Consider the following 109,031-nt stretch of genomic DNA (forward strand, 5'->3'; position numbering starts at 1 on the left):
CACAGCCGTGCGTGGATGTCGCTGAAGCCATCTGCCAGCGTGCGCAGGATCGGGTCTGTTTCGCCCGCTACCGCGAGTTGATCGCGAAAATTCTGCCTCTGCTTTCCTTTTGTGATGCCCGTCACGCGAATGCCAAACGTTTTCAGCACACCACGCACATGACCTTCGAGATCCTTACGCAAGCGGATCAGCCTCTCGCGGGCACCGACAAGTGCACGAACGCGGTCTGCCTCAACGGACCTGATATACACCGGCGTGAACCACCCTGTCCGCGCCAGCTGAGCGAGGCCTTCTGCATCAGATGCATCTGACTTGTTGATCCGGGCGGAGAGACTTTTATGGGCGCGCCTGGCATCAATACAAACAACTGGCAGGCCTAGCTCTTGAAAGCCCCTTTGCAACCAAATCGACAGTTGTCCGCTTTCATGCACGATGATTTTGGGGCTGAGCTTTCGGTTCTTGAACCAGCCGTCAACTGCCATCGGGTCCGCCGGTATCGTGGCGCGGGTTATGATTGTTCCGTCTTCATCAATGACGCATACAGAAATCTCTCTCAAAGATACGTCCAAACCTGCCTAATATGTCATGGTTGTTCTCCTTGTGGCTATCCATGCCATTAACCTACAGAACACGACGGGCTGCTACAGAGCGGCCGCCGCACTCACACCATGTGTTTGGGCGATTTGAAGGTTGGCGGCGATCTGGTCTGTGGTTGTGGCTTCAATTCCGTTTTTGAACCTGAAGCCTGTGATGACTTTAGCGAGGTAATCAAAGCCGCGTAGTTTTCTCCAGTTTTGCTCGGCGCATTGGCCCAGTTTGAACATCATGTGTAGCATGCCATCGCGTGACTGGCAGCCCTTTGATCGCTTGGTGCGATGTCGGATCGTGGCGAAGGCAGATTCAATCGGATTGCTGGTGCGGATGCTTTGCCAATGCTGAGCTGGGAAGTCGAAGAATGCCATGAGTTCGGCCCGATCTTTTTGCAGGCACAACGTCGCCTTGGGATACTTGGCCTCATAGCTTTTGATGAACAAATCGAAGGCCTTCTCCGCATCCTCTTTGGTCTCGGCCTGCCAGATGTTGTGGATCGCAGCTTTGGCCTTTGGCTGGGATAGCTTGGGCAGGCAGTAGAGCACATTCATCGTCTTGTGCTGCCAGCACCGCTGCTGACGGGACGTCGGATAGACTTCTTCCAGTGCCGCCCAGAACCCCATGGCGCCATCCCCGATCGCCAGCTTTGGGGCATTCATTCCCCGATCTTTGAGGCTGAGAAGCACCTCGCGCCAACTCTGGGTGCTCTCGCGCACCCAAAGTTGGCGCGAGACTGTATTCGCCGACAGTCCAGTCGCATCAGGACCCAGAAGAACTTTGAGTGCCGCGCCCATTTCGCCGCTGGAAATCCCTTTGAGGTAGAGCCAGGGCAAGGCCGCCTCCAGCGTCTTGGTGCGGCGCACATAGGGCGGCACCAAGGCAGAGCGGAAGGTCACAGGCGTGCCGTCTTTTGAGCGAGCCTTGGGAATGCGAACACTCACAGGGCCAATGCTGGTTTGGAGTGGTCGCTCTGGATGATGTCCATTGCGCACGACGGCCGCGTGACCTGAATCCGTGCGCATGTCGGCGAACTGCGCAAGATAGCTGGCAAGCTCTGCCTCAACTGCTGTCGCGATCAATTCCTGCGCTCCCGTTCTGAGCAATTCCGTCAGCGCATCCGTCATCCCGTCTCGACGCGCAAAATCAATAATGTTAGTCGTTTCCATGGTGGTGTATTTCCTTTGGTTGGGCTGCTGTCTCGCAACAACAATTCAACCAGATACGCCGCCAACCTTCAAATCGCCCAAACACCAGATCCAGTCATAACTCACAGTGGGGTGCGCGATTTGAATGTCTGAACCCGCCTTTCAGACACAGACTTGTCTTTTGCGGCTATTCCCGTCATTAGGTGCGCGTTCTCAGGGCGGGGTGAAATTCCCCACCGGCGGTGATAGCCCGCGAGCGCCTTTCGGTATCTGCCGGAAGGGTCAAGCAGACACCGGTGAAATTCCGGGGCCGACGGTTAAAGTCCGGATGGAAGAGAACCAGCCGTCGAGCCCTTGGGCCCGTGCGGGTGGCATCGCCTTGGGACCATTTTTGAAACGCAAAGGATGGTTCCATGACTGACATCACTAACATTGCCTTCATCAAGGCCCGATGGCACGCTGAGATCGTCGATCAGGCGCTGATCGGATTCGAAAAGCGTCTTGCCGCGTGCGGCGCAACGGCAAAGATCGCGACCTTCGACGTCCCCGGTGCCTTCGAGATGCCACTGCTGGCGCAAAAGCTGGGCCGGAGCGGCAATTACGACGCTATCGTCTGTGCCGCGCTCGTCGTCGATGGCGGCATCTACCGCCATGATTTTGTCGCACAGGCTGTGGTCGACGGTCTGATGCGTGCGCAGTTGGAGACGAGCGTACCGACGTTCTCGGTCTCGCTCACGCCGCACCACTTTCAGCCAACGAAAGAGCATATCGCATTCTTCCACGACCATTTCGTCAAGAAGGGCGAAGAGGCCGCAGATGCAGTGTTGATGGTCGCGGCATTGGAGGCCTGAGATGAGCCTGCCCGCCTTTTCATTCGCCACTGCCACCGAAATCCGTTTCGGCCGAGGCGAGGGGCGGCGGGCAGTTCCAGATCTGGCCGGACTCGGTTAGCGCGTGGTGCTGGTTCATGGTGCCTCAGCGGCGCGCGCGGACTGGCTGCTCGATGCCTTTATCGCCGAAGGCTGCTCGATCCCCGCGTGCCTTGCGCGCCGTGCTGACCGAATGGCCCCTTGTATCTGCTCCGATGGCCGAGGCCTTGACAGGCGTCAGCCGCGCGGCTGTTCAGCGCAACCTTGCTTGGATGGAATCGCGGGGGCTGGTCCGCGAGATGACCGGGCATGGGCGCTATCGAATGTGGCGCATTTGAACTACCAAATGGCGTAACCGGTTGAGAAGTCGAAGCACTTAAGAAACCATGGCGGCGAGAGCGCGTGCCAAGCTTCATTCAATGTGAAGATGAGAAAACCTACAAAATCAATGATTATGCGTTGTCCTCTAATGTAAGATGTTGCACCCCAAAACCGATCTTCTTACCTACATATATGAGACAGAGTTCGAGTAGATCAGTGCCGAAAAACGAGAGAATGCCGCTAGATGGCTCCCTAATTTCGACTCTAATGGCAAAAATATGCACCTACGCAACGGACCTCGGAATTAAAGGCTACGCGACAGCGGATCTTGCTGCGGGTGCTTCAAAGAAATGTAAAAAAGACACGCTGGTGAAAGCATATGCCGAAAGTCCCAATCAATCCGATTCCTTCTAGTAGACTATCAATTGCAGAAATTAGCGACTCTGGGGGGTGGAGATTGTTCATGCGAATGGCGCATGAACCGTTGGAAGCGGGCCAAGCGATCAGCGACGAACTTGCGCAAATGTGGCCCGAGGCGGTCCTCGGAATTATCTTTTCTGAGGCCAAGAGCGGGGCGACGGTCAAGGCAAGAAATGATTTCCAACGATGGAAAAGTGCCTTTGAGACGATGGCCCAGTCTAACCCCGAACTCGCCGTAGACATCGATCTTGTTGACATGCACCTAGCAGTTTACGAGGATAGATCGTTTGCCCAGAGCGATCTGGAGCGCATGAGGATAGTACGGCAAAATGTTGCCGAAGGGGACCATATCGGTCGGGGCCTGGCCTGTAACCACCTTTGTAATATCGCGCTTCAAATGGGTGATTTTGACCTCGCTCAAAAATACGCGGAACAGGCGATAAGAGCATATCTTGATGGCAAAGCGGATTTTGGTGCAATGCACCTTCACACGCATCTGGCACAAATCCGATTGATGCGTGGTGATTTGGACGGTGCGAACGACGTGCTGCGAAGCATGGAAGCGCAGCTTGGACGTCTGCCTGGGCAGGCTCAATGGTTGATATCTGTTGCGCGAATATTGCGCGCAGAAGTGGCCTATGAAGCCAACGATCTTGAGCAAGCCAAGCTGCTTTTTCGCACGGCGTTCAATCATGTGGAATATAAGGACGCGTGGTTTGACATCTTGACAGCCGCTTACCGCGTCAGCACACGACTGGCCTTCGCAGAGTCCGGACTGCCAGGTGCACTTGAAGCCCTCTCCCATGCTGAACAGATGGCGCAAGATAGAGCCATGCCGCGTCTGTATCGCTTAATGCAGGTCGAGCGCGTGCGAGCCCTCACCTTGTCCGACGAACTTCGTGCTGCAACGAACTTGCTCAGTGAAATAGGAGTATCAACCGACAGATCACAGCTGGAAGAGAGCCAGGATCTGGCTTTTCGGCAGGGTACGACGTTTGTTGCTGTTGCGCGGCTCATGGTGCGAAATAGGAGATCTCAGGACGCACTTTCTTTTATAGCACCGGCAGAGGACTTGGCTATTCGGCGAGGTCAGTTGCTTTCACTTGCCAAGCTACGGGTGGTTGCTGCAATGGCACACTGGCAGTTGGGTAGTCGTATGGAGGCGACTACCAGCCTTCTGAGCGCTATCAGACTTCTTGGCGAGCAACCATTCTATCGTTTCATACTCGATGAAGGGCCGCAGATGCGGTTCATCGTTCAAGCAGCTTTGGATGGTGACTATGTTTCCGTCCGACCCACGCGTTCTCAACGCCGCAGGCTGAGTGAGATGATGCAATATTGGGTAACTCAAGGCCGAGTTAATCCAGGGCAGGAGAAAAGTGACGTTGCTGACTTACACCATCGCTATATCGAACTTTTGGCTCTTGGGCACGCCAACAAGGAAATAGCCCGCATTATGGGCGTTTCTGACAACACAGTTAAGTATCATTTAAAGCAAATATTTCGCGATCTTGATGCCGACAATCGAGGCCGAGCAGTTCAGCGGGCCAGAGATCTCGGATGGCTTGATACCTAACTACCCCATTGGGTAGTCGCCTGCTGAGCTAGACTGTTTCATCCTACTTCCAACCAAGGGGGTGATTGAAGCATGGCTACGAAAAACCGAGTACATATTATCACGCCCCTTATCTCTGAGGGCTTCCGCGATGATAGCTCCCTGAGCGAGTTGATAGAGCTCGACTGTCAACTTAGCTCCCGCTTACTGACCAGGGGACCCGCTTCTGTCGAGTCCGCCGTCGACGAAGTCCTCGCAGCGCCTGGTGTTGTAGATGCTGCCATTAAGGCTGAAAAAGGCGGCGCGCAGGCGATCGTGATCGACTGTATGCTTGATCCTGGGCTGGCTGCTGTGCGTGAGGCAGTTTCAGTTCCGGTGGTCGGTGCGGGTGCTGCAGGCTTGGAAGCTGCAGCTGCCCTTGGGCGCTTCAGCATTGTGACAGTTCTTGATCGGCAGGCACCTATGTTCCATGCCTTGGCATTGCGGCATGGCCTTGCTGACCGGTTGACGTCTGTTCGTGGCATCGGCGTCCCTGTGTTGGAGCTTGAAGATGATCGTGATGTTGCTATTGCCAAGACCATTGAGGCATGTCGAAAAGTGTTCTCAGAGGATTGCGCTGAAGCCATTGTCTTTGGCTGCACAGGTATGCTGGGATTTGCCGTGCCCGTCGCTGAGGCGCTCGGAATTGCAGCAAGTAAGATAATCGATCCGTTGCCGAATGCGGTTCGTGCCGCACTGGCCGCCATCCCCCAGGGTGGATCTGGCCTGCCCAAACCGGAACGCAAACGGGTCTGCGGATTTGAAGCGTGGAAAGATCTCAATGAACTGATGCAACCGGAGGCAAGGCTGTGACCCAGTTGACTGTGCCACAATCAACATTTCATCAAGCGCGACTGAAGTGGCTGCTTGTCGTCCCGCTGATGATTTTCTTTCTTGTCTTCTTTGTCATTCCCGTTGGTCTGATGTTTGCCAGTTCGTTCAATCCGCAAACGCTTGGCCAAGTTTCTGTGACGACTGAACTGACATTTGATAACTACATCCGCTTTTTCAGTCGCTCAAATTACTTGATGGCGGCTGGGCGCTCAATGATGCTGGGGGTGGTGGTTGCTGCGGTGACCTTGGTCATCGCCTATCCTATGGCCTTCGTCATCGCAAAGACAGAGAGCCCTGCACGAAATACATTTTTGCTGATCCTTGTCCTTGCTGCAATGCAACTAGACATGGTGATCCGGCTCTACGGAATGATGGTCATCCTTGGCGACAATGGATTGATTAACCAGATGTTGGTTGGGCTTGGTCTGAGAAGTGAGGGCAGTCCACTGCAGCTGATGTATAACTTCCTAGGTGTAGTTCTCGGCCTTGTGCAATTCGCGCTCCCCTTCATGATCCTGACCCTCATGGGCGTTATCCGGGGAATCAACCCCAGCCTTGAGGAAGCGGCCCGTAGCTTAGGTGCATCGCGTCGCCGCGCTTTTTTCCGCGTCACGTTGCCGATGTCGATGCCCGGTATCCTCGCGGGATCTCTGCTTGTCTTCTCTCTGTCGATTTCATCCTACATTGTTCCCGCATTGATGGGTGGCTTCCGCGTTGGTGTCCTACCTGTCCATATCTTCCAACAGGTAGCCGACGGAGCGCGATTCCAGTTTGGCGCTACGATTGCAGTAATCCTCTTCCTGCTCAGCGCCGGGGCGGTGGCGGTCTACCTGCGCCTTGGAAACCGTCAATCTGGAGGGCTCGCCTGATGGAACGCAAAATTCCCCTACCTATCATGATATTGGCGATCGCTGGATTTGCCTACATGCTCTTACCCATCTTTGTTGTGGTCTTGGCGGGCCTGACCGCCGGAGAGTTTCTGACGTTCCCACCCCAAGGTTTCAGTCTGCGCTGGATCGCAGCCTTCCTGCAGTCCGAAAAATACTTGTCGGCCTTTTTCTTTTCCTTTCAGTTGGCACTGATGACGATGATCGTGTCGACGGTTCTTGGAACCGCGGCCGCGCTTTTCCTGAGCCGCACCGATATCGTCGGCAGGGGCGCGATGCGGGCATTCTTCCTGTCGCCAGTCGTGCTACCCGGGGTGGTTGTGGGCTTTGCGCTCTTTGCCTTCTACATCTCAACAGGCATTGGACTGTCTCGTACGATCTGGGGTCTCTGGATAGGGCACATTCTCTATTCCACGCCGTATGTGATCGGCACGGTCGGTGCCGCTCTGGCCGCCTATGACGTGTCGCTCGAAGAGGCCGCGCGCAGTCTGGGATCCTCGCCGTGGCGGGCGTTTCGTAAGGTCACGCTGCCCAATATCAGCCAGGGGATTCAGGCCGGTTCCATCTTTGCCTTTATCGTCAGCTTTGGACAGTTCGAGGTTTCCCTTTTCCTGTCGTCGCCCAACTCAGAACCTCTGCCGATCGCGATGTATAATTCGCTGCGCTACAAATCCGACCCTTCGGCAGCTGCCGCCGGCATCTTTGCCATCACGCTTGTGATTGCTTCGGTCCTGCTGACCAACCGTCTCGTGAATATTCGAAAGTTGCTGGAACGCTAGCAAGACTGACTACCTCGTGTCCTCAATCAACAGGGAGAACCAAAAAATGACACGCAAGTTAATTGCACCAACTCGTCGGACAATCTTGAAAGGCGGTGCAGCACTCGGTGCAGCATCGGTCCTTCAAGCGCCATTCATTAACCACGCCTGGGCTCAGGACGTATCCTATGACGGCGGCGTCTTCGATGCCGGCGGCGCCACGCTAACAATCGGGGAGTGGGGCGGCGGCTGGGAGGAATTCGTGCGCGGTGCACTGACCGACCAGTTTGAAAAGGATTTCAACTGCACCATCAACTGGGACAGTTCTTTCCCGTGGTTTCCCAAGTTCGTGACCCGCGGTCCACAGGATCCGGCCTATGATATGGCAAACTGGAATCTTCCAGAGCTAACCCAAACAAAACAGGCAGGCGACTATTTCCTGTCTGTCGATGAAATTCGTGAAAACGTTCCCAATACCGCCAACTGCTGGGATTTTGCATTTGCCAGTGGTGCAGGCGTGACTTGGGCCTATATGCCTTACGTCTATGCATACCGCACAGATATGGGAGACCCCGTTACAGGCTTCCGTGATTTCTGGCAGTCCCGTTTCGCCGGGAAACGCGGAACCTATCACGCTGAAAACGGTCTGATGCATGCGTTCTTCATGGCCACAGCCAAAGAGTTCGGCGCGGATCAATACGACATGAACGCCGCTTTCCAGGCCCTGGAAGACGCCATGCCGATGAAGATCTCGGAGTTTACGTTCAACATGCTCTCGTTGATCGAACGCGGTGAAGTGGACGTTGCAGTCCACATCGAAGGAGAGGCGCTTTCGCTCAAGCGTAAAGGCGTTCCGGTGGATGTTTGGCAATGGGATAGCAAACCGATCATCACCCAAACTAAGACGATCAGCCGTTATGCGGATCCGATGCAAAAGAAACTGTCATTTGCGCTTCTCAACCGAACGCTCAGCCCAGAATTCATGAACGCGTTCGGGGATGAGTTCCTTTGGCGTCCCACCAACTCGGAAGCAACGATTACCGCTGCACTTGCCGAGGAAGGTGTGACCAACTCACCAGAAGCGGTCAATGAATTCTGGGTGCCTGACTGGGATTTCTTTGTTGAGAACAAGCTCGAGATCACTGACCGACTGAACCAGATTTTTGGTCTTTGAACCTACCTGGCAGGCCAGCGAACTGGCCTGCCACCCCAATTGGAGCCCGCAATGTCATTCGTAAATTTCCAAGGTGTTACAAAAAGTTTTGGCGCGACGGTTGCCGTCGAGGAGCTGAATCTCCAGATTGAGCAAGGCGAATTCTTTTCCCTTCTGGGTCCATCAGGTTGCGGTAAGTCGACAACGCTGAGAATGCTGGCGGGCTTCATCGCGCCTTCAACTGGCAGGATCGGCGTGCATGGTCGTGATATAACGACATTGCCACCGGAGGCGCGCGATATTGGCATCGTCTTCCAGAACTACGCCATCTTTCCGCACATGACTGTATTTGACAATATTGCATTCGGGTTGGTTGAGCGCCGCGAGGACCGTGCAACGATCAAGCGCAAGGTTGATGCCGCGCTGGAGCAGGTTGGTCTGTCGGGTTACGGTGAACGCTACGAACGTGAGCTTTCTGGCGGACAGAAACAACGTGTCGCACTCGCGCGTGTTCTGGTCATCGAACCAGAAATCCTGTTGCTGGATGAGCCGCTTTCAGCACTTGATAAAAAAATGCGCGAAGAAATGAAATTTTGGATCAAGAATATCCAGAAGTCCGTCGGTATCACAACAATTTACGTGACGCATGACCAGTCCGAAGCTTTGACCATGTCAGATCGGATCGCCATTATGAATGAGGGTCGCGTATTGCAGATCGGCTCTCCGGTTGAAATCTACGAACATCCCAACTCCCGGTTCATCGCGGAATTCATTGGAGAGTCGAACCTGCTGTCAGGACGCTTGGCTGACGGCGGTGTCATGGTTGGCGGTGTCAAGGTTCCCGTTCCAGAAGCTTCAGGGCAAACGGATCAAGAAGTTGCCTTATTGATCCGTCCGGAACAGATCCGGTTGGAGCCAATAACACCCGATGAGACGCCCAAGCTGGAAGGCCGTGTCATCGATGAAGTCTATCAGGGTTCCATTCGGCGCTATCTGGTTGAAACCATGGGCCAGCGGTTGAACGTCGAAGTCCCCAACCGACCCGACTTGGCGCAACTTCCCCCTGGCGCGGATGTTTCGCTTTATTGGCGTCCCGAAAGCGGTGTCGTGCTGCGATAGCCCCCAAAATTTTTCAAGGATAAGAAACATGAAGATCGGTGTAGACGTAGGCGGCACCAATACGGATGCTGTCGTGATGGGGTCGGCTGGGGTGGCGGGTTGGAAGAAATCTCCGACCACGAAAGACGTCCAGTCGGGGGTGGTAGCAGCGATAACCGCTGCTATGGAAAGCGCTGGTGCTCAGGCGAGCGATATCGATTGCGTAATGATCGGCACCACGCAGTTCACCAATGCAGTGATTGAGAGGAGATCTTTGCTGCCGGTTGGTGTGATCCGACTGGCGTTGCCGGCAACCTCCGCAATTCCACCGCTCACTGACTGGCCTGCTGACCTTGTCGAGGCGGTCGGGCGCAATACTGTCCTTGTCGGTGGGGGCTACGAATTTGACGGTCGGGAAATCGCTCCGCTGGACGAGAAAGCGGTAGCGCAAGCGGCCCGTGAATGGGCGAAAAGGGGACTGAAGACCGCAGCAGTTACGTCAGTTTTCTCGCCAATGAACGGCGAGATGGAGCGCCGCGCCGCTGAGATCATTCGCAATGAAGCTCCGGATATGGCGATATCTTTGAGCGCAGAACTGGGACAGTTCGGACTTTTACCGCGTGAAAACTCTACCATCATCAATGCGTCATTGGCCGACTTAGCCGTGCATGTTGTGACGGCCTTTCGAAAAGCTTTGGAGCAACTGGGTTTGGTAGTTCCACTGTTTATCAGCCAGAACGATGGGACGCTGATGCGGGTCGAAGACGTAGAGCGCTATCCCGTGCTGACCTTTGCGTCAGGACCTACAAATTCGATGCGGGGTGCTGCGCATCTGGCAGGCATCGGAGATGCAATGGTTGTGGATATCGGCGGTACGACGTCCGATATCGGAATGCTGCGAAAGGGCTTTCCGCGACAATCGACTCATTTCGTTGACGTGGGCGGGGTTAAAACCAATTTCCGTATGCCTGACGTACTCGCAGTCGGTCTTGGTGGTGGCACGATCGTTAGAGACGACGGAAAACGGCTCGGGCCTGACTCCGTTGGCTATGAGCTAACGCAACGCGCGCTTTGTTTCGGGGGTGACACGTTAACTTCGACGGATATTGCCGTGGCGGGTGGCTGGGCTGATGTTGGTGATGCTGCGCTGGTCAAATCAATAAGTGCCGCCACGATCAAAGCCGCACGGACTGAGATGATACGTCTGATCGAGGCCAACGTAGACAAGATGAAAACCGAAGCACGTGATCTGCCATTGTTGGTGGTTGGCGGGGGTTCAATCCTTGTGGACTGGCATGTGCAGGGCGTATCCGAGGTGCTGCGACCGGAGTTCTCATCCGTCGCAAATGCAGTGGGTGCCGCTATTGCGCAGGTTTCGGGTGAGGTAGAGAAAGTCACCTCGATTACTGAAGCCAACCGCGAACAGGTTATGGAGGACGCGCGAGAGGAGGCCAGAAACAATGCGATCAAGGCCGGTGCGATCCCCGAATCTGTCGAAGTGATCGAGGTTGAACAGGTGCCGATCAGCTATCTTCCCGGGAACCCGTCGCGCCTTCGTGTGAAGGCTGTCGGCAACTTGCCTGTTTAACTGGAGATCGAAAATGGAATTGAAATTGGAAGACGTTGATGACCTGTGCACAGGCGCTGCATTTCTTGGCGCAGGCGGAGGCGGCGATCCCTATATCGGGGGGCTGATGATCAAGGAGGAACTACGTGCAGGCCGCCGAATTGAAATAGTCGATCCGGACACACTGGATGATGATGCCCTCGTCATTCCTACGGCAATGATGGGTGCGCCAACAGTTCTGTTGGAGAAAATTCCGTCGGGTGAAGAAGCCATTAGGGCCCTGCAAACCGTTGAGAAAGCGCTTGGCCGCAAAGCAACCGCCACCATGCCGACAGAAGTTGGCGGGATTAATTCGACTATACCGCTATTTGTCGGTGCGCGGCTTGGCATTCCTGTCGTTGATGGCGACGGACAAGGCCGCGCATTTCCGGAAATCCAGATGGAAACTTTTGCGATCGAAGGTGTGGCGGGAACGCCGATGGCGATTGCGGACGAAAAAGGAGACTATGCGTTGATCCAGACGGAGGATCACCACCGGATGGAGTGGATCGCCCGCGGTATTACGATCCGTATGGGGGGGACCGCTTATTGGTCTGCCTATCCGATGGACGGAACGCAAGTCAGGCGTGCTTCCGTCAAGCATACCCTGACGCTTGCCCGCAAGATTGGTCACATTATCCGGACAGCGCGGAGCCGAAAACAGGATCCGTTCGAAGAGTTGGAGACGTTCATCGCGACCACCAGCTATGGGAAAGCCAAACGCATCTTTTCGGGAAAGATTGTGGATCTGGAGCGTCAGACCAAACAGGGGTTTACAATGGGCACAGTAAAGATCGCGCCGGATGATGGTCAAGGTGCGCCCTGCACGATCTCATTCCAGAACGAGAATCTGTGCGCCAAGTCCAATGAAACACTTCTGGCCATTGTTCCCGATATCATTTCCATTCTGGATGCGGAGACAGCCGTCCCAATTACCAACGAAACGCTACGTTTTGGCCAACGTGTCGTTGTCATGGCCGTGGGGGTGCCTCCTATCATGCAAAGCCCTGCCGCCTTGAAACAATTTGGCCCCGAGGCGTTTGGCATGCTCGAAACTTACGTGCCGTTGAACGGTTGATCTTTGGGGGCCGGTCACATGTTTGTTTCAGTCTTTGATATGTTTAAGATCGGCATCGGCCCGTCATCGTCGCACACGATCGGCCCGATGGTCGCTGCCGCACGGTTCCTGGACCATCTGCGCGCGCAGCCTTTCGCCGTTGCAGGGTTGCGTGCCTCTTTGCATGGTTCTCTGGCGTTTACTGGGGTCGGTCATGCCACTGACCGCGCGGTTATCCTAGGTTTGTCGGGTTTCCGTGCCGATGATTACGATGCCGCGCTGGCAGAAGCTGAATTGGCCCGCATCAAAGTCGAAGGTTATGTGATACCCGAGGGGCTTGGGCGGTTGACGTTCCAGCCTAGGGATGATCTTGAGTTTGATTACGGGCCACCTTTACTTGGCCACGCAAATGGCATGATCCTCAAAGGCTGCGATGCGCAGGGCGATGTGATTACGCAGGTGACCTACTATTCAGTCGGTGGTGGCTTCGTTCTGACCGAAGAGGAACTTGCGCAAGGACGCGAAGTTAATGTTGGCGCGCCCGTCCCCTTCCCCTTCAAATCCGCGAATGAGATGCTGGAAATGGCAGCCGAAAGCGGCCTGACTATAGCGCAAATGAAGCGCCAGAATGAATGCGCTCTCAAACCACATGCTGAATTGGATAAAGAACTGATTCGAATTTGGAAGGTCATGAGCCGATGCATCGACCGTGGACTTGAAGGTGAAGGAGAATTGCCTGGCGGGTTGCGGGTCCGACGCCGCGCCAAGGCGATTCACGAAACGCTAAGGGCTGAACATGGCATTAACCTAACTGCGCCGCACGTCATCAACGACTGGATTTCCACCTATGCTATGGCGGTGAACGAGGAAAACGCTGCTGGCGGGCAAGTCGTTACTGCCCCTACCAATGGCGCGGCAGGGGTTGTTCCCGCCACGATCCGTTACTGGCTGGACCATGTCCCGGGAACAACCAGCGCAGGGGTGCCAGATTTTCTGATGACCGCTTCTGCAATCGGGGGGCTGATCAAGTTCAATGCCTCGATATCTGGTGCCGAGGCAGGTTGCCAAGCTGAAGTTGGTAGTGCTTCCGCTATGGCCGCTGCAGGCTTATGCGCTGTTATGGGTGGTACACCAGAGCAGATAGAGAACGCAGCAGAGATTGCGCTGGAACATCATCTTGGGATGACGTGCGATCCCGTACGCGGGTTAGTCCAAGTGCCTTGCATTGAGCGCAATGGGTTGGGAGCAATAAAGGCGATCTCTGCGGCCTCGCTTGCGCTGCGCGGTGATGGTCAGCATTTGGTTCCGCTAGATTCATGTATAGAGACGATGCGCCAAACCGGTGCGGACATGAGCAATAAATATAAGGAAACAGCCTTGGGTGGGTTGGCAGTTAATATTCCCAACTGTTAATTTTCGTATTGGGCATTCGAACCGTAAGTCAAACCCTATTCAGAAAGTGTGCGCACCATCTTTGTTTTCTTTTTTATAACGCGATAAGGCAAGGAGGGAGTATCACTCCCGATAGAACCGAAAGTGTTCAATCTTGCTTTTATGTTCACAACAGCTCAGAAGTCGACCTCGATTGCGAGCCCATTTTCAACCGCCAGATCGACCACCGCAGCTGCGACTGCCAAGTCCTGCAAGCCCACTCCGGTGCCATCGAAGAGAGTGATCTGCGTGTCCGATGTCCGGCCCTGATCGCTGCCGTTGATCACTGAACCCAGCCGCACGATGTCACTTTCGGCCAGAAGTCCTTGCGCAACCGCATGCTGCGCCTCGCCGATGGTGATGGATTGCGTGACTTCATCCGTGAAAACGCGCGCGCGGGCCAAAAGCGCTGCTTCCACCTCTTGCTTGCCCTTCGTATCGGTGCCCATGCAAGCGATATGCGTGCCAGAGCTGACGTGGTCAGCCATAAGCGAGGGCGCAAAGGCGGAGGTGATCGAAATGATCACATCCGCCTCGCCCATACCCGGCAGGTCCACGGCTTCAAAGCGTAACCCGGCCTCGGCTGCGATTTTTTCAATGTTGGGTAACATCTCGGGGTGGTAATTCCAACCGATCACCTTTTTGAACGGGCGCTGTTCCAATGCGGCGCGAAGCTGGAACGTCGCCTGATGGCCCGCGCCGATCATGCCAATCACCGATGCATCGGGGCGGGCCAGATGCTTGATCGACACCGCGGATGCCGCAGCGGTCCGCAACGCAGTCAGAAGGTTGCCACCCACCATCGCAGTGGGTTTGCCCGTATCGGGATCAAAGAGGAACACAGTGGACTGGTGATTGATCAGCCCGCGCTTTTCAAGATTGTTCGGCCAGTAGCCCCCCGCCTTGAGGCCAAGCATCAAACCGGCGCGGTCAAACCCGCCTTTGAAACCGTAAAGCGCATCCTCATGCCCCAACGACTCGCGAACAACCGGAAAGTTGTAGGCGGCACCGGATGCCATGGCGGCAAAGACCTTTTCGACGGCGTCGAAAGCGGCCTTGCGGGTAATGAGGTCGGCAATGTCCCGTTCGGGTACGATCAGCATGGCGTGGTCTCCTTGATAAGTTGCGGGCCGACATGACCGGCCCGCTTGATGATCCGTGCAATCAGTATGCGCGGCCGCGCGCCGACACGGGCCAAACGCATTCGACCTTGCCGTTCCGGACACCTACGTACCAATCATGCACGTTGGCGGTCGGGTCGCAGTGGCCGGGCACCAGCTTCAGCTTGTCATTCACCTTCAGCACGCCATTGGGGTCGGAAATCACGCCATGCTCGTCCGAGCATTTGATGTATTCCACATCGTTGCGCCCATAGATGAACGGCAGGCCGCTATCGACCGACTGCGCCTTGAGGCCTGCATCGCAGATCGCCTTGTCGGCCTTGGCATGGCTCATCACGCTGGTCAGGATGAAGAACGCGTTTTCCCATTCGCCTGCATCGATCCGCTTGCCATCTTTGTCCAAAATCCGGCCATAGTCGGCATCCATGAAGGCATAGGAGCCGCACTGAAGTTCGTTGTAGAGGCCCGAATTGCTCTCGAAATAATATGACCCCGTGCCGCCGCCCGAGACCAGTTCAGTTGCAATCCCTTCGGCTTTCAACGTCTCGACAGCGTCCGAGACCTGTGCAATCGCCGCGTCCAGTTTGGCCTTGCGATCCTCAAAGCTGTCGATGTGCTGCATCGCGCCCTGATAGGCTTGGATGCCCTTGTATGTCAGGCTTTCAGCCGCTTTTACGGCGCGTGCAAGCTCGACAACTGCCGGGGTCGTGGTGACGCCGCAACGCCCCGCGCCGCAATCGATCTCGATGAAGACGCCCAGGTTCGTTCCATGTTTTGTTGCCGCCGCGGACAGGTCGGCGACGTTGGCCACATCGTCGATACAGACGATGACCTCGCCGCCGCTCATCTTTGGCAGTTGCGCAAGCCGTTCGATCTTGACGAGGTCACGCACCTGGTTTGAGACAAGGATTTCCTTGACGCCCGCGCGGGCGAAAACCTCTGCCTCGGACACCTTCTGGCAGCAGACGCCGACAGCACCCCCCAGTTCCATCTGAAGCTTCAGCACGTCAACCGACTTGTGCATCTTGCCATGGGCGCGGTGGCGCATGCCATGCGCCTTGGCGTAATCGCCCATCTTCTTGATGTTGCGCTCCAGCGCGTCTAGGTCCAGCACCAACGCGGGCGTCTGGATGTCCGCCGCGTCCATTCCGGGTTTGGCGGGAATGTCGAAACCGACTTCATAGGCGTCAAAATCAATTATGTCTTTCATCGAAAATCTCCTTTTCAGCCCAGCACCCAGGGCAGTTTGTCCAGATCGACGTTGCCGCCGGTGATGATGACGCCAACGCGTTTGCCGCGGAATGCGTCCGGGTTTTTCAGAATGGTCGCGAGCGGCACCGCGCTTGAGGGTTCCATGACAGCGCGCAGATGCTTCCAGATCAGCTTCATCGCGTCCACGATCTCTTGCTCAGATGCCGTGTAGATTTCCGAGACATGGCGCGACACGAAGTGCCAGGTCAGATCCTTGAGCGGCACAAGTAGCCCGTCCGCGATGGTTTGCGGCGCATCGTCCGCGATGATGTAGCCAGCCTTGAAGCTGCGATAGGCGTCGTCAGCCTGTTCAGGCTCGGCCGCAATCACCTTGGTTTCAGGCGCGAGGGTGGCAAGCGTAAGGCAGGTGCCGGAAATCATGCCGCCGCCACCGATAGGTGCCACAACCATATCCAGCCCGTCGGCCTGCTCCATGAATTCCTTGGAACAGGTTCCCTGCCCCGCGATCACGCGCGGATCATTATAGGGATGAACGAAATCGCCCCCGGTCGCGGCCTGCACCCCGGCAAAAGTCGCCTCGCGCGACGAGGTCGAAGGCTCGCATTCGGTGATCTTGCCGCCATAGCGGCGCACGGTGTCCTTCTTGGCCTGGGGGGCGGTGCGCGGCATGACAACATTGCACGGAATGCCGCGCAGCATGGCCGCATAGCTGAGGCACGAGGCATGATTGCCCGAGGAATGCGTCGCGACACCCTTCGCGGCTTGACGCTGGTTCAGCCCGAACACCGCATTTGCCGCTCCGCGAACCTTGAAAGCCCCCGGTTCCTGGAAGTTCTCGCATTTGAAGAAAAGCTGACAGCCTGCCACCTCATTCAGATAGTCAGACGTCCGAACCGGCGTGCGGCGGATATGCGGGGCAATGCGATCGTGCGCTTCAAGCATGTCGTTGTAGGTCGGGATATACATCAGGCAGCCCCCCGCATTTTCATGGGCACCGGGTTGACCGGGCTTGCGATTTTGGCTGCATTGACAATGCGTGAGGTCATGACCTTTTCAGCTACCATCTCGGCAGTCACGGCCGACAGCGTCCAGCCAAGATGGCCGTGCCCGGTGTTATAGAAGACGCGATCACGCGCGCCCTGCCCGACCTTCGGCATCATGTTCGGCATCATCGGGCGCAGGCCAGCCCACGGCACAGCGTGTTCGGTACTGACGCCCGGAAAGAACCGTTCGCACCATTTCACCAGCGGGCGGATCCGGTCATCGCGGATATCGAGGTTGTAGCCATTGAATTCGGCCGTGCCCGCGATCCGAAAGCGATCCTTGCCGAGGCGGCTAGTCACCACCTTGGCTTCGTCATCCAGCAGGCTGATCCATGGTGCAGCGCACTGGCTTTCCGCATCATCCAGACGGACAGTGATCGAGTAGCCCTTGACCGGATAAACATTCACGCGGTCGCCGAGTTGCTTTGCGATCGTCCGGCTTTCCACACCGGCACAGACGACAATGGCGTCGAAAGTTTCTGTCTGGCTCTCGTTGTTCCTGCTCCAAGTCAGGCGGACTTCGTTTTTGTCGACTTCGAGCGCGTCGACATCGGTGCCAAAGCGTAGAACCGCGCCGCCTGCCTCGATGGATTTGGCAAGGCCCGTGGTATAGCGATGGATATCGCCGGTAAAATCGCTCTCTGTGTAGTAGCCGCCATAAAAATCGCCGCTCAGCGCGGGTTCGAACTGACGGACTTCCTCTGGTGTCACGGCCCGGCGTTCCAGCCCACCCTCGGCCAACAGTTTGTTGACCTCGGTCGCGTGATCGAACTCGGCCTTTTTAGTGTAAATGTGCAGGATACCGCGGTTCTCGCAGTCGAAGTCAAATCCGTGGCGCTCGGCCTTTTCTGTCAGCAAACCGCGCGCAGCGATCGCCATGCGGGTCGTTTCGACCGTGTTGGCGCGGTATTGCGGGATCGCGCCGACAAATTCTGCCATCCAACTGTACTTGTGCCAACTGGGCTTGGGATTCACCAAAAGCGGCGCGCCCCGTGTCATCATCCACTTCATGCCTTTGAAAACGGTGGACCACCGGTTCCAGGTTTCGGCATTTGAGGCCGACAGCTGTCCGCCATTGGCAAAGGATGTCTGCATCGCTGCATAACGGTTGCGGTCAAACAAGGTAACGTCATAGCCCCGATCCATAAGGCTTGATGCAGTTGTGACACCGGTAATTCCAGCGCCGATCATGGCAATTCGGGTCATTGCGTCCTCCGGGACTCTGGGGTTTCGTCCTATTAGATGTATGGGCCGGTAGGTATTGCTGGTTTTCGACCAGCGGCAGCGAGTAATCAGCGCGAGAAGTCTTAAACTCAGGTGAGCCCGTCAGTCGGTCATGACTGACAGCGCTTCTTTCTTCATGGACTCCGCCAGTGGTATTCAGTGCGCTGGATCGAATAGGCTTGGTCAGAGGGCCATAATAAAGTTAACCGGTCCATTTCTCATGAAAGCCAAGCACAGTTGACTGCCCACTATGATCAGACCCCCAGCGGTGCGCTCACAGGTGTAGAAATATGAATTCGAGCGCGCGATATTTTGTAAACAACTGTGTTTGCTCATTAGCGGGGAACCTTTTTTGATTTCTTGATAGATGAAGCAAGTCGGGTCCGCAGGCGACTACCTGAATGGGTAGTAATAATTTCTGAAACAAATATCAGGTCACGTATAACAGACTGGGGAAGAAAGCAGCCTGGTGTTGAGAGTGTTTGATCCCACGGTTTGATGGTGCGATCCTTTCGTTGGAATGGAAGGGGAAACATTATGGGACAAGTTCGTGACGGGAGCACCACTACCACGCATGCTGTCAGAGCTACGATACATCGATCGCAAGCTTAGCTCGCACAGTTGAGCAAGGAGCTGGGCATCAACCCCAAAACTGTCGCAAAGTGGCGCAAGCGTGCGACGGTCGAGGACTTGAAGACTGGGCCAAACGAGCCGCGTTCGACCGTTCTCACCGTAGCGGAGGAAGCCATGATCGTCGCATTTCGGCGGCACACGCTATTGCCGCTGGATGATTGCCTATGATCTTCAGCCTTCTTGCCTGCACCTGACACGGCCGGTACTGCGTCGTTGCCTTCAGTGGCATGGCATCTCGCGCTTATCAGATGTCGAGTGATAAGCCAAAGCGCCAGCAGTTCAAGCGCTATCCTATCGGTTTCTTCCACATAGACATTGCCGAGGTTCAGACGGCGGAGGGCAACCTCTATCTCTTTGCGCAATGTGCCGGACGCGCCCGCATTGATGACCTCCTCCCCCTGCTGGACGAACAGGATCGCGCCGGGAATGTCCGGCAAGGTGGCCCAGCCAGCCACCAAACCGTCGAGCATGTCGGGCGGAGATTCGGCAAACACCGGTCTTGTCGCGCTCCAGAGCATCAGAGCATCAGAGCATCAGAGCATCAGAGCATCAGAGCATCAGAGCATCAGAGCCGCGTAAACGCCTGCCGCAAGGAGCGCAGCCGAAAAAAAAGCGCATTGATCATTAGCATGGGGCGCTTAAGGCTCATTGGTGCAGCCTAGTCATTCTTCATGGCAGAGGTGTCCAAGTCTGCATCCTGTTTGGCTGTCCTGAAATACTCCGGTCGCCACGACAGCCCGCCAAAAATGATCCGTAGCCTGTCTTTCAGGGTCCGGCATTTCTTGACGTCCTGCCAGATGTGGCCGAACTCGACAAAGGTGATCTTGATGGGGTTGTTGGTGTGGATGTTGCGGGTCAGCCCATAGACGACCTTCTCATCTTCACGCTCGAAGGTTCCGAACAGCTTGTCCCAGATCATCAGGATGCCGCCGTAATTCTTGTCCAGATACTGACGGTTGGAGCCGTGATGGACGCGATGCACGGACGGTGTGTTGAACACTTCGTCGAGCCAGCCGAGTTTCGTCACCCGCTCCGTATGCACCCAATGCTGATATTGGGCGACCAGCACCAGACCGACAATGGCCTGAAACGGGTTGAAGCCGATCAGGATCATCGGGATCAGGAAGGCCCATTCGAAGAACCCCTCGACCACGCTCAGGCGAAAGCCCACGGTGAGGTTGTAGTCTTCCGAGCTGTGATGGACGCTGTGACTGGCCCAGAGGATGCGATGCTCGTGCTCCAGCCGGTGCATCCAGTAGTAGGTGAAATCTGCGGCCAGAACGGCCAGAAGCCAGGTCCATGCGGTCATTGGGATGGTCAGCGGCGTGAGGTAGTAGAACGGTAGCAAAGCCACAAACCCGAGAGAGGCGAGCGCTGTCTTTTCGATCACCTGATGGGCGACGAAGATCGCACAATTGGCCGCTGTGTCTTTCCAGCGCCGCTCTTTGTGTGTCGTCAGGTCGAGCACAACCTCGATCCCCGTAATCGTCATATTGATGACGAATAACGTAGCAACGATCCACATGATCTGGTGAAGGTCAAACAGGGCAACAAGGCTATCAATGGACATGGGTGGCTCCAGGTTGTGGTGGCTTAGGTATTGTCAGGGTTACGGCGTTCTGGGATGAAGTTCGCGAACCAGAGAAACCAAAGCGCATTCGTCATTCCCCACCACGATCCATCGCCCTGAAAGGTGACCATCAAAGCAGGCAGGTGGTAAATCCCGATCAGCCCTAGAAATCCGAGATACCAATATTTTTGAAGTTTCATAATTTAGTCTTTCGTCACGACTCACCAAATGATAAAAGAACGAACGTTCGTTCACTGAGTAGCCGGGAAATACAGGACCGTCAAGCATGATCAAGAAAGCCAAACAGGAGCCGACCAACCGCGAGCAAGCGACCCGCGCGCGCCGTGAGCTTTTGATAGAAGCGGCGGTGTCGTGTTTTGTCGAGGATGGACTGGCGCGAACAGGTATGCGCGATATCGCGAAGAAAGCAGGGGTGAGTATTGGCAACCTTTACAACCATTTTCCGGGGCGTGATGACCTGATCGCCGAGATCGCAAAGATCGATGCCGAGGAGTTGGCGGCTGTGATGGCCGAGGTGACGGATTGCAATGATCCACACAAGGCCGTCGACATCTTCGTAACGCGCTATTTTGAACACTGCGCAAATCTCACGTCAGCGGTGCTGACGGTTGAAATTACTTCCGAAGCTTTACGAAACTCCACCGTCGCCCGTCTGTTTAGCGGCACACGGTCGATGCTGAGCGATGTGCTTGAAACTGCGATTCAAAATGGCGAACACGAAGCTTTTGGAATGGCAGCGGAGTCACGTACAGCTGTCGTGGGGCTGATTTTGGACATGATTGACGGCTATGCTCTTCGGGTTGGTCTGACGGGCAAAAAACCAAGCAAAAAGGACACACAGGCCTTGCTGTCAGTTGTACGCTGTGTCCTGTCAATGGGTGGTGGTGACAAAGGGGACCATCCGATGCTGTCCTAGCAACTCAACTCCGCGAGGTGCTAGCACATAATCGGCAGCGTGTGGTGCGCAGTCACCCGAGGCCGGTAAGGTGCTCCGCACGGACGATGTCTTCTTTGAGACCGCCGTCCAGATCCAGCCCAGCCTTATCCGCTGCTGCATTACGTTCAAACAGATCAATCCAATCGAATGGCAAGGTATCTTGGCGCAACTGTGTCATCTGATCAGCATCTATCATGAATTCAGCCGGAGCCTCGCGCTCTTTCCCAGATCCGGGTCCAGGCCACCCGCTCGGCCGGACGGACGAGGCCGTCCCTTTCGAGCCGCCGCAGGAGGTGGAGAATGCCGCTGTTGCTCATGCCGAGTGCATCCCGCAATTCGGCTTGAGTGCGGGGCCTTTCAAGCGCAGTCAGGACAAAACGGCGGCGCTCCTCGGGACTGATCCTTTGGCGACGGTGACGCCGCTCCTGCGCGCGATCCGGCATCACGCAGCGTCCTGGCGATCATCATTATCCGCGCTGGCCTGCGCGAGCGCGTCATCGACGGTGGGTGCATAGTGCACGAGCGGCCTTTTCAGACCGTGGTTTACGAAAACCCTCTGGATGTCGCGGCTGGCACCCGTCAGCCAGAGGGCGACGCTGCGTTTCTGCGCCTTGTGCGCCAGCCCTTCGATCATGTTGGCACCGGTGGAATCGAGGAAGGGCACAGCCGAGAAATCGACGATCAGCGCCTTGTGGCTGTCCTGAATGCGGTCGAGGACCGACCCGATGGAGGCTGTCGCGCCGAAGAAGAGCGCGCCCGTGATGCGGTAGACCACGACCGCGGGGCTGGCTGCCATATCCTCTTGATAGGTCGCGCGGGGGTGGTCGGTGTCCGCCTCATCGCGGCTGACGAAGGGGGTATGCGTGGCGATGGCGGTGGTCTTGCTCATCCGCTGGATGAACAAGACCGACCCGAGCGCGAAGCCGACCACGATGGCTTCGGTCAGGTCGCGGAAGATGGTCAGGAAGAAGGTCGCGCCCAGTACCGTCGCCTCGCCCCAGCCCGAGCGGACAAGAATGGCGATGGCCGGTTTCTCGATCATGTTCCAGGCGACAACGGCCAGCACGCCTGCCAATGCGGCCAGCGGGATAAACGCCGCCAGCGGCGCTGCTATCAGCATGAACAGCAAAAGAAAGACCGAATGCAACATCCCGGCCATCGGGCCATGGGCACCGGCGCGAACGTTGGTCGCGGTGCGGGCGATGGTACCTGTTACGCAGATGCCACCAAACAGCGAAGTGCCTACATTCGCAACGCCCTGAGCCACCAGTTCGCAGTTCGATCGGTGCCGCCGCCCGGTCATGCCATCGGCGACGACGGCCGACAGCAGCGACTCGATCGATCCCAAGAGCGTGAAGGACAGGGCGGCGGGGAGCACAGCCATGATCTTGTCCAGCGAAAGGTCCGGAAGGCTCGGCATGGGCAGGGACGACGGAATGCCGCCAAACTTGGTGCCGATTGTCTCAACCGGCAGGCCAATCAGGGCCGTCGCGGCCGCGGCCGCGCCCACTGCGATCAACATTCCCGGCCAGTGTGGGTGCCAGCGACGTAGGCCGAGGATGATTCCCACCGTTGTAACAGAAAGAACCACCGCCGCGGGCGTCACACTGTCCCGGACTGCCCAAAGTGCAGGGAATTTTTCCAGCAGGGCGCCGGGCTCATGGTCCAGCGCCAGGCCAAACAAGTCCTTGATCTGGCTGGCAAAGATGATCACCCCGATGCCTGCGGTAAAACCGACAGTGACCGGGAAGGGGATGAATTTGATGAAGGTGCCCAGGCGCAGGAACCCGGCCGCCGCCAGCATCAGGCCTGACAGGAAGGTGGCAAGGATCAGCCCGTCCATCCCATGCGCGGCCACTGTGGCGGCCACCAGAACGATGAACGCACCCGCCGGGCCGCCGATCTGGAACCGCGAGCCGCCGAGCAGCGAGACAAGGAACCCGCCGACGATAGCGGTATAGAGGCCCTGTGCCGGCGTCGCACCCGATGCGATGGCAATCGCCATAGAAAGCGGTACCGCCACGATGGCCACCGTCAGCCCCGCGATGGCGTCCGTCCGCAATTGAGTCAGGCCATAACCCTCGCGCAGCACGGTCACGAGTTTCGGGGTAAAGAGATCGGCGAAGCTTGGCGCGTCGCTCGGGGCCTCGGTCTGGTCTGTCATTTGGGCCGCACCTTGTCTTGATGTGCGGCGGGATCGTCGGCTTGTTGTCGGCGGTCGCCGTCGCGGAGTGAGTGTTCAGTTTTTTCGGGGTGGTGATGTCAGGCGAACGCCGCGCCCTCCTGATGAGCTTGGCGCACCTTCTCCAATCAGCTCAATACCCGCCAGTTCGAGAGCAGCGATGACTTTTGTCAAGCTGTCGACTACGCCGCGAACATTGCCTGAGCTTGCTTCCATGCGCTGGATAGTTGGCACGGACAGGCCGGAAAGCTCGGCCAGCGTTTTCTGGTCAATACCGAGAAGTGTACGTGCCGCACGCATTTGGGGGCCAGTGATCATGGGCATATCCTGTATGGGATATATGTATTTTAGAATATTGAAGTTGATGTTTCAAGTATCAACTTGGCTGTATGTCTTTGATTTCGGTTGCCACGATCGCTGTAGTGGTCAGGTGTCTTACGATGCTGCTGATCTTTGCAACACGACCTCTGCCCGAAAGGATCAAGCGTCCGGGCGGCAAGAGACCGGTTACAGATGCGCAATGCATGTCCAGGATTATCGAATGGCGGGATCGGCCTGCGGTATCTCGGTGGGATGGCCGATAAGTACCTCTTCCAACTGTTTGAGTTCTGTGCCGTGAAATGCCTCTTCGCTCTGTGCAGCCTGAGGGCCGCGGGACAGGGTGTAGGCGAGATCGAAGAACCCCTTTCCGGGCAGGCCGCCGACACGGCTGACCACACGCGCCGCAATGAAGGGGCGACCGGCGTCCGCGTCTTCCCGCATCGTCGACTCCAGCGCAGCTGTGATCCTTCGGATGGAGCCCGGCATCCAAAAACCAAGAGCGCGCGCCAACGCGCCGTAGGTAATTGGCACACAATCCGGCGCGAGGCTCGCGAGATGCTCGCGGACCTGGCGCGCCAGCGACTTCTCTTTGTCAGCCGACGCCTCGATCAGGCGGGGCGGCGGGATCTCCCGTGCGGCACCGTCTGGGCCCACTTCCGCCGCCCAGGAACGGCCGGCGCTGCGGATGACGATCCGGGTCTTGCCGGCATCGCTTCCTTCCCCCGTCTCGGTCACACCGACCACCGCGCCGCTGCGAAATCCCTCCCGCAGGGCATTAGGGGACAACCCCAGCCGTGGTGCAAGATAGGCAGGGTCAAGCGTGATCTGCCCGTCTTCCCAAGCAATGGCGTCCGCGGGTACCATGCGATTTAACATCGGAGAGGTCCCGTCGCCCCGCGCGTAGAACGGCGTATCGCCAGAGGCGTGATCGGTCACGTCCACGATCTGGGTGATCTGTGGCAGAGCGGCGCGCAGCATCTGCTCCACACCTTGGCGCAAGGTGGCCGAAGACGCTGCACAGCCCTGACAGCCGCCGGACATCCGCAGAAACACCGTGCTCCCGTCGACGCGCTCGACGTCGATGCGCCCGCCATGGGCGGCGACGGAGGGGTTGACCTGGCGCTCAAGCAGATCCTCGACGGCGCGTAGCAAGGCGGCATCGGGGTCTGCGGCCCCGCCATCGCCGGTCCCGCCAAGCGGCGCATCGGTTTCATCCAGAACCTGCCGGATGGCGGCGGCAATCGCGGGCTTGAGCACCGCCCAGTCCGCATCGGGCGTCTTTTGCACCCAGATCGTCGCATCACGCACCTCAGCACGGGTTACCCCGATCAGGGCAAAAAGGGCTTGCGCCAGCGGGGCGTCCTCCGGTCCCTCCCACCGGGCCGATTGTCCGGGCTGGATGTCGGCATCAAGTGTAAACCCCATCACCTCTGGATCGGCGCCCGAGGCCTGCGCCTGAATGCGGCGGCGGGGCAAGGGATCAGACATCTTCCAGCTCCGTTCCGCGCAGCGCCCGCAGGGCGGCGAAGGGATAGATGCCGCTGGCATGACCGTCGCTGAAAGCAAGGCCGAGGGCGTAGTTGCCCACGCTCCATACCCGCGTCAGCGCGAGGTCAAGCGCGACGGTTCCAGGATCGAGCAGTCGCTTGCCACTCACTTCGTCCCGGCATTGGGCGCACTGGCAGGCAAGGCGCAGGTCGCGGTCGGAAAGGTGCTGTTCTGTACCATCGCACCAGCGCAGAGCGAGACCTGTTGCATCGTGATCAAGTGCGGCGAGCCGGTCGGCTGCACCGCCAGGGCTTGCATTGGCCGGAGCGGGCTTGCCGCTGTCCTCGGCCAGCGTCCAGGCAAAGGGAGTGGCGATCCCCTGCGCGGGGCCGCCCGATCCGGCCAGTGTTGCGGCGATCTGGCGATAGGCCGTTGCGGCTGGACTGTCAGGGTGGGCGCGGACAAGGGGGCGGCCCTCGTCGCCACAATCAACCACATTCGGGTCGAGTGGCACCTTCCCCAGGAAAGGCACGCCCAATTCCTGCGCGATCGCCTCACCGCCGCCCTGGTGAAAGATATGCGTCACAGTTCCGCAGGATGGGCAGGTGAAGCCGCTCATGTTTTCGATCACGCCAAGGATGGGCACATTGACCTGCTCCAGCATCCGCAAGCCCCGACGAGCGATCTTGAGGCTCACGTCCTGCGGCGTGCTGACCACCACGGCACCCGATAGCGGAAAGGCCTGCGCCAAGGTCAACTGGATGTCGCCGGTGCCGGGCGGCAGATCGAGCAACAGAATATCGAGTTGGCCCCAGTCCACCTGACGTACGAACATCTGCAGGTATTTCGTCACCATCGGTCCGCGCAGGATCGCGGGGCTGTCGTCGTCGCTGAGCATGGCCATGGAGATGATCTTGATCCCCTGCGCCTCGGCCGGGATCACCTTCTGATCCGGCGACATGGCGGGCGGTGTGGTGGCCGCACCCAGCATGCGCGGAATGGAGGGGCCATAGATATCGGCATCCACCACGCCGACAGACAGGCCCATCTCGGCCAGGGCGACGGCGACATTGGCGGTGACCGTCGATTTGCCGACACCGCCCTTGCCGCTGCTGATTGCGATCAAGCGAGGCGCTCGTGGGGTCTCAATCCCGGTCATCTGGTTCTCCCTTAATCAGCATCTTGGGCACTATACTGGGCGTGGTACCTTGGTAGCTTGCACACAGTTGGTCGATGTCGTCGGTGGCCAGCTCGGATGCCATGCAAGCGCAATACCCACTGCCGTTGGCAGGTGTGAAATGGCTGCAATCCTGGCATGTACCAAAGGTTGGCACATCCCTCAAACCTGCGAGCGCATAGGCCATGCGCGACAGTGTTTTGAGGAAATGGTCCCGCTCATCTTCCTGAAGCTGCCCGATCACATTGATCAGATCGTTTAGTGGGTCCTCAAGCAGCATCGCGCGGCCCGTTTCAGTCAAATCAAGGCGAACGCTGCGCTGGTCGCGGTCCGAGCGCTGGCGGGTGATAAGGCCAAGGCCCTCGAGGGTCTTGATAATCTGTGAGGCTGTGCCCCGCGTCGTGGCCTGAAAACTTGCGAAGCCCGAGGGTGTGCGGGTGCTGCCATTGGCCCGCGCAAAGAACCGCAGGCAGGTCCACTGCGCCGCCGTCAGGCTGGATCCACGATCCTCACTGCACGCAGCGCGGCCGACATGGACGAGCAGTTCGGCGATGCGGTCTGGTGTTTGACGTTGGTTGATCATGGATAATTAGTAGCGAAGCGAAATCACTTTGACAAGCGTGATGGCAGGAGACTAGTTTCGAATCAAAATCAAATGAGTCTTCGTGATGAACAAGCATGCCCCGAATTGGGGAACCCGTACCCGCCGTGCCCGCAGCGCCGACATGCTATCGGCCGAGGAGGAAAGTCATCTGGTGCGCGCCTGGCAAGACCACGGCGACGAGAAAGCGCGCGACACGCTGATCCGCGCCTTCGCGCCCATGGCCGCGGCAAAAGCCAAGCAATCTGCGCCGGGAGGCGGAGAGGCCGACCACGATCTGGTGCAGCAAGCCAATATTGGACTTCTCAAGGCAGCCGATCGTTTTGATCCAGATCGTGGCTATCGATTTTCAACCTATGCTGTCTGGTGGATCCGTGCCGAAATTCAGGAGTACAAGCGCGCGAATGTGTCAGTTGTCCGGCGACCTAATTCCGCGCAGTCTCGAAAAGTGGCCAGCCTCCTCGCGCGTCTAGACACCACGATGGCGGCCAATCCCGATCGGTCTGAGGCAAATGAGAGCATCGCCAACGATCTCGGTATCCCTATCGATCGCTTGGCCGATCTAAGCGCTCAGATCACTGGCAGGGATTACTCCTTGAATGTCCCGGCCCTCAATGACCAGAGCCAAGATCGCTTGGCCCTGCTGGTTGATCCGGCCAGTCTCGACGAACCGGCGGCCCTTCACCGTCTAGACACGGCGAACCTGCGCCGTGCGCTTGTCCAGGCGCTCTCCGATTTACCGGACCGGGAGCGGAAAATCGTTGTGGCCACTCAGCTATACGACCCACCCGCGACGCTTGACGCTCTGGGCTCGGCTTATGGCATCTCGAGGGAACGCGTTCGCCAGTTGCGCGAACGTGGCTTTGAAAGGCTTCGCGATATTTTACGGGAGCGCGATCTGGCGCCTGAGAGTTTCCTGTAATGTCGACAGGCTGAAGCACGCGCGCAAAGCCTTTGCTCTGCTGCAGGCCGCCAACGCGGCGCATGTGGCGCGCCAGATTATTGCAGAAGCGTTCGCGGGCATCATCGCGCGGGGCGTTGTGCGGCTTTAAGACTCGACGCGGACGCAGAAACGATTGCAGGCGCGCTTGATGGTTTTGCTACCGTTCCATCAGCTCAGATCAGGCAATCGAAAGCCGTCTTGACACCCATCTGGAAAGGGCTTCGACAACGACCCAAAGACAAAGAGAAAGGCCGGCGAGCATAATCAGAGCGGCAAACATCAACGCAGTCTGACCTCGACCATTGGCCATCAACATCAGGTGCCCCAATCCTTGAGACGACCCAACCCATTCGCCGATCAGCACAGCCAGCGGGCCATAGACCACGGCCAACCGTAGCCCGGAAAGCAGACCCGGCACCGCATAAGGCAAGCGTAGCAAGAATGTCTCGCGCCAACGCCCTGCCCCCGACAGGCGCGACAGATCGGAAAGGCCCGGGGGCAATGCCATCAGCCGGTCAAACAGCGCCGAGGCAATCGGGAAATACGTCACAAGGGCAATCGTCACGATCTTGGACGGCATGCCGTATCCCAGCCAAAGGGTAATCACCGGAGCAAGCGCAAAGACCGGAACGGCCTGCGCCACCACCAGCATCGGGCGCAAGAGCCATCGCGCGCGGCGCGACAGCGCCAGCAGGATTGCCGTTTCGACGCCCAAAATAATTCCGATGCCAAGACCAATGCCAAGGTTGCCCGCCGACCACAGCGCGTTTTGCCACAGTAATCCGGCATTGTCCCAAAGGGCCTGAGCGACAAGGCCCGGACCCGGCAGAATGAACCGTGGCACGTCCGTAAGGCTCACCACTGCTTGCCATAGGGCCAGGGCCGACAGCAGCACGAGAACCCCGCGCCACAGGCCGAAAACGGCATTCCACATCAATTTGCCACCGTTGCGGGGATTAGGCGCATCCTTTGCAACAGCGCCGCCTGTACGGCGATCGTGGCAGGGGCCTCTGGCGCGCGGGGGGTATGTCAGGCGGCAGGGTGCAGGGCGCGATGCCTGCCCGCGTCAGGACCCATGCACAATCGGCGAGGCGGACCGCCTCTGCCGGATCATGGGTGATCAAAACCACCGTGCGCCCAGCCAGCAGTCTTGCCGCCAAATCCTGCATCGTATGGCGTGTCATCGCATCCAGCGCCGAAAAGGGCTCGTCCAGCAGCACAATGGCGCGATCTTCGTAGAGCGTCCTTGCGAGCGCTACCCGCTGGCGTTGCCCCGCAGAAAGATGTGAAGGCTTCCGCGCCGCCAAGTCGGCAAGACCGACCTGTGCCAAAAGCGTTTTGGCCCGATCGGGCCGAGGGCGTTCGCCCCGCAACCGCGCGCAGATCGTGACATTGTCCAGCGCGCTTGCCCAAGGCAAAAGCTGATCGTCCTGCGCCATCATGGCAACGCGCGAAGCTATAGGCGCGCCATCACAGGCCGTGATGTCGCCGTCAAGACGGGCAGCACTGGGCAGTGCCGCGATCAGTCGCAAGAGCGATGTCTTGCCAACTCCGGAAGGCCCCAGAAGCACGCTCCATTGCTCTGCGGGCAGTTTCAGGTCGAAGGCGTCGATCAGGGTTGTTTCACCGCTGTGCAGCCGTCCCGCTAAATGAAGGGCAGGTGCCGTCATTCTATGGCCGGGTTTTGCGCCATGTCCCAAAAGCCTATTTCGAGCTGGGTGGCAGTGGCAAAGCGCGCCTGAAGCTCTTCAGCCCGCGGTAGATCGGTCCAACCCGGCCCAAGACGCCGGAGCAGCGCACCATCGATCAGCGCGCCGACATCCCGGCACAGGGTCTGATATTCAATGCCGCCATAGGTGGCGCACCAATCCGCATAGGGTCCAGTATTTCCTGCAAGGCGCGCACCGATCTCACCATAGCCCAGCACGCAGGGGGCCAGCGCCGCCATCAGGTCCAGAAAGTCACCTGAATAGCCTGCCTCAAGCACATAGCGGGTATAGGCGAGGTTCCCCGTCGCCTCGGGTGTGGCTTCCAATGTGGCGCGATCGATCCCATGGGCGGCACAGGTTTGGACATGCAGCGGCATTTCCACATGCACCAAGGCGTGAACAGTAGCGCTGACAGCCGCCAATTCATCCAGGGTCCCAGCCTTTGCCGCCGCCAAGGCCCAGGCGCGGGCGAAATGAATCAGGAATACATAATCCTGCCGCAGATATTGCAGATAGCAGGCCTGCGGCAGTGACCCATCCCGCAGCCCCTCGACAAAAGCGTGATGGGTGTAGGCGTCCCAATCCGTCCCGGCGTCGGCTCTCCACAGCGCAAAGGCCTGACCATAGTCGGGTGCGCTCATTGCGCGGGCTCCGCCGTTACATCAGTCACCAGATCGGCGGCGGGAATAGCAGCTGCCACAGCCCCTCGATCGACCAGAAAGGCTTCGAACCGGTTGTAGCGCCCCTGATCCACAGCGGCAGGCCGGGTCGCAAAGCGTGGCCAGGTATCGCCCCAGGCGCGGGAATTCAATTCGTTGCGCAACTCGGCGCTGGTGGCAAAAAATATCTCTCCAGCACCTTCGGGGTCGTTCAGAATGTAGGCGGTGGCGCGTTCGGTGGCCAGCAGGAAGCGAGCAATCATGTCATGGTCCATGTCTTGGGCGCGCGCCACATAGATCAACTCGTCATAAGACGGCACGCCTTCGGCCTCGGGATAGAAGCAGCGCCCCTCCACGCCTTCGATATCCATCTGGTTCAGTTCGAAATTGCGAAACGCGCCAATCACCCCGTCGACCTGACCAGACATCAAGGCAGGCGAAATCGACCACCCGATATTGATCTGCTCTACCTCGGTCGGAGAGACTCCACTATGGGCAAGCATGGCAGCCAAGAGCATTTCCTGCACACCGGCCACGGCAAAACCAACCTTGCGCCCTGCCAGATCCGCAACCGATTGCACCGGCCCGTCAGCACGCACCACAAGACAGGTCAGCGGTGTTTCGATCAGCGTGCCAACCCGCACCAGGTCTAGCCCTTCACGGCGGTTCAGGTGCAATTCAGGCTGGTAGGAGACTGCCAGATCGACGCGACCGGCCGCCACCATACGCGGCGGATCGTTGGGATCGGCGGGGGTGATCAACTCCACCTCGAGCCCGGCTTCCGCGAAATATCCCAGCTCCTCGGCAAGGATGATCGGTCCGTGATCGGGGTTGATGAACCAGTCCAGCATCAAGGTCATGCGGTCCTGTGCCAAGGCGGGGGTGACCATCAATGTCATGGCGAGCGTTGCAGCAATATATTTCAAGGTTTTCTCCTGGGTCGGGTTTAAGGATAGGTGTCAGGCGTCGGGCAGAGCGAGCAGGGCAATATCGCCTGCCCATCTGTCACGCAGTGCAAGACCTGCGTGATGGGCGCGCAGGCCGGTGCGGCAGGCCAGCACGATGCGCGTGCTCTCGGGCGGCAATGCGAGATCCGGCAACGCATCGGGCGGCAGGTGCAGCGCGGTATCGAGAAATGGGGCAAGGACTTCACTGCGCAGATCGATGACGAGGTCGCCGGCCGAAATTTGGCTCGCTGCAAGGAAGGACACTGCGTTTTCGGGCTCCGGGGTGCCGTCGAACCGAAAGCCCGACATGCGCCAGCTTGCGGCGTCCAGTATCATCATCTGGCCCAAGGGCGAGGGTGTGGACCCCAGCAAAACCGACAGTGCCATCTGGGCCTGCAGCGCCCCCATCATCGCTACAACCGGGCCCAGAACGCCTGCGGTCGCACAGGTGGCAGCAGTCTGGGGCAAGTCGGGGAAGACAGCGCGCAACGAGGGTGCCGAGGCACAAAAGCCGCCCACATACCCCGAAAGGCCAAGCGCCGAGGCTGAAATCAGGGGTTTACCCGCAGCAGACGCGGCATCCGAAAGGGTAAAACTGGCCGCGAATGTATCGGCGCAATCCAGCACCACATCGGCCTGATCCACCAAAGTGGGCGCATTGGCCGGTGTAAGCCAGTCGACCAGCGGTTGGATCGTGACCTCGGGGTTGAGAGCAGCCAGTGCGGTTGCGGCGGCCTGTGCCTTGGGTTGGCCGATGTCTCGCATCCTGTAAAGCGGCTGACGGTGCAGATTGCTCTCACTCACTATGTCCCCGTCGATCAGGGTGATCGTACCAATCCCCGCACCCACAAGGTACTGCATGACTGGCGCGCCAAGGCCCCCAGCCCCTGCAACCAGAACATGGGCACCCTGCAAGCGCGCCTGTCCTTCGGCGCCCACATCAGGCAGGGCGGTCTGGCGGGCATAGCGGTTCATGCCGCGGCCTTCAGCCAGGCGCAGATGCGTGTATCGGGGTCGGCATTCAGGGTGATGTCGGTCACTGCCGCTACCATATCCGCACCCGCAGCATAGGCCCCGGCGGCGCGTTCCACCGACATGCCCCCGATGGCACAGAGGGGGATATCCCCCACGAGGCCTTTCCATTCGGTCAACCGGTCAAGACCCTGTTCGGTCCATTTCATCTTTTTCAGGATCGTCGGATAGACTGGACCCAAGGCGATATATTCCGGGGCCAGAGCCAATGCGCGGTCCAGTTCCGTGTGGTCATGGGTCGACACCCCCAGCTTGAGGCCCGCGCGGCGGATCGCGGCGATATCGGCGGTGTCCAGATCCTCTTGCCCCAGATGCAACCAATCAGCCCCCAGTTCGATCGCCAACTGCCAGTGATCGTTGATCACCAGCGCCGCACCATGTTGTCGACAACAGGCCAGTGCAGTCTGGATTTCGGCGCGCAGGTCGTCATCCTGCCGCTCTTTGATGCGCAGCTGTACCAGCCGAACTCCGAGCGGAACCGCCCGCACCACCCAATCGGCGCTGTCGAATACGGGATAGAAACGGGGCAATGTCATAGCCATGCCTTTCCGACCAAGGGCGTTGACGGCACGGCCATGTCGCGCATGCCCATGGGGCCAGAGGCTGCCGCCAAAGCGCCTGCCTGCGCTGCCATTGCAAAGGCACGCGCCATGGCCGCTGGATTGTCAGCCTCCGCTACGGCGGTGTTCAGCAGGATCGCGTCAAATCCAAGTTCCATGGCCTGCGCTGCATGGCTGGGCAGGCCAAGACCCGCGTCAATCACCATGGCGACGTCGGGAAAGGCCGCGCGCAAGGTGCGCAAGCCGTAGATACTGTTCAGACCCATCCCCGAACCGATAGGCGCGCCCCAAGGCATCAGAACCCGGCAGCCCGCATCGATCAGCCGTGCGGCCAGCACCTGATCTTCGGTGGTGTAGGGGAATACCTTGAAACCATCGGCGCAGAGCACCTCAGCAGCGTCCAGCAGACCGAAAGGATCCGGTTGCAACGTGTCAGCATTGCCGATCACCTCAAGCTTGATCCAGTCGGTCTGGAAATACTCGCGGGCCATCTGCGCGGTGGTGATCGCCTCGCGCGACGAATGGCAGCCGGCGGTATTAGGCAGCAGATGCACGCCAAGACCGCGCACCATGTCCCAGAACGCTTGGCCCGCCCCCTGTTCGCGCCGTAAGGACACGGTTGCCACCGATGCGCCGCTGCTGTGGAACGCGGCCTCCATAACGGCCGGCGAGGGATAGCGGGCCGTGCCCAGCATCATCGGCGTCTTTAACTCTATGCCATAGAAATCACGCATGCCTCAGCCCCCCTGCATCGCTGTCAAAACTTCGAGCCTGTCGCCTGTGGAAAGCGCGGTGGCATCGCGCGCCGTCGCAGGCAGGAACGTGCCGTTGAGCGCAGTGGCAACGCGCGCGCCGCCCCATCCCAGCTCCGCAAGCGCTTCGGTCACGGTCTTTGCCGCGACATCATGCTGGTCGCCGTTGACTTCAATCTGCATCAAACAAATCTCCGGTCTTGCCCGTAAAAAGATATTCCGCCGCTTGCTCTGCCAAGGCAGGTGCGAGCAGGAACCCATGTCGAAACAGGCCGTTGAGGTACAGAACCCTGCCTTTTCGCAGTATTTTCGGCACGTGATCAGCAAATGCGGGGCGCAGATCAGCACCCATTTCCACGATTTCGGCCTCAGCAAAGCGCGGGTCCAGCGCATAGGCCGCAGACAAAAGCTCCAGCGCTGAGCGCATCGTAATGGACCCGCGCGCGGCACTCTCAATCTGCGTAGCACCCAGCATGAACACGCCTTTAGCGCGGGGTACCACATAGAGCGGGTGGCGCGGATGCAGCAGCCGGATGGGCCGCGACAGCGTGATTTCATCCGAGCGCAAAACGATCATTTCGCCACGCACACCGCGCAGCCCCGGCACATCGGCCTGCGCTGACAAACCGCGGCAATCAACCACTTGACCCCTCAGGGCCGAAGGCTCGACCGTGCCGGTTTCAACCACAACGCCAGCATCTGACAGGGACTGCGTCAGATCCGCTAGGGCCAGACGCGGGTCGAGATGCGCCTCTGAGGCAAAGAACAGCCCACGCCGGTGCTGTTTCGCAAGATCGGGCTCTAGCGCCGCAATCGCGGCCGCATCGCAAAGGGTATGGCCATCCGTCCGTGAGGCAAAACGGTCCAGCTCACTTCTGTCGCGTTCTGGCGCGAGGACGAGCGTGCCATTTTTGGTCACGTGGGTCACATCCGCCCAAAGGGACGCCGCCAGTCGCCCGTGGGTCACCACCTGACGCTCAGCCGTTGTACCTTCACACTCGGGGGCCAACATACCGCCAGCCCACCACGAACAGCCATGCGGCCCGGGCGCCCCACCCCGGTCGATGAGGCGGGGATGCAGACCGCGCGCCAGACAGGACCGTGCCGCCCAAAGGCCTGCGACGCCTGCGCCAATGATCGTCACATCATTCATGGGGCCAGATCGCGTGGAAGTGGTGCACGGGGCCATGCCCATGGCCGATGTTCAAACGGTCAGCCGCCGCAATGGCCCCTTGCAGATAGGCATGCGCGGATTTTACGGCATCGGACAGGGACAGACCGCGTGCAAGGCCCGCCGCGATGGCCGCCGACAGGGTGCAGCCTGTACCATGAGTGTTTCGCGTGGGATTGCGCGAGGCCGTCAGTCGGAGCACGGCCTCGGGCGTGACCAGCAAATCTACGCAATGCGCCTCGCTGGCATGCCCGCCTTTCATCAACACCGCCCGCGGACCTAGCGTCAGGAGCGCACGACCCTGTTCCAGCATTGAGGCTTCATCGACAGCCTCGGTCGTGTCGAGCAAGCGTGCCGCTTCGGGCAGGTTCGGGGTCAGCAGATCTGCGCGCGGCAGCATTTGTGCGCGCAGCACCGCGACTGCATCATCGGCCAAGAGTGCGTCGCCGGATTTCGCCACCATCACTGGATCAAGAACGACCGGCGCAGTGTGCCCTGCCAGACCATCGACAACAGCGGCGATCGCATCCGGCCCGCCCAGCATACCCACCTTGATTGCTCCGATCGCCAGATCGTCAAAGACCGCGTCCATCTGCGCCCGGATCACCACAGGTGCCACCATCGTCACCGCTGTGACAGCTCGAGTGTTTTGCGCAGTGATCGCGGTCAGGACGCTGGTGCCATAGACACCCAAGGCACTGAATGCCTTGAGGTCGGCCTGAATACCGGCACCTCCGCCACTATCGGATCCAGCAATCGTCAACGCCTGAAAAGCCACATGAGCCCCCATTCAAAACAAGGGCCAAAAGCACAAGGATACGGTGTACGATAGGCTGCGATTGCCACAGCTTTGCTCCGTTCCCTCCGCCGGCATGACCCGGATCAGGTTCGATGGGTCAGCTTTCGCCTCTCAGCCTTTACGGCACCCCAACGGATAAGGAAAAGCTATGTCCCAGAGCACCACGTGTCAAGCCGATTGGCCTGAAGGGGCGCTGTCAAGGATTGGGAGATTGGGATGATCTGTGACCGATTCATCGATACGCTCAGAATGTGTTCCGGGTGGAAAAGACCTGCCGCGGTCTTTCATGGAAAGATGATGGAAGAAGTAGGACGGACTCCCTACCCTCAAAATCAATAGAAGTCGCAGTTCAAGTATCGCGCACAGTCGCGTAGCTGGTTGCATAAAAACAGAAAAGTTTCGTCGTTTGACTGGAAAATATCACTGTTAAGGGCAAGCAATATTGTCAGATTTAAGGGCGACGCGATAGCTCGGCGGGATGGAGACCGCCTGCCTGACCGCAATGCGGCACCTCGACGATATCGAGGCATGGTCAGCGCGGGCAGAAACCGAGATGACCCCACTCTCTGGCAGGACGCCCCCGGCCTTACGCACTGTGCTGACGGAATGGCCGCTCGTGTCCGCTCCGATGGCGGAGACCATGACTGGCACCAGCCGCGCCGCCGTTCAGCGCAACCTTACTTGGATGGAAACGCGCGGTCTGGTCCGCGAGCTCACCGGGCAGGGACGATATCGGATGTGGCGGGCGACGAACTGAAGGCCGCGGCAGACTACGCCGATCTTGTTGACGGCAGAGGTGCACTCAATAACCGGCGCGCCAGTAGGACGTGAATAAAAATGTTTGCATTTAATGCATTTGTTGCACTTATTTCATATATGGTGCCATTCTGCACTCAGCCGGAGCAGACCCCACAATTGCCAATCAACGCATCCATGCGACAACACAGCGGATTGTCGATGAACACTTCGCCGAAGAACGACCGCATTTGCTGGCTTTGCCTGCGCACCCATATGAGGCTGTTCTCACTGTCGAGCGCCGCATCAGTCATGAAGGCATGGTTTCTGTGGGGGGCAATTTCTACAGCGTGCCTGACACTGCACGCCGCCGAATTGTCGAAGTCCAGAACCATCCCGCCGCGGTGCGCATCTTCGAAGATGGTCAGTTGATCGCCAGCCATCCCATGCTGGAGGGCAAGCGGCAGCGCAGGATATCATAGCCAGATCGATTCTACCCAAATCCGATCCGTCCGATGTCAGGATTGAACACCTAACACCGTGCCTGCAAGCAACATAAACACTCGGTAGTGCCCTACCGTGACGCGCATCTAGCTCTTTTCGACCGGGCGTGACCGCATGCGTGAGACTGTCTCTCGCTCTGCGCGTTTGCAACGCATGGGCGGCAGACCCTTGTCCAGCAGCGCCATGTCTTCCAAAACCATATCACCCATCCTTTTAAATGCTATGTCGAGGGCGCCTGCCCTGTGCGCAGATCGCAGGAAACCTCGTAGTCCACGCACCGGATGATCAGGAGCGAGTGGTTCTTCAGGGAAAACATCACTGGCTGCGAGAATGTGACCTGAACGTACTGCCTCCATCAGGTCATCAAACTCTACCACATCAGCGCGACTGAGAAGGATAAAGCGCGTGCCGCGGGGCATCCGAGCAAAGGCCGCGGCATTCAGAAATCCCTTGTTCTCGCTTGTGACAGAGGCCACCACAAAGATTGTTTGGCTGGTCCGCAAGATCGTGTCGAGATCAGTGGGAATCACACCGGCTTCGCGCAGTAGGGACGGAGGCAGCCATGGGTCGAAGGCCGAAATTTCGGCTCTGAAGCCTTGCAGGAGCTTTGCAATTGCTCGCCCCAAATCGCCGAACCCGATGATTCCCACGCGCGAATTCGACAACAGCGTCGCATTTTGGTTGCCATCCCCGCCCCACAGCTCACGCCCTTCGCGGAAGGCTACATCCGCCTCGACCACATCGCGTGCAAGTGTGAGTGCCATCGCCAAACCCATCTCTGCGACGGGCTCAGAAAAGACGGCACCGGTTGTAACGACATGGATGCCGCGTTCAAACAGATGCGTATAAGGCATGTTGTTGATCAGGTTGCTTTCGACATTAAAGACGCAACGCAGTTTTGTCATAGTTTGCACGGTTTCAAGGGCAAGTGGCGGTTGCCCTAGGATATAACGTGCCTGGGCCAGGATCGATTTGTCCATGAGGTCGACATCTTCGGGGTCAACCTCGTGCAGTTCGTAATTGGCAAAGAGTTTTTCTTTGCTGTCATCACTGAAGATCAGATCAATTGATCGCGGGTGAGGCGCGGAGATAATGAGTGGTCTGTTCATGAAATTTCCCCCTTTTGTGTTGAATAAATCGGTTTACATTAAATGTAAATCGGTTTATCACAATATTACTGTCGATGCGGCGCAAGCAGCATTTGGCCTCGGGAGGAATTTTTTGTGGCGTCAAAAGCGGGAAATCGCGCATCTATTCATGATGTCGCCAGCCATGCCGGTGTATCGGCTGCGACTGTGTCGAAATTCCTGCACGGTGTCAGCACAATCAAGGCCGCAAACGTCGAAAAAATCAAAGCCGCGATCCTTGCGTTGGATTATCGCCCCGATCCTCTTGCGGCCGACTTGCGTCGGGCCAGGCGCAACATCATTGGACTGATTATACCTGATCTGCAAAGCGAGTTTTTTGGTGCGCTCGCTTCCCGCTTTGAGACATTGGCGGAGAAGGAGGGCTACAGCCTCTCGATTGCATCAAGCCATGAATCTGAGGATCGCGAGCTGGAATTGGTCGAACGAATGAGCAGTTGGCGGGTTGCTGGCACTATCCTTGCGCCAGTGCGTAGTGAGCGCGGAACGGGTGCGGGTCGGATGAAAGAGCTGGGCATGGATGGCGTCTTTGTCGATCGTGTTAACTCCGATACGGAATATGACACGATCGGTGTCGACAATGCCAAGGCCAGTGCCGAAGTATGCCGGATGCTAAGCAATATCGGCCATCGTCATGTTCTGCTACTTGGTCTGGGTCAGGTTTCAAAGAACGTACGCCTGCGCGTCAGCGCTTTTCAGCAAGAGGCGCTGCGATTTTGTCCCGAGATGCAAATCGATGTCATCCTGACCACGGGCGGTGTTGACGACTTGCGTGTCAAGCTGGGGGAACAGCTGGATCGGGAGCCGCCGACTGCGGTGTATTCCCTGTTTCAAAAGACAACATTGATCGCGTTATCCGAGTTCCGCCGTCGCGGCCTGTCCTGTCCAAAGGATATCTCGCTGATCGGTTTTGACGATGCGGATTGGATGCAGGTGACCTATCCGGCGGTCTCTGCGGTTGTTCAACCTGTTGAAAGGCTCGCCGACTCTGCGTTTGCACAGCTGATTGCGCGGCTGAACGGCAGCAAGGACCCCGCGTTGTCACATTTGGAGAATTGCGAACTTGTCATCCGCGAGTCGGTTGGGCCGATCTCGCGCAGACAGGGCGTAGAGAGATGGGCGGCAACGTAGCTAGCCCGTCGTAAGAAATCTGTTTCTAATTTATCAGGAGGAGTAAGAAACATGACGACGAGTAAACAAAAAGTAAATCGGTTTATTTTTGCCGCAAGCGCCGCGATGGTTGTGGGCTTCGGTTCAGCGGCTCAGGCAGACGGCGATTACGCGGTCTTGATGAAGACGCTTGCCAACCCGTTCTGGGGCGCGATGGGTCAAGGCGTTGAGGAGGGCGCGCAGGCTGCGGGTGTGGAATATTTCATTCAGGCTGTCGAAAGCGATCAGGCTGCTGAATCACAGCTCAACGTCTGCAACACAATGTTGCAGCGCGAACCCGCCGCCTTGATCACAGCTGCAATCAACTCGACCAACCTGCTGCCCTGCCTGAAAGCGGCGCAAGATGCAGGCATCGCGGTTGTCGATCTGGACGGCAATCTTGATGAAGCAATTCTTGACGCTGAAGGTATCGACATCGCCTTTCGCATCGGTTCCGACAACGAGGCCGCCGGTGGGCAAGCTGCGGACTTTATGGTTGAGACTGTCGGGGCTGATGCCACTGGCCCAGTTTTGATCATTGAGGGTTTGTCCGGGAACGTGACCGGTCAGAAGCGCGTCAGCGGTTTTGCCAATCGCCTTGGCGAATTGGCACCAGGACTTGAGATCGTTGCCTCGCTGCCCGGGGACTGGGATCGTGGCAAGGCCGCGACAATCATGAACGATATTCTGGTCCGGCATCCCGACCTTGTAGGCGTCTTTGCCGCCAATGACGGCATGGCATTGGGTGCCGTGGAAAGTGCCTTTGCTGCCGGTAAGGGTGAGGATATTGTCATCATCGGTGTTGATGGCAACTCTGACGCTGTCAATTCGATCAAGGATGGGCGTCTGACCGCAAGTGTCGCACAGCTGCCCTACCTGGTTGGCTTTCAAGCTGTCGAGAATGTGCAAAAGCTGTTGGCAGACGAAGAGGTGCCAACATCAATTGCCGTTCCGACAATGGTCTTGACACAAGACGTCCTTGCTGAGGGCACTGAACCAATGCTCGAGTTCGTCAAGTAAAAAATCATGCATGTCGGCGGGCGCACCCGCGCCCGCCGCAATCGAAACACAATCCAGGTCACGGCGCCTTTTTTGATGGTGGACTAAATGTCAATGAATAGAACTGCGAATGCCGCGCCCGGCTACTGGCGGCGGGTGCAAAGAGCTTCAGAAGAGCGGCTACACTTGAGGCTGGAATCTCTGGTGGTTTTGGTTGGCCTTTCGGTAACGATGGCCATGCTTTCACCTTATTTCCTATCGGTGAACAACTTCCTTAACATTCTGCTGGCGACGTCGACGATCGGCATTTTGGCAATTGCCGCAACCTTTGTGATCGGGTCCGGCGGACTTGATTTGTCGCTCGGCTCGGTGATGGGACTTTCTGGCGTCGTTGGCGCCTATGTCTCTGTAAATCTGGGCATGCCTGCTGCGTTAGGCGTGTTGGGGTGCATCGCTGCCGGGGCTTTGGCGGGCTTTATCAACGGCCAGCTTGTGACCCGTGCCTTTGTACCTGCCTTCATTGTGACCCTTGGGATGCTTGGCCTTGCAAGAGGGCTTGGGCTCGTGATTTCCGATGGTCGCGTGATCTACGGTCTGCCTTCCGAACTAGTCTACCTCGGTCAGGGGCGTCCATTGGGAATCCCGATGCCCGTTATCATCTTTATCGTTACTGCTCTGGTCACCCACTACATTCTCGCGTTTACGCGATTTGGCCGCTACACGTTGGCGATCGGTGACAATGAAAACGCCGCCCGTACAGCAGGCATCAAGGTCGAGCGTCACCGATTGATACTGTACACGCTGTCAGGTGGCCTTGCAGGGCTGGCCGGAATGCTTTTCATGGCGCGGATCAATTCAGGCGACCCGACGGCTGGCATTACTTATGAACTGACAGCGATTACCGCGGCAATCATCGGAGGCACCAACCTATTCGGTGGGCGCGGTTCAATCCTTGGGACAATGATCGGCGCTTTGATCATGGGAGTGCTGCAGAACGGTCTGAACCTTCTTGCTGTACAAAGCTATTATCAGCAAATGGCGATCGGGGCCGTACTCATATTCGCGGTGTTCATCGATCAATACCAGTTGCGAAAGGAATCTCGCGTATGACATTGCTATCTCTCAAAGGTATCCGCAAAAGCTTTGGATCAGTTGATGTGTTGCATGGGGTCGATCTGGAGGTCGCCAAAGGCGAGGTTATCGGGCTCGTCGGAGACAATGGCGCTGGCAAGTCTACACTGATGAAAACGATCACCGGCATTTACCAGGCCGATGCAGGCGAGATATTACTGGACGGCAAGTCTATCCTTGGTTTGGACCCGGGTGCTCGCCGGGCTCTCGGTATCGAGATGATCTATCAGGATCTCGCTCTTGCCAAACAGCAGGATGTGGCAAGCAATATTTTTCTGGGTCGCGAACCGCTAAAGCGGTTTCTGGGAATCTTTCCCGGCATGGTCGATAAGAAGACCATGGACCAACAAGCGCAGAAAATGATCGATGATCTTGGTGCGCATCTACCGGCGATCAATCGCTCCGTTGGATCGTTCTCGGGCGGGCAACAGCAAACGGTCGCCATTGCCCGCGCACTGACTTTCAATCCAAAGCTGGTCATTATGGACGAACCAACGGCCGCCCTTGCTGTGCGCGAAGTGCAAAGTGTGCTCGACCTGATCAATCGATTGAAAAACCAAGGTATCTCGGTGATCCTGATTTCACATCGCCTCAATGACGTTCTCAGCGTAACGGACCGCATTGTCGTTTTGCGGCACGGGCGCGCCGCTGCAAACCTGATCACCGCACAAAGCAATATGGCCGAGGTGGTCAGTGCAATTGTTGGGGGCGATGACATGGCACATGCCGCTGAACATGAGGCCGCAGGCTGATGGCAAAACTGGGACTTCATACCTTCGCTTTCGCCCCGGAGTGGTCCGATTCGGTGTTTCGGCTCCGGGCGGATCAACTTCATGCATTGGGTGTGGGGCTTCTGGAAATCCCCCTCCTTAATCCGGGGGCTATCGACACCGATAGCGTTCGCAGATTTGCTGAAAGTGAGGGCTTCTCGGTTGTTGCCTCACTTGGGCTGCCACCCGAAATCGACGTGATCGCCGATCCAGAGACCGGGCTCGCCTTTTTGGAAAAAGCCTTTGACGACTGTGTACGGATAGGCTCATCAGTCCTTTCCGGCGTCACTTATGGAACGATTGGCAGGACCTCCGGCCAGCCGCCTACGAAGGCTGAACTGGATGGGACTGTTCGTTTCGTCGCGAGGGCTGCAAAAGCCGCCGCACGCCACGGTCTTTCCTTGGGGATAGAGCCATGTAACCGCTATGAAACCCACATTATGAACACAGCAGCGCAGGCCGCGCAGATGATAGAAGCGTCCGGCGTGGACAACGTTTTTATCCATCTCGACACCTATCACATGCATATTGAGGAACGCAGCCATGCGGAAGGGTTTCGCATAGCTGCGCCCTATCTTGGCTACGTGCATCTTTCTGAGGCCAACCGAGGCGTACCAGGACACGGCAACGTAGACTGGCGTGGTGTTTTTGCAGGGCTGAAGGCCGTGGATTTCGACGGCATGATGACCTTGGAAAGCATGAACTACACTGCGCCTGAGATTGCATCAGGCCTGGCCATTTGGCGACCCGTGGCCCCACGCAGGGAAGATGTGGTCGAAATCGGTTTGCCTTTTCTGAAGGCTGAAGCCGAAAACGCCGGATTTGTTTTCGAAGGATTTTGCGATGACAGCTAGGAAAAACCGCATCCGGCTTGGCATGGTGGGCGGGGGACAGGATGCGTTTATCGGACAGGTGCACCGGATCGCGGCCCGTCTTGATGATCGATATGAACTGGTGGCTGGAGTGCTTTCTTCAACCTTTGAACGTAGCCGCGTCTCCGGCAGCGCTATTGGTTTGCACGAGGACCGCATCTATCGCGACTACGCCGAGATGGCGCGTATCGAAGCAACGCGGCCTGACGGGATCGAGGCGGTGGCAATTGTGACGCCGAACCACTTGCATTTTGATGCATGCAAGACTTTTCTAGAACAAGAAATCCATGTGATCTGTGACAAGCCGGTCACTACGACATTGGACGAGGCCAAAGAACTCGAGCGGCTGATCGCTGAGTCGGGGTGCCATTTCTTACTGACACACAACTACACGGGCTACCCTATGATCCGTGAGGCCCGCCGGTTGGTCGCGGAAGGTGCTTTGGGCGCCATCCGTCTTGTCAACGTAGAGTATATCCAGGAATGGCTTGCGGCTGGCAATGAAGGCAAGCAGGCCGAATGGCGGCTTGATCCAGTCCGTGCCGGTGCAGGCGGTTGTATAGGGGACATCGGCACACATGCGTTTCATTTGGGCTGCTATGTCTCTGGGCTAATACCGACCGGTCTAAGCGCTGACTTGCACAGTTTTGGTAAAGACCGCATTTTGGACGACAATGCACATATCAAACTGCGCTTTGCCGGTGGCGCGCGTGGAATGATCTGGGCCAGTCAGGTTGCAATCGGTTACGAGAACGGAGTCAAGCTGCGGATCATTGGCGAAAAGGGCGGATTGGAGTTCTTTCAGGAAGATCCGAACAAGCTTTGGTTCAACGAACTTGGTGGCGTGAAAACCCTCCTAACGCGTGGCGGCGCCAGGTTTGGCGGGCAAGCGCGTATTCCTGCCGGTCACCCCGAAGGTTTTTTGGAGGCTTTTGCCACACTCTACGCAGAATTCGCCGACATCATCCGCGGCGATGACTCCTCGGAAACGGCATTGCCGGGTATCAGTGATGGAATCTCGGGCCTGAATTTCATCCACAGTGCTGTGCGGTCCTCGCAAGATGACGGGGCATGGGTCGACCTAGTATTCCCCGCCTGACATAAGATTCCCAAGGCCGCCGCATCGTGGCATGATCGGCGGATGAGACGAACCGACATCTGCCTTTACCTTGGCCCCGCCGACCGCGCTGAGCTTCAAGCCCTGCTGACCAACCGCAACACGCCGCGCAAGCTTGTCTGGCGGGCAGATATCGTGCTGGCGACAGCGGACGGTCGGGGCACCGTTGCGATCATGCGGCGGACGGGCATGTCGAAGCCGACGGTCTGGCGCTGGCAGGAGCGGTATCTCGATGAGGGCGTGCCGGGGCTCAAGCGCGACAAGACGCGTCCCTCGCGCGTGCCGCCGCTTCCCAGGGAGGTCCGGTTGAAGGTGATCGCGAAGACCGTGCAGGAGACGCCGCCCAATGCCACGCACTGGAGCCGCACGACGATGGCCGAGGCGGTGGGCATATCGCCGTCGAGCGTCGGGCGGATATGGGCGGATGCCGGGCTGAAGCCGCATATCGTGAAGGGGTTCAAGATCTCGAACGACCCTATGTTCGAGGAGAAGGTCACCGACATCGTTGGGCTCTACCTCAACCCGCCGGATCGGGCTGTTGTGCTCTGCGTCGATGAGAAGTCCCAGATCCAGGCGCTCGATCGGACGCAGCCGGGCCTGCCCCTCAAGAAGGGACGCGCGTCGACGATGACCGTAAGCGGTCGCTGGCCCTCACCTTCCAACAGATTGTCTGACCTGCGATTCCATGTGCGATGGAGATCAGTGCAGGAGTTTCGCGATGGCGACTACGTTGGAGTTTCTCCGGGATTACGGGGTGGACATAAGGACCAACGGACAGCGACGCTGGCCGGAAGAGATAAAGGCGCGGATCGTTGCTGAGAGCTTGCAGCCAGGTGTGAGCGTGAATGAAGTTGCGGCGCGGTATGGGCTGCGGGCGAACCATTTATCGGAATGGCGTAGTCGGGCACGTGACGGCCGGTTGGTTTTGCCTGCGGTTGAAGATGACAGCTTCTGTTTTGCACCGATCGTCGTGTCGGATGGTGGCGGCGGTGCGGATGTGCCGGCTGTCGCCGGGCAGCTCACAAAGCCTGACGGGTTGTCCTGTAAACCCATCGAGATTGCGATAGGTCGTGTGACAATCCGGGTCGATGGCACCACCAGTTCTGACCGGATTGCCGAGATCGTGCGGGCAATCGGGGCGCGGCCATGATGTTCCCGTCAAACCGCGTGCGGGTTCTGGTCTCGACGCAACCTGTGGACTTCAGGAAAGGTCATGATGGTCTGGCGGCAATCGTGTCGTCGGTGCTGCGTAAGGATCCGTTCACCGGCACGGTGTTTGTGTTCCGGTCGCGCCGGGCGGATCGGCTGAAGCTTTTGTATTGGGATGGCACCGGATTGGTGATGGCCTACAAGCGGTTGGAAGACATGACCTTCACCTGGCCTGCGATCAAAGACGGGGTGATGGCGCTGAACCACGCCCAGTTTGAGGCCCTGTTTGCCGGTCTGGACTGGCGTAAGGTCAAGGCGCTGGAGATGCGCCCACCTGCTGCGGCAGAATGAATCAACCATATGTTTTTGCGTGATTTTACTGGGGTTTAATCGTAGTCTCGGGCTATGATTGATACGCCTGTCATTGACCTTTCCACCATCCCTGCCGCGCAGCGCGCGGTGGTTGCGACCTTGATGGAAACGATCGCCGCACTTCAGGATATTACCCAACGCCAACAGCATCTGATTGCCGAGTTGAACCATGCCCTGCATGGGAAGCGGTCGGAAAAGCTGACCGAGGATGAACGGCAGCTGGCGTTTGAGGATCTGTCCATCGCGTTGGCCGAGGTCGAGGTGCAGAAGGAACATCTTGCCGCCAAGGCAGATAGCAAGACGGCAACCAGGCCCGGGCCAAAGCGGACCATCGGCAATCTACCGGCCACATTGCCGCGCATCGAAGAGATTATCGAACCCGCCAGCCTGATCTGCCCTTGTGGCTGTGGCGTCATGCACAAGATCGGTGAAGACCGCAGCGAGCGGCTGGATATCGTGCCAGCGCAGTTGCGTGTGATTGTCACCGTGCGCCCGAAATATGCCTGCCGGACCTGCACAAACGGCGTGACCCAGGCACCGGCGCCCTGCCACCTAATCATGGGCGGGTTGCCGACAGAAGCGACGCTCGCCCATGTGCTGGTCAGCAAATATGCCGACCATCTGCCGTTGTATCGCCAGAGCCAGATCCTGGCGCGGGCAGGCCTCGATCTGCACCGCGCTGTGCTGGCCGATTGGGTGGGTAAGGCGGCATTCCACCTCAAGCCCGTCGTCGACCGGCTGGGTGAACACCTGAAACGATCAGACAAGCTGTTCATGGACGAAACCACCGCCCCGGTGCTGGATCCGGGTCGCGGAAGGACCAAAACCGGCTATCTCTGGGCTCTTGCCCGCGATGACCGGCCATGGGGCGGTGAGGACCCGCCCGGTGTGGTCTACTTCTATGCACCCGGTCGGGCGGGCGAGAATGCCGAAACATTCCTGATAGGTTTTGACGGCATCCTGCAGATCGACGGATACCAGGGCTACAACCGGCTGACCAAGCCGACCCGCAAGGGCGGCGATCCCATTCAGGTGGCCCATTGCTGGGCGCACGCGCGCCGCAAGCTGAAGGAAGTCTTCGACCGCGATGGATCACAGATCGCCGCCGAGGGCCTGCGCCGCATCGCCGAGATCTATGCTGTCGAAGCCGATATCCGTGGCATCTCTCCCAGCCAGCGATTGTCGGCCCGCCAGACCCGCAGTGCTCCACTGGTCGCGGCCTTCGGCGATTGGCTGCAGGCCCAACGCCGCAAGATCTCCGCTAAATCCCGGTTGGGTGAAAAGCTGACTTACATCCATAATCACTGGGATGGGCTGCAGACCTTCTTGGCCGATGGCCGCGTCGAGATTGACAACAACCGCGTCGAAAACCTGATCCGCCCCATTGCTCTCAATCGCAAGAACGCGCTCTTCGCCGGTCATGACGAAGGTGGCATCGCTTGGGGTCGCATCGCCTCACTGATCGAGACCTGCAAGATCAACGACGTCGAGCCCTTCGCCTATCTCAAAGCAACCCTCACAGCGATCGCTAATGGCCACCCGCAAAGCCGCCTCGATGATCTGCTCCCGTGGAACTTCAAGCCGTCAAGCTGAACCGACAGTGCTCTCCTGAGAACGCTTACCGATGACCCATGATTACAAGCGCCATGGCACCACCACGCTCTTCGCCGCGCTGGACGTCAAGTCGGGCTTGGTCATCGGCGACTGCATGCCCCGCCACCGCGCCAAGGAGTTCCTGATCTTCCTCCGCCGGATCGACCGGGCCGTGAAGAAACCGCGCGACATCCATCTGGTTCTCGACAACTACGCCACCCACAAGACGCCCGAGGTGCAGGCCTGGCTGGAGAAGCATCCCCGGTTCAAGCTGCACTTCACACCCACCAGCGCGTCCTGGCTGAACCTCGTCGAGCGCTTCTTCGCCGAGATCACGGCAAAGCGCATTCGCCGCGGCAGCTACTCCAGCGTCGACGATCTCGAAGGCGCAATCTACGACTACCTGCTCCAGCACAACGCCAAGCCGAAGCCCTTCGTCTGGAGCAAAACCGCCAAGGACATCCTCACCCGAGAGCGCCGCGCACTCGACGCGCTCGACCAAATCAGGGGAAATCGGTAGCAAATGTCGGACTCAGAACACTAGCATGAACAGCGCGCCCAGCAGGCCAATGACGATTTTGGAGGTCGTTTCAGGAAACTTCAGCTACGTGCGTAATGATATATCTCGTTGTGCATTGAAGCTACGCAAACCAGCAGCGTCGAGCCCCACACGCAAGGCAATCATCTGGCCCGTTTAAGACTTGCATATGGGGTTCGTACCAACATAGGTTCCAAAGCCACCACAGAAATTTTGTTATCAAACTGATATCGTTGGCGTTATCGCGTTTTTGGCTCTCCCATTCTATACTGAAAGCCTTGTACGGATCCATAGTGATTGGGTCACGCAATTGGGCGTCGCGATCCCGTCAGCACATTTATCCATATTTCCTTTCCTGAACAGCTGGATAAGTAAGTGGCCACGCGACGTAGAAAGTGGTCCCGTCACCTAGCGCGGTTTCCAGCGCGATGGCCCCTCCTGTCTCGCGCACGATTTCCGCGATGACTGGAAGCCCCAGTCCTGTTCCCATGTGCCCCTTCGTGGTGAAATGTGGTTCCCACAGCCGGTCCCTGACCTCCGGCGTGATGCCGGTTCCGGTGTCACTGATCTTGAAGAGGGCATAGGGGCCCTCCGGGATTTCACCGACCTCGATGTCTGCGGTCTTCGGGATGGTATCCCTGCGTGACAAAGAAAGAGCGATCTCCTGTTCCCCGTCGCCCAGGGCGTCCCGACCGTTCAGCCCAAGATTCAGCAGAACCTGCATCAGCTGAAGTGGATCAACCTGCGCTATGATCGGCTCGTCAGAGAGATCGACCGTGATTTTGAGGGTGTGGGATGCACCGAGTTTCAAGATGTCCGCGGCCTCATCCAAGAGGTCCGCCAGGTCGGCTTCTTTGGTCTCACGCTGTCCGGTGCCAAGAGACCGGATCGGCTTCAGCAGGGAGACCGCTCGTCCCGCGGTCGCATGAATATTTTTCAAAGCTTGGGGAAGCCTGGCCCCAGCTTTTTCAAGGGAAGGGTCGGAGAAGTGCAAAATGATCATGAGCAGGTTGGTCAGATCATGCGTCAGCCCTGCCGCCAAAAGATTGATGATTTCCTGCCGCTGCGCCAGCTCGATTTGGTCCCGTATCTGAAGCCGCTCTCGCACGATCGCGTTGCGTGCGGTCACGTCCCTGTTGATGCAGATGATCTTTCCATCAAGCATCTCGGTCAGGCTGAGCTCCTGCTCAAACGTCCCGCCGTCTGCACGGAGAGCCACGGCCTGCCCGGTCCAGAGTCCTTGATCTCTAAGGGCGGGAAAGGCCTCTGCTGCCAACCCGGCCGCGACCTGCGGTGAATAGAGACTATGCCAAGGCTGACCAGTCAGTGATTTAGGGTCGTCATGTCCGAACATCACCGCATGCGCAGGGTTTGTGTAGAGGATGGTTCCTGCGTCATCGGTAATCGTGATCCCCTCCTCGGTCGCTGTAATAGCCGCGGACTGCATCGCAAGCTCTGCCTCCAGCTGCTTCTGACGAGAAATGTCCAAAAGAACACCCGAAATCCGAGCAGGGCGCCCGTTAGCATGATGATCCGAGACCCCGCCTCGGCCCAAAACCCAGATCCAGTGGCCAAGTCGATGACGTAATCGATACTCGACCTCGAACGCGGCGGCGGTCCCGTCCGCACATTGCAGAAATCCCGCCTCGGCCGCGTCAACGTCTTCCGGATGTACCAACGCACGCCATCCCTCGCAATCGAGGGAAATGACGGCCTGCCGATCCAGACCCAGCATCTCGATCCAGCGATCATTCAGATCGCTTTCACCGGTTGCAAGATTGACGGTCCATGTGGCGGCCTGCGCGCCGGAGATCACCTCTTGTAGAGCGACCTGTGTGGTTTTGAGGTCTGTGATATCGACGAGCATATGCACACGTGACCCGCTCACGGTTGACCGCACCGTAACACGAAACCAGCGTCCATCGGAAAAACGCATCTCCTCTTCGAACACCTGGCGTTCCCTCTGCACAAGACGGTTGCGCAGCCACTGCTCATGCTGCTCCTCGGGGATATCGATAAGACCGTTGCGCAGATCACGTCGGAGGATTTCTTCGAAACGCATGCCGGCGATGACCTCTCCCTTAGCGCTGCCATGCAGCCGAGCATAGTCCAACTGCTCATTCTCGACGACTGGGGGACCCGCGGGCTCACAGACCAGCAGCGTCTCGATCTACTCGAACTCTTCGAGGAACGTTACCAGAGGCGCTCTACAATCATTACCGCCCAACTGCCCGTCTCAGGCTGGCACGACATGATCGGCGAACCCACAATCGCAGATGCCATCATGGACCGAATTGTTCACAATGCCCACCGCATCGAACTCAAGGGAGACAGTATGCGTAGAAAAGATCAAACCGTGAACTTGACCCACCGCGAAAATACCGAAACACTCCAATCAGAAACATAACTGCAGGCAGACGATCAGCCGCGCCCGAACTGTCCGGTAATTACTGAAATGGCTGTCCGCGATTTAGCGAAATAGCTGTCCGGTAATTCTGAAATCCGCAATGAGCGCTCTGCTCTTACCAATTGAGCTACAGGCCCGACGCGCGGTTTGTGGAAGAATTTTAAAGCAAACGCAATCAGGCGTTTCATAGACGATCTCGCGGGATTGCACATTCATCAGGCGACAGCCAGTACATCGTACTTTCGGCACCACATCACCGAAGGCCGCAGGGGGCAATTTAATCTCGAGATTGCCTGCCGGTCATTAGGTTGGGAGTGCAGCCAAGCCCACTCAACTGAAGAAACGAAACATGTGGTTTTGTCATTTGAGAAGAGAGAGAGCGGCGGCACCACCAGGGAGGAAATGTACCGCCGCTTTAATCCATCACGATCCTGGGAGGAGGGATGACCGTGAGAATTCTCTTGTAGGCACGCTTAATCCAAATTGCTGCATGCGCACAATAAACGCGTTCGCAATGCCGGTATGCAGCGGAAGCATCGCAGCCCAAACTGTCAGGACATAGGTTCACAATGCCCACTCCACGAGAAACGGTCCACACAGATCGGGCGGATTGGGGCTGCGGTTGCTGTGGATCGGACACTGCGTAGCCGCTGTGACTGTGTCGAGGCCGAGACACCAAAGTCTGTCAAGGGAAGTGCCGCCATTCAGGCAGCCGGCGTCCCTGTGATGTTACACTATGTAATGCACGACCTGTTGTCTGAGATGTTCCGCGGCGCGGCCTCGACCTGACCTTCAATATTGGCGCCTTCATCTATCGTAATGACTTGCGTTTGAACCTGTGCTGAAACCCGTGCCTGTCTCTTGAGTGTCACATTAACCGCATAAATCGTGCCATCAAGCGAACCAGCTATCGTCACATTACGGGCCCGTACATTACCCCGAACCTGGCCATTTTCGGTCACAACGAGCGTGTCCGCGGTCACATCACCAATAATAGAGCCACCAAACTCGACGATCCCGTCACTCTCCCAGTTTCCATTAATGGTAATTCCATCATGCACAACCGAGCGACGGCGGTCCCCGTTGGGAAAAGTTGCCAAGTCTCCCGGCAGGCCAGATGACGATTGTGACAGCAATTTATTAAACATCAGCAGCACCATGTTTGTTTCGCGCGAACCCAATGGGTAGAAACATCGATGGGGTCAAGTCCGCATCCTGCAATTTGATATAAGCACGATGGAATATGGCGACAGCCCACGGCGCGCGCGCAAATGGCGCTGGCGTTCCTGACGACTGATTGCACGCCGCCTGCGAGCAGTCCTACGCGCGTGTCATCTGCAAGCAATAGGCTGGGGGCAGAGCGACAGCTGCAGGCCTCCCTCAATGCGGGATGGACAACATGGTGCAACCATCGAAACTATCACCAGGCAGGTGACGAACGTGGCTCATGCTTATAGATAATTATTTATATACTTTTGCAAGTGGACAGTTGGACAATTGGACAGCCACCTTGTGGTTGCAGGCTGCATTCGCTGGAACAAAGGCAATTATCAAGAATATTGCCCTTTATGTCCAAGCGTCCAACTGTCCAATGTTTTTTATTGTTATATTGATTTACTTGACTGCGTGCAGTATCATCCTTCAATCGACAATATGACGGGATTTGTAAAAAATGTATTTTGATGATTTTGAGCTGCCACCACTGCCGGACGAGTTTCCTGTCGCGACCATTCATAAATCGCAGCCTGAAGATGACGCTGGCTTTCAGAGAGAAACAATCGGGGGCCTGCCGCCTGGATATGAATTCGTTACTCGGTACGGCGTGATCAATCGTCTGGTTGGAAAAAAAAGGGAACGCCTCTGCGGACCATTGAAATGCTTGTCACATCTAAAAAATGCCTCCGGAACCGAAGCGGCTCTTCTGTTTGCATTTATTGACCGGGAACAAAACATCAAAAAATTGTCCGTGTCGGCAGACGAGCTAATGTGCCGACCGTCTGAGGTCGTCGCAAAATTCGCAAATCATGGTCTGGAAATTTTTGGGACTGCCGGCCAATTTGCTGCTTTTCTAAAAGCCTGGCGCCCTCAACACGGGCGCCTCATGACAAAAAATGTGGGCTGGTTCAAATCCGAAAAACAGAATGCTTTCATCCTGCGTAGCGGTGATGTCTTATCGCCTGAGACAGATGAAAACGTAGTAATCTATACCGGACAGCGTGAAGCTCTGGACGCATCAACGACGGCTGGCGGCCTAGAAAATTGGAAAAAACTCGTCGCTGCGCCGGCAGCAAATAATCCAGCCCTTGTGTTTGCGATCTCAGCGGCTCTTGCAGCTCCATTGCTAGACATTCTTAATCTGAACGGCGGTGGATTTAATCTGCATTCAAGAACATCTGCCGGGAAGACAACAACGCTCTTCGCTGCGACGAGCGTGTGGGGTGATCCGGCCTCAATACCGCAGTGGCATGGCACTCAAACGGGCTTTGAGATAGCAGCTCTCAGATCAAACGATAATCTGTTTGCGATCGACGAATTCAAGGAGGGCGATCTAAGGTCTTCCACGGCGATCATATATTTCATTCTGAATGGCTCTGGCGCTCTACGATCAGATCAAAACCTGTCTTTCAGGCAGCCGTCCAAGTGGTGCAATATCGTCCTGACCACCTCAGAGTCTGCGTTCACCACACACTTCAAGAACGCAAAAAAGGAAATGCCCGAGGGGCTCACAGTCCGTCTTGCGGATATCAATATTGGCAAGTTCAAACATGGCGCCTTCAACGATATTGGGGACTTCGAGAATGCGGGAAAGTTCAGCGATGTGCTGCGCCAGAACTGCAGCCTTCATTATGGACGCGCAGGACCCGCTTTTGCGGAGCGACTTGTGAACCTTTCGAATGCGCCGAATTGCGACGATGTCTTCAGGAAGATTAACAAGCTGCACACACGAATAACGCAGTATCTCGCAGAAAGCATTCCGCCAAAGATCGAACTGGATGGACCATATTACCGTGTGCTGGATGTCCTCGCATGTTGTGTGGTTGCAGGGCTTCTTGCAACCCGCTGTAATATTTTACCTTGGGACCGAAATGAAGCTATCCGATCTATCATCCCCATTGCGAAAATTTGGGCGGAAGAACGCAGCATAGCCGTCGTCGACATGCCAACGCGTCTCATCCGTCATCTGCAAGACTATATTCGCAAAAACACGACCCGCTTTGCTGACCTTGATGCCGGACAATCCGTTGAGATTCAGCGACAACTGGGTTGGTTTAGCGACAACAGGCTCGACATCAAAGCCTTAGAGCTTCGTTCAATCTGCGGAAACATTATCCCGTCTGAAACGGAGGCCATCAAGCTTTTACATGCATCTGGCATCCTCATCCCTGGAGGAGAGGCCAGGTCCCTGCAACACCGTGCGTCACAAAAGATAGATGAACGGCGTACACGCGTATATCGTCTGGATCTGAGTATTCTATTCCCAGATGAAAACCCGTTTTGAGCCGCTCGTGAGACGTTGCGTCACCTCGCGAACGCCTGCGTGCGCGCACCGCCTCAAGGTTAGCGAATGCTGTTTTCTTTGATAACGGCAATTCAATAGTGAGCCAGGGAAGTGATGAGATTGTCTTGCTGCGGGCATAGTAAAATTTTGCCACTTGAGCCCTCTCTGTTTGCAGGTTGCCCCACAAAAGATGGAACATCCCCGCCACCATCAGACACGACGATCGGCGCAAATCTAAAGTCGCCGTCATCGCTGGCAAGCAAGACCAACCTGCCATTGCGTCCCAGAAGACTGCGCCATGAAGACTGCGCCATTTCGATAAATGCTTTACCCAAAGCCCATACATCGCCGCAACTGCATTCACAGTCACACCCGGCCACGATCCGCGCGATGATCGCATCTGGCACATGATCTCATCTGGCAACCGCCGCTGACCGTTAGCCCTTATGCCCAATCCGCATCATGCGCAGATGCGCCTTGAGCTTAGAGAAGGCCATCTCGATCGGGTTCATGTCTGGGCTGTATGGTGGCAGGAACAGGAACCAGCATCCGGCTTCACACATAACACCGCGCGCCGCTGCAAGCATGAAGAACCCCTCAAAGTAGCCACCATGCGCACTGCGTTATCCGAAGGACAACGGTGATATCATTTTGCCGGAAAGCGCTTAGCATGGCGTCCTTGGTTCATGCCCAATTCATCTGCCCCGACTTTACAGCGTTTACTGCCAGATCCTTTATCGGACAGGGAAGTCTCCAAACGACTACATGTCCGATAATAGCCTGGTCACGCCTTTTATCGCCGGAGATTCCGTCATCAAAACGTTTTTCCTGTCCGATAATAGGGAGTATAGGGTTCCACGGACATTTATCGGACCCAAATTTCAGGTCTGCCGCTGTACACAAGGCGAGCAAGAAGTCTTGGTGATCGTCTATCACTTGGATGGTTTTCGCCATGCTAAAAGTAAAAAACAGACACCCCTTGGATGCCTTGTCATACCCCACTGGCAGATCATAAGCGGCATGCGTTTACCGGCGACGAACGCAAGCCAGGCCGAACATACACAGAGCCAGTCATCCTCCTGCAGCCTCAGCCAACGTGACTATTTCTGTTCAGCCTCAAGATACCCTTTTTCAGTGAGCCACTCTTCTAAAATCATTTCTGCCATTGATGCGACTGATCTGCGATCAGCTGCAGCTGCGCTCTCAAGCGCAGACTTCAGAGTTGGAGTTATCCTGAGACCCAAGGGGGCTGTGCGACGTTCGCGTTTTTCTGACATTGTTAGCATTTTCTAGTTGACCCAATCGATAAGCCAGTTTATACATACATCTGCTAACATTTACAACAGGGCCTGATGGTGTTCCAGCACCAATCAGACCCCTAACCGCCAAAACCTGTATGGAGGTCCTGATGGCTAATATTGCGTTTACCACGTCGCTTGTTGCGGCTGAAGCCCTGACGCTTGCGTCAATTACATCTTTGTTTGAAGAGTTTCTTTCATCGCTTCCGGCGTTGATCGAAGACGAGAAGGATCTGTCGGGATATCTTGGCTGCGATCCTGCGGTCGATGCGTGGATTATTGCGGCGGATGCGTCCCGCGCGGTGACGTTGGAGTATTGCACTCGGATGCTGAGCCTGTGCGCGTTTGGACCGCAAGAGCAGAGCCTGCAGCGGGTTGCCCGGCTGTTCAAAGCCGCAATGCTGACCGAGAGCCCCAATCTGGTGACCCGCCTGCGCAACCATGCCACGACACGCCAATGGGCCTATCTGGTATCGCCCGGGACGCCGGGGGCTTTGCAGTATAACGCGATGCTTGTGACGGCTCTTTGTGCATTTGAAGCCTATCTGTCGATTGAGGACGGGGTAGTTGATACCCTGGCAGATCCGCAGGGCTACGAAGGTCACATGCGCGACAGCGGGACGACCGACGGCCCGACTGTCTGACGCTGCCTCTCCCCACCTCTGGACGGGCGTTCAGAATGACCTGCGCCGCCGTCCGATATCCCACCTCCACCTGCAGGCGTCGCCTTCTTGCTGTCTTGGAGCCCAGTCCTCCGAGCCGTGCCAGTTCCTGCGCCGTCTCCCCTCATCCATGAGGATTTTACGCTATGTCACAGCACTCACTTCATACCTTCCAGCCGCCCGCTTTCACATCCGATGATGTCAAGCGCCTGACGTCGCTGCACGGCTTCCCCGACATTACCGCGATCGCGGTTCAGCATCATGCACAGCAAATCGGACACGCCGGCGAATGCCTGCACGATAGCCTCCTGATCCGGCGCGGCGAACGGCTTGTCCCCGCCCCAACCGGTGCTCCGTTTGATCGGGTTATCTTCCGCCCCTCCGCCATTGTTCGGATTCAAGTCAAAACCTGCGCCACAAGCAGCGCCGACGGTTCATTCAGGTTTCGGATGCAGAAAGGTTTTCGCCATAGCGGGATCGGTACAAAGCCCTATCTCGATGGGGATTTTGACCTCGCCGCATTCGTCTGCCTGAGCGAGAACACCGTGTTCTTTTCTGCCTCTACCTGCGCAAACATTCGGATACCCGCTGCACGTATCCCGCAGCTACGCGCCAATCCCTATGACAGCTTTGACACAGCCATGTCCGCGCTGGGAATTGCCCCGCTGCACGATCCCGACAGACCTGCACAAAGTGCGTCAGACCAACACCCCCTCTAGGCCAGTGCCCTACCGCCACCAATCTCATTTTTTCTGGAGCCCTACCATGATGACAACGCCCCTGCCGACCCCGAACGACCAGACCTCCATCCACTCAACTTCTACGAACACCCCTGATTGGCAGCTGTTTTTCGAGGACTGCATCGCCCTGTTTTCCACCGCGTACCCGCCAAGCTGGGCATTCAATCAAACCAGCGTGCCGATGCACGGCATCACAGAGGAGGACTTGCCACTACAGGAAGTCACCGAGACCAACGAACACTCCCAAATGCAGCATGAAGATTTGTCTGGAAGCTTTGACGATCTCTGCGCAACAATCGAACGCGAGATCGACGGAATCGACAGCGATTTTGATGACACACTGCACTGGACACCCTTGCCCGCCAAGGCATGGCAGCCCAAACCTGTCGCCCTGCTCGCGCTGCTGCGCCTAACGCGGACCTTCGGAACGCCCGACGCCCTTGGCGACGCACTGTTCACGCCAGGCAGCCTAACCCTTCTAAGCACCGGATCATCCGCCCTGGAGAAGGTCATCCTCAAACTGATCCAGTATATTATCGCGTCGGATCTGATCTCGCGCCCCAAGGTAGTTGATCCCCTCTTACTCCTCGGGGACGAGGGGGTGAACAGCCGCGCCCGAACACCCAACACGGTGCTAGCCGACCTCTCGGAAGATTTGCGCCATGCAATCGAGACACGCGCCCCGGTGACGCTGATCACGTCTATTGTTGGAGCAGCACCACCGGCAATCCGCGACCTGCAACCCGATGTGATCTCACTTGCCCCCCTTGATCGCACCATGCTTCATTTGCTGCTCGCACACGCCTATCCCGATATGGCGCTTCCCGGTGACCTTCTGGAGAACTTGCCGGAGGATAGTATCGTGAGTCGCCTCAGCCCAGATCAGCTCACGTTGTGTTTGCGCGCCCCGGAGCCCCGCGCAGCGGCCACAAACATCACGCAAGAGCTCACCCCCTCGGCAAAGTCAGGGTTCAGACTGGACGCGTTTCCTCTGCCACAGCAGCTACGAGCACCACTGAACCAGCTCATTTCCGACTTACGCGGATGGCAATCCGGCGCAATCGCCTGGCAAGATGTGTCGCGTGGCCTGCTCTTTGCAGGCCCTCCAGGGACAGGCAAAACAGAACTCGCCCGTCTGATTGCCAACGAGGCAGGCATCTCTGTTATTGCAGGCTCGGTTGCCTCTTGGCAATCTTCGGGCGGGAAGTCTGGCGACTTGGTGCGCGCGATGAAGCAGGATTTCGCACGCGCTGCAGAGATGGCACCATGCCTGATCTTCATCGACGAACTTGACGCCTGCGGTGACCGCGCACGGAATGATCACAACGCAAGCTGGGTGGAGTTTGTCGTGAGCGCACTGCTTGAATGTCTCGATGGCTTCGCCAGCACCGAAGGGGTGATCGCGATTGGCGCCACCAACTATATTGATCGGATCGATGCTGCAATTCGCAGACCGGGGCGGTTCGATCACATTATCCAGATCAGCCATCCGACACCGGACCTCTTGCCGCAGGCCATCCGCTGGCATCTGCAGCAGGATTTACCCGACATCGATCTAAACGGGATTGCCGCGCAGACGGTGGGGATGTCTGGGGCCGAGATCGGTTCAATGGTGCGCCGCGCCCGCGCGAACGCCCGCACGGCCGGGCGTGATCTGCAACTGCATGATCTCCGCACTGCACTGGCACAAACCAGACCAGCACTTCCAAAATCGTTGCGCTGGCAGATTGCGGTGCACGAATGCGGCCATGCGATCACCGGCACAGCCACCGGCCACACTCAACCCCAGATGCTTGCGCTCCAAAACGGAGGCGGGATCACTCAGCAGGCTTTCTGTCAGTCCGGCTTACATCGTCAGGATCTGGAGGCGCACCTTGTTGTGACCCTTGCCGGGCGCGCAGCAGAAGTGCTGCTTGTCGGGCAACCTTCGGCCGGCGCGGGCGGCGCGACGGAAAGCGACCTCTCGCTCGCGACACAAACCGCCATCGCTATGGAGCGCAGCTGGGGGCTCGGCGAGACACGCGCCTGGTGGGGCCCACCAGAAAGCGTGATCCGCTGCCTTCGGGATGATGGCAGGCTCCAGGCCAAGATCGAAGCCCATCTTCACCGCGCCGAGAAACGGGCCTGTCAGATCTTGCAACAAAACCGCGTGCTGCTGGAAGAGATGGCCACGCAGTTGATGGAAACAGGCCTGCTGACAGGCGCCGCACTTACCGGTTTCACCGACCGCGTGCAGGTGGAAGCCCCTACACAGTCTAACCCCACCCCTCAAAAGACACAGGCCTGATCGCCGCACCCGGGCGGGCGCCATGCCCGCGCGCAGGTGCAGCAGTATATCCTCCGCAGATGTCTGTCTTTATGAAGGCCTCTCGGAGGTTATCCACAGGTTTTCACGGGCGGATGTATTGGATCTCTTTGGGAACGGCCAAAGCCGGGGTATAATCATGCTTAACCGGCAGAACGCCGCGACGTCAGATGCTTTGTCTGCGAAGAACGCAGAGGGCATCCAAGAACGGTGCGCAGGATGCCCAAGAAAGAGAATGCCCTGGAACCACTGGGGGATAACCAGAGACACGTCAGATACTCTGAACAGCCACAGGTCGACGATTTCGCAAGTCAAAGCACGACCCTGAGCGCCCGCGCGGCTTGGCTTGAGACGATCCGGGCACTGGCTCGGGCAGCTGCGCGCGCGGATCATGAAGCGGCCATCCGTCACGACGGGCGATCGCGATGCACCATTCAGAAGTGAGCAAAACCATGACGGGACAAATCCGAGCGGCGATTTACGCCAGATTTTCCACCGATATGCAGCGGGATGCGTCAATCGATGACCAGATCAGGTCATGCCGTGAGTATGCGGCGCGCCAAGGGCTGACGGTGGTCGAGACCTATTCGGACCGGGCCGTATCAGGCGCGAGCCTCATGCGGTCTGGTATGCAGAAGCTTCTGCAGGACGGGCGCAGCGGTTTATTCGATGTTGTCATCAGTGAAGGGTTGGACCGCCTGAGCCGCAACCAGGCAGACATCGCGCAGATCTACCAAACTCTTCTATTCGCCGACGTGATGATCGAGACCGTAGCGGAAGGCGCGATTTCAGAGATGCACATCGGCTTAAAAGGAACAATGAACGCCATTTTCCTGAAGGATTTGGCCGTCAAGACGCACCGGGGCCTCAAGGGCCGTGCTCTGGCGGGTAAATCCGCAGGCGGGCTTACCTATGGATACAGCGCGGTTAACAAAGTTGCTGCCAACGGTGAGCCAATCCGGGGCGACCGGACCATCAATGCAGAAGAAGCGGCCGTGGTCCGGCGGATTTTCCAGGACTATGCGAAGGGGTTGTCGCCCAAGAAGATTGCCGAAGCCCTTAATATCGCGCACATCCCTGGTCCCCAAGGCGGCAACTGGGGAACATCCACCATCCATGGCAACAGGGATCGCGGGACAGGGGTCCTAAACAATGAGCTCTATATCGGCCGCCAGATCTGGAACCGGTTGCGCTACGTCAAGGACCCACAAACTGGCAAGCGGATTTCTCGCCTGAACCCGGAAAGTGACTGGGTCATCACGGACGTACCAGACCTGCGCATCATCGATGATGACCTCTGGAAGCAGGTCCGCCAGCGACAAGGAAGCCTGAAGTCCAAAGGCACTGGCGTTCCTGTATGGAATCGACGGCGCCCTCGGACACTCTTTTCGGGGCTCATGGAATGCGGCTGCTGTGGATCAGGGTTTTCAAAGATCCAAAAAGACAGCTTTGGCTGCTCCGCGGCCCGCAACAAGGGCGAGGCAGTCTGCACCAACAAACGGCTTATCAAACAAACGGAACTGGAAGCCCGTGTTCTGGATGCGTTAGCCAATAACCTGATGGACCCGGAGGCCGTCAAGGTGTTCTGCGAGGCCTACACGGCGGAACGCAACCGACTGGCGGCGACAGCAACGCATAACCGCGCCGGGATCGAGAAGGAACTGGCCAGCACCAAACGCGACCACGGCAAACTGGTGGATGCGATCATCGCGGGCGTTCCTGCGGATCAGGTGAAGGACAAGATGATTGCGCTGGATGACCGGCGCAAGGATCTTGAGGCCAAACTTGCTGTAGCCGACAATCCCCCTGCCCAGGTTCGACTTCACCCGAAGATGTCCCAGACCTATCGGGAACGCGTGGCAGCCCTGATCCGGGGCCTCGCTGAGAGTGAGGGGATGGAGGAAGCCCGCGAGGCGCTACGGGGCCTGATCGAGAAGGTTGTGCTCGTCCCCCGCGAGGAGGGGTCAGGCCTGACGATCCAGCTTCACGGCGCCTTGGCGAGCCTCTTGATGCTGGCGACGGGGGCATCGACCCATCAGGTCGCCCGAATGGCCTCAGGGGCTCAAAACGCCAAAAGCTCCGCCGTGGCGGAGTTTCAAGATTATGATATCATTGACAAATTAGTGTTGGTTGCGGGAGTAGGATTTGAACCTACGACCTTCAGGTTATGAGCCCATTATTTAACGATTCCAATAACTTATAAATTTCAAAGACATAGGCGACAAGCCTTTGAATTCACAAATTTTCAGCCCTGAAACTCGCTGACATCGGCCCACATCCACCGTGCCTTACACTAAAAAAATGACGTACGTTCGTTGACATGGCGTTGACATGGCTGATCGTTCGATGAAGCGGAAGATAATCGTTTTCGACCCACAGCCGACCTTCGCACCTGGTGCGGCGGATGATCAGAGCCAGCCCAAACCGGCCAGATCGTAGGTTTCTGGCCGGCTGCTAATTTTCGTCGCTCACAGTTTGCTAATCACGCCGTCGCAGCGCGTTAAACGGTTACGGCTTGTAGGCCGCATCCTGCTGCCAGCCGGTGAAGCCAGTCTGCATGACGACGACGTTCGACCGCCCCGCAACCCGCAGGGCGAAGGCCGCCTGAGCCGACAGGCTGCCAGTGTTGCAGAAGAGGATAGTCATCCGGTCCTCGGGGATCTCGTCGATCCGGTCGAGTACCTCGCGCCACTCGATGTTGACGGCGCCAGGGATCGTGCCTTCCTCGAACTGGCCCGCGTCGCGGGTATCGACGAAGAGTGCTGTCTCGAAGACGGTCTGGTCGAGTTGCTGAGGCAAGATGATACCGGACTCATATTCCGAGAACATCATATATTCTTGCATCGCTTCGACAGCAGCTTCCTGCGCCATTGCGGGCACAGCATTGATGCAGAACGCGACTGAGGTCGCCAAGAGTAGTTGCTTGAGTTTCATCCATTGTCTCCTCAATTTGGATGTTGCGTGTGAACTGTCTCTAAATCGGCGAGAAACGCCGCAATCCGTCGGGCGTTAGCCCCACGGTCAATTTGGCCGAGTCGCGAGCGCGAGCGCATGTCGATGCGGGCGCCGCTGTCGGTTTCGGCCACACGGATCGCCACCTCGTCCTCGAAGCCGAACAGGCGGCTTCGGGCAATGGCCTCGATCTGGCTCTCCGCGGGATCGGCCGACAGCACCTCCCAGCCGCGGTCCTCCACGAGGGCGAGCGCCGCCGCGAACGCGTCGTCAACGGGCAGCGACAGGTCCAGCGGGCGCACATCCGGATAGGCGGCGCGCTGCGACTCGGCGTTCTGCGCGGGGTAGTCACTGGGCGTGGCGGTGAACCAGAAGACGGGCGGATCTTCGTTGTCGGTCGAGATGTCGTTGATCGGCGGCGTGGTGCGGGCGGCGATCTCGAAGGCCGCGCCAAGGCCCGCGACGGGCAGCGACAGGATCAGCCCCAGCAGGACCGCGCCAGCGCCGCCCCTCCTGCGGCGGAGCCAGACCACCAGCCCGGCCAGCGCGGCGATGACGCCGGCACCCGCCGTCCAGGCGCCCCAGCCGGCAAGGTCATAGGCCTGCGGCCAAGGCCAACCGCCCACCCGGAAGCCCCAGACAGAGACTGCAAGAAGCGCGATTGAGGCGACGCCCAACAAGATCGAAAGGAAGCCCAGAGGGCGGGCAAGCGTGTCAGGCATCTGCGATCTCCCGAGGGCTGGCAGGATTCAGCCGCGGATGGGTTTCTTCGGAGAACCAGAACAGCAGGCCGCCGGAGACGAACATGGAGATCGCCACGAACCAGAAGGCGGCTTCGGCCGCGCCCGTCAGGCTGGCGGCAAGGCCGAGGCCGAGCGCGCCGATGGCGTAGCCGAAGTCGCGCCAGAAGCGGTAGATGCCGATGGCCGAGCCGCGCCATGCGGGCGGGGTGATGTCGGCCACCGCCGCCGAGAGGTTCGGGTAGAGCAGCGCCATTCCGAAGCCCGCCACCCCGGCCGAGACCGACCACCAAAGCGCGCCGGTGCCCATGACCACCATCGCCACGCCCGCGCCGCAGATCCACATGCCGAGCACGTTGGGCCAGAACCGGCCGACATGGTCTGACAGCCGCCCGGTGATGAGCTGCGAGCCGCCCCAGACGAAGCCGTAGGTGCCGACGATCCAGCCGACCTCTGTGAGGCTCGCGCCCTGTGTCACGAGGAAGGCGGGGAACAGCGCCCAGACCAGCGCGTCGACGAACTTCTCGACCAGCCCCGCCTGTGAGATCGCGAAGAGGCGGCGGTCGCGCCAGCTCATCAGCGCGAAGACCTCGCCCGTTGTGGGATGCTCGGACACGCCTTCGGGGTAGCGCGGCAGGGATTTCGGGGGGGCTGCCTTGTGCGCGGCCGTCTCCGCCTTGGCCCATGGCAGCGTGTCCTTGACCCAGACAACCGTCAGGACTAGCGCCAGCAGGACCACGGCCATGCCGAAGACGAGAAGCCCCGTCCGCGCGCCCAGCCATTCGGCGGCATAGGCGGTCAGGATGCCCGCGATCGCCACGCCGACATAGCCCGAGAACTCGTTCAGCCCCATGGTCAGGCCGCGTTCCTCGGCCTTTGTGATGTCGAGCTTCGACGTCTGCGTCATCGACCAGCAGAGGCCCTGATTGACGCCGAGCAATACGGTCGCCGCGACGATCCAGTTCCAGTCGGGCGCATACCAGATCATCACCGGGATAGGCAGCGCCACAACCCAACCCCAGAACAGCACCCGCTTGCGCCCGATGCGTTCGGACCAGCGCCCGGCGACAAAGTTCATCACCGCCTTCACCGCACCGAAGGCCACGACGAAGGACGCCAGCAGCAGGAACGAGCCGCGCTCGAGCCCGAACTCGCTCTCGGCCAGCGCCGGGACCACCGTCCGCGTCATCCCGATTGCGAAACCGACCAGCATCACCTGGATCAGCTGATGCGCGACTTGGATCTTGTTCTCGCGGATGCCGCGTTGAAGCGTGTGTTCCGTCATTCCGCCGGTTCCTTCGTAGTAATGCGTCGATCAAGCGCATGGCCTGATGCAGGGCCGCGGACGGGCTGAATCAACATTCGGTCAAGCCACAGGTCGCGGCGCGTGCGGAATTGCTCGATGCCGATCTCCATCCCCTCATGCCCCTTGGCCGGTTGGGCGATGTAGGTTCCCAGAAGCCGGTCCCACCACGGCAGGTTGAAGCCGTAGTTCGAGTTGGTCTCGCGCGGGTCGGTGGAATGGTGGACGCGGTGCATGTCCGGCGTCACGACGATGAGGCGCAGCACGCGGTCCACCGGGCGAGGCAGGTCGATGTTGGCGTGGTTGAAAAGCGCGGTGGCGTTTAGGATCACCTCGAACAACAGCACCGCGACGGCGGGCGGTCCGAGCGCCGCGACCACCGCCAGCTTGATCCCCATGGAGATGAGGATCTCCACGGGATGGAAGCGCAGGCCGGTCGTGGCGTCAAAATCAAGATCGGCGTGGTGCATCCGGTGCAGCCGCCAGAGCCCCGGCACCGCATGGAACATCACGTGCTGAAGGTAGATCGCCAGGTCGAGGACGAGCATGGAGACGACGACGGCAAGCCAGAAAGGTACGTCGATGTTGTTGAACAGGCCCCAGCCACGATCCTCGGCCATGACGGCCAGACCGACCGCGAGGATCGGAAAACTCAGCCGCAGGATGACCGTATCCACCACCACCAGAGCAAGGTTGTTCGTCCAACGGATGACGCGCGGGATTTCTCGCCTGCGCCGCGGGGCCGCCACTTCCCACAGCGCCATGCCCGCCAGAACACCCAGAAAGATGGCAAGGCGGATCGTCGCCTCAGTGGCAAGGATGGTCTCGGACATAGATCGCTGGCCTTGGGGCTTGTGGGGCGCGATGGAATCGCTATTATTCAAGTTATCGCTTGAATGATCTAACGTCTGGAGACATTCCTTGTCAATCAGCCCGAAGCTTGCCCTCTTGGAGGAATATGCCCTCGTCGCGCGCGCCCTGTCCGCCCCGGCGCGGCTAATGCTCCTCGAACAACTCGCTCAGGGTGAACGCGGCGTGGAGGCGCTTGCGGAGAAGACGGGCTTGACCATCGCTAACTGCTCGCAACATCTGCAACAGCTCCGCCGCGCCGCCCTGGTCACCAGCCGCCGCGACGGCAAGGCAGTGATCTACCGGCTGACCGACGCGAATACGCTAACGCTGATGGACATTCTGCGCATAGTTGCGGAGCGGAACCTCGCGCAGGTCGAGCGCATCCTGCGAGGGCTTTCAGGCGGCGAGGATGCCCCCGAACCGGTAAGCAGAGAAGACTTAGCAGCCCGGATCGCCGAAGGTTCTGTGACCGTGCTCGATGTACGCCCCGCAGACGAATACACCGCAGGTCACATTCCGGGCGCGCTCAACATGACGCTGACGGACATCGAACGGATCGTCCCGATGCTCGATCCGGCCGCCGAAATCGTTGCTTATTGCAGGGGTCCCTACTGCGTCTACGCTCATCAGGCCGTGACCGCCCTGCGCAAGCGTGGATTTACCGCCCGACGCTTAGATGGCGGCCTACCAGAATGGCGCGAAGACGGGCGACCAGTGCTCACTGAAGCATGATAAACTAGCTGAGCATTGAAAAATAAGAAGCAGAACGTTCTCGTAATTTTGAGTTACAACCCCGGAAACCGTCTGCCGAACAGGTGCGGGTGAACGGCCAATTCCCGCCATAGAGCCTTGTAGAACTATTCGCAGGCCCTACTGGCCCCTGCATCATGGCAACACGCGAACCGATGCGTCCCGGTATGCTAGTGCCATCTCCCGCAACGCCGCCGGCTCAACTACCTCAACCTCGCTCCCCCACTTCGCAAGATGCCAGGCCATCTCGACCAGCCCGCTGGCCTCAAAGCTGACCAGCAACCCGCCATCTTCCAAATCAGTCATTTCCTGCTTGGGATGAAACTCAAACTCCCGCGCCGTCGGCGCAGCGGCTGGGCTGAACCGCCACACGACCCGGCTGAACTCTTCGTCCGAGTGAAACGACCCGAACGATCGGGCGGCATAGGCCTCAAGATCGAACTCCCTGTCTCTTTCGAACCAGTCGTTGGTGATCTCGGCCTTTTCGATCCGATCCATGCGGAAGCGGCGCAGGCTGGCATCTTTGGCGGTATCACGGGCAATCAAGTAATGCCGCGTGCCGAGCAGGATCCCATAGGGCTCGATCACGCGCTTGCGCGGCTTTGCATCCTGCGCCCCCTGGTATCGGATGATGAGCCGGAAGGGCCCTCTGAGGGCAGCCGAAACGATGTTCAGCACAGCCGGGGAGGTTTTGACCTTTGGGCCTGGGCGGCAGGCATAGCCTTTGGCCTCGAGGATCGCCTCAGCATCCACCTCCATGCTGCGCGCCTGCGCTGACGGCAAGGTTGCCACCAAGCGATCTCGCAGCGACCGTAGCGCATCCACCTCCATATCCGCGCCCTCGCGCTCAGCCCGCGTGATGCCGGCCTCGAGCGCGACGAGTTCGCGGCGGTAGAGCCCCTGCATGCCAAGCATGCTGGTGTCGCGCAACTTCCACCGTCGCCGCCGCTCGCTGTCCGTCTGATGGGAGATACTTGGGAAGACATCTTTCAGGGCAGCGATCATGCGCTGGGCGGTCCGCTCATTAACGCTGAACTCTTCGGCGACTTCTTTTACGGTGATGCCGCCGTGCCGGCTGGCGGACATGCCCGCGAGCTTCAACAGGCCTTGTGCCTTTTGGAACGACATGACGCCCATCCCCGACAGTTATTGACGTAGTGCATGGGTTATAACGCGAAAGAGGACGATTCGTCCTAAGGATGCCGATCGATTGGAGAATTTGGCAGTCGCCGCATGAGCGTGAGTGCGGGGGTGTAGCTTCATGCGGCCGGCACCCCGGAGTTTCTGCCTCGCTGCCACTTGGGCGGCGTCAGCAACTTGCCAGGCCGCCCGCTGTCTTACCTCGACATCAGAACTGGAGCCCACATGGCACTACCTCAAAGAGCATTCTTCACCCTGCACGAAACCGCATCCCGATGGGGCTGCACCATCGCCGACATTGGCGGCTGGGCCACCGAGGGCAAGCTGGACATCGTCACGGGGGTTTCTCTCGCGATCTGCGGCGACGAGAAGGTCTCTGGCAAGATCACGATCTCGCCGATGGACATGCTGCCCCTCTTTCGCCGCAGCGGAACCGGCCCCACGGTCATCAAGCTACAGCGGATCAAGCCAGAGCATTCCGAGGAGTGGTGCTACGTCACCGAGCCCGCGGATGGGATCGAGGTGTCGATCGCCGACCTTTTGATCACCGGTCAGGACGTGCTTCGGTTCGAAGACGAATATGACCTGCTGCGCCGCATTGGCGGCGGCACTGGCGCGCTCTCGCCCTACGACTGGGAAGGCATGTATGTGGCCCTGCTGAAGCGCGTCCACGAACATGGCATTCCAGAGACCCAGGCCGAACTGATCGGTTATCTTCAGGACTGGTTCGCCGATGTGGCCGAGAACGGGGAGATCCCCGACGAAAGCACAATTCGGCGTCGCTTGCGCCCCTTCTGGCGCGCCATGCGCGGCGAGAAGTAAGCAGGCCCCAGCATTCAGGCCCGCTTTGCCTCTTTCTCGGCATCCGCGTCATGCACAATCTTCGGGCGTGGCCGGAACATGCCGGCCACGGCATCGACCCCGGCGCGCAGCGGCGAGTCCATCAAATGCGCATAGCGCAGGGTCGTCTGCATTTGACTGTGCCCCAGAAGCTTCCCGATCATTTCTAACGAGGCGCCGCCGCTGACCAAGAGCGAGGCGAATGTATGACGCAGGTCATGGATGCGCACATCCGGAAGGTCTGCCTCGCGTTGCACCTTCACCCAAAACCGACGGATTTCCTTGACAGGTTGTCCCGGCACATCGCCCGGGAAAAGCCAAGGATTGCCCTTTGGCACGACAAGCGCCCGCTGGCGCACGATCGCCGCAACATCGGCCGAGATCGGCACCCGGTGAATTTTGCGCTGCTTTGTGGTGGCTGCGGGCTTTGACCAGATCCCCAGCTCCAGATTGAATTGCTCGAACTGCGCCTGCCGCACCTCACCCACGCGGGAGCCTGTCAGCATGCAGATACGGATGATCCCCGCAGCGCGCTGATCCTCGGCCGCATCCAGCACCTCGGCAAGCCTGCCGATTTCTTCATGGGAGAGAAAGCGTTCGCGCGCGGTCTCGACGCGCTTCTTGAAACCGGCGGCCGGATTGTCCGTACGCCAGCCCCATTGGATGGCGAGGTTAAACATCTTGCGCAGCACCTCTCCCACGCGGTTGGCGCGCACAGGTGTGGGCTTGCGCCCCTGCATCTTGCGCGCACGATTGTTGGGCTTCGCCTTCGAGGGCCGCGCCCTGCCTTCTGCTATGAGGTTCAACAGCTTTGTGACGTCATGTGGTGTGATCTCGGTCACCAGCTTATTGCCCCAATGCGGTGCGACGAGCTTGGTCAGGAAGGATTTATGATCAGACGCGCTCAAGGGCGTCAGGGTCGAGGCATGCTCAGCAAGATAGCGCTCGATCATGTCGTTGAAGCGAGGGACTTCGCGCAACGTGTCGCGTTCTTCCAGAGGATCTGTGCCCTCGTCGATCAGGCGGCGTAGGTCTCGGGCCCGCTCCCGGGCGGCAGTGACGCTCCATTCAGGCCAGCGCCCAATCGCCATGCGGCGCTGGCGGCCGGCGAAGCGGTAATCCATCACGAAGGACCGCTCGCCAGAGGGCATTACGCGGATGGACAGCCCACGTATTTCAGTATCGAAGACTTGGTACGCTCGATCCTCTTCCGGGATCTGCTCGCGCACAGTTTTATCATTTAATCGCAATCGGTTGACCATGTTTATACCTCCTTCATGCACATGACACAGGCGTAGATGTGCAGGCTTATCAAGCGAAGCATGAGGCTTTGGCCGGCATACAGGCGGTGACCGGCGTTGATGCGCCAAAACCCTACCAGTCATTGAAAACATTGGAGAAAATTCCAGACGGCGTTCATCGCGCTGGGCGAATCTGCCCGCCAGCGGAGTATGTTTCGCGGCCTAAAGCGCGCGCCAGAGGGCTTCTCGCTCCCAGAACAAGGCCCGATTTTGTAAATTCCGTTTAAAATCAATGACCGGCAAGGGGCCGGACCCCTTGCCGGTTGGGCGAATACCCTTGAACGCCCGTGAAACCCACTGAAACACGCCGAAATCTTGTAAATTGGCCAGTTTTGGGCCGCCGAGACTCTCCGGCGGTCAATTCGCCAGCGCTCTGCGGCGCCTTCGGCTGCGCCCGCCACTCGGGCTAAAGCCGCAAAAGCCCAATGATATCAATGACCGGCAGCCATTTGGCGCATCACCGCCGGTCTCCGCCTTCCCGCCACCCTTTTCCGTCTGCGCTTCTGAAGCCCTGAACCCTGCCCGCGTCGGGCCAAACTCAGGAGAAACCAGATGCCAGACCTTGGAACTGCCCCCCGATCCAGTAGCCCCCAACGCCTGATGAGCGGTTGGATCAGCCGCCTCGACCTCGCCCTTGAGCTTGGGGTCACCGTCGAAACCCTGCACCGCTGGGAGAAGATCCGTTTCGGCCCGCCCTGCGTGCGCGCTGGCCGAAAAATCTATTACCGCAGAGATGCGGTGCAGGATTGGTTGATGTTGCAGGAAGCCCCTGCCCCACGTCGCGCGGGGTCTCGCCGATGAGTATTCCCCTTCCCTTCCGCAAGCCCAGTGCCCGGGACCGCGTCCGCCAGGAGTGGATCGAAGAGCGCCGGCGCGAAGCGCGCATGGTGGTCGCCGATATGGTTCACCATTCCGACTATCTCGTTCGACTCGCCTGCAATGTGCTGGTCCAGCATGGTGAATCCCCTGAGGAGCGCGAGGACGCGCGCATCCTGCTTGTCGTCCTCGATGCCAAAACGCCTGGGCGGCTGCCCGCGCCAGATCGGGAGGGCCGCTCATGAAGCGACGCGGAACTCCAGAAGCTGATCCGCAGCGCGCTGTCGTGACCGCGCTGCGCTTTGCTCTCCCAAAGGGCGCCATTATCCATCACTGTGCCAATGAGGTGACTGAGACCGGCCCACGTGGGGCCAAACGGCAAGCGATCCTCGTTGGCATGGGGGTACATCCCGGCTTTGCCGACCTGATCATTCTTTGTGACGGCAAAGTCCTTTTCCTCGAACTGAAATCCCTCAAGGGGCGGCTGAGCCCAGCGCAGGAGGCGTTCCGTGATGTTGTCATGGCGCAGGGCTTTGGCTGGGCGCTGGTGCGTTCGCTTGATGACGCGCTGGGCGCCTTGGCAGACCACGGGTTCACAACGCGTTTGGCCTCTCCAACTGGGAGGGCTGCGCCATGAGCCATGCTGCAACCAACTGGGCCATTCAGCAGCGTGGGCTCAAGCCCACCACCAAAATCGTCCTCTGGCATCTCTGCGACCGGTTCAACCCGGACTTCGGCTGTTTTCCATCCCAAGAGCAGCTCGCCCATGATTGCGAGATCAGCCGATCAACGCTGAATGACCACCTGACGCTCCTCGAGAGCGCAGGACTGATCCGCCGCGTGCAGCGACTAAATCCAGGCACCAAGCGACAGATGCCAACCCGCTACATCTTGGCCTTCGAGCCGGGCTTTACTCAAGATCGCGCGGTCCCGGGTCCGGAAACCGGACACGGCTTCGATGCGACCCACACAGGCGAAGCTGAGGATTCGGAAATCACAGCCATTTCTGAGGATAACGCTGTGGATAACCCGCATCCGTGTCCGAAATCCACACACGGAGCCGTGTCCGATTTTGACCCCGACCCGTGTCCGGAAAATGCCGATTCCCGTGTCCGAAATCCGGACAGTAACCTTGTAAGAGAACCAGTAAGTAAACCAGTAAAGGAGGAGGAGGACGCGCAAGCGCGCGAAATCGTCGATGAGGAGTTTTTTGGATCGGTGCTGGCGGCACTGGGCCTTGATCCCGGCGGCCCCCTCCCCGGCTGGTGGCAGGGCTGGCCACCCCGAGAGCATGTGCGGCGCTGGCGGACTGACCTCGGGCTGACCGAGACGGATATCCTCGCGGCTGCGGAAGCGTCCCGCCAAGAACACCCTGAGCCACCAGATGGGCCCAAGGGGCTGGATCGCATCATGCAGCGCGCGGCCCAGCGCAAGGCGAATGAAAAATCCCGGGGTCGGCGCAAAGCACGCAAGCCCGCGAAGTCGGAAACCAGGCCAGTTACCGACCTTCCCGTCTTTTACGCCGACATGGTCAACTCTGATCGCTACCTGCCCGTCAGCGCGATCTCCAACTCCATGCGCGATGCCATGCTGGCCCGCGGCCTCGTGACGGTCGAGCGTCTGCGTGAACGAGGTATCCGATGAAACACGATCGCAAATTGCACCCCTCATCACGGCAAGCTGGTCACGGGCGGCCGAAACGCGTCATGTCCGTGCAACAGGCGCTAGAATGGGCGTTTCGCGTTGAACATGCACAGCTTGAACTACCCGAACCGCTCGACCCCGAGCGTGGCCAGGGATTTGGCTTTGGTCTCGAATATGTCCTCATGCAGCGGGCGGCGCTGGGCTGCAAAATTGACGGCGGCCAGTACAAGATGGGCACCTACACGCACGAGGATGCCGAAGTGATCGCTGCCACCGTAGCTGGGATGCCAGATCACCTCGGCGGCAAGCGCATGGCTATTCGTGTGGCAGAACTCGCCCGAGCTGGGCTGACGCCCGACTGGATGCCAGGAGCGATGCCGCGCTGCGTGCCGGTCGAGATGAAGCGCAATCGGCACGGGGATCATGCAACGACCGTAGTGGTGGGCACCGAGCGGGTGTTATCGCGCGGGAAGTGGCGGACTGTAGAAGTGCGTGCATGCCCGGTGATGTTTCGGCCGGATGCCCGGCAGATCGAGGGAGCGAGGCGGGCTTACAGCGAATGGCGGCAGGCGCTGGTGTGGATCCAGGATGGGCTCATCTCTGGTGGTATGTTGAGAGACGTCGATGTGACAAGTGTGACGCCAAAGGCTCAGCCGTGGGCGTCGAATGAAGGCAGTCAGTATGGGCGGAAAGCGGCCTTACGACGACGCGACGCAGTATTGCGGGATCAACTGGAAGCGGAGACTCGCCTTACCAGTAGGTGCCTCTGACAAGATGCACACGCGGTAGATTGCGGCTACCGCGCTGAAAGCGCCTGACGCGCCAGCAGGGCAATCACGCCCCACACCGCGCTGCGCAGAGCCATGGCGTAAACGGTGCGCATCTCGAAGGCTCCACCTTGGGCGACATGCAGACCGAAGGCCACAAAGACCAGCAGCGTTGCGGCGAAGATCGCGAGAGACAGGGGCCAGGCCCATCGCCGCCCCTGCCACAGGCCCAGGCCCGCCACGACATAGGCAAGTCCCGCAAGTGTGTTGAACCACAAGACGAACAGGACGACCGCCCCCATCTCGAGCGCACCAAGCAGCGTGGTGCCGCCCGAAACAACCGTCAAAAGGCCGAAGGCAATCGCGACTCCCCCCGTAATGCGCAGCAGTCTATTCTGTTTTTTCATCGAGAACGTCCTCCTCAGCGTTTAGCATCGCCAACTGCACGTCGAACAATCGCAACCCCTCTTGCGGGAGCGAAAAGCCCCGCGCGCCGAGCGTCCAGCGGATGGCGACACCCTGCACCAGCGATGTCAGCAGGATGGCGACATCCTCCGGGCTGACGTCGCGCTTCATGTCGCCCGCTGCCTGCAGATCACGGATCACGGCAACAAGGCGGCTCTGAAACGCGCCCAGAAGCCCCCGGAACACGTCGCGCAGGGCTTGATTGTCCACCTGCAACTCGCGCGAGAACAGGATCGACGGCAGAGCGGGCGTCTCGGATATGGCTGAGAGCTGCGCACCGATGAGCGCCCTCAAGCGCGCGTGTGGCCCGGCGGCCCCGGCCTCGGCTGCGGCCCAGGAGCCTTGAAGCCGGTTCGCGATATCCTCGGCCACCGCCAACCAGAGCGCGCCCTTGGTGGGAAAATGTCGGAAGATCGCCGGCTGACTGAGACCGATGGCGCGCGCGACATCCGTGGTGCTGAGCCGGTCGGGTCCGATCTCGTCGGCCAGTCCCAGCACCTCGGCCACGATCTGTGTCTTTCGATCTTCCGCGCTCTGACGACCGGACATACAGCACCTCTTGTTAGTTATAACTCACTAACATATACTCGGGGCAATCGCAACCTCTGTTCCGAGTCGCGCCGTCTGACCGAAAGGACCCCGACCATGCCCGCCAAACCCGCCCCCACCCGATATTCCCGCCTGCAGATCGCGCTGCACTGGCTCGTCTTCGCGCTGATTGCGCAGCAATACCTTTTCAAGGAGGCGATGTCGGCCGCTTGGGACCGCGTCACTGACGGGCTGGAGGCGGGGTTCGACCCGCTCGTGCTGGCCCATGTGGCGGGCGGCGCGCTGGTGATGATCTTCGCGCTCTGGCGACTGATGTTGCGTACACGGCGCGGCGTGCCCCCGGCGATCGAGGCCAGTAAGGTTCAGGCCGTGCTCGCCAAACTCACCCATGTGGGCCTTTACGCGCTGATGATCCTGATGCCACTCAGCGGGTCCGTCGCGTGGTTCGGCGGGGTCGAAGCCGCTGCGCAGGGACACAATGTGTTGAAGATTGTCCTGCTGGCTTTGGTCGCCCTGCATGTGGTCGGCGCGCTCTACCACCAGTTCATCCTGCGCGACGGAACGCTGGCGCGGATGCGCCGGGCGCAGGGCTGAACCCATGCGCCTCGCCCCACTCCTGGTGCTGCCACCCATCGCGCTCGGCATTGCCGCGGCGGTCTGGATGATCGCGTCTGCCCCCGGCCCCGCGCAGGTCGGGGGCGACGCGCTCGCTCTGCCGGTCCGGGTGATGACGGTCGCGGCGGAAGACATCCGTCCGACCGCCACTGCCTGGGGAAACCTGCGCGCAGCCGAGACCTGGGTCGCCGTGGCCGAAGTGCAGGGCGAGGTGATCTGGCGCCATCCGGACCGTGAGCCCGGTCACCTGATCCCGGCGGGGACCGAAGTGCTGCGGATCGACCCCGCCGACTACGAGCTGGCGCTGGCGCAATCGCTGGCCGATCTGGCGGCGCTGGAGGCCGAGAGGGCGCAACTGAGCGCCGAGGCGGCCAACACGGGCCGCATCCTCGAACTGGAACGCGCCCGGCTGGCGTTGGCCGAGGCGGATCTGGAACGCACGCGCACACTCGTCGCGCAAGGCGCCGTTCCGCAATCGCGCGCCGACGAGGCCGAGCGCGCGACCCTTCTGGCCCGCCGCACAGTGGCGGAGCTGGAGAACACGCTCGCCCTGATCCCGTCCCGCGAGGCGCAGATCGCAGCACAGGTCGCGCGCAGCGAGGCCGCCATCGACCGGGCGCGCCGCTCGCTCGACCGAACGACCCTGACGACGCCGTTTGACCTGCGCGTGACCGAGGTGCATGCTGAGCTGTTTCAGACCGTCGCCCCTGGCCAGGTGGTGATCCGTGCTGACGGGATCGCGGCGGCCGAGGTCGTGGCGCATTTGCCGATAGACAGCTTTCGACGGCTATTGGGAGATACACCGGAGGGCATCACCCTTGGCGACATGATGCGCGACATGCCCGCCACGCAGATCGAGGTGACGCTCAGCCCTCTGGCGGACCCGAGGCAGATCTGGAGCGCCCGTGTTGTCGGGATCGAGGGCGCGCTGGATGCCCGTGCGCGCACCGTGCCGGTCGTGGTCAGGGTTGACGACCCCTATGAGGGCGCCGACCCGCCCCGCCGCCTGCCGCTGGTGCCCAACATGCAGGTGCAGCTGTCCTTTTCGGGCGCTTCTATATCGGGCCTCATCGCAATCCCCGAAGCGGCACTGCATGGGGGCATGGTGCATATAGCAAGCGCCGATGACAGGCTAGAGCTGCGGCCTGTCACCGCCGGTTTTGCACGAGACGGCTCGGTCGTCATCACCGAAGGGCTCGTCTCCGGCGACCGCGTGGTGATCGACGACATCGCTCCGGCCATCCCCGGTATGGCACTGACCCCTGTCGAGGCCCCGCAATGATCCGCTGGTTCACCGGCCACCCAACGGCGGGCAACCTGCTGCTGCTCCTGTTTCTCGCTGCCGGTGCCTTTGCCGCGCCGGGTCTCTTGCGCGAAACCTTCCCAGATTTCCGCGCCGTCGAGGCCGAGATCACCGTGCCCTACCGGGGTGCGGCCGCCGAAGATGTGGAGGCAGCAGTCTGTGCGCCGCTGTGGGACGGGGTGCAGAGTGTCGAAGGGCTGGAAACCTTCACTTGCACCGCGCAGACCGGACGCGCGCGGGCCGTGGCAACCATGGCGCCCGGCAACGACGCGCTGCGCTTCGTCAATTCCCTGCGCACCGAGGTTGCGGCCATCGACACCTTTCCCGATCGCGCCGATCCGGCGGTGGTACGCGAGTTGCACCGCTCCGATCCCGTCACATCGGTCGCCATCTCAGGCGATCTGCCGTTGGGCGAACTGGACCTTTACGCAGATGCCCTGTCCGACCGCCTGACTGCCCTGCCAGGTGTTGCCCGCGTGACGCGCGGAGGCCTCGGCACCCGGACGCTTTTCATCACCGCATCGCGTGCCATGCTCGACAGCCACGGGCTCACCCCCACCGCCCTGGCCGCCGCCATCGCCGCGCAGAACATCGACCTGCCCGCGGGTACGCTGGAGGGGCCAGGCGCGGACCTGGCCCTGCGCTTCACCGCCGAGCGCGACACGGCTACCGCGCTTGCCACGATCCCCGTGCTGGTGCTGCCGAACGGCGCGACCCTGACGCTGGGCGACGTGGCGGTGATCGAGGAACGGTTCGAGCCGCCACAGGACCGCGCCTTTGTCGACGGGGTGCCTGCCCTCGTGCTCGAAGTATCAAAGGCGCTGGATGCCGACGCGCTTCGGGTGCTGGACGGGGTCGCGGCACTCGTGGCCGAGGAAACCGCCCGCCTGCCGGACACGATTTCCGTCGAAGTGGTGCAAGACGTGACATCGATCATCCGCGACCGTCTGGTGATGCTGGTGCAAAACGGGGTGATCGGGCTGGTGCTGGTGGTCGTGGTGATGAGCCTGTTCTTCCGCCCCGGTTTCGCGATCTGGGCCGCGATGGGCCTGCCCGTTGCCTTCGCGGGCGCCTTTGTTTGGATGGCGCTGACCGGGCTCAGCCTGAACATGATGACGCTGGTGGCGCTGTTGATGGCGATCGGGATCGTGATGGACGATTCCATCGTGATCGCGGATTCCATCGCAGTGCATGCCGCCAAGGGCGCGACGGTCGAGACCGTGGCGGCAGGCGTAGCCGCCGTGGCACCCGGCGTGATCTCGTCCTTCCTGACGACGCTTGCCGTGTTCCTGCCTCTGGCCTTCCTCGCGGGCGAGTTGGGTGCCGTGCTCGAGGTTCTGCCGGTCGTGTTGCTGGCGGCGCTCGCCGCGTCGCTGATCGAGGCTTTTTTCATCCTGCCCCATCACCTGAAGGGTGGGATGAAGGACACTGTCCCCTCCCGCTTCCGCAAAGGCTTCGACGCGGGCTTTGACGCTTTTCGCGAAGGGGTCGGCGGTCTGGCCGATACCGCGATCAAGGCGCGCTGGCTGGTCGCAGGGCTGGCCATCGGTGCCTTGATCCTGACCGTAGGTGCGCTCGGTGGCGGCATGGTCAAGCGCGAAGCCATGCCCGAGATCGACGGCGACGTGCTCGAGGCGCGGCTGATGCTGCCTGCCGGCACCCCGCTGGCGCGCACGACCCAGGCAGTCGCACAGGTCGAGGCCGCGCTTGACCGCGTGAACGCCCGTCTGACACCCGAACAGCCCGAGGCGCAACCGCTGGTTATTCGCCGCATCACCCGTCTGGGCCGTAACCTGTCGGCGGGCGAGACCGGCGCCCATGTAGCCACCATCGCGGTGGACCTTCTGGGCGCCGAGACGCGTAACAGCACGCTGGACGAGATCGTTACACTCTGGCGCGAAGAAATCGGCGCCCTGCCCGGTGTGAACTCACTGATCCTGACCGAGCCGGGCATCGGCCCGCAAGGCATCGCGGTCGAGCTGCGCCTGACCCATCCCGACCTCGCCACGCTGGAGGCGGCAGGTCTTGCCATGCTAGCGGAACTTGAAACCTATGCCGGTGTGCGCAACGCCATTGTCGACCTGCGTCCGGGTGCACCGGAGCTGCGACTGATCCTCTCGCAGGGTGCCGAGGCGCTGGGGCTGACCGCCACGGATGTGGCAGGCCAGCTTCGCGCGGGCTTCCTCGGCACGCAGCTTGCGGAAATCCGGCGCGGCGACTTGGCCTGGGATATCGAGGTGCGGCTGGCCGATGAGGACCGCGCCAACCGCGCCGATCTGAGCCTTTTCGAGATCGCCCTGCCCGGTGGCGGCACCGTGCCGCTCTCCAGCATCGCCACCATTGACGAGGCGCGCGGCTGGGGCACGATCACACGCCGCAACGGTCTGCGTACCCTGACCGTTTCGGCCGATGTGGACGGCCGCATCGGCAATGCCGACGCGATTACCGCGCGGCTGGCCGAGGGCTTCCTGCCCGATCTGGCGGCCTCCACCCCCGGCCTTGGCTTCGACATCGGTGGGCAGGCCGCAAATTCGGCGGAAACCGTTTCCTCGATCCTGCGCGGCTTCCTGATCGGGCTGGTGGGCATCTACCTCGTGCTCAGCTTCCAGTTCCGCAGCTATGTGGAGCCGCTGATCGTGATGATCACCATCCCGCTGGCGTTTCTGGGCGTGATCTGGGGCCATGTCCTGATGGGCTACAACATCTCCATGCCGTCGCTGGTAGGGGCGGCGTCGCTCGCGGGCATCGTGGTGAACAACGCCATCCTGCTGGTCGGCGTCATCAACGACCGCCGTGCCGAGGGGCTCTCCGCAGCACTTGCTGCAGGCGAGGCGGTGCGCGCCCGCTTCCGCCCGATCTTCGTGTCGGTCTCGACCACGATCATGGGCATGGCGCCCTTGCTGCTGGAGACCTCGACCCAGGCCCAGACGCTCAAGCCGCTGGTGATCTCGGTTGTCTTTGGGCTCTTGGCCGCAACGGTCCTGATCCTGCTGGTGTTGCCCGCGTTCTATGCAGCGCTCGAGGACATCTGGCCGAGGAAGCAGACAAACACGGTTGGCCAAGAAGGACTCTGACCCCAAAAGTCTCGTTACGAAATAGAAACAATCCGAAATTTCGGGTGCCGATCAGTCAAGTTTTCTGTGCTGGGAACGACAGGCACCAATGGTGAATGCTACAGATCAGCGCAGTGCCCACTTGAACGGCAGCTCTGGGCTGGTTGCGTCTGCCCCCCCTCCCATGGTTCCTCCCGGGCCCTTTGCGTATACGGGCGTACTCAGCGCGCCATTTCGCTAGCGCGTGGCTTTTGCACCGGGGAATCCACTTTGAATCCAGTCTGGCTTGGCTCGAGATAAAAGTGACTCATTATCAAAGCGTTGGCGCACGCGACCGTTGGCCGATAGGTGGATTTTAGTATTTTAGTCAAGAATCCACCTTAGCCAAAATCCAGAAAGTTTGGCCAGAATGGAAAGTCAACAAAACTTCAGCATTTTCGTCCGAAGTGCACGCTGACATAAGACGGGCGGACCGGATGTCAGAACACTGAGATGGACCTTCCTGACCTAATTGCAGCCGTGCTAAAGCTAAGCAAGTGAAATGCTGTCATCGACAGTGACGATCGAGGTGCAAATAGAAGTTTGAGTGCGTCGCTCAGATGTCCAAAGGTACCGCGGCGCCGACCGCCACAGGATAAGCACGATCAAAGCAGGCATCATTGCCAGTCAGATCTAGCGCAAAGAAAGATGCCTTCTGCTCGACGACGCCAATCAAGACCGTTTTCGCTCCAAAACCCGCTTGAATGGCGCCAGGGGCCACGCCACAGTTTGCCCTTACTGTAACTGCCCGCAGGTTATTGCGCGCCGAGATCGTCGTCACCACAAGTGGGTTCCGGCCTTTGCTTGTTTGTAAACGTGAATTATGTGCGCGCATCGTTCACACTTTAAAATGATTCGTTATAGCTGCCCTTATCCAATTCCCTTCGGCTGGACGGGTTGTGAAGCCCCGTAGGACGAGTGGCGGCGACACCTAGGAGGATCAGGAGATGCAGGCAGAGCTGGTCCTGGCCCTTTGGACCTTGTTCGAGGAGAACGATCTGCAGGTCTGCCTTGACGGTGGCTGGGCCGTGGATGCCGCACTTGGCCAGCAGACCCGCCCGCATGGCGATCTGGATATCGCCCTGCCGGCATCGCGGGTGCCTGCGCTCAGGCAGCTGCTGTCGGGCCTAGGGTTCGACGAAATCCCACAACCAAATTCGTCGGAACACAACTTCGTCTTGCAGGACCGCGACGGCGCGCAGCTTGACGTGCATTCCTATGAACTTAACCCTGACGGTAGCAACCGGTCCGGTGTCGCATACATCGCTGATCACCTGTCCGGCGAGGGCTGGATCCTCGGTCACCGGGTGCGTTGCGTGCCGCCCGACTGGCTTGTCCGGTTTCATGCCGGATATGACCTGGATGATAACGATTGGCACGATGTCCGGCTGCTATGCGAGAGATTTGCCATCCAGGTTCCTGATGATTTCATACCGTTCCTCGACAGGCATTCTGAAGAGTGATCCGCGCCCAACATGGCGCCAAGCCCGCTGTGAGCGTGAGATCACCGACGCTCCAAAAAATCTTGGCGCTGAAACAAATAAATCTGTCATATTAGGGGCTGTTGACGTTCACCTGAGTTGAATGACTGTTGCTGCAAGCGAGATGAAAGCGGCGAAGCTCTGATCTGTTTTGCATGACCGCGTTGCGATGCCCCTGTTTTCCTTGAGCTTGCCGAAGTAATTCTCGATCAGGTGCCGCCATTTGTATGTGTCTTTGTCGAATGTCGCGGGGAAACGCCGGTTCGATTTCGGAGGGATGACAGGGGTTATCTGCTGCTCCTCAAGAGCGGTTCGCAGCCAGTCTGCATCAAACGCGCGGTCAGCGAGTAAGTGATCTGCGCGAAGACCTTCGATCAATTCCGGCACGGCGCGCAGGTCATGCGCCTGCCCGGGCATCAGCCGGAAGTCGACGAGGTTACCCAAGCTGTCGGTCAGCGCCAGTATTTTGGTTGTGATACCGCCGCGCGAGCGCCCTATGGCCTGGCTGAGAGTCCCCCTTTTGCGCCCTGGCCCGAGCGGTGGACCTTGACGATGGAGCCATCGATCATCGCATATTCGAGATCGGGGGCCGAAGATAACGCTCTGAACATGTTGTAAAATACATCAGCCTTGACCCACCGCCGGAAGCGCTTGAAGACCGAGTTCCAATGCCCGAACTCGGCAGGCAATTCGCGCCACTGCGCGCCAGTCCGCACAATCCACAAGACCGCTTCCACGAACAAACGCGGATCGCGTCCGGTCTGGCCAGGATCAGTGTGCTTGCCAAGGCAGAAGGGTTGGATGATCGCCCAATGGGCGTCGGTCAGGGCACGTCGGGTCAAGGTTGCTCTCCTCTGTTTGCAACCTTGAATCAGAACTCACACCAAATAGGAATCCTGAACGTCAACAGGCCCTAGCCTGCTAAGCCTGAACTTGCACAATCGTGTATCCAATTAAAGCAAGGTTCTTCCCAACCAGGAAGAATTTTAAAACCGTTCTTGCACACGCGTGCATAATACACATGAACACACGTAGAGGAGAAAAATGAAATGACGAATATGATGCGGACCTCCGCTTTGGTCGGTGTGCTGGTGGGGTCGGTTGTGCCGGCATTTGCCGAGGACATCAAAATTACCGTGTGGGCCGGCGGCTCGAATGACAGCGACAGCTACAGGATCGAAGCAATCGAAATTGCCGCCGACATCCTTGAGCGCGAATACGCGATCTTGGGCGAAGAGGTGAACATCACCATCGACGGCCGGCGCGATTTCACTGGCTGGGACGAATTCAAACAGGGCGTCACACTTGGCGCCGAAGCTGGATCCGCACCGAACATCGTGGTGACCTCGCATCTCGATATCGCGCCATGGAGCCAGGCCGGCTACATTGCAGCGGTCGAGAACTATGTCGACCTTGATGCCTGGCCGCTCTCCAATGTCTATCCCAACCTGATGGAGATCGCCTCATATGCGGGCACCCAGTGGGGCATTCCACAGGATTCCGAGTCTCGTCCTTTCTTTTTCTGGCGCGAAACTATGGCAGCACTAGGGTATAGCGAAGACGAGATCGACGGACTGCCCGACATGGTCGCAAGCGGCCAATACACGCTGACCAACGTTCTGGAAGATGCGACAAAGGCCCTTGAAATGGGCCTTGTCGAAGAGGGCTATGGCTTCTATCCACGCCCATCAAACGGACCAGATTACGCGCAGTTTTACCAATCTTTCGGCGGTGAGTTAGTCGATCCCGAAACTGGTAAGCTGGTCCTAGATACCAAAGCAATGACTGAATTCTACCAATTCTTCGTTGATGCAGTGAATGCCGGCATCACCCGTAAAAACCATATCGGGACTGACTGGAACCAGTGGTATACCGAAGTGGCCAACGGACGCGCGGCCTTCTGGCACGGCGGCACATGGCATTTCGGCCGTTACGCAGCGGAAGGAAACGACGATTTCTGGAACACGATACAGTTCTCGCTGATCCCAGCGGGCGACGAGAACGGCCGCGCCAACACAATCACTCATCCGCTAGTCTATCTGGTAATGAGCCAGGAAGACGACAGGATCGAGGAGATTTCGGCACAGCTGATAGCGATCGCTACCGAACCACGTCTGAACACCCTTCACGCAATCCAGTCCAACCACCTGGCAGTCGCTGAAGCACAGGCCGACCAAGATCTTTACCGGAGCAACCGCTGGGCCTCCACTGCTACAGAGGTCTTGCTGGCCGCGGCCAATGCGCAGCCCAACCACCTCGATTACGGTGCGTATTCCGAGGCAATGTTCCGCGGTCTTGAAGCGGCGTGGACAGGCGTTCAGACCCCCGAAGACGCTATCGCCGAAGTAGAGGCGCAGATGCGGGCCACTATCGGCGATCAGCTGATCGTCCGCTGATATAAACAACGGTGGCAGGGTGCGTCCTGGCGCGCCCTGCCATCCTGACTTAAAGAGGCTTGGGCCATGAAAACACGCATACTCGCATTCGGGTTCTTGTCACCTGCACTTATCGCCGTCTTCTTTTTCTTTGCTTTGCCAGTACTGCTGACGGTCGTATTCGCCTTTACTAACATGTCGACATCAACAGGCATCATGGGCGGCGCCTACCAGATCAACTCGACCCAGGTCGACAGCCTGCGCGATACCGACGTCAGCTCCGAATCAATCAAGAAACTTGAATCGTCAAAATATGTCATCTCCGAAGCAGGACTCGCGGTACTGGCCGAGAAATTTGATGAGGCTACGGCCAACGAGCTGCGCGAAGATTTCTTGGGTGAAACCTTCGACGCCCGGCGCGACCTTGAAACTGTGCTACGCAACCTTACTGAACCGATCCGCAACACCCGCGACCGCAAGGCCGCTGCCGACCTCTTTTCCTCAACTGTTCTTGGCACGCGATACGCAACGGTTGAAGCGTTACGCGCAGCTCTGGACGAGACCCAGATAGACCCGACCGACCACGACACACTGACCGAATTCGCCTATACTGGCTGGACCTGGACGACAGGTAACTTCTCGCTTTTGATGGAGTTGCCATCGACCCTGCGCTATGCGGCGAACACGGCCTTTTACGTGGTCTGCACGCTGGCTTTCAATATCCTGTTCGGCCTGTTCCTCGCGATCTCGACCTTTTACCTGCCGGGGAAATTGGCCAATACATTCCGTGCAATCTGGTTCCTGCCGCGCATCCTGCCGCCTGTCCTTTATGTGCTGATGTGGAACTGGTTCACTTGGGACCAGGGTTTCATCGCGACGGTGACTGGCTGGTTCGGTGTGCCGCAGCAGAATTGGTTGCTTCACACCTCGACCCATGCCTGGACCGCGGTGATCCTAATCAACGGATTTGTTGGCGCCTCGCTGGGGATGATCCTGTTCTCTTCGGCGATCAAGGCGATCCCGACCTCGATGCTCTATGCCTCCGAGGTGGATGGCGCCAACCGCTGGCAACAGGTGCGCTACATCATCCTGCCGCAGATGCGCTGGCCGATCCTGTTCATGACATCTTACCAGACGCTCAGCCTTCTGACGTCCTTCGAATACATCCTTCTGGCCACCGATGGTGGCCCTGGCCGGTCGACTGAGGTTTGGGCACTGGCCGCCTACCACACCGCGCTCAATAATTACGCTGGCAACCTACAATACGGGCTGGGGGCGGCCTATGCGCTGGCACTAGTATTCATCGGAATAGCGTTATCGATACTTTATCTAAGGTTCTTTAACTTCAAAGAATTACTGTCCAAGCCGAGGATTGAGCAATGACCGGAACGCAGCGCATATGGCCTATTGTCCTGATCCTCGCAATCTTTTCGAGCCCACTAGTAGTCATGTATCTCTACCAAGTCATCGATAGCGTGGCCTCTCCCGACCCAGGTTCACTTATCCCCGGCAGGATCGATGTGTCGAACTGGCGCTTTTTGTGGGAAAGGATAGATACTGGGCGGCCCACGATCTGGGAGGTTACATTTAACACCTTCATCTTTGCTAGCACCACAGCCTTTCTCGTAACCCTTTGTTCGACCACCGCGGGTTATGCGCTTTCACGACTGAACATGCCAGGGCGACCCTATTTCCTGGGTGGGCTCATCATCTTGCACGCCTTTCCGACGATAACACTGATCATCGCGATTTTCATTATCCTCCAGGCGGTGGGTCTTTTCGACACGCTTGTGGGCGTCATTCTCGTAAAAACCGCGCTCGAGCTGCCATTCGGTGTCTGGATCATGAAGGGCTTCTACGACACCGTCCCCTGGGAGATCGAGATAGCCGGCGTTCAGGATGGCGCCTCGCGATTCCGCGTCTGGTGGGAACTGGTTATTCCACAGGTCAAACCGGGTCTCGCAGCGCTTCTGATCATCTCGTTTCTGTCGGGCTGGTCGGAATTCATATTGCCCCTCGTGCTGGCACCAGGGTCAAGCACACAGGTGCTATCCACATTCATGAATGCTGTGATCCAGGATGACGCGACCGCAGATTTCGGCCTCTTCAAGGCGATCGGGTTGTATTACTCAATACCTGTCATCGTTATCTATCTAATTTTTCAGAAACAGCTGATGAACATCTACGGCGGAGGGACAAAAGGTTAATGGAACTGAGGCTCACGAAATTCACCAAGGCCTTTGGGCCGGTCACTGTCATTGAAAACATGGACCTGACCGTTGGTAGCGGCGAGATGCTAGCCCTGCTTGGGCCATCAGGCTGCGGCAAGTCCACAACGCTTTTTGCGATATGCGGCATTCACAAGATGACCGGTGGCAAGCTTTATTTCGGAGATCGCGACGTGACTGCAGTTCCGGCGCAGCAGCGGTCTGTCGGCGTGGTGTTCCAGAACTATGCGCTTTATCCACACATGACCGCCGAACAGAATATCGGCTTTCCACTCAAGGTCATGCGCCGCCCCAAAGATGAGATCGCGGCCGAAGTCCGGCGCCTTGCAGATCTCGTCCAAATCGGAGAACTTCTTGACCGGCGACCGGCCCAGCTTTCGGGCGGGCAGCAGCAACGCGTGGCTCTGGCCCGCGCAATGATCAGGAAACCGGATGTTCTCTTGCTTGACGAGCCGTTGGCCAATCTTGACGCCAAGCTCAGGCTCGAGATGCGGGCCGAGATCCGGCGGATCCAACGCGAGACTGGCATCACCGCGATCCTCGTCACCCATGATCAGGTCGAGGCGATGTCGATGTGCGACCGGATCGCCCTGATGAAGGATGGCGAGATTGTCCAGCTTGACACACCCAAGCAGATGTATGCCAATCCGCAATCGCAATTCGTTGCGGGATTCCTCGGCAATCCACCGATCTCGTTCCTGCCTGCCCAGGCGGAAGAGCAACTGGTAATCGGTCGGGGACAGGCGATTAAACGTCCCGACGGGCTTGAAGCGCGGGGCGAAGTAATTTTGGGTATCCGGCCCGAATATTTTGGGCCCCAGCACGGGACTGGCCTTTCAGGCGAAGTGATTTTCGTAGAGCCGCAAGGACGCGAAGAACTTGTCGACGTGCGTCTTGAATGTGGCGGCGTGCTGCGCGCTATCCTGCCCACCAGCTATCCAGTTCGTCTGGGAGACCGTGTGAACTGGGGTGTATCACTCCGCGACATACTTGCCTTTTCGCGAGAAGGAAATCGACTATGACGCCCGATCATCTGCCTGCGCGGCCCTGGTCAATCGCCCATCGCGGCGCCTCGGCCTACGCGCCGGCCAACACTCTGGCCGCCTTTCGCAAGGCGGCCGACCTAGGCGCTGACATGTGGGAAATTGACATCCGGATCACCGCAGACGGAGTGCCAGTCGTTCACCATGACGCCACTCTCGCCGATGGAACCCGGCTCGACGGCCTTACGCGGCAAGCCTTGCTCGAACGGATGCCGGATTGCCCCGATCTGTCCGAGGTGGTTACCCTTGCCAGCGAATTGGGCGCGGGGCTTTATGCCGACATCAAAGACGAAAATGCTGCTTTGCCGACGCTGCGCCTACTTCAGGATGCGGCAATCGAACCCATCATTCTCGGCGCTTTCAACACCGCCATTGTCGATGTGCTGCGCTCCGCGGGCAGCCGTTATGCGGTGGCCGCGCTGGTACCGCAGGGAGCTGATCCGCACGATCATGCGGCGCGGGCCGACGTGATCCACCTGTGCTGGGAGCATCTGCCTTTCCCACAGGACACCCTCACACCCGCCTTTTTTTCCCGTGCCTTTACGGATGGTAAACGCGTTGTCTTGTGGCATGAAGAAGATCCAGCTCGCATGGCCGCAATCCGCACAAAACCTGTGACGGGGATCTGCTCAGACATGCCTGAACTAGTCAACCCGTTTCGCCCACCTTCAAATTACCCCTTCGGTGTGGTCTGTCACAGGGGCGCCAATCGGATCGCACCGGAAAACACGCTGCCTGCACTGGAATGCGCGCTGGCGGCGGGATTCAGCCATGTAGAGGTCGATTTGCACAGCACCGCCGATGGTGAGATTGTAGTGATCCACGACCCCAATCTTGACCGAACCACGAACAGTTCTGGCCTGGTCACCATAAGAACGTTGGAGGAGTTGCGTACCCTTGACGCCGGATCATGGTTCGACCCATTTTTTGCTGGAACGCGCATCCCTACCTTGGAGGAAACTCTGGCTCTTGTGGCGCGTTACGACGCACGGGCTTATCTTGAACTCAAATCAGCTCCTCCCGGCCCAGTTCTGGAACAGGTCAAGCAGAAAGGAATGCTCGACCGTGTCTTCTTTTGGTCTTTCAACCGCGATGCACTACGCGAGTTGCGCAGCTTTAGTGCCAATGCGCAGATCATGGCGCGGCGCGAGGATTACGGCTCGCTATCCGAGACACTATTGGATTATCGCGCCAATGTCGTGGAGTTCCGTCCCGACGCCGATCCTCTCGAAATCGCTACCCTGCGCGGCAGTGCGATTATGTCAATGGTGGCCTATAGGGGCAGTGACACCGACGTGTTCGACCAGATCCTTATGATGCGGCCCGACCTGTTTAACCTAGACCATCCGTTCACCTTTGCGCGCCATTCGCTCAGAGCCAGCTGCAATGGTTAGGGATATGCCGCGAAAACCCACTTCCTTTGACGTGGCGCGCCTCGCAGGGGTGTCACGATCGGCTGTTTCGCGGGCCTTTACGCCGGGTGCCTGTATATTGCCTCAAACAAAGGAAAAGGTCACGAAGGCCGCAACCGAATTAGGATACCGGGTCAATTCGCTTGCCCGCAGCCTACAGCGAGATCATTCTGGCATTGTCGGACTGGTTGCCTCCCGACTTGATACCCCACTGCGATCGCATCAGGTGGCAAGGCTGAGCGAGATGTTAATCCGTGAAGGACTAAAGCCGATGCTGATTACGGCCGAGCGGCCGGATCAGGTGGGTACGCTGATCGAGTCCCTTTTAGGCTACAACGTCGCTGGCATGATCTTCACCTCTGACACGCCGCCGCCTGCCCTTATCGAGGATTGTGCCCGCTTCGGATTGCCAGTGGTGCTAATCAACCGTCCTGGTAATTCTGGTTGGGGTGACCGGGTTGTGGCCGACAACGAGACGGGAGGAATCATGGCCGCACGCTTACTGATCGAATTTGGCGCTACAAAACTGGGATGTCTGATGCCCAGAACTGAGACCTATTCTGTCTCGGGACGGGCCCACGCGTTCATGAGCTATGCCCGGTCGCAAGGTATTCCAATCGAAACTTTTCTTGCCGACGACCAGAGCTATGCACGTTCGCGGGCCAACATCGCCGAAACCGACGGAGTAGTTCTCCAGCAGATCGACGGTCTTTTTTGCGCCACCGACCTGATGGCACTTGGCGCACTTGATGCTTTGAGAATTGACCACGGCGTTAAAGTACCCGACCAAATTCAAGTACTGGGGTTTGACGATATCGAACAAGCAGGCTGGGGCGCCTACGACCTGTCGACGATCCGGCAGGACATCGACGCCCAGACCACGACTGTCGTGCGCCTCCTGATTGAGCGACTGGCGGGCGATTTCTCTGACAACAAGCTCGTAAAAGAGCCACTGACTGCAAAACTTCGAGGAACGACACGACATGCGGGATGATCGCCTGAACTCAATGCTGGACATGGCCCGCGAGGCTGGGCTGATCGCGCAAAACATGCGGACCCGTCCCGAAAGCCTCAAGATCCGAGAAAAAGGGCCAATGGATCTGCTAACAGCAGCCGACATCGCCGTAGAGGCCCTGTTGCGCGATCGCATCGAAGCACTGGAGCCCAATGTGACGATCCTTGGTGAGGAAGGCGGCCTAACCGGCACAGGGAGCGTCATTTGGATTATCGATCCCATCGATGGAACAGTGAACTTCTCCCGCGGGACGCCAAACTGGGCTATCTCAATCGGCAGGTTCGATGGGATAACGCTGACGCACGGGGTCATTCATGCACCCGATTTGGGGATGACGGCGTGGGCACGGCGTGGGCTGGGCTGCTACCTGAATGATAAGCGTATCACCTTCAATCCGGCGGTAGTCGAAAATCCGATCATGGCGCTAGGATATTCGCCACGCACATCATTGCAGGAATATTTTGCCTCGATCAGTGCACTTCTGGATGCAGGCGTTGAACATCGGCGCTACGGCGCGGCGACGATCTGTTTCCTGGGTATTCTCGCCGGTTGGTTTGATGCCTTTCACGAAGGGGAACTCAACATTTGGGACGCGGCAGCAGGTTTGCTTCTGATCGAGGAAGCGGGCGGCGTAACGACCCATAATCCGTTTAAGGCTTTCATTGCCGGGCCATCAAGGGTGACAGCGCTCAATGCAGGTTTTCCAAAGGGCATTTTTGGCATCAGCTGACTTAAGCCATGGCGTCTGAACCGTGTCCCATTTGTGGCAGTGCGTCGCAATAGACCCGTACGGGACAGGAGTTGGAGACAGGTAGCAAGTTAAGGTAGGAATGTGATAGATATGGAGACAGGGTCCTGAACTTCGTCCTCCGCATGACACCTGCGAACGGGCTGTTGTTATAGGCCATCAGGGCCATTGGCACGTGGGCTTCCCGCTGATGTGGCATCAGAGTGTTTCGGTGAAACCCAGCATCGTGAAGTTCCCTAGAGTGTGGACATGTGTTTCATCCCGTTTGGGACGATTGATCGTGGCATCACCACTATCGAGCGCACTTGGCGAGCGCCTGCACCACAATATGACGCAGGTTTTAGCGGTCGTGCTGCCGCGGTGCGGCTGGGAATTCAGCTGCGACTAGATCAGGCTAGGCGTGTGCGATCCGGCAGTGCGGCGGGAGAAAGCTATTAAGCGGGGGCGCAACGCCAAGCCCAGTAGGCTTGCGGTCTATTAGGCGTTTATTTAGCAGCAAGTTGCGGAGGACCCCAATATCATGCATCGTCTTACACGCAATGCGCTAGCCAGTGCCGAGAGGGTGCGGGTGAATTACTCTTTGATTGTGGAACTGCTCATGCTTCTTGACTTCAGCTTCAAAAATCATTCGTCACTGTGAACAGCGTAGCATCCGAAACAGGCTCGCGCGGCGGGACCAGCAGGAACGGCGCATGCCTGCCATGCAACGACAGCCACAGGGTCTGTATTAATTGACGATACGCGAGTCAAAACAAACCTGACTTTGGGAGCGCGCTTGACACGAACATCGGTGGCGCATGGATTCGCCGTCCGGGTAATGGGACACATAGACTTTCATTGCCTGGCTGACGTCCCAAAGGTTGCTGGCACAAGTCATCAAAGGGGCGATGGATGGTGATGCCTTCGCATCTTATATCCACATTGTACCGGTGCCAGAGCTGAAATTCGCTTCACTGGGAGACTGTCTGAAATTTAAGCTCTGACGTCATTTTTCTAGCCATTGGGGGACGATATTCGCGACCATTGCTCACGATCGTAAACCGTGCCCATTAAACATGTTGATTCAACACGCAAAAAGGGTTTGACATTTCTAGCCCCCTTGACGTACCCCTTGACCATCGAAGAATTGCACCCAGAGGAAAGACCTCGCAGGTGCGTTAATCTCCCCCACATCCCGGACCCCGATCCTGACGCTGGCCATCCCGCCCGCGCCCATGCGCATGTCCGCCTTATCCTAGATATGAGACCTGCATTATGGACCTCGTCTTTGCACCGAGCCAGATCGAAAGCTGGCCGATTGCCCGGCTGCGCCCCTATGTGCGCAATGCCAAGATGCACGGCGACGACCAGGTGGCCAAGATTGCCGCCAGCATGGCCAAGTTTGGCTGGACCGTGCCCTGCATGGTGGCTGATGATGGCGAGTTGATCGCCGGCCATGGTCGGGTACTAGCCGCAACGATGCTGGGACTGACCGAGGTGCCGGTGATCAGGCTGGGTCATCTGGACGAGGCTGAGCGCCGGGCCTACCGCATCGCGGACAATAAACTGACTGAGATGGGCGAATGGGATGAAGCCATGCTGCGCGACGAGATCGCGGGGCTGCTGGCTGAGGATTTTGACCTGACGCTGCTGGGCATGAGCGACGATGATCTGGAAGCGCTGCTGCGGGACCCCGATGCACTGGGCGCCGATGGCCCTGTCGAGGGCGAGGACGATGTGCCCGAGTTACCGGTCACGCCAATATCTGTCCCAGGCGACCTCTGGCAACTGGGATCGCACCGGCTCATCTGCGGCGACAGCACGGCAGCCAACGTGGTCGGGCGGTTGCTAGGTGACGTGAAGCCCATGCTGATGGTAACTGACCCGCCGTATGGCGTGGAATACGATCCCGGGTGGCGTAATAAAGCAGGCGCTGCAGCAACCAAACGCACCGGCAAAGTGCTGAACGATGATCGCGCTGACTGGCGCGAGGCGTGGTCACTGTTCCCTGGTGACGTCGCCTATATCTGGCACGGCGCGCTGCATGCTGTGACCGTGGCAGAAAGCCTCACGGTGACAGGCTTCAATATCCGCTCGCAAATTATCTGGGCAAAGGACCGGTTGGTGCTGAGCCGCGGTGACTACCACTGGCAGCACGAGCCCTGCTGGTACGCTGTGCGCGCCAAAGGCAAAGGCCATTGGGCGGGCGACCGGAAGCAGACCACGCTCTGGCAGATTGCAAACAAGGATCAGGATGCCGAGACCGTCCACGGCACGCAAAAGCCGGTTGAATGCATGCGGCGTCCGATCCTGAACAACTCAAGCCCTGGCCAAGCAGTCTATGAGCCCTTTATGGGATCCGGCACGACGCTGATCGCGGCGGAGACCACGGGGCGCGTGTGCTTCGGGGTAGAGTTGAACCCGGCCTATGTCGATGTGGCCATCGAGCGCTGGCAACAATTCACGCGGGTTGATGCTGTCTTGGTGGAAACCGGCGAACCGTTCAGCGCCCTGAAGGCAAAGCGGTTGGCGGCATGAGTGCGTCCTTACGTTTCAGCCGGTGTCATTGGTTGAATATTCTAAATTGAAGAATTGTCGCCAAAACTGTCGCAGCCATGGCTGCTGCGTAGACCACCGCAAACGCTGATGCGCCTTGACCAATTTGTCTTGGTCAATGAAGGTTCAAAAAAGCATAGAAAGTGGAAGTTGATGTCTGACCTACAAGTTGTTCCAGCCCGCTATGGCCGTGCAGTACATTTGTTAAAAGGGCAGGCAATCCAGATCATCAACACCCATGGCCAACAGGTTGTCGATACGTGGTGCTTTAATGCACATGACATGTCCGAGTTCATGTCGATGGAGCATCTGCATGCCACGTTGCAAGGTATCTTCCCCGCAAAAGGCGACGGGCTGACAACAAATCGTCGGCGGCCCATTTTGATCATGGAAGAAGATACATCACCAGGCCGGCATGACACGGTGATCGCGGCTTGTGATGTCCACCGCTATGCCGCACTGGGCTGCACGCAGTACCATAACAATTGCACCGACAATCTGCACGCTGCACTGGCACAGATTGATCGACGGGCGGCTGATTGCCCCGCACCTTTGAACTTATGGATGAACATTCCCGTCGGCCCTGATGGCAAAATCACATGGGGAGAGCCACTCAGTAAGCCAGGAGATCATGTGATCTTGCGTGCCATGATCGATTGCATCGTGGTGATGTCCGCGTGTCCACAAGATTTGATCCCGATTAACGGTGCGGCGTGTAAACCAACTGAAGTGCACTATCGCCTGCTGAACTAACCCACTGTCACGCAGGATCAGATTGATTGCTGATCGATCCGGTATACCCGTCCTCGGTCAGCCTGCTTTGCGGAAATAACAGCTAAGCCAAATTTCTTGCTCAAGACACCCGAGATCATGCCTCTGGCGCTGTGCGGCGCCCAGCCCGTTAACGCGACGATCTCGGCGATGCTCGCCCCCTCAGAGCGCTGCAAAAGCGTAATTACCTCTGCCTGTTTGGTGCCGCTTCGCGGCGTCGGTGTCAGTGTCGGAGCCTTGGAACTTGCCTTTTCAGCTACACGGTTGCGGACCGCTGCCATAGTTTTGACAACCACTGGCTCGATCCCGACCGCCAGCATCCCTGCGTCGGTCACCACCAGCGTGGTGCCATGACCATCGCCGGTTTCGCGCCAAAGAGGCTCGCCTTTGCGCATGTCGGCATCGACTTCTTCGAGCCAGCCCTGCGCGATCATGTTGGACACGGACGTCTTGGCGGCAGCACCGTGCAGCCCCTCAGGCAAGGGCATCGCCAGATTGTCAGGGCGGTTTGCGGCGCATGTCAAAATGAGGGTCTGGGTAGCGGTGAGTTTGGGCATCAGGGTCTCCTGTCAGGATTGGGGGAATTTGGTTTTGCCTTCAGTCAGCCCTCCATTCAATCCAGCGACCCTGCGCAAACACATAAGTGTGGCAAAAGTCGCAGCGCGGTTCGGGATGGATTACAGGCGCGCGAGCAGGAGCAAAGCAATCGAGCGCGTCGGTACTGACGTGGCGGATTTCGCGGGCGGTCAGAATGTCCTCGGGCGTCCAGCGCGCCAGCGCTGGCAGCATGTGAGACGGGTAGCCGTCGAAGTGGCAGTAAACGTGTGCCCATGTTTTGGGCCCCGTCTGGATGGCGATTTGTGCGCGGGTGCTCATTGGATCGCCCTCACTTGTGCTGGTCGAGCAGCGCAAGGAGGACCGCCGCCATACCGCCGAGGTATTCGCTGCGGCGGAAAACAATCTCGTCGATGTGCCCCGCATTATCGATCCCAGCGTCAACTGCGAGATCCTCTGCCATGTGTGGCATCAGGCGTTGGGCTTCAGTGTTGTAGCGTTCTGCAAGGGTCATGGTTTTGTCTCCGGTCAGGCGTGTTTGCGTGAGACCAGATTCGCTCTATCGCGAAGTGTAATCAACTCAATTATATCGCTATTTCTGTTTATTTACAATGCGTTGAGGATCATCAAAGCGCCATGGAAGGACTGTCTGAACGCGCCTATGCAGAGCACGCCGGCCTGTCGCGCGGCGCGGTGCAGAAGGCCCGCAAGAACGGGCGGTTGGTGCTGTTTGCAGACGGGTCGATTAATGCAGCGGCATCAGATGCACGGCGTGGCGCGATGACGGATCCGGATCAGCAGATGCGCTCGCGGGGCAGTTTGGGCGCTGGGGGTGATGGTGGAGCGATCGGGGGCGGCAGCGTCTCCGGTCCAGGAGACAGCACCTCGTATCTCAAGGCGCGCACAGCGCTGACCGTTTATCAGGCGCAAGAGCGGCAGCTATCGATCCAGCGCAAGAAAGGCGTGCTGGTTGATCGCGCGCGCGCCGAGACGCTGGTGTTTCGTCTTGCGCGCCAGGAGCGCGATACATGGGTGACCTGGCCAACCCGTGTGGCAGCCCTGATGGCCGCGCAATTATCCGCAGAGATGGAGAAGGCCTCGGGCAATCCCGTGACAATCGAGACTGCGATCCTGCAAAGGGTGCTGGAAACCCATGTCCGAGAGCAGCTCGACGCCCTGGCAGACCTCAGGGTCTCGCTTGAATGAAGGAGATCATGACACTGATCTAGCCGATGGGCTCGATCTCGGCTTTGACGGGGCCGAGGACATTCTGCGTGTTTGGCGTCGGGGTATGCGGCCCGATCCGGACCTGACGGTATCGCAATGGGCGGATGCGCATCGTAAGCTGTCATCGCGGGCTTCGGCAGAACCCGGCCAATATCGCACGGCCCGAACGCCGTATCTGCGTGGCATCATGGATGCGCTCTCACCCGGTCATCCGGCGCAGCGCATCACGTTCATGAAAGCGGCCCAGGTCGGCGCCACGGAAGCCGGTAACAACTGGATCGGCTTTGTGATCCATCACGCGCCGGGGCCCATGCTAGCTGTGCTGCCGACAGTGGAGATGGCCAAGCGCACATCGCGTGGCAGGATTGATCCGCTGATTGAAGACAGCCCCGCGCTGAAAGAAAGGGTCCAGCCGGCGCGGTCGCGTGACGCTGGCAATTCGATGCTGTCGAAGGAATTCCCCGGCGGCATCTTGGTGCTCACCGGTGCCAACAGCGCCACTGGCCTGCGGTCGATGCCCGCACGCTATGTGTTTCTGGACGAGGTGGACGCCTATCCAGCTTCAGCAGATGAAGAAGGCGATCCAGTCAGCCTGGCCGAGGCTCGCACAACGACCTTTGCGCACAGGCGCAAGGTGTTCATGGTCTCGACCCCGACGATCCGGGGGCTCTCGCGCATCGAGCGCGAGTTCGAAGCCAGCGACCAGCGGCGGTATTTTGTACCCTGCCCGCATTGCAGTGCGATGCAATGGCTACAGTTCGAGCGGCTGCGCTGGGCGAAAGGCAGGCCCGAAACCGCGGCCTATGCCTGCGAGGGCTGCGAGCGCCCGATCGCCGAGCACCACAAGACGGACATGCTGGCGCGTGGAGAATGGCGCGCGACGGCGACTAGCGCCGATCCAAACGCGATTGGTTTCCACCTCTCGGCGCTGTATTCGCCGATTGGCTGGAAAAGCTGGGAACAGATTGCGCGGGACTGGCTGGCAGCCCAAGGCTCGGACGAAATGTTGCGCGCGGCGCGCAACACGCTGCTGGGTGAGACCTGGGTGGAGAGTGGTGAGGCACCGGAATGGCAGCGCCTTGCGGATCGGCGCGTGGTTTTCTCGGCGCAAGTACCCATGGGTGGCTTGTTCCTGACTGCCGGCGCCGACGTGCAGAAGGACCGGATCGAGGTGGATGTCTGGGCCTGGGGCCGCGGGCTGGAAAGCTGGCTAGTGGATCACATCGTCATTCCGGGTGGGCCGGATGATCCTGCCTGCTGGGATAAGCTGTCAGCGCTCTTGGGTCAGACCTGGACGCATCAGAACGGCGCAATCATGACGCTGGCAAAGCTGGCCATCGACACCGGCTACGAGTCTGCCGCTGTTTATGCATGGGCGCGCAAGCAGGGCATCGCACAAGTCGCACCCGTAAAAGGCTTGGAAGGGTTCAACCGAGCCACGCCAGTATCGGGGCCGACCTTTGTTGATGCCACGGTGAACGGACGGAAACTGAAACGCGGCGCGCGGCTCTGGACGGTGGCCACAGCCACCTTCAAGGCTGAGACCTACCGGTATCTGCGTATCGAGAGGCCATCGGATGAAGAGCAGGCGCTGGGCGTAGCATCGCCCCCAGGAACCATCCACCTACCCGACTGGGTGGATAGCGAATGGCTCAAGCAGCTGGTGGCCGAGCAGCTGGTCACCCTGCGCAACAAGCGCGGCTACGCCCGCCAGGAATGGCAAAAGCTGCGCGAACGCAACGAGGCGCTCGATACCCGGGTTTATGCACGCGCCGCGGCCTGGATCCTTGGAGCAGATCGCTTTGATGAGCGGATGTGGCGGCAGCTGGAGAAGCAGGCTGGGGTCGAGACATTGGCGACCGTGGCACAGCCCGAAACTGACAAAGCAACAGAACCGCAAGCTGGACGTATCACCACCCCGCGGCGGCGCGGCTGGAAGATCAGCACGCCCAAATACATGGAGTAATCAGAAGCCAGAGAACACCATATCGAGGGCGCCTCGGATCTCGTAGTCGGATGAGCGAAGATCAGCGACAGACCCACCCTTGAGCAGCGCCGACGGGATCGCAGCCATCTCAGCCGTGTGAAGAACGTATGTTGCACCCTCGATCTTGAAGACTGGCTCGAGGCGCCCGATGGCCTTTGGCCCTGAACCTGCTGGTATGAGCGGCGCCACCACGCGTGTACCGGTCTCGATAAGATCAGTCTGCAGGTCGAGTACAAATCGACCACCGGCGATACGATATACCTGAAACTGTGCCATCAGTCGAGCTTCAGAACCTGAATATCCGACAGGGGCGTTCCATTCGCTTCGATCCAGGCACAGCGCTCTGCGATGGCTGATGCATTCTCTTGAGCCCAGGCCTTTGCTTTTGCCAAGCGGACAGCCTCGGCGACTGCAGCGTCACTGATGGCTGAAACATTAAGACCCAACTCCCGCGCGGCAGCCAGGTTTGCGGCCGTCAGGGTGATGTTGGTGCGTTGTTTTTCTGCTGTGGCGTGCTGCATTGGGCCCTCCTGACACATACTCAACATACACACTCAAAGTGTGCCATACAAGTGAGTTCCATGACCCTCGATGAGTTGAAACTCCGCCACAGTACGCTGTTGGCCGCGCGCTACAGCGGCACGCGGTCGGTCAGCTATGACGGCAAGACCGTGAACTACGGCACCGATGCCGAACTCGCGGCCGCGATCGGAGATATCGAACGGCGCATCGCCAAAATTGAGCGCAGCGCGGGGCGCATCCTGCGTCCCTACGCTGTGAAGGATCTGTGATGAACTGGCGGCAGCGTTTGGGGGCTTTCATCGGTGGCTTTGATGCCGGTCAGCATCATCGGCGCTTGCGCGGGTTCCAGGCGACACGGGCCCATGTCAACGCGCTGATCGCAGCCTCGGGCCCTGACATAACCGCCCGCGCCCGTTGGCTGGTGCGCAACAATGGCTATGCAGTGAACGCTGTGGAAAGCTGGGCCGCCAATACCGTGGGCGATGGCATCAAGCCGATATCAAAAATAGGGGACGCCGCGCGCAAGGAAGAGCTGCAGCGCCTCTGGCTTGCATGGACCGACGAGGCTGATGCCGAGGGGCTGACCGATTTCTACGGGTTGCAGCGCCGCGCCGCACGCGAGGTGTTTCTGGCAGGCGAGGTGTTCTTCCGCATCCTCATGCGCCGCCCAAGCGATGGGCTGACCGTCCCCTTGCAGCTGCAGATGTTGCCTGCAGAAATGTTGCCACTGGAGCAAACCGGCATCGCCGCGAACGGGAATGCCATCAGGCAGGGCATCGAGTTTGACCGGATTGGACGGCGCGTCGCCTATCACTTTTTCCGCCGTCACCCGGGCGACAGCACCGATCCGGGGTTGGCAGGAGAGATCGTCCGCGTGCCTGCATCGGAAGTGATCCACATTATCGACCCGGTCGAGGGTGGGCAGCTGCGCGGTGTGTCGAAACTGGCGCCCGCCATCTTGAAGTTGTTCCTGCTCGATCAGTATGACGACGCCGAGCTCGACCGAAAGAAGGTCGCCGCAATGTATGCAATGTTTGTCACCTCGCCTGCGCCGGAGAACCCCCTTGCGCCTGCCGAGGATGATGAGATGCCTGCCGGGGTGGAAATCAGCCCCGGCCAGATCGTGCGACTTGATCCAGGCGAAGATGTAACCGTCGGACAGCCTGCCGACAGCGGGGGCACCTATGAGCCATTCCAATATCGCACCTTGCTGCAAATCTCAGCTGCACTTGGCATACCCTACCCCTACATCGCCAACGATATGGTGAAGGGGAACTTCTCGAACTCGCGTCTCGCTCTGATCGAATTCCGCCGCCGGGTCTCGGCCTGGCAGCACTCCGTCATGGTCTATCAGCTCTGCCGCCCCGTTTATGCGCGCTGGATGGATGCCGCCGTGCTGTCCGGCGCGCTGACCCTACCCGGCTATGAGGCCAACCGCGTGCAGCTGCTCACTGCGGATTGGCTCCCCACCAAATGGGACTGGGTGGATCCGCTCAAAGACGCCAATGCCGAAATCGCCTCGATCGAAGCAGGGCTGAAATCGCGCACCCAAGCCATCGCCGAGCGTGGCTATGACGCCGAACAGGTTGATCGCGAGATTGCGGCCGAACGTGCGCGCGAGCGCGCGCTCGGCCTCGACTTCCGCCGGCCGGGGTCGCCCGCGCAGGGCGTGCAGGCAGTGCCGGTCAACGACGATGGCAGCGACGATGATGATGGCAGTGATGACACAGCAGATGACGTGACAGCGCGTTCTCGCACCGAAGAGGACCAATCCTGATGCTCCATGCCCGCATTGCCGCGCGCGCGTTTAACACACCGCTGCTGGTTGAGCCCTCCAAAGCCATGGCGTTTCTGTCCGGCCTTGGGCCGCGCATCCTTGGGCGACAAGTCGAACTGTCAGGCAACGATGTGACCGATGCGCCCGGTACCGCCGCCCTGCCCGCCCGCGCCAGCATTCTCGCAGGAAACCTCACCGAGCGCCTGCGCCAACATGGCGACGCGCCCTACCCGGTTGTAGATGGCATCGCTGTGATCGAGATCGCCGGCGTGCTGATCCATCGCGGCAGCTGGATCGGACAATCCTCCGGCCAGACCAGCTACGAAGGGATCGCGGCACAGATCAACGCTGCAGCCAGTGATCCGGCCGTGCGCGGCATTGCGCTGGACATCGACAGCTTCGGCGGTGAGGTCGCTGGCGTCTTTGATCTCGCAGATCGCATTCGGGCCATTCGGGGCAGCAAGCCGGTTTGGGCCTTTGTCGCAGAACATGCCTTCTCGGCGGGATACGCGCTGGCCAGCCAAGCTGATCGCATCCTGCTGCCGCGGACCGGTGCGGTCGGCAGCATTGGCGTGGTCGTTATGCATGCCGATCTGAGCAGCCAGTTGGATCAGGACGGCGTGCGCGTCACCCTGATCCATTCTGGCCAGCACAAGGTCGATGGCAATCCGTATGCGCCGCTGCCCGAAGCCGTGCAGGGCGATATCCAGCGCGAGATCGATGTGCTGCGGTTTCTCTTCGCCGAGACCGTGGCCGCCGGCCGCGCTGGCAGGCTTAGCCAAGAGGCAGCGCTGGCCACAGAGGCTGCAACCTATCGCGGGGCGGATGCGGTGGCTGCAGGCCTTGCCGATGAAGTCATCGATCTCACATGCGGCTTCGTCCGTTTCCGCGAAAGCCTATCGAGCCCATCCCCCACCGCGCGCCTGCCCCGCGCCACTTACACCCGACCAAAGGAGGCCGCCATGAGCGCCAATACAAATACCGCACAGGACAGCGAAGACCTCACCGAGGCCACAGACTTCGCACAGGAAAGCCCAGATGAGACATCAGACACATTGCCTGATCCCGGCGAGGAGCCCCAGCAACAATTGGAACCCGCACCAACAGCTGCGGCGCCCACGCAGACGCCAACGGCAAAGCAACCGAGCAATCTGGCAGAGCTATCGGCGCAACTGCGCGAAGCGGCAGCAGAAATCACGGACATCGCGGCACAGGCCGGTCGCCTCGGCATTGCAATCGATGCAGCGAAAGCACTCCGCGAAGGCACCGCCCCAGAAGCCTTGCGACGGCTGGTTCTGGAGCGCGCCAGCGCCGCAGCCGATGCCCGCGATATCGTTGCGGCACCACCTTCGCCGATTATCCCAAAAAACGCAGAGAGCCCTATCGTGGCTGCCGCAAAGAAAGCTGCCTCGGCAGGCAGTCGGCACTGAAGCGCTTACCACCCTGATACATGACCGCCCACCTGATCCCCCGCCGCTCCTCCCCGGCGGGGGATTTCTTTTGTCCCTCAATCCTTTGGAGATACCCCATGTCCGTGCTGACCCAACCGCCCTCCATGGGCGATGTCCTCAAATACGAGCTCAACCCAAACTTCACCCGCGAAACGATCACCCTGCTGGCAGGCGCCGCCTATCCCGTTGGCGCCGTGCTCGGTCGGATTACCGCCAGCGGCAAATACAAGCTTGCGACCTCAGGTGGCACAGATGGTGGGCAAACCGCAGCGGCTGTTCTGCTCTACGCCGCTGATGCCACGTCCGCTGATGCGACAGGATTGGTTGTCATGCGCGGCCCCGCCATCGTCTCAAAGTCGGCACTGGTCTTTGACGCCACCGTCGATGACGCAGCGAAGATTGCCACCAAGCACGGCCAGCTCACCGCTATCGGGATCATACCACGCGATCAGGCTTGATCCTTGCTCAACGCCGCGCGCGGTTGACGCAGCGACCAGTACCTGAGCGCGCGCGAAGCGCCGTCCAGTGCTTCACGCCAATCCACCACAACCCATTCCCTGCCCCTCAATCCCCCGGAGTTTACAATGACTATCACGCGCAACCCGTTTGACGCGGGCGGCTATTCGCTCGCCGAGATGACACAGGCCATCAACATCCTGCCCAATCTTTATACCCGTCTGGGCCAGCTTGGCCTGTTCCGCTTTCAAGGTGTCACACAGCGCTCTGTTGTAATCGAGCAGCGTGAGGGCGTACTCAGCCTGCTACCATCGGTTCCACTAGGTGCACCGGCAACGCTAGGCACACGCGAAATGCGGTCCATGCGCAGCTTTAGCCTGCCCTGGATCCCGCATGACGACATCATCCTTCCTGGGGATATCCAGGGTGTACCCGCACTTGGCATGTCAGACATGGCCGACCCATTAACCGAGGTGATGACGGAAAAGCTCACAGTGATGCGGCGCAAACACGCACAGACACGCGAGTACATGGAGATGAATGCGCTGCGCGGGATCGTCAAGGACGGCGCGGGCAGCACGCTTTATGATTATTTTGCTGAGTTTGGCCTTGAACAAATCTCTGTCGATTTTGCCTTTGGCACAGCCGGCAGCAACATCCAGGCAAAGATCCGCACCGTGCTGCGCGCAATCGAAGACAACCTCATGGGCGAGACCATGAGCACCGCCCATGCACTGGTCAGTTCGGAGTTCTTTGACAAGCTGATCAGCCACCCCAAAACCGAAGACGCCTACAAGTTCTTTTCAGCCTCGGGTGGGCAACCGTTGAGAGACGACATGCGGCGAGCCTTTCCTTTTGGCGGCCTTCTGTTCGAGGAATATAACGGCCGTGCTCCGCTGTCGAACGGCACGACAGAGCGCTTCATTGGTGTGGGCGAAGGGATCGCTTTTCCGCTGGGCACTTTCGATACATTTACGACCTACGGCGGCCCCGCCAATCTGCTGGAGGCCGCGAATACAGTCGGCTTGCCGCTCTATGCCCGCCAGCAAGTTGATGCCAAGGGGCGTTGGATTGATTTGATGACAGAGGCATCCATCCTACCGGTCAACAAGCGGCCGCGGTTGGCGATCAGGCTCATGAGTTCAAACTGAAAGGACTAAGACATGACCGCCTTTGCTGGGGCACTCGATCTGCTGTTCGCTGATCCGAACCTCGCCCATGAGGCTTGGCATCGTGACAGCGAAGGGCAGTTCACCCAGATCCGCATCATCCCGCGTCGCAATGATGATGTGACCACGATCGGAGCGGCGCGTCTGGTCTCGGAAACATTCCGTTTCGACGTGCGCGTGTCTGAATTGCCCGCGCCCCGCCCGAACGAGCAGATCCTGCTTGGTGAAGAAACCTTCCTGATCCAAGGTGAGCCGATCCGCGATCGCGAGCGCTTGATCTGGACGGTGGAGTTATTGCCCTGGTGGCCTGACCCTTATGCTGATGTCACGGGCTAAAGAAGGGGCGCGCGCATGATCAGCACCTGACCCGTCAAACATCTTTGACCTCTATCGTCGCGTTTTTGTCGCTTCATTTGAGGCTTGATCAGGGCAGTAGATCATTTGCGGGGCTCTTTTGCGTGTTCGCAATACTTTTGAACTGCGCGAGGCGAACGGGATAGATTGACGCAGGCCATTTGCACCTCGTCTCATTGCACCCTGTCTTGGAGGTGAAACCTGATGCGCCAAAAACTACGAGAAATCCGCTGTGTTTGCGCAAAGGGCCAAGAGGTGCTTGTCGTCGAATGGGGCTTTGGCGCCTCTGCGGCGGATCAGAAATCCAGCCGGGAGTTTCGCTTGGAAGACGGATCACCTGTGAATTACATCGGCAGTGCCTATGAACACTTTTACACAGGGCAAGTCTTTACGCCGGTCTGAACATCATCACCAAGCCCACCGATGTGATTGGACACGACCATGAAACTGAATATCGCTGCTGTGCCTAATTTGGCGGGCATGATGGCTGCTGAAATCACCGCTGGTGAAAAGGCCGTCACAAAGGCCGTGGGTGACGCGGGCACCAGCCTCAAAACTGCTTGGCGCGCGCAGATCACGGGAGCCGGTCTTGGCCAACGGCTTGCACGCACCATCCGCTCGGAGGTCTATCCCAAGGGCCAACCCAGCCTGAATGCGGCTGCACTGGTTTGGTCGCAAGCGCCGGTGGTTGTCGGCGCGCATGATACGGGGCCGCTCATTCGCTCTCAGAATGGCTTTTGGCTCGCAATCCCGACAGCGGCCGCGGGTAAATCCGCGCGCGATGGGCGCATCACGCCCGGCGAATGGGAACGTCGGCGCGGGTTACGGCTGCGGTTTGTTTATCGCCGCAACGTGCCGAGCTTGCTGGTGGCCGAAGGGCGGCTGAATACCCGCGGGGTCGGCGTGGCCTCGCGGTCCAAGACCGGGCGCGGGCTGACCACTGTGCCGATCTTCCTGCTGGTGCCACAGGTCAAGCTGCGCAAACGGCTCGATCTTGCGCGCGATGCCAAGGTGGCGCAGGAGCGCATCGTAGGTGCGATTGTGGCAAATTGGGTGGCGCGATTTACCTCGTAACTTGTGATTTTGTGTCGATTAATAACTCTAGATCGCCAAGCGTTTTGGTGCTCTCGATGTCGTCATCAAAATCTCGATACCGAACTCTTTTTCGATGGCCATGGAGATTTCGACGATATCCAGACTGTCAGCGCCGAGGTCGGCGACGAACGATGCCTCAGACACAAGGTCGGCTTCATCCATGTTAAACTTTGCGGCAATGACTTTTCTGACGCGCTTTGCTGTGTCGCTCATTACTTTGTATCCTTTTTGATCACACAAAGGCGCGGCTATACCGTCCTGTTTCCTGTTACACGCAAAGCTTTGCCGGTGGATGACGAAATACGCCTAACTTCTTCGCCATGAATACCATGCTGTTTCCGAAAAATAACGATAAAATATCACATGGCCTGATCGCCAACGTCCGTTGTGTTCAGCGCCCTGCGCCTGAAGTTGACCACATCGATTGATTCACAGGTAAAATAAGGCAATCGTTTGACAAGCGGTAATTTGCCACGACGATTGATGCAGAACAGCAAGCAAGCCAGCGGGGTCTTTGTTTTGCCGAAATTCACTCTGGAGTTATCAACAGAGGCGATCAGGCTGCTGTTCGACTTACATGGGCAACCTTGTGTGATTGGTGATGTGACACCGTCAAGCCGACACTTGGACCATCAAATGGCCGCCTTGCTCGGTCTGGCAGCCAGACTATCGAAGCCACCGATTGTGACGACAATTGTGGTTCCACGTGAGCATGTTCTTTACAAGACACTGTACGTCGATCTCACGGTGGACCTCTCAGAACACCAGATTGTCGATTACATCTGTGGCGTGACGGAACTGACCAAAGATGCGATTTGCGTCGATTGGGTTGTTGTTGGATCGGCGGTACATATTGCTGCAGTCGAGAAGCTAACGCTCTTGGAAGCCGGTGAATTTGCCAAGCGGCATGGTTTTGTGACGGATGTTTTTACAAGCCATGCTCTGACAGGTCAGTTTCCACGACAGCCTGTGTTCAACGATCCGCGTACTCTGAAGCGTCCTAGCTTCATGCCGCGTCAACAACATCCTCGGCAATATCAAGACGGCCAATGACGCCAACATATGCAGCCTTCGTTTTGCGAAATTGGTCCTGCATTGCCCCAACTTAGAACACTGGAATAATAATGCCCTCGCCCCGCGAAACCATCCTGACCGCCCTGGCGGACCTGTTGCGCACGGTCCCACATGTGCCGGTGCTGCGCGGCGAGGTGCTGCCCGAGCGCATCCCGCCCTCGGGCCTGATGATCCTGCGCGACGGCAACCCGGGCGCGCCCGGCGTGACGCTGTCGCCGCTGATGTATCATTACCAGCACCGCGCCGAGCTGGAGGTGATCGTGCAAGCGGGCGAGGAGCGTGATGCGCGGTTTGACCGGCTGATTGGGCGCATTGGCGCAGCCGTCTCTGCTGACCGCAGTTTGCGCGGGTTGTGCGACTGGGTCGAGGCAGAGGCGCCCGAGCCTGTCGATCTGGCTGTCGAGGGAAGTGCCACCATCAAAGCGGCGATCATCCCGATCATTCTGCATTACGCGGCGGGTGATCCGCTCTCTTGATCTGGTTTTTAGGCGGATCGAGAGGTGACATGGCCCTCAATCATTGCTCCGGCCTCAATAACAAGCTTTTGTGTGACAATATCGGCCGTCACCTGTGCGGAGGTCTTGAGTGTCACTGAGATGGCCGAGATTGTGCCTTCGAGATGGCCTTCAATTGTCACACTGCGGGCGCGGACATTGCCCTTGATTTTGCCAGTCCTGGCAAGAACCAATGTATCGACGGTCAGATCGCCTTCAAAAAAGCCCGCTAAGTCAAGAATGCCTTCACTGGTTAATGTCCCATTTACGGTGATGTCCTCATGTAGCACGGATCGTCGGCCATTACCGGCTGCTGCCTCGGCGCCGGCTAGCGAAGCGGGTGTTTTATCAGCAGAGTTTTGTAGATTGGCAAACATAGATCTGACAGCCTTCTAAAAGTCTTGGCCTAAGTGTTTGCATTTCTACGCAGCGGTCAAGCGGGCAAAACGATTATGGCGTATTCGCAAAATCTTTGAGGCCCAGTTGCGCGACCACGCCGCGTTCTGATTGCCGGTGCAATCGCGTGCCAGACGACACGGACAATGCAGTGAGAAAAGGAGTTCACAATGGCACGAGCCCAAGGGGCGCGGGCGCAGATGGCGCTGGCGTTCGAGACAACCTATGGCACGCCGCCTGCGAGCGGTTTCACCAAGATGCCGTTCGCCAGCACCACGCTGGGGGCCGAGCAGCCGCTGCAGACCTCGGAACTCTTGGGCTACGGCCGCGACCCGCAGGCACCGATCAAGGATGCTGTGACGGCGGATGGCAATGTGGTGGTGCCGATCGACGCAGAGGCGTTCGGCTTCTGGCTGAAGGCAGCATTTGGGGCACCCACGACCACAGGCGCCGACGCCCCCTATACCCACGAGTTCCGTTCCGGCAGTTGGGCGCTTCCATCATTCTCGGTCGAGACGGCCATGCCCGAGGTGCCGCGTTTTGCGATGTATGCCGGCTGCATGGTCGACAGCCTCAACTGGCAGATGGCGCGATCAGGCTTGCTGACAGCCACGGCCAGCATCGTGGCCCAGGGCGAGGCGATCGCCACGACTAGTGCGGCAGGATCGCCCACCAATATCGCGCTGAAGCGCTTCGGGCATTTCAACGGGGCGATCACGCGAAACGGTTTGAGCATCGGGAACGTGGTCTCGGCAGACCTGACCTATGCCAACAATCTCGATCGGATCGAGACCATCCGGGCAGACGGCAAGATCGACGGTGCAGACCCGTCCATCGCCGCCCTGACGGGTAATGTTGTCGTGCGCTTTGCCGATCAGACGCTGGTGACCCAGGCGATCAATGGCGATGCCTGCGAACTTGAATTCTCCTACACGTTGCCCACCGGCGAGAGCCTGACCCTCACCGCGCATGCCGTTTACCTCCCCCGACCCCGGATCGAAATCTCCGGCCCACAAGGCGTGCAAGCGACCTTCGACTGGCAGGCTGCGAGCGACCCTGTGGTGGGCCGGATGTGCACCGTCACGCTGACTAATGACCGCGAGGATTACTGATCATGCTGCGCTTGAACTTGTCCACGGAACCGCGCTGGCTCGAGTTGGGTCACGGCGTCCGTCTGTTGGTGGAGCCGCTGACCACCGCGATCATGCTGGCAGCACGGAGCGATCCGGCGATCATCGCCGCAGCAGCGGATGCTGAAGGTAGTGCCTCCAACGACGATCTCGCGCGTATCGTGGCCAAAGCCGTGGCGCGCATCGTCGTGAAGGACTGGGAGGGTGTGGGCGACGAGGACGGCGTGCCAATGGTTATCTCGCATGACGGCATCGATGCCCTTCTGGAACTCTGGCCGATCTTTGAGGCCTTCCAGACCACATACATCGCAGGTGCGCTGATACTGGATGCGGAAAAAAACGCCTGACCGCTCTCGCCGACTGGGAGTTCGGCGGGGGCGGTGAGTATTGTGCGGCGTGTCCCTCTATTTGCGTGGAGTGCCCGCGCAGCCTGCATGCGCCACGCACACTTGAGGGCTGGCAGATCTGGGATCTGGTTCAGCGCCTCGGCGGACAGATCCGCGTCGCCGGCGGTATGAGCGGCGGCGCTGTGCTCGGGTGGGATATGGCTGCTGCCCTGCAACTTGGGGCCGCCCTCGGGCTCTCGCCCCTGATCATTGCGGAACTCCTGCCGCCGATTGAGGCGGTGATGGTGCGCAAAACCAACCAAGAGATTGAACACAACCATGGCTGAAAAACGTGTCTCCGTCCGCCTCTCTGCGACCGGCGGGCGCCAGGTGCGTGCCGAGTTGGAAGGTGTCGGCGAGGCAGGCACCCGCGGCATGGGGCGTCTCTCGCGCGAGCTGGACCAGGCCAATGCCCGCATGGCGGCCTTTGCGCGCCGGGCCAAGATTGCGGCGACTGCTGCTGCCACAGCGCTGGCGGGTGCTGTCGTTGCGATGACCCGCTCGACGGTGGCTGCCGCCAATGAGATTGGCCAGCTCTCCCAGGTGGCCAATGCCAACCCGGAGCTGTTCCAACGCTGGGCGGCGGCCTCGGCCACTGTGGGCATCGCGCAGGAAAAGCTCGCCGATATCCTGAAGGATGTGAATGACCGCGTGGGGGATTTCCTGCAAACGGGCGGCGGGCCGATGGCGGACTTCTTCGAGAACATCGCTCCGCGCGTGGGCGTGACAGCGGACCAGTTTGCCCGCCTTTCCGGTCCTGAGGCGCTGCAGCTTTACGTCTCAAGCCTTGAGAAAGCAGGCGTGAGCCAACAGGAGATGACTTTCTATCTCGAGGCGATGGCATCAGACACCACGCGTCTTATTCCGCTGCTGCAAAACGGCGGGGCAGAAATGACCCGGCTAGGTGCGCAAGCGCAGGCATTGGGTGCTGTGCTTGATGCGGATGCGATTGCCGCCATGCGCCGCTCAGAACTGGCCCTCGTGAGCATCGGACAGGTATTTACAGGCGTGCGCAACCGGATCGCTGTTGCTCTGGCGCCCACGCTTGAGGCTGCGGCCAATGCCTTCGTGGCGCTGGCCTCTGCCACGAGCCCGATCAGCCGGGCCTTTGATGCGGTCCTGGCGAACCTTGACCGGCTTGCGATCTATGCGGGGACCTTCGCCACATTCCTCGCTGGTCGCTGGGTGGCCGCGATGGCTGTCGCGGCGCTCTCAGTCCGCGGGTTGGCCACGACGCTGGTGGTTCTGCGCGGCGCGATAATCCGCACGGGCATTGGGGCCCTAATCGTTGGCGCGGGCGAGCTCGTCTATTGGTTCACGCGCCTCGCGTCCGGCGCCGGCGGTTTTGGTGAGGCGATGCGCCTGTTGAAGGACGTCGCTGTTGAGGTTTGGGACAGGATCAAGATGGGCGCTTCGGCCGCCGGGGCACGCGCCACGGCGATGTTCTTTGATCTTAAATCCGATGCTGCCACCGGCATGGCGGGGGCGATTGAAAGTGTTGTCGCCTTTGGCAACGCCACAGCCAACACCTTCGAGGGGGCACTTCTCGCCGTCCGAGAAATCTGGTCACGCCTGCCGGATGTGATCGGCGATCTGGTGTTCTCTGCCGCCAACCGCATGCTCGACGGGATCGAGGCGATGCTCAACGGTGCGATTGCGCGGATTGATGCCTTCACGGGCCGCATTCGCGATGCGCTTGCGGCGGTCGGCATTGAAACCGCCTTTGGCGAGATTGGCGAAATCAGCCTTGGGGATATTGCCAATCCCTTTGCGGGCGCCTCAGCCGATGCCGGAACAGCTGCCGCTGACGCCTTCCGCCGCGCCTTCGCCGACAATCCGCTGACCGTTCCGGATCTTGGCCTCGACGGGATTGCGTCAGAGGCACTGGCCACCGCGAACAGTTATCGGCAGGCCGCTACCGATTTAGCGAATGGTGCGACCACACCGTTGAGTTCGTGGGCCGCACTGCGCGATGCTGTTGCGGGTGCAGGCGAGGACGGTGCCGCCGCCCTTGACGAGGCCACAGCCTCTGCTGACAGGCTGAACCAAGCTGTCACAGCCGCAGCCGGCGCATCTGCTGGCGCAGGTGCACAGATTGTCACCGGCTGGCGCGCGGTCTCTGAGGCTTTAAAGTCCTATGCCACCGAGGCGCTGAACTGGGGCAAGGGTCTTGGAGAAACCTTATCGCGCGCCTTCTCTGGCGCAGAAAGTGCGTTCCGCAGCTTTGTCGAGACGGGCAAGCTCGACTTCAAAAGCCTTGTGCGTTCGCTCTTGTCGGATCTGGCGGTGCTGGCCTTCCGCCGCGCCGTACTAGGACCTATCGCGAATGCGCTTGGGGGTGTCTTTGGCGGTGGTGGGTCTGTTGCAGCCGCGGTCTCTCATAACGGTGGCATGGTTGGGCTCTCGGGCCATACACGCGCCGTCCCCGCAGCCGTCTTTACCGCGGCCCCCCGCATGCACAACGGTGGCTGGGCAGGCCTGCGCCCAGATGAGGTGCCCACCATTTTGCAGCGCGGCGAGCGCGTGCTGTCCCGGGCCGAGGTTGCGCGGGGCGCAGGGACGAGCATTCCTGTGGCCGTCCATCTCAATGTCGATGCGCGCGGCGCGCAGATGGGGGTGGCTGAACAGATTGCTGCGGTGATGCGCAGCGCACAGCCCGAGTTCGAGCGGATTGCGCTGGCCGCTGTAGGCAACGCCATGCGCCGGGGGCGGCTGGCATGAGCGTCATTGTGGAGCTGCCCCGTACCTGGGTCGCGAGCCTCGAGCGGCGCTTGGTGACAGCCACTAGCCAGACACCGTCCCCGTTTACAGGCAGCATGGAGGTGCAGGACTGGGGCGGGGAGTGGTGGGAATATGATATCGAATTTGCCGCACAATTCGGACCCCTCGCACGCTCGGTTGGCGCGGCCCTGACGGCGCTTGGATCGGGCAGAGGCCTGCTGCTTTTTACCGATCCCGCAATTGAGCCCAAGGCTCTGGCACATCCAATCACACTTGCAACACCTGTCTCAGGCGGGAACGTTGTCCAAACACTGGGCTGGCCTTCTGGCCTGCCGGCCGTTGCCTCGGGTGACTTTCTCTCCATCGGCACAGCGCGCGACACGCGCCTGCACCAGATCGCCTTTGATGTAACAGCGGACATCAATGGATTGGCGACCCTGACGATCTTTCCAGCCATTCGCAGCGCGCTGCCCGCCAATACAGCTTTAGAGGTGAACAGACCGCAGGTGCTGCTGCGGCCTACGACGTCGGTTCCCACCCGCATCGCGCGTGCAGCGCGTCACCGCTTCACCCTCTCAGCACGCGAGGCCATTTGATGAGCCGCGAGCTCACAGCGGCATTGGCCGATGCGCTTGAAGCGGCAGATCTC

110 protein-coding genes, 8 pseudogenes and 2 riboswitches (2 of these 120 only partly in view) are annotated in these 109,031 nt (G+C 59.0%); of the genes and pseudogenes, 70 read left to right on the top strand and 48 right to left on the bottom strand.

Features of this window, described 5'->3' with window-relative positions:
* Together LOKVESSMR4R_RS12225 and LOKVESSMR4R_RS12230 are read right to left on the bottom strand one after the other, a co-directional pair.
* Positions 1-569, bottom strand: the 5' portion of a protein-coding gene (locus tag LOKVESSMR4R_RS12225) for an IS110 family transposase (RefSeq protein WP_257790129.1). The gene continues 328 nt to the left of window position 1, outside the view; 569 of the gene's 897 nt are visible here — the first part of the coding sequence; the start codon lies at positions 567-569; the stop codon falls past the left edge of the window.
* Positions 570-641: 72 nt separating this feature from the next.
* Positions 642-1,757 carry an IS256 family transposase gene (locus LOKVESSMR4R_RS12230; protein WP_087208778.1) on the bottom strand — a complete coding sequence of 372 codons (1,116 nt, stop codon included), beginning with the start codon at positions 1,755-1,757 and terminating at the stop codon, positions 642-644.
* Positions 1,758-1,941: 184 nt separating this feature from the next.
* Positions 1,942-2,080: riboswitch (FMN riboswitch) on the top strand.
* A gap of 69 nt (positions 2,081-2,149) precedes the next feature.
* On the opposite strand from LOKVESSMR4R_RS12230, the gene LOKVESSMR4R_RS12235 reads away from it, so the two are divergent.
* The 11 genes and pseudogenes from LOKVESSMR4R_RS12235 to LOKVESSMR4R_RS12285 all read left to right on the top strand — a co-directional run bounded on the left by LOKVESSMR4R_RS12235 (position 2,150) and on the right by LOKVESSMR4R_RS12285 (position 13,746).
* Positions 2,150-2,587: a 6,7-dimethyl-8-ribityllumazine synthase gene (locus LOKVESSMR4R_RS12235; RefSeq protein WP_087208780.1), complete on the top strand. Its 438-nt coding sequence runs from the start codon at positions 2,150-2,152 to the stop codon at positions 2,585-2,587.
* A gap of 176 nt (positions 2,588-2,763) precedes the next feature.
* A pseudogene (locus tag LOKVESSMR4R_RS12240) lies at positions 2,764-2,943 on the top strand (helix-turn-helix domain-containing protein); the annotation flags it as partial.
* A 362-nt stretch (positions 2,944-3,305) separates the two neighbouring features.
* A complete protein-coding gene (locus LOKVESSMR4R_RS12245; protein ID WP_087208782.1) occupies positions 3,306-4,922 on the top strand; it encodes a LuxR C-terminal-related transcriptional regulator in 1,617 nt (538 codons plus the stop codon).
* A 72-nt stretch (positions 4,923-4,994) separates the two neighbouring features.
* On the top strand, positions 4,995-5,753 hold the full coding sequence (locus LOKVESSMR4R_RS12250; protein WP_087208784.1) for an aspartate/glutamate racemase family protein: 759 nt from the start codon (positions 4,995-4,997) through the stop codon (positions 5,751-5,753).
* The gene (locus LOKVESSMR4R_RS12255; RefSeq protein ID WP_204248667.1) at positions 5,750-6,643 is read left to right on the top strand and encodes an ABC transporter permease; all 894 of its coding nucleotides are present in this window, start codon (positions 5,750-5,752) and stop codon (positions 6,641-6,643) included. Before LOKVESSMR4R_RS12250 ends, LOKVESSMR4R_RS12255 begins: the two co-directional genes overlap by 4 nt.
* Positions 6,643-7,440 carry an ABC transporter permease gene (locus tag LOKVESSMR4R_RS12260; protein WP_087208788.1) on the top strand — a complete coding sequence of 266 codons (798 nt, stop codon included), beginning with the start codon at positions 6,643-6,645 and terminating at the stop codon, positions 7,438-7,440. Before LOKVESSMR4R_RS12255 ends, LOKVESSMR4R_RS12260 begins: the two co-directional genes overlap by 1 nt.
* 46 nt (positions 7,441-7,486) lie before the next feature.
* Positions 7,487-8,593 carry a substrate-binding domain-containing protein gene (locus LOKVESSMR4R_RS12265; protein ID WP_087208790.1) on the top strand — a complete coding sequence of 369 codons (1,107 nt, stop codon included), beginning with the start codon at positions 7,487-7,489 and terminating at the stop codon, positions 8,591-8,593.
* A gap of 51 nt (positions 8,594-8,644) precedes the next feature.
* Positions 8,645-9,691, top strand: coding sequence for an ABC transporter ATP-binding protein (locus LOKVESSMR4R_RS12270; RefSeq protein ID WP_087208792.1), 1,047 nt, complete (start codon positions 8,645-8,647; stop codon positions 9,689-9,691).
* A 28-nt stretch (positions 9,692-9,719) separates the two neighbouring features.
* Positions 9,720-11,258, top strand: a complete 1,539-nt coding sequence (locus LOKVESSMR4R_RS12275; protein WP_087208796.1) for a hydantoinase/oxoprolinase N-terminal domain-containing protein — start codon at positions 9,720-9,722, stop codon at positions 11,256-11,258.
* Positions 11,259-11,271: 13 nt separating this feature from the next.
* Positions 11,272-12,354 (top strand): DUF917 domain-containing protein, encoded by a 1,083-nt coding sequence (locus LOKVESSMR4R_RS12280; protein ID WP_087208798.1) that lies wholly within the window; start codon positions 11,272-11,274, stop codon positions 12,352-12,354.
* Between the two features lie 18 nt (positions 12,355-12,372).
* The gene (locus LOKVESSMR4R_RS12285; RefSeq protein ID WP_087208800.1) at positions 12,373-13,746 is read left to right on the top strand and encodes an L-serine ammonia-lyase; all 1,374 of its coding nucleotides are present in this window, start codon (positions 12,373-12,375) and stop codon (positions 13,744-13,746) included.
* 155 nt (positions 13,747-13,901) lie between these two features.
* On the opposite strand, the gene bhcD is transcribed toward LOKVESSMR4R_RS12285, so the two are convergent.
* From bhcD to LOKVESSMR4R_RS12305, 4 genes are all read right to left on the bottom strand, one after another.
* Positions 13,902-14,867, bottom strand: coding sequence for an iminosuccinate reductase BhcD (bhcD, locus tag LOKVESSMR4R_RS12290; protein WP_087208802.1), 966 nt, complete (start codon positions 14,865-14,867; stop codon positions 13,902-13,904).
* A gap of 61 nt (positions 14,868-14,928) precedes the next feature.
* Complete coding sequence (bhcC, locus tag LOKVESSMR4R_RS12295) at positions 14,929-16,095, bottom strand: 3-hydroxy-D-aspartate aldolase BhcC (RefSeq protein ID WP_087208804.1); 1,167 nt, start codon at positions 16,093-16,095, stop codon at positions 14,929-14,931.
* Positions 16,096-16,109: 14 nt separating this feature from the next.
* Positions 16,110-17,063 (bottom strand): beta-hydroxyaspartate dehydratase BhcB, encoded by a 954-nt coding sequence (gene bhcB, locus LOKVESSMR4R_RS12300; RefSeq protein ID WP_087208806.1) that lies wholly within the window; start codon positions 17,061-17,063, stop codon positions 16,110-16,112.
* Positions 17,063-18,346: a D-amino acid dehydrogenase gene (locus LOKVESSMR4R_RS12305; protein WP_237331780.1), complete on the bottom strand. Its 1,284-nt coding sequence runs from the start codon at positions 18,344-18,346 to the stop codon at positions 17,063-17,065. The genes bhcB and LOKVESSMR4R_RS12305 overlap by 1 nt, the downstream gene beginning before the upstream one ends.
* Before the next feature lie 555 nt (positions 18,347-18,901).
* On the opposite strand from LOKVESSMR4R_RS12305, the pseudogene LOKVESSMR4R_RS20585 reads away from it, so the two are divergent.
* Positions 18,902-19,353, top strand: a pseudogene (locus LOKVESSMR4R_RS20585) (IS481 family transposase); the annotation flags it as partial.
* A 302-nt stretch (positions 19,354-19,655) separates the two neighbouring features.
* On the opposite strand, the gene LOKVESSMR4R_RS12315 reads toward LOKVESSMR4R_RS20585, so the two are convergent.
* A complete protein-coding gene (locus tag LOKVESSMR4R_RS12315) occupies positions 19,656-20,567 on the bottom strand; it encodes a sterol desaturase family protein (protein WP_087208808.1) in 912 nt (303 codons plus the stop codon).
* A gap of 23 nt (positions 20,568-20,590) precedes the next feature.
* Positions 20,591-20,767 (bottom strand): hypothetical protein, encoded by a 177-nt coding sequence (locus tag LOKVESSMR4R_RS20465; protein WP_087208811.1) that lies wholly within the window; start codon positions 20,765-20,767, stop codon positions 20,591-20,593.
* 86 nt (positions 20,768-20,853) lie between these two features.
* Here LOKVESSMR4R_RS20465 and LOKVESSMR4R_RS12325 point away from each other — a divergent pair, with 86 nt between their 5' ends.
* Positions 20,854-21,504 carry a TetR/AcrR family transcriptional regulator gene (locus LOKVESSMR4R_RS12325; RefSeq protein ID WP_087208813.1) on the top strand — a complete coding sequence of 217 codons (651 nt, stop codon included), beginning with the start codon at positions 20,854-20,856 and terminating at the stop codon, positions 21,502-21,504.
* 52 nt (positions 21,505-21,556) lie between these two features.
* On the opposite strand, the gene LOKVESSMR4R_RS20210 is transcribed toward LOKVESSMR4R_RS12325, so the two are convergent.
* The 7 genes from LOKVESSMR4R_RS20210 to LOKVESSMR4R_RS12355 form a co-directional block, all read right to left on the bottom strand.
* Complete coding sequence (locus LOKVESSMR4R_RS20210; RefSeq protein ID WP_157898212.1) at positions 21,557-21,703, bottom strand: hypothetical protein; 147 nt, start codon at positions 21,701-21,703, stop codon at positions 21,557-21,559.
* 22 nt (positions 21,704-21,725) lie between these two features.
* A complete protein-coding gene (locus LOKVESSMR4R_RS12330; RefSeq protein WP_087208815.1) occupies positions 21,726-21,968 on the bottom strand; it encodes a winged helix-turn-helix transcriptional regulator in 243 nt (80 codons plus the stop codon).
* Positions 21,968-23,689, bottom strand: coding sequence for a SulP family inorganic anion transporter (locus LOKVESSMR4R_RS12335; RefSeq protein ID WP_087208817.1), 1,722 nt, complete (start codon positions 23,687-23,689; stop codon positions 21,968-21,970). The genes LOKVESSMR4R_RS12330 and LOKVESSMR4R_RS12335 overlap by 1 nt, the downstream gene beginning before the upstream one ends.
* A gap of 75 nt (positions 23,690-23,764) precedes the next feature.
* Positions 23,765-24,025: a helix-turn-helix domain-containing protein gene (locus LOKVESSMR4R_RS12340; protein WP_087213149.1), complete on the bottom strand. Its 261-nt coding sequence runs from the start codon at positions 24,023-24,025 to the stop codon at positions 23,765-23,767.
* A gap of 216 nt (positions 24,026-24,241) precedes the next feature.
* Complete coding sequence (locus tag LOKVESSMR4R_RS12345) at positions 24,242-25,516, bottom strand: DUF6522 family protein (protein ID WP_087208819.1); 1,275 nt, start codon at positions 25,514-25,516, stop codon at positions 24,242-24,244.
* A complete protein-coding gene (locus LOKVESSMR4R_RS12350) occupies positions 25,509-26,675 on the bottom strand; it encodes a P-loop NTPase (RefSeq protein WP_087208821.1) in 1,167 nt (388 codons plus the stop codon). The genes LOKVESSMR4R_RS12345 and LOKVESSMR4R_RS12350 overlap by 8 nt, the downstream gene beginning before the upstream one ends.
* On the bottom strand, positions 26,662-27,276 hold the full coding sequence (locus LOKVESSMR4R_RS12355) for a MarR family winged helix-turn-helix transcriptional regulator (RefSeq protein ID WP_087208822.1): 615 nt from the start codon (positions 27,274-27,276) through the stop codon (positions 26,662-26,664). Before LOKVESSMR4R_RS12355 ends, LOKVESSMR4R_RS12350 begins: the two co-directional genes overlap by 14 nt.
* A gap of 85 nt (positions 27,277-27,361) precedes the next feature.
* On the opposite strand from LOKVESSMR4R_RS12355, the gene LOKVESSMR4R_RS12360 reads away from it, so the two are divergent.
* A complete protein-coding gene (locus LOKVESSMR4R_RS12360; protein WP_087208824.1) occupies positions 27,362-28,216 on the top strand; it encodes a sigma-70 family RNA polymerase sigma factor in 855 nt (284 codons plus the stop codon).
* 199 nt (positions 28,217-28,415) lie between these two features.
* Here the strand turns inward: LOKVESSMR4R_RS12360 and LOKVESSMR4R_RS12365 are convergent, their stop codons facing one another.
* The 10 genes from LOKVESSMR4R_RS12365 to thiD are packed head-to-tail and all read right to left on the bottom strand — an operon-like array spanning position 28,416 to position 35,845.
* Positions 28,416-29,171: an ABC transporter permease gene (locus LOKVESSMR4R_RS12365; protein ID WP_087208825.1), complete on the bottom strand. Its 756-nt coding sequence runs from the start codon at positions 29,169-29,171 to the stop codon at positions 28,416-28,418.
* A 22-nt stretch (positions 29,172-29,193) separates the two neighbouring features.
* The gene (locus tag LOKVESSMR4R_RS12370) at positions 29,194-29,907 is read right to left on the bottom strand and encodes an ABC transporter ATP-binding protein (RefSeq protein ID WP_087208827.1); all 714 of its coding nucleotides are present in this window, start codon (positions 29,905-29,907) and stop codon (positions 29,194-29,196) included.
* Positions 29,904-30,587 carry a TenA family protein gene (locus tag LOKVESSMR4R_RS12375; RefSeq protein WP_087208829.1) on the bottom strand — a complete coding sequence of 228 codons (684 nt, stop codon included), beginning with the start codon at positions 30,585-30,587 and terminating at the stop codon, positions 29,904-29,906. The genes LOKVESSMR4R_RS12370 and LOKVESSMR4R_RS12375 overlap by 4 nt, the downstream gene beginning before the upstream one ends.
* A complete protein-coding gene (locus LOKVESSMR4R_RS12380) occupies positions 30,584-31,531 on the bottom strand; it encodes an ABC transporter substrate-binding protein (RefSeq protein ID WP_237331781.1) in 948 nt (315 codons plus the stop codon). Before LOKVESSMR4R_RS12380 ends, LOKVESSMR4R_RS12375 begins: the two co-directional genes overlap by 4 nt.
* A gap of 33 nt (positions 31,532-31,564) precedes the next feature.
* On the bottom strand, positions 31,565-32,527 hold the full coding sequence (locus LOKVESSMR4R_RS12385; protein WP_087208833.1) for a HesA/MoeB/ThiF family protein: 963 nt from the start codon (positions 32,525-32,527) through the stop codon (positions 31,565-31,567).
* Positions 32,524-33,120: a thiamine phosphate synthase gene (locus LOKVESSMR4R_RS12390; protein ID WP_087208835.1), complete on the bottom strand. Its 597-nt coding sequence runs from the start codon at positions 33,118-33,120 to the stop codon at positions 32,524-32,526. Before LOKVESSMR4R_RS12390 ends, LOKVESSMR4R_RS12385 begins: the two co-directional genes overlap by 4 nt.
* Complete coding sequence (locus LOKVESSMR4R_RS12395; protein ID WP_087208836.1) at positions 33,117-33,878, bottom strand: thiazole synthase; 762 nt, start codon at positions 33,876-33,878, stop codon at positions 33,117-33,119. Before LOKVESSMR4R_RS12395 ends, LOKVESSMR4R_RS12390 begins: the two co-directional genes overlap by 4 nt.
* A gap of 3 nt (positions 33,879-33,881) precedes the next feature.
* The gene (thiS, locus tag LOKVESSMR4R_RS12400; RefSeq protein ID WP_087208837.1) at positions 33,882-34,079 is read right to left on the bottom strand and encodes a sulfur carrier protein ThiS; all 198 of its coding nucleotides are present in this window, start codon (positions 34,077-34,079) and stop codon (positions 33,882-33,884) included.
* Complete coding sequence (locus LOKVESSMR4R_RS12405) at positions 34,069-35,049, bottom strand: FAD-dependent oxidoreductase (protein WP_087208839.1); 981 nt, start codon at positions 35,047-35,049, stop codon at positions 34,069-34,071. Before LOKVESSMR4R_RS12405 ends, thiS begins: the two co-directional genes overlap by 11 nt.
* Positions 35,042-35,845 carry a bifunctional hydroxymethylpyrimidine kinase/phosphomethylpyrimidine kinase gene (gene thiD, locus LOKVESSMR4R_RS12410; RefSeq protein WP_087213152.1) on the bottom strand — a complete coding sequence of 268 codons (804 nt, stop codon included), beginning with the start codon at positions 35,843-35,845 and terminating at the stop codon, positions 35,042-35,044. The genes LOKVESSMR4R_RS12405 and thiD overlap by 8 nt, the downstream gene beginning before the upstream one ends.
* A 64-nt stretch (positions 35,846-35,909) precedes the next feature.
* A riboswitch (TPP riboswitch) is annotated at positions 35,910-36,007 on the bottom strand.
* 328 nt (positions 36,008-36,335) lie between these two features.
* Here thiD and LOKVESSMR4R_RS12420 point away from each other — a divergent pair.
* Together LOKVESSMR4R_RS12420 and LOKVESSMR4R_RS20590 are read left to right on the top strand one after the other, a co-directional pair.
* A pseudogene (locus tag LOKVESSMR4R_RS12420) lies at positions 36,336-36,623 on the top strand (helix-turn-helix domain-containing protein); the annotation flags it as partial.
* A 157-nt stretch (positions 36,624-36,780) separates the two neighbouring features.
* Positions 36,781-37,080: pseudogene (locus LOKVESSMR4R_RS20590) on the top strand (Mu transposase domain-containing protein); the annotation flags it as partial.
* Positions 37,081-37,191: 111 nt separating this feature from the next.
* Here the strand turns inward: LOKVESSMR4R_RS20590 and LOKVESSMR4R_RS12430 are convergent.
* On the bottom strand, positions 37,192-38,214 hold the full coding sequence (locus LOKVESSMR4R_RS12430) for a hydroxyacid dehydrogenase (RefSeq protein ID WP_087208846.1): 1,023 nt from the start codon (positions 38,212-38,214) through the stop codon (positions 37,192-37,194).
* Positions 38,215-38,328: 114 nt separating this feature from the next.
* Here LOKVESSMR4R_RS12430 and LOKVESSMR4R_RS12435 point away from each other — a divergent pair, with 114 nt between their 5' ends.
* The 11 genes and pseudogenes from LOKVESSMR4R_RS12435 to LOKVESSMR4R_RS12485 form a co-directional block, all read left to right on the top strand.
* Complete coding sequence (locus LOKVESSMR4R_RS12435) at positions 38,329-39,381, top strand: LacI family DNA-binding transcriptional regulator (protein WP_087208848.1); 1,053 nt, start codon at positions 38,329-38,331, stop codon at positions 39,379-39,381.
* Between the two features lie 51 nt (positions 39,382-39,432).
* The gene (locus tag LOKVESSMR4R_RS12440; protein WP_087208851.1) at positions 39,433-40,419 is read left to right on the top strand and encodes a substrate-binding domain-containing protein; all 987 of its coding nucleotides are present in this window, start codon (positions 39,433-39,435) and stop codon (positions 40,417-40,419) included.
* Between the two features lie 93 nt (positions 40,420-40,512).
* Complete coding sequence (locus LOKVESSMR4R_RS12445) at positions 40,513-41,508, top strand: ABC transporter permease (protein ID WP_087213156.1); 996 nt, start codon at positions 40,513-40,515, stop codon at positions 41,506-41,508.
* Entirely contained in the window at positions 41,505-42,281 is a 777-nt protein-coding gene (locus LOKVESSMR4R_RS12450) for an ATP-binding cassette domain-containing protein (protein WP_087208853.1), read from the top strand. The genes LOKVESSMR4R_RS12445 and LOKVESSMR4R_RS12450 overlap by 4 nt, the downstream gene beginning before the upstream one ends.
* Entirely contained in the window at positions 42,281-43,153 is an 873-nt protein-coding gene (locus LOKVESSMR4R_RS12455; RefSeq protein ID WP_087208855.1) for a sugar phosphate isomerase/epimerase family protein, read from the top strand. Before LOKVESSMR4R_RS12450 ends, LOKVESSMR4R_RS12455 begins: the two co-directional genes overlap by 1 nt.
* A complete protein-coding gene (locus tag LOKVESSMR4R_RS12460; RefSeq protein ID WP_087208857.1) occupies positions 43,143-44,270 on the top strand; it encodes a Gfo/Idh/MocA family protein in 1,128 nt (375 codons plus the stop codon). The genes LOKVESSMR4R_RS12455 and LOKVESSMR4R_RS12460 overlap by 11 nt, the downstream gene beginning before the upstream one ends.
* A 42-nt stretch (positions 44,271-44,312) precedes the next feature.
* The gene (locus LOKVESSMR4R_RS12465; RefSeq protein WP_257790130.1) at positions 44,313-45,107 is read left to right on the top strand and encodes an IS630 family transposase; all 795 of its coding nucleotides are present in this window, start codon (positions 44,313-44,315) and stop codon (positions 45,105-45,107) included.
* Positions 45,007-45,438, top strand: a complete 432-nt coding sequence (gene tnpA, locus LOKVESSMR4R_RS12470; RefSeq protein WP_087206431.1) for an IS66-like element accessory protein TnpA — start codon at positions 45,007-45,009, stop codon at positions 45,436-45,438. The genes LOKVESSMR4R_RS12465 and tnpA overlap by 101 nt, the downstream gene beginning before the upstream one ends.
* Complete coding sequence (gene tnpB, locus LOKVESSMR4R_RS12475; protein ID WP_087206430.1) at positions 45,435-45,788, top strand: IS66 family insertion sequence element accessory protein TnpB; 354 nt, start codon at positions 45,435-45,437, stop codon at positions 45,786-45,788. Before tnpA ends, tnpB begins: the two co-directional genes overlap by 4 nt.
* A 123-nt stretch (positions 45,789-45,911) precedes the next feature.
* Positions 45,912-47,402, top strand: a complete 1,491-nt coding sequence (tnpC, locus tag LOKVESSMR4R_RS12480; protein WP_420645907.1) for an IS66 family transposase — start codon at positions 45,912-45,914, stop codon at positions 47,400-47,402.
* 31 nt (positions 47,403-47,433) lie between these two features.
* A pseudogene (locus LOKVESSMR4R_RS12485) lies at positions 47,434-47,922 on the top strand (IS630 family transposase); the annotation flags it as partial.
* A 355-nt stretch (positions 47,923-48,277) separates the two neighbouring features.
* On the opposite strand, the gene LOKVESSMR4R_RS12490 reads toward LOKVESSMR4R_RS12485, so the two are convergent.
* On the bottom strand, positions 48,278-50,002 hold the full coding sequence (locus LOKVESSMR4R_RS12490) for a PAS domain-containing sensor histidine kinase (protein WP_087208858.1): 1,725 nt from the start codon (positions 50,000-50,002) through the stop codon (positions 48,278-48,280).
* A 51-nt stretch (positions 50,003-50,053) separates the two neighbouring features.
* Here LOKVESSMR4R_RS12490 and LOKVESSMR4R_RS12495 point away from each other — a divergent pair.
* Positions 50,054-50,347 (top strand): annotated as a pseudogene (locus LOKVESSMR4R_RS12495) (ATP-binding protein); the annotation flags it as partial.
* Positions 50,348-50,361: 14 nt separating this feature from the next.
* On the opposite strand, the gene LOKVESSMR4R_RS20215 reads toward LOKVESSMR4R_RS12495, so the two are convergent.
* Both LOKVESSMR4R_RS20215 and LOKVESSMR4R_RS12500 read right to left on the bottom strand, forming a co-directional pair.
* Positions 50,362-50,535, bottom strand: coding sequence for a hypothetical protein (locus tag LOKVESSMR4R_RS20215; protein ID WP_157898213.1), 174 nt, complete (start codon positions 50,533-50,535; stop codon positions 50,362-50,364).
* A 546-nt stretch (positions 50,536-51,081) separates the two neighbouring features.
* Positions 51,082-51,507, bottom strand: a complete 426-nt coding sequence (locus tag LOKVESSMR4R_RS12500) for a bactofilin family protein (protein WP_237331782.1) — start codon at positions 51,505-51,507, stop codon at positions 51,082-51,084.
* 512 nt (positions 51,508-52,019) lie between these two features.
* On the opposite strand from LOKVESSMR4R_RS12500, the gene LOKVESSMR4R_RS12505 reads away from it, so the two are divergent.
* Positions 52,020-53,846, top strand: a complete 1,827-nt coding sequence (locus LOKVESSMR4R_RS12505) for a DUF927 domain-containing protein (RefSeq protein WP_087208860.1) — start codon at positions 52,020-52,022, stop codon at positions 53,844-53,846.
* Positions 53,847-53,938: 92 nt separating this feature from the next.
* On the opposite strand, the gene LOKVESSMR4R_RS20220 is transcribed toward LOKVESSMR4R_RS12505, so the two are convergent.
* Positions 53,939-54,253, bottom strand: a complete 315-nt coding sequence (locus LOKVESSMR4R_RS20220) for a hypothetical protein (RefSeq protein ID WP_157898214.1) — start codon at positions 54,251-54,253, stop codon at positions 53,939-53,941.
* Between the two features lie 57 nt (positions 54,254-54,310).
* Positions 54,311-54,400 (bottom strand): annotated as a pseudogene (locus LOKVESSMR4R_RS12510) (transposase); the annotation flags it as partial.
* 842 nt (positions 54,401-55,242) lie between these two features.
* Between LOKVESSMR4R_RS12510 and LOKVESSMR4R_RS12525 the strand changes: the two are divergent.
* The 4 genes from LOKVESSMR4R_RS12525 to LOKVESSMR4R_RS12540 all read left to right on the top strand — a co-directional run bounded on the left by LOKVESSMR4R_RS12525 (position 55,243) and on the right by LOKVESSMR4R_RS12540 (position 61,022).
* Positions 55,243-55,788: a hypothetical protein gene (locus LOKVESSMR4R_RS12525; RefSeq protein ID WP_087208865.1), complete on the top strand. Its 546-nt coding sequence runs from the start codon at positions 55,243-55,245 to the stop codon at positions 55,786-55,788.
* Positions 55,789-55,952: 164 nt separating this feature from the next.
* Complete coding sequence (locus LOKVESSMR4R_RS20225) at positions 55,953-56,525, top strand: group I intron-associated PD-(D/E)XK endonuclease (protein WP_157898215.1); 573 nt, start codon at positions 55,953-55,955, stop codon at positions 56,523-56,525.
* A 46-nt stretch (positions 56,526-56,571) separates the two neighbouring features.
* A complete protein-coding gene (locus LOKVESSMR4R_RS12535) occupies positions 56,572-58,833 on the top strand; it encodes an AAA family ATPase (protein ID WP_162290730.1) in 2,262 nt (753 codons plus the stop codon).
* 470 nt (positions 58,834-59,303) lie between these two features.
* Entirely contained in the window at positions 59,304-61,022 is a 1,719-nt protein-coding gene (locus tag LOKVESSMR4R_RS12540; protein ID WP_087208870.1) for a recombinase family protein, read from the top strand.
* 337 nt (positions 61,023-61,359) lie between these two features.
* Here LOKVESSMR4R_RS12540 and LOKVESSMR4R_RS12545 read toward each other — a convergent pair whose 3' ends face one another.
* From LOKVESSMR4R_RS12545 to LOKVESSMR4R_RS12560, 4 genes are read right to left on the bottom strand one after another with little or no spacing between them, the layout of a single operon-like run.
* Positions 61,360-61,785 carry a rhodanese-like domain-containing protein gene (locus LOKVESSMR4R_RS12545; protein ID WP_087213162.1) on the bottom strand — a complete coding sequence of 142 codons (426 nt, stop codon included), beginning with the start codon at positions 61,783-61,785 and terminating at the stop codon, positions 61,360-61,362.
* A gap of 11 nt (positions 61,786-61,796) precedes the next feature.
* Positions 61,797-62,525 (bottom strand): DUF1499 domain-containing protein, encoded by a 729-nt coding sequence (locus tag LOKVESSMR4R_RS12550; RefSeq protein ID WP_087208871.1) that lies wholly within the window; start codon positions 62,523-62,525, stop codon positions 61,797-61,799.
* Positions 62,518-63,828 carry an MFS transporter gene (locus LOKVESSMR4R_RS12555; protein ID WP_087208873.1) on the bottom strand — a complete coding sequence of 437 codons (1,311 nt, stop codon included), beginning with the start codon at positions 63,826-63,828 and terminating at the stop codon, positions 62,518-62,520. The genes LOKVESSMR4R_RS12550 and LOKVESSMR4R_RS12555 overlap by 8 nt, the downstream gene beginning before the upstream one ends.
* On the bottom strand, positions 63,825-64,679 hold the full coding sequence (locus LOKVESSMR4R_RS12560; RefSeq protein WP_087208875.1) for a sterol desaturase family protein: 855 nt from the start codon (positions 64,677-64,679) through the stop codon (positions 63,825-63,827). The genes LOKVESSMR4R_RS12555 and LOKVESSMR4R_RS12560 overlap by 4 nt, the downstream gene beginning before the upstream one ends.
* A gap of 88 nt (positions 64,680-64,767) precedes the next feature.
* Here LOKVESSMR4R_RS12560 and LOKVESSMR4R_RS12565 point away from each other — a divergent pair, with 88 nt between their 5' ends.
* Positions 64,768-65,430: an ArsR/SmtB family transcription factor gene (locus tag LOKVESSMR4R_RS12565; protein WP_087208877.1), complete on the top strand. Its 663-nt coding sequence runs from the start codon at positions 64,768-64,770 to the stop codon at positions 65,428-65,430.
* Positions 65,431-65,583: 153 nt separating this feature from the next.
* On the opposite strand, the gene LOKVESSMR4R_RS12570 is transcribed toward LOKVESSMR4R_RS12565, so the two are convergent.
* Positions 65,584-66,576 (bottom strand): helix-turn-helix transcriptional regulator, encoded by a 993-nt coding sequence (locus LOKVESSMR4R_RS12570; protein WP_157898216.1) that lies wholly within the window; start codon positions 66,574-66,576, stop codon positions 65,584-65,586.
* Positions 66,577-66,813: 237 nt separating this feature from the next.
* On the opposite strand from LOKVESSMR4R_RS12570, the gene LOKVESSMR4R_RS12575 reads away from it, so the two are divergent.
* A complete protein-coding gene (locus LOKVESSMR4R_RS12575) occupies positions 66,814-67,410 on the top strand; it encodes a hypothetical protein (protein ID WP_087208881.1) in 597 nt (198 codons plus the stop codon).
* A 14-nt stretch (positions 67,411-67,424) separates the two neighbouring features.
* Here the strand turns inward: LOKVESSMR4R_RS12575 and LOKVESSMR4R_RS12580 are convergent, their stop codons facing one another.
* Complete coding sequence (locus LOKVESSMR4R_RS12580) at positions 67,425-68,690, bottom strand: tyrosine-type recombinase/integrase (protein ID WP_087208883.1); 1,266 nt, start codon at positions 68,688-68,690, stop codon at positions 67,425-67,427.
* An 836-nt stretch (positions 68,691-69,526) separates the two neighbouring features.
* On the opposite strand from LOKVESSMR4R_RS12580, the gene LOKVESSMR4R_RS12590 reads away from it, so the two are divergent.
* From LOKVESSMR4R_RS12590 to LOKVESSMR4R_RS12605, 4 genes are read left to right on the top strand one after another with little or no spacing between them, the layout of a single operon-like run.
* A complete protein-coding gene (locus LOKVESSMR4R_RS12590) occupies positions 69,527-69,790 on the top strand; it encodes a hypothetical protein (RefSeq protein WP_087208887.1) in 264 nt (87 codons plus the stop codon).
* Positions 69,787-70,182, top strand: coding sequence for a VRR-NUC domain-containing protein (locus tag LOKVESSMR4R_RS12595; RefSeq protein WP_087208889.1), 396 nt, complete (start codon positions 69,787-69,789; stop codon positions 70,180-70,182). Before LOKVESSMR4R_RS12590 ends, LOKVESSMR4R_RS12595 begins: the two co-directional genes overlap by 4 nt.
* Complete coding sequence (locus tag LOKVESSMR4R_RS12600) at positions 70,179-71,189, top strand: helix-turn-helix domain-containing protein (RefSeq protein ID WP_087208891.1); 1,011 nt, start codon at positions 70,179-70,181, stop codon at positions 71,187-71,189. Before LOKVESSMR4R_RS12595 ends, LOKVESSMR4R_RS12600 begins: the two co-directional genes overlap by 4 nt.
* Complete coding sequence (locus LOKVESSMR4R_RS12605; protein ID WP_237331783.1) at positions 71,186-71,959, top strand: hypothetical protein; 774 nt, start codon at positions 71,186-71,188, stop codon at positions 71,957-71,959. The genes LOKVESSMR4R_RS12600 and LOKVESSMR4R_RS12605 overlap by 4 nt, the downstream gene beginning before the upstream one ends.
* Before the next feature lie 26 nt (positions 71,960-71,985).
* Here LOKVESSMR4R_RS12605 and LOKVESSMR4R_RS12610 read toward each other — a convergent pair whose 3' ends face one another.
* Together LOKVESSMR4R_RS12610 and LOKVESSMR4R_RS12615 are read right to left on the bottom strand one after the other, a co-directional pair.
* Positions 71,986-72,363, bottom strand: coding sequence for a hypothetical protein (locus tag LOKVESSMR4R_RS12610; protein ID WP_087208893.1), 378 nt, complete (start codon positions 72,361-72,363; stop codon positions 71,986-71,988).
* The gene (locus LOKVESSMR4R_RS12615; RefSeq protein WP_087208895.1) at positions 72,347-72,970 is read right to left on the bottom strand and encodes a TetR/AcrR family transcriptional regulator; all 624 of its coding nucleotides are present in this window, start codon (positions 72,968-72,970) and stop codon (positions 72,347-72,349) included. Before LOKVESSMR4R_RS12615 ends, LOKVESSMR4R_RS12610 begins: the two co-directional genes overlap by 17 nt.
* Before the next feature lie 96 nt (positions 72,971-73,066).
* Between LOKVESSMR4R_RS12615 and LOKVESSMR4R_RS12620 the strand changes: the two genes are divergently transcribed.
* From LOKVESSMR4R_RS12620 to LOKVESSMR4R_RS12630, 3 genes are read left to right on the top strand one after another with little or no spacing between them, the layout of a single operon-like run.
* On the top strand, positions 73,067-73,564 hold the full coding sequence (locus LOKVESSMR4R_RS12620) for a cytochrome b (RefSeq protein WP_087208897.1): 498 nt from the start codon (positions 73,067-73,069) through the stop codon (positions 73,562-73,564).
* Positions 73,565-73,568: 4 nt separating this feature from the next.
* Positions 73,569-74,867 (top strand): efflux RND transporter periplasmic adaptor subunit, encoded by a 1,299-nt coding sequence (locus LOKVESSMR4R_RS12625; protein ID WP_087208899.1) that lies wholly within the window; start codon positions 73,569-73,571, stop codon positions 74,865-74,867.
* Positions 74,864-77,962, top strand: coding sequence for an efflux RND transporter permease subunit (locus LOKVESSMR4R_RS12630; protein WP_087208901.1), 3,099 nt, complete (start codon positions 74,864-74,866; stop codon positions 77,960-77,962). The genes LOKVESSMR4R_RS12625 and LOKVESSMR4R_RS12630 overlap by 4 nt, the downstream gene beginning before the upstream one ends.
* Positions 77,963-78,536: 574 nt before the next feature.
* On the opposite strand, the gene LOKVESSMR4R_RS20230 is transcribed toward LOKVESSMR4R_RS12630, so the two are convergent.
* On the bottom strand, positions 78,537-78,764 hold the full coding sequence (locus LOKVESSMR4R_RS20230; protein WP_162290731.1) for a hypothetical protein: 228 nt from the start codon (positions 78,762-78,764) through the stop codon (positions 78,537-78,539).
* A gap of 163 nt (positions 78,765-78,927) precedes the next feature.
* On the opposite strand from LOKVESSMR4R_RS20230, the gene LOKVESSMR4R_RS12635 reads away from it, so the two are divergent.
* Entirely contained in the window at positions 78,928-79,443 is a 516-nt protein-coding gene (locus LOKVESSMR4R_RS12635) for a nucleotidyltransferase domain-containing protein (protein ID WP_087208903.1), read from the top strand.
* A gap of 108 nt (positions 79,444-79,551) precedes the next feature.
* Here LOKVESSMR4R_RS12635 and LOKVESSMR4R_RS12640 read toward each other — a convergent pair.
* A protein-coding gene (locus tag LOKVESSMR4R_RS12640; protein WP_204248671.1) for an IS5 family transposase occupies positions 79,552-80,303 on the bottom strand; the annotation gives its coding sequence in 2 pieces (ribosomal slippage) (positions 79,552-79,970 and positions 79,970-80,303; 753 coding nt in all).
* A 207-nt stretch (positions 80,304-80,510) separates the two neighbouring features.
* Between LOKVESSMR4R_RS12640 and LOKVESSMR4R_RS12645 the strand changes: the two genes are divergently transcribed.
* The 9 genes from LOKVESSMR4R_RS12645 to LOKVESSMR4R_RS12685 all read left to right on the top strand — a co-directional run bounded on the left by LOKVESSMR4R_RS12645 (position 80,511) and on the right by LOKVESSMR4R_RS12685 (position 91,570).
* Positions 80,511-81,857 carry an ABC transporter substrate-binding protein gene (locus LOKVESSMR4R_RS12645; protein ID WP_087208905.1) on the top strand — a complete coding sequence of 449 codons (1,347 nt, stop codon included), beginning with the start codon at positions 80,511-80,513 and terminating at the stop codon, positions 81,855-81,857.
* A 66-nt stretch (positions 81,858-81,923) separates the two neighbouring features.
* Positions 81,924-83,219, top strand: a complete 1,296-nt coding sequence (locus LOKVESSMR4R_RS12650) for a carbohydrate ABC transporter permease (protein ID WP_087208907.1) — start codon at positions 81,924-81,926, stop codon at positions 83,217-83,219.
* A complete protein-coding gene (locus LOKVESSMR4R_RS12655) occupies positions 83,216-84,043 on the top strand; it encodes a carbohydrate ABC transporter permease (protein ID WP_087208909.1) in 828 nt (275 codons plus the stop codon). The genes LOKVESSMR4R_RS12650 and LOKVESSMR4R_RS12655 overlap by 4 nt, the downstream gene beginning before the upstream one ends.
* Positions 84,043-85,086 (top strand): ABC transporter ATP-binding protein, encoded by a 1,044-nt coding sequence (locus tag LOKVESSMR4R_RS12660; RefSeq protein ID WP_087208911.1) that lies wholly within the window; start codon positions 84,043-84,045, stop codon positions 85,084-85,086. Before LOKVESSMR4R_RS12655 ends, LOKVESSMR4R_RS12660 begins: the two co-directional genes overlap by 1 nt.
* Positions 85,083-86,501: a glycerophosphodiester phosphodiesterase gene (locus tag LOKVESSMR4R_RS12665; RefSeq protein WP_087208913.1), complete on the top strand. Its 1,419-nt coding sequence runs from the start codon at positions 85,083-85,085 to the stop codon at positions 86,499-86,501. The genes LOKVESSMR4R_RS12660 and LOKVESSMR4R_RS12665 overlap by 4 nt, the downstream gene beginning before the upstream one ends.
* Before the next feature lie 4 nt (positions 86,502-86,505).
* Positions 86,506-87,513: a LacI family DNA-binding transcriptional regulator gene (locus tag LOKVESSMR4R_RS12670; RefSeq protein WP_157898219.1), complete on the top strand. Its 1,008-nt coding sequence runs from the start codon at positions 86,506-86,508 to the stop codon at positions 87,511-87,513.
* Positions 87,503-88,264: an inositol monophosphatase family protein gene (locus LOKVESSMR4R_RS12675; protein WP_087208916.1), complete on the top strand. Its 762-nt coding sequence runs from the start codon at positions 87,503-87,505 to the stop codon at positions 88,262-88,264. The genes LOKVESSMR4R_RS12670 and LOKVESSMR4R_RS12675 overlap by 11 nt, the downstream gene beginning before the upstream one ends.
* A gap of 1,272 nt (positions 88,265-89,536) precedes the next feature.
* The gene (locus LOKVESSMR4R_RS12680) at positions 89,537-90,799 is read left to right on the top strand and encodes a site-specific DNA-methyltransferase (protein ID WP_087208918.1); all 1,263 of its coding nucleotides are present in this window, start codon (positions 89,537-89,539) and stop codon (positions 90,797-90,799) included.
* A gap of 108 nt (positions 90,800-90,907) precedes the next feature.
* Positions 90,908-91,570: an urea carboxylase-associated family protein gene (locus LOKVESSMR4R_RS12685; protein ID WP_335673964.1), complete on the top strand. Its 663-nt coding sequence runs from the start codon at positions 90,908-90,910 to the stop codon at positions 91,568-91,570.
* Positions 91,571-91,587: 17 nt separating this feature from the next.
* On the opposite strand, the gene LOKVESSMR4R_RS12690 is transcribed toward LOKVESSMR4R_RS12685, so the two are convergent.
* The 3 genes from LOKVESSMR4R_RS12690 to LOKVESSMR4R_RS12700 are packed head-to-tail and all read right to left on the bottom strand — an operon-like array spanning position 91,588 to position 92,657.
* The gene (locus tag LOKVESSMR4R_RS12690; protein WP_087208920.1) at positions 91,588-92,145 is read right to left on the bottom strand and encodes a DUF3489 domain-containing protein; all 558 of its coding nucleotides are present in this window, start codon (positions 92,143-92,145) and stop codon (positions 91,588-91,590) included.
* Between the two features lie 40 nt (positions 92,146-92,185).
* A complete protein-coding gene (locus LOKVESSMR4R_RS12695) occupies positions 92,186-92,464 on the bottom strand; it encodes a hypothetical protein (protein WP_087208922.1) in 279 nt (92 codons plus the stop codon).
* Positions 92,465-92,474: 10 nt separating this feature from the next.
* A complete protein-coding gene (locus LOKVESSMR4R_RS12700; protein WP_087208925.1) occupies positions 92,475-92,657 on the bottom strand; it encodes a hypothetical protein in 183 nt (60 codons plus the stop codon).
* Positions 92,658-92,779: 122 nt separating this feature from the next.
* Here LOKVESSMR4R_RS12700 and LOKVESSMR4R_RS12705 point away from each other — a divergent pair, with 122 nt between their 5' ends.
* Both LOKVESSMR4R_RS12705 and LOKVESSMR4R_RS12710 read left to right on the top strand, forming a co-directional pair.
* Positions 92,780-93,349, top strand: a complete 570-nt coding sequence (locus LOKVESSMR4R_RS12705) for a hypothetical protein (protein ID WP_087213171.1) — start codon at positions 92,780-92,782, stop codon at positions 93,347-93,349.
* Complete coding sequence (locus LOKVESSMR4R_RS12710; RefSeq protein ID WP_087208927.1) at positions 93,297-95,336, top strand: phage terminase large subunit family protein; 2,040 nt, start codon at positions 93,297-93,299, stop codon at positions 95,334-95,336. Before LOKVESSMR4R_RS12705 ends, LOKVESSMR4R_RS12710 begins: the two co-directional genes overlap by 53 nt.
* Here LOKVESSMR4R_RS12710 and LOKVESSMR4R_RS12715 read toward each other — a convergent pair whose 3' ends face one another.
* Both LOKVESSMR4R_RS12715 and LOKVESSMR4R_RS12720 read right to left on the bottom strand, forming a co-directional pair.
* Positions 95,337-95,633 (bottom strand): CcdB family protein, encoded by a 297-nt coding sequence (locus LOKVESSMR4R_RS12715; protein WP_087208929.1) that lies wholly within the window; start codon positions 95,631-95,633, stop codon positions 95,337-95,339.
* Entirely contained in the window at positions 95,633-95,878 is a 246-nt protein-coding gene (locus LOKVESSMR4R_RS12720) for a type II toxin-antitoxin system CcdA family antitoxin (RefSeq protein WP_087213174.1), read from the bottom strand. The genes LOKVESSMR4R_RS12715 and LOKVESSMR4R_RS12720 overlap by 1 nt, the downstream gene beginning before the upstream one ends.
* A gap of 60 nt (positions 95,879-95,938) precedes the next feature.
* Here LOKVESSMR4R_RS12720 and LOKVESSMR4R_RS12725 point away from each other — a divergent pair, with 60 nt between their 5' ends.
* The 8 genes from LOKVESSMR4R_RS12725 (at position 95,939) to LOKVESSMR4R_RS12760 (ending at position 102,160) form a co-directional block, all read left to right on the top strand.
* Positions 95,939-96,148: a phage head-tail joining protein gene (locus LOKVESSMR4R_RS12725; protein ID WP_087208931.1), complete on the top strand. Its 210-nt coding sequence runs from the start codon at positions 95,939-95,941 to the stop codon at positions 96,146-96,148.
* Positions 96,148-97,656, top strand: coding sequence for a phage portal protein (locus LOKVESSMR4R_RS12730; protein WP_087208933.1), 1,509 nt, complete (start codon positions 96,148-96,150; stop codon positions 97,654-97,656). The genes LOKVESSMR4R_RS12725 and LOKVESSMR4R_RS12730 overlap by 1 nt, the downstream gene beginning before the upstream one ends.
* Positions 97,656-99,086, top strand: coding sequence for a S49 family peptidase (locus LOKVESSMR4R_RS12735; RefSeq protein ID WP_087208935.1), 1,431 nt, complete (start codon positions 97,656-97,658; stop codon positions 99,084-99,086). The genes LOKVESSMR4R_RS12730 and LOKVESSMR4R_RS12735 overlap by 1 nt, the downstream gene beginning before the upstream one ends.
* 98 nt (positions 99,087-99,184) lie before the next feature.
* Positions 99,185-99,565 (top strand): head decoration protein, encoded by a 381-nt coding sequence (locus LOKVESSMR4R_RS12740; RefSeq protein WP_087208937.1) that lies wholly within the window; start codon positions 99,185-99,187, stop codon positions 99,563-99,565.
* 126 nt (positions 99,566-99,691) lie between these two features.
* Entirely contained in the window at positions 99,692-100,714 is a 1,023-nt protein-coding gene (locus tag LOKVESSMR4R_RS12745; RefSeq protein WP_087208939.1) for a major capsid protein, read from the top strand.
* 12 nt (positions 100,715-100,726) lie between these two features.
* Complete coding sequence (locus LOKVESSMR4R_RS12750) at positions 100,727-101,068, top strand: head-tail joining protein (RefSeq protein ID WP_087208941.1); 342 nt, start codon at positions 100,727-100,729, stop codon at positions 101,066-101,068.
* Positions 101,069-101,290: 222 nt separating this feature from the next.
* Positions 101,291-101,488, top strand: coding sequence for a hypothetical protein (locus LOKVESSMR4R_RS12755; RefSeq protein WP_087208943.1), 198 nt, complete (start codon positions 101,291-101,293; stop codon positions 101,486-101,488).
* Between the two features lie 39 nt (positions 101,489-101,527).
* Entirely contained in the window at positions 101,528-102,160 is a 633-nt protein-coding gene (locus LOKVESSMR4R_RS12760; protein WP_087208945.1) for a DUF6441 family protein, read from the top strand.
* On the opposite strand, the pseudogene acpP reads toward LOKVESSMR4R_RS12760, so the two are convergent.
* Positions 102,150-102,394 (bottom strand): annotated as a pseudogene (acpP, locus tag LOKVESSMR4R_RS12765) (acyl carrier protein). The gene LOKVESSMR4R_RS12760 and the pseudogene acpP sit on opposite strands and share 11 nt — an antisense overlap.
* A 270-nt stretch (positions 102,395-102,664) precedes the next feature.
* Here acpP and LOKVESSMR4R_RS12770 point away from each other — a divergent pair.
* Together LOKVESSMR4R_RS12770 and LOKVESSMR4R_RS12775 are read left to right on the top strand one after the other, a co-directional pair.
* Positions 102,665-103,234, top strand: a complete 570-nt coding sequence (locus tag LOKVESSMR4R_RS12770; RefSeq protein ID WP_157898220.1) for a hypothetical protein — start codon at positions 102,665-102,667, stop codon at positions 103,232-103,234.
* A gap of 71 nt (positions 103,235-103,305) precedes the next feature.
* Complete coding sequence (locus tag LOKVESSMR4R_RS12775) at positions 103,306-103,731, top strand: acyl-CoA transferase (protein WP_087208949.1); 426 nt, start codon at positions 103,306-103,308, stop codon at positions 103,729-103,731.
* An 8-nt stretch (positions 103,732-103,739) separates the two neighbouring features.
* Here LOKVESSMR4R_RS12775 and LOKVESSMR4R_RS12780 read toward each other — a convergent pair whose 3' ends face one another.
* A complete protein-coding gene (locus LOKVESSMR4R_RS12780; protein ID WP_087208951.1) occupies positions 103,740-104,126 on the bottom strand; it encodes a bactofilin family protein in 387 nt (128 codons plus the stop codon).
* A 189-nt stretch (positions 104,127-104,315) separates the two neighbouring features.
* Here LOKVESSMR4R_RS12780 and LOKVESSMR4R_RS12785 point away from each other — a divergent pair, with 189 nt between their 5' ends.
* The 6 genes from LOKVESSMR4R_RS12785 to LOKVESSMR4R_RS12810 form a co-directional block, all read left to right on the top strand.
* Positions 104,316-105,257, top strand: coding sequence for a phage tail tube protein (locus LOKVESSMR4R_RS12785; RefSeq protein ID WP_087208954.1), 942 nt, complete (start codon positions 104,316-104,318; stop codon positions 105,255-105,257).
* A gap of 2 nt (positions 105,258-105,259) precedes the next feature.
* Positions 105,260-105,622, top strand: coding sequence for a hypothetical protein (locus LOKVESSMR4R_RS12790; RefSeq protein WP_087208957.1), 363 nt, complete (start codon positions 105,260-105,262; stop codon positions 105,620-105,622).
* A gap of 197 nt (positions 105,623-105,819) precedes the next feature.
* Positions 105,820-105,948, top strand: a complete 129-nt coding sequence (locus LOKVESSMR4R_RS20715; RefSeq protein ID WP_257790131.1) for a DUF7697 family protein — start codon at positions 105,820-105,822, stop codon at positions 105,946-105,948.
* On the top strand, positions 105,941-108,382 hold the full coding sequence (locus LOKVESSMR4R_RS12800) for a phage tail tape measure C-terminal domain-containing protein (RefSeq protein WP_087208961.1): 2,442 nt from the start codon (positions 105,941-105,943) through the stop codon (positions 108,380-108,382). The genes LOKVESSMR4R_RS20715 and LOKVESSMR4R_RS12800 overlap by 8 nt, the downstream gene beginning before the upstream one ends.
* A complete protein-coding gene (locus LOKVESSMR4R_RS12805) occupies positions 108,379-108,978 on the top strand; it encodes a hypothetical protein (protein WP_087208963.1) in 600 nt (199 codons plus the stop codon). The genes LOKVESSMR4R_RS12800 and LOKVESSMR4R_RS12805 overlap by 4 nt, the downstream gene beginning before the upstream one ends.
* On the top strand, positions 108,978-109,031 hold the 5' end (the start) of the coding sequence (locus LOKVESSMR4R_RS12810) for a hypothetical protein (RefSeq protein WP_087208965.1). 507 nt of this gene lie beyond the right edge of the window; only the first 54 of its 561 coding nucleotides appear in the window; the start codon lies at positions 108,978-108,980; its stop codon lies beyond the right edge, outside the window. The genes LOKVESSMR4R_RS12805 and LOKVESSMR4R_RS12810 overlap by 1 nt, the downstream gene beginning before the upstream one ends.

Source organism: Yoonia vestfoldensis (genome assembly GCF_002158905.1).
GTDB lineage: Bacteria > Pseudomonadota > Alphaproteobacteria > Rhodobacterales > Rhodobacteraceae > Yoonia > Yoonia vestfoldensis_B.

What these genes read in the sequence shown, in the direction of transcription:
- LOKVESSMR4R_RS12760 (WP_087208945.1), top strand. Translation starts at nt 101,528, where the DNA reads ATGAAACTGAATATCGCTGCTGTGCCTAATTTGGCGGGCATGATGGCT.
- LOKVESSMR4R_RS12580 (WP_087208883.1), bottom strand. Translation starts at nt 68,690, where the DNA reads ATGGTCAACCGATTGCGATTAAATGATAAAACTGTGCGCGAGCAGATC.
- bhcD (WP_087208802.1), bottom strand. Translation starts at nt 14,867, where the DNA reads ATGCTGATCGTACCCGAACGGGACATTGCCGACCTCATTACCCGCAAG.
- LOKVESSMR4R_RS12700 (WP_087208925.1), bottom strand. Translation starts at nt 92,657, where the DNA reads ATGACCCTTGCAGAACGCTACAACACTGAAGCCCAACGCCTGATGCCA.
- LOKVESSMR4R_RS12235 (WP_087208780.1), top strand. Translation starts at nt 2,150, where the DNA reads ATGACTGACATCACTAACATTGCCTTCATCAAGGCCCGATGGCACGCT.
- LOKVESSMR4R_RS12755 (WP_087208943.1), top strand. Translation starts at nt 101,291, where the DNA reads ATGCGCCAAAAACTACGAGAAATCCGCTGTGTTTGCGCAAAGGGCCAA.
- LOKVESSMR4R_RS20715 (WP_257790131.1), top strand. Translation starts at nt 105,820, where the DNA reads ATGGCTGCTGCCCTGCAACTTGGGGCCGCCCTCGGGCTCTCGCCCCTG.
- LOKVESSMR4R_RS12620 (WP_087208897.1), top strand. Translation starts at nt 73,067, where the DNA reads ATGCCCGCCAAACCCGCCCCCACCCGATATTCCCGCCTGCAGATCGCG.
- LOKVESSMR4R_RS12250 (WP_087208784.1), top strand. Translation starts at nt 4,995, where the DNA reads ATGGCTACGAAAAACCGAGTACATATTATCACGCCCCTTATCTCTGAG.
- LOKVESSMR4R_RS20465 (WP_087208811.1), bottom strand. Translation starts at nt 20,767, where the DNA reads ATGAAACTTCAAAAATATTGGTATCTCGGATTTCTAGGGCTGATCGGG.
- LOKVESSMR4R_RS12670 (WP_157898219.1), top strand. Translation starts at nt 86,506, where the DNA reads ATGCCGCGAAAACCCACTTCCTTTGACGTGGCGCGCCTCGCAGGGGTG.
- LOKVESSMR4R_RS12705 (WP_087213171.1), top strand. Translation starts at nt 92,780, where the DNA reads ATGGAAGGACTGTCTGAACGCGCCTATGCAGAGCACGCCGGCCTGTCG.
- LOKVESSMR4R_RS20225 (WP_157898215.1), top strand. Translation starts at nt 55,953, where the DNA reads ATGTCACAGCACTCACTTCATACCTTCCAGCCGCCCGCTTTCACATCC.
- LOKVESSMR4R_RS12785 (WP_087208954.1), top strand. Translation starts at nt 104,316, where the DNA reads ATGGCACGAGCCCAAGGGGCGCGGGCGCAGATGGCGCTGGCGTTCGAG.
- LOKVESSMR4R_RS12355 (WP_087208822.1), bottom strand. Translation starts at nt 27,276, where the DNA reads ATGATCAACCAACGTCAAACACCAGACCGCATCGCCGAACTGCTCGTC.
- LOKVESSMR4R_RS12445 (WP_087213156.1), top strand. Translation starts at nt 40,513, where the DNA reads ATGAATAGAACTGCGAATGCCGCGCCCGGCTACTGGCGGCGGGTGCAA.
- LOKVESSMR4R_RS12390 (WP_087208835.1), bottom strand. Translation starts at nt 33,120, where the DNA reads ATGACATTGCCCCGTTTCTATCCCGTATTCGACAGCGCCGATTGGGTG.
- LOKVESSMR4R_RS20210 (WP_157898212.1), bottom strand. Translation starts at nt 21,703, where the DNA reads ATGACACAGTTGCGCCAAGATACCTTGCCATTCGATTGGATTGATCTG.
- LOKVESSMR4R_RS12725 (WP_087208931.1), top strand. Translation starts at nt 95,939, where the DNA reads ATGACCCTCGATGAGTTGAAACTCCGCCACAGTACGCTGTTGGCCGCG.
- LOKVESSMR4R_RS12720 (WP_087213174.1), bottom strand. Translation starts at nt 95,878, where the DNA reads ATGCAGCACGCCACAGCAGAAAAACAACGCACCAACATCACCCTGACG.
- LOKVESSMR4R_RS12525 (WP_087208865.1), top strand. Translation starts at nt 55,243, where the DNA reads ATGGAGGTCCTGATGGCTAATATTGCGTTTACCACGTCGCTTGTTGCG.
- LOKVESSMR4R_RS12610 (WP_087208893.1), bottom strand. Translation starts at nt 72,363, where the DNA reads ATGAAAAAACAGAATAGACTGCTGCGCATTACGGGGGGAGTCGCGATT.
- LOKVESSMR4R_RS12745 (WP_087208939.1), top strand. Translation starts at nt 99,692, where the DNA reads ATGACTATCACGCGCAACCCGTTTGACGCGGGCGGCTATTCGCTCGCC.
- LOKVESSMR4R_RS12625 (WP_087208899.1), top strand. Translation starts at nt 73,569, where the DNA reads ATGCGCCTCGCCCCACTCCTGGTGCTGCCACCCATCGCGCTCGGCATT.
- LOKVESSMR4R_RS12455 (WP_087208855.1), top strand. Translation starts at nt 42,281, where the DNA reads ATGGCAAAACTGGGACTTCATACCTTCGCTTTCGCCCCGGAGTGGTCC.
- LOKVESSMR4R_RS12490 (WP_087208858.1), bottom strand. Translation starts at nt 50,002, where the DNA reads ATGCGTTTCGAAGAAATCCTCCGACGTGATCTGCGCAACGGTCTTATC.
- LOKVESSMR4R_RS12550 (WP_087208871.1), bottom strand. Translation starts at nt 62,525, where the DNA reads ATGCCTGACACGCTTGCCCGCCCTCTGGGCTTCCTTTCGATCTTGTTG.
- LOKVESSMR4R_RS12245 (WP_087208782.1), top strand. Translation starts at nt 3,306, where the DNA reads ATGCCGAAAGTCCCAATCAATCCGATTCCTTCTAGTAGACTATCAATT.
- LOKVESSMR4R_RS12330 (WP_087208815.1), bottom strand. Translation starts at nt 21,968, where the DNA reads ATGCCGGATCGCGCGCAGGAGCGGCGTCACCGTCGCCAAAGGATCAGT.
- LOKVESSMR4R_RS12430 (WP_087208846.1), bottom strand. Translation starts at nt 38,214, where the DNA reads ATGAACAGACCACTCATTATCTCCGCGCCTCACCCGCGATCAATTGAT.
- LOKVESSMR4R_RS12735 (WP_087208935.1), top strand. Translation starts at nt 97,656, where the DNA reads ATGCTCCATGCCCGCATTGCCGCGCGCGCGTTTAACACACCGCTGCTG.
- LOKVESSMR4R_RS12780 (WP_087208951.1), bottom strand. Translation starts at nt 104,126, where the DNA reads ATGTTTGCCAATCTACAAAACTCTGCTGATAAAACACCCGCTTCGCTA.
- LOKVESSMR4R_RS12770 (WP_157898220.1), top strand. Translation starts at nt 102,665, where the DNA reads ATGCAGAACAGCAAGCAAGCCAGCGGGGTCTTTGTTTTGCCGAAATTC.
- LOKVESSMR4R_RS12450 (WP_087208853.1), top strand. Translation starts at nt 41,505, where the DNA reads ATGACATTGCTATCTCTCAAAGGTATCCGCAAAAGCTTTGGATCAGTT.
- LOKVESSMR4R_RS12660 (WP_087208911.1), top strand. Translation starts at nt 84,043, where the DNA reads ATGGAACTGAGGCTCACGAAATTCACCAAGGCCTTTGGGCCGGTCACT.
- LOKVESSMR4R_RS12440 (WP_087208851.1), top strand. Translation starts at nt 39,433, where the DNA reads ATGACGACGAGTAAACAAAAAGTAAATCGGTTTATTTTTGCCGCAAGC.
- LOKVESSMR4R_RS12800 (WP_087208961.1), top strand. Translation starts at nt 105,941, where the DNA reads ATGGCTGAAAAACGTGTCTCCGTCCGCCTCTCTGCGACCGGCGGGCGC.
- LOKVESSMR4R_RS12615 (WP_087208895.1), bottom strand. Translation starts at nt 72,970, where the DNA reads ATGTCCGGTCGTCAGAGCGCGGAAGATCGAAAGACACAGATCGTGGCC.
- LOKVESSMR4R_RS12655 (WP_087208909.1), top strand. Translation starts at nt 83,216, where the DNA reads ATGACCGGAACGCAGCGCATATGGCCTATTGTCCTGATCCTCGCAATC.
- LOKVESSMR4R_RS12365 (WP_087208825.1), bottom strand. Translation starts at nt 29,171, where the DNA reads ATGTGGAATGCCGTTTTCGGCCTGTGGCGCGGGGTTCTCGTGCTGCTG.
- LOKVESSMR4R_RS12570 (WP_157898216.1), bottom strand. Translation starts at nt 66,576, where the DNA reads ATGTCGTTCCAAAAGGCACAAGGCCTGTTGAAGCTCGCGGGCATGTCC.
- tnpC (WP_420645907.1), top strand. Translation starts at nt 45,912, where the DNA reads ATGGAAACGATCGCCGCACTTCAGGATATTACCCAACGCCAACAGCAT.
- LOKVESSMR4R_RS12680 (WP_087208918.1), top strand. Translation starts at nt 89,537, where the DNA reads ATGGACCTCGTCTTTGCACCGAGCCAGATCGAAAGCTGGCCGATTGCC.
- LOKVESSMR4R_RS12715 (WP_087208929.1), bottom strand. Translation starts at nt 95,633, where the DNA reads ATGGCACAGTTTCAGGTATATCGTATCGCCGGTGGTCGATTTGTACTC.
- thiS (WP_087208837.1), bottom strand. Translation starts at nt 34,079, where the DNA reads ATGCAGATTGAAGTCAACGGCGACCAGCATGATGTCGCGGCAAAGACC.
- LOKVESSMR4R_RS12635 (WP_087208903.1), top strand. Translation starts at nt 78,928, where the DNA reads ATGCAGGCAGAGCTGGTCCTGGCCCTTTGGACCTTGTTCGAGGAGAAC.
- LOKVESSMR4R_RS12600 (WP_087208891.1), top strand. Translation starts at nt 70,179, where the DNA reads ATGAGCCATGCTGCAACCAACTGGGCCATTCAGCAGCGTGGGCTCAAG.
- LOKVESSMR4R_RS12560 (WP_087208875.1), bottom strand. Translation starts at nt 64,679, where the DNA reads ATGTCCGAGACCATCCTTGCCACTGAGGCGACGATCCGCCTTGCCATC.
- LOKVESSMR4R_RS12405 (WP_087208839.1), bottom strand. Translation starts at nt 35,049, where the DNA reads ATGAATGATGTGACGATCATTGGCGCAGGCGTCGCAGGCCTTTGGGCG.
- LOKVESSMR4R_RS12275 (WP_087208796.1), top strand. Translation starts at nt 9,720, where the DNA reads ATGAAGATCGGTGTAGACGTAGGCGGCACCAATACGGATGCTGTCGTG.
- LOKVESSMR4R_RS12505 (WP_087208860.1), top strand. Translation starts at nt 52,020, where the DNA reads ATGTATTTTGATGATTTTGAGCTGCCACCACTGCCGGACGAGTTTCCT.
- LOKVESSMR4R_RS12650 (WP_087208907.1), top strand. Translation starts at nt 81,924, where the DNA reads ATGAAAACACGCATACTCGCATTCGGGTTCTTGTCACCTGCACTTATC.
- LOKVESSMR4R_RS12775 (WP_087208949.1), top strand. Translation starts at nt 103,306, where the DNA reads ATGCCCTCGCCCCGCGAAACCATCCTGACCGCCCTGGCGGACCTGTTG.
- LOKVESSMR4R_RS12325 (WP_087208813.1), top strand. Translation starts at nt 20,854, where the DNA reads ATGATCAAGAAAGCCAAACAGGAGCCGACCAACCGCGAGCAAGCGACC.
- LOKVESSMR4R_RS12575 (WP_087208881.1), top strand. Translation starts at nt 66,814, where the DNA reads ATGGCACTACCTCAAAGAGCATTCTTCACCCTGCACGAAACCGCATCC.
- LOKVESSMR4R_RS12690 (WP_087208920.1), bottom strand. Translation starts at nt 92,145, where the DNA reads ATGCCCAAACTCACCGCTACCCAGACCCTCATTTTGACATGCGCCGCA.
- LOKVESSMR4R_RS12305 (WP_237331780.1), bottom strand. Translation starts at nt 18,346, where the DNA reads ATGACCCGAATTGCCATGATCGGCGCTGGAATTACCGGTGTCACAACT.
- LOKVESSMR4R_RS12340 (WP_087213149.1), bottom strand. Translation starts at nt 24,025, where the DNA reads ATGATCACTGGCCCCCAAATGCGTGCGGCACGTACACTTCTCGGTATT.
- LOKVESSMR4R_RS12535 (WP_162290730.1), top strand. Translation starts at nt 56,572, where the DNA reads ATGATGACAACGCCCCTGCCGACCCCGAACGACCAGACCTCCATCCAC.
- LOKVESSMR4R_RS12500 (WP_237331782.1), bottom strand. Translation starts at nt 51,507, where the DNA reads ATGGTGCTGCTGATGTTTAATAAATTGCTGTCACAATCGTCATCTGGC.
- LOKVESSMR4R_RS12805 (WP_087208963.1), top strand. Translation starts at nt 108,379, where the DNA reads ATGAGCGTCATTGTGGAGCTGCCCCGTACCTGGGTCGCGAGCCTCGAG.
- LOKVESSMR4R_RS12315 (WP_087208808.1), bottom strand. Translation starts at nt 20,567, where the DNA reads ATGTCCATTGATAGCCTTGTTGCCCTGTTTGACCTTCACCAGATCATG.
- LOKVESSMR4R_RS12790 (WP_087208957.1), top strand. Translation starts at nt 105,260, where the DNA reads ATGCTGCGCTTGAACTTGTCCACGGAACCGCGCTGGCTCGAGTTGGGT.
- LOKVESSMR4R_RS12750 (WP_087208941.1), top strand. Translation starts at nt 100,727, where the DNA reads ATGACCGCCTTTGCTGGGGCACTCGATCTGCTGTTCGCTGATCCGAAC.
- LOKVESSMR4R_RS12695 (WP_087208922.1), bottom strand. Translation starts at nt 92,464, where the DNA reads ATGAGCACCCGCGCACAAATCGCCATCCAGACGGGGCCCAAAACATGG.
- LOKVESSMR4R_RS12675 (WP_087208916.1), top strand. Translation starts at nt 87,503, where the DNA reads ATGCGGGATGATCGCCTGAACTCAATGCTGGACATGGCCCGCGAGGCT.
- LOKVESSMR4R_RS12630 (WP_087208901.1), top strand. Translation starts at nt 74,864, where the DNA reads ATGATCCGCTGGTTCACCGGCCACCCAACGGCGGGCAACCTGCTGCTG.
- LOKVESSMR4R_RS12370 (WP_087208827.1), bottom strand. Translation starts at nt 29,907, where the DNA reads ATGACGGCACCTGCCCTTCATTTAGCGGGACGGCTGCACAGCGGTGAA.
- LOKVESSMR4R_RS12540 (WP_087208870.1), top strand. Translation starts at nt 59,304, where the DNA reads ATGACGGGACAAATCCGAGCGGCGATTTACGCCAGATTTTCCACCGAT.
- LOKVESSMR4R_RS12360 (WP_087208824.1), top strand. Translation starts at nt 27,362, where the DNA reads ATGAACAAGCATGCCCCGAATTGGGGAACCCGTACCCGCCGTGCCCGC.
- tnpB (WP_087206430.1), top strand. Translation starts at nt 45,435, where the DNA reads ATGATGTTCCCGTCAAACCGCGTGCGGGTTCTGGTCTCGACGCAACCT.
- LOKVESSMR4R_RS12465 (WP_257790130.1), top strand. Translation starts at nt 44,313, where the DNA reads ATGAGACGAACCGACATCTGCCTTTACCTTGGCCCCGCCGACCGCGCT.
- bhcB (WP_087208806.1), bottom strand. Translation starts at nt 17,063, where the DNA reads ATGTATATCCCGACCTACAACGACATGCTTGAAGCGCACGATCGCATT.
- LOKVESSMR4R_RS12280 (WP_087208798.1), top strand. Translation starts at nt 11,272, where the DNA reads ATGGAATTGAAATTGGAAGACGTTGATGACCTGTGCACAGGCGCTGCA.
- LOKVESSMR4R_RS12265 (WP_087208790.1), top strand. Translation starts at nt 7,487, where the DNA reads ATGACACGCAAGTTAATTGCACCAACTCGTCGGACAATCTTGAAAGGC.
- LOKVESSMR4R_RS12230 (WP_087208778.1), bottom strand. Translation starts at nt 1,757, where the DNA reads ATGGAAACGACTAACATTATTGATTTTGCGCGTCGAGACGGGATGACG.
- LOKVESSMR4R_RS12345 (WP_087208819.1), bottom strand. Translation starts at nt 25,516, where the DNA reads ATGTCTGATCCCTTGCCCCGCCGCCGCATTCAGGCGCAGGCCTCGGGC.
- bhcC (WP_087208804.1), bottom strand. Translation starts at nt 16,095, where the DNA reads ATGAAAGACATAATTGATTTTGACGCCTATGAAGTCGGTTTCGACATT.
- LOKVESSMR4R_RS12685 (WP_335673964.1), top strand. Translation starts at nt 90,908, where the DNA reads ATGCGCCTTGACCAATTTGTCTTGGTCAATGAAGGTTCAAAAAAGCAT.
- LOKVESSMR4R_RS12605 (WP_237331783.1), top strand. Translation starts at nt 71,186, where the DNA reads ATGAAACACGATCGCAAATTGCACCCCTCATCACGGCAAGCTGGTCAC.
- LOKVESSMR4R_RS20215 (WP_157898213.1), bottom strand. Translation starts at nt 50,535, where the DNA reads ATGAAACGCCTGATTGCGTTTGCTTTAAAATTCTTCCACAAACCGCGC.
- LOKVESSMR4R_RS12730 (WP_087208933.1), top strand. Translation starts at nt 96,148, where the DNA reads ATGAACTGGCGGCAGCGTTTGGGGGCTTTCATCGGTGGCTTTGATGCC.
- LOKVESSMR4R_RS12260 (WP_087208788.1), top strand. Translation starts at nt 6,643, where the DNA reads ATGGAACGCAAAATTCCCCTACCTATCATGATATTGGCGATCGCTGGA.
- LOKVESSMR4R_RS12335 (WP_087208817.1), bottom strand. Translation starts at nt 23,689, where the DNA reads ATGACAGACCAGACCGAGGCCCCGAGCGACGCGCCAAGCTTCGCCGAT.
- LOKVESSMR4R_RS12645 (WP_087208905.1), top strand. Translation starts at nt 80,511, where the DNA reads ATGACGAATATGATGCGGACCTCCGCTTTGGTCGGTGTGCTGGTGGGG.
- LOKVESSMR4R_RS12665 (WP_087208913.1), top strand. Translation starts at nt 85,083, where the DNA reads ATGACGCCCGATCATCTGCCTGCGCGGCCCTGGTCAATCGCCCATCGC.
- LOKVESSMR4R_RS12385 (WP_087208833.1), bottom strand. Translation starts at nt 32,527, where the DNA reads ATGAACCGCTATGCCCGCCAGACCGCCCTGCCTGATGTGGGCGCCGAA.
- LOKVESSMR4R_RS12285 (WP_087208800.1), top strand. Translation starts at nt 12,373, where the DNA reads ATGTTTGTTTCAGTCTTTGATATGTTTAAGATCGGCATCGGCCCGTCA.
- LOKVESSMR4R_RS12545 (WP_087213162.1), bottom strand. Translation starts at nt 61,785, where the DNA reads ATGAAACTCAAGCAACTACTCTTGGCGACCTCAGTCGCGTTCTGCATC.
- LOKVESSMR4R_RS12710 (WP_087208927.1), top strand. Translation starts at nt 93,297, where the DNA reads ATGTCCGAGAGCAGCTCGACGCCCTGGCAGACCTCAGGGTCTCGCTTG.
- LOKVESSMR4R_RS12460 (WP_087208857.1), top strand. Translation starts at nt 43,143, where the DNA reads ATGACAGCTAGGAAAAACCGCATCCGGCTTGGCATGGTGGGCGGGGGA.
- LOKVESSMR4R_RS12740 (WP_087208937.1), top strand. Translation starts at nt 99,185, where the DNA reads ATGTCCGTGCTGACCCAACCGCCCTCCATGGGCGATGTCCTCAAATAC.
- LOKVESSMR4R_RS12555 (WP_087208873.1), bottom strand. Translation starts at nt 63,828, where the DNA reads ATGACGGAACACACGCTTCAACGCGGCATCCGCGAGAACAAGATCCAA.
- LOKVESSMR4R_RS12595 (WP_087208889.1), top strand. Translation starts at nt 69,787, where the DNA reads ATGAAGCGACGCGGAACTCCAGAAGCTGATCCGCAGCGCGCTGTCGTG.
- LOKVESSMR4R_RS12350 (WP_087208821.1), bottom strand. Translation starts at nt 26,675, where the DNA reads ATGACCGGGATTGAGACCCCACGAGCGCCTCGCTTGATCGCAATCAGC.
- LOKVESSMR4R_RS12375 (WP_087208829.1), bottom strand. Translation starts at nt 30,587, where the DNA reads ATGAGCGCACCCGACTATGGTCAGGCCTTTGCGCTGTGGAGAGCCGAC.
- LOKVESSMR4R_RS12590 (WP_087208887.1), top strand. Translation starts at nt 69,527, where the DNA reads ATGAGTATTCCCCTTCCCTTCCGCAAGCCCAGTGCCCGGGACCGCGTC.
- LOKVESSMR4R_RS12395 (WP_087208836.1), bottom strand. Translation starts at nt 33,878, where the DNA reads ATGCGTGATTTCTATGGCATAGAGTTAAAGACGCCGATGATGCTGGGC.
- LOKVESSMR4R_RS12270 (WP_087208792.1), top strand. Translation starts at nt 8,645, where the DNA reads ATGTCATTCGTAAATTTCCAAGGTGTTACAAAAAGTTTTGGCGCGACG.
- tnpA (WP_087206431.1), top strand. Translation starts at nt 45,007, where the DNA reads ATGGCGACTACGTTGGAGTTTCTCCGGGATTACGGGGTGGACATAAGG.